Source organism: Bacillus sp. SRB_8, from assembly GCF_003264205.1.
Lineage (GTDB): Bacteria > Bacillota > Bacilli > Bacillales > Bacillaceae_G > Bacillus_A > Bacillus_A mycoides.
This window is the reverse complement of the sequence record NZ_NADT01000018.1, coordinates 342,984-455,356: the sequence shown is the minus strand read 5'-3', so window position 1 is coordinate 455,356 and position 112,373 is coordinate 342,984. Positions and strand designations below refer to the sequence as shown.

Genomic DNA, 112,373 nt, shown 5'->3' with positions numbered 1-112,373 from the left:
GAGCGGCAATTAATTGCAGGAGAACCGTTACAATCTATTATTGATAAAAGCGGTTATTACGAGAAAGAACTTTCTTATATCATTACGCATGGACAAGCAAACGGTAATTTAGCAAATGAGCTTGGTGATTACAGTGAGCTCATTATTGAAAAGGTAGAACAAAAAATTAAACGTATGTTATTTGTGATTCAACCCATTTTATTTACATGTCTTGGGGTTATAGTCATTTTGATGTACTTAGCGATGATTATGCCGATGTTTCAAATGATGAATTCTATATAGGGGGCATTTACATGCAGAATGAGGAGGGTTTTACTCTTTTAGAAATGTTATTAGTTATGGTTGTCATAACTGTATTATTACTATTAATTATTCCAAATGTAGTTACACAGCGCTCATCCGTCCAAGGAAAAGGATGTGCAGCCTATGTGAAATCTATAGAAGCACAAATACAAGCATATCACTTGCAACATAATAAGATTCCATCAATAGAGGAACTTGAAACAGGAAAGTATATTACTTCAAAAACTTGCCCGAAAGGTGAACCAATCCATATTTCCGATGATGGTACGGTATCAGCTGGGAAATCGTGAAGCAAAAAGGTTTTACTCTTTTAGAAATGCTACTTGTCTTATTTGCTATTTCTGTACTGAGTGTTGTTACGCATTTTAACGTTACTTCATTACATGAAAAACAAAAAGTTGAGCAGTTTTTGAAACAGTTTTCAAATGATATTTTGTATATGCAGCAGTTGGCGATTAAGCGTCAACAACATTATACGTTACGCTGGTTTAAAGGGAAACAGATGTATTATATTTCGGAATCGGAGACAGACCTTTTAATTGTTAAGAGAGAATATGATAAAGATGTCCAAATGGATTTGCATACCTTTCCAAATCCAATGACATATAATCCGAGCGGGAATATTAATAGGGGTGGTACGATTTTACTTTCCTATCGAGGGTATAAATATGAGATTGTATTTCAGCTTGGAAGAGGGAGATTTACGTATCGTGAAGTGTCAAAAAGGATCAGTAATGGTTGAAATGGTTGTAGCGTTAAGTTTAATAATGATGGCGGCATCGTTATTGCTCCCGCAAACATTATTAATTATGCAAGAAAGAAAAAATATAAAAATGAGCTATAAAGCATTAATATTATTAAAAAAAGAAGCGGCCTTATTTAAGTATGAGAATGAGGAAAAGCGAGTAAAAGAGCAAGTCATAAAAGGAATTGTATATTACACATATTGGAGAGGAGATGAAGTTTGTACGATGTGGAAAGATATGAGAGGAAAAGCGATGGAGCAATGCCTTTATGCAAAGGAAAAATAAAAAAGAAGCGGGATTTACATTAATAGAAATGATTGCATGTTTGTTGCTTTTATCAATGTTCTTTTTACTTTTACCGCGTCTTCATATTATGGGGATAGAAAATACACATTCAAAAGGATTAAATGACTGGGAGTGGGATGTGTTTTTAGGACAAATGCAATTAGAGTTTCGTGAAGTATTAAGTGGGAGGAAGATAGAGCTAGAAAACGGTGGGAATATTTTACGCTTCCAACTTCGTAATGGTGATCAGGTGACGTATGAAAAGTTGAATAGTAATTTAATAAGAAAAGTAAATATGCGCGGAAGGGAATTTATATTACAAAGGATTGAAGCGATTTCGTATAAATTAACACCTCATTTGTTATATATATATGTGAAAGATATAAGTGGTGAAATATATGAAGGCGTGGCTGTGCGCTATAGTGAAATTGAGATAGAAACATGAGAAAACAAGATGGATTTGCAATGCCAGGAACAATTATTTTTCTTATTTTATTCATTTCTTTTTTGATGTACGAAACGAATATGTTACTTTCGGATAAAAAATTTTATTCTGAAATAGAACAAAGTTTTTTCATGGAGGAACTTGTTGATCGCGCTATTTCAGATATAAAAAGAGAGTTACAGCAAAAAGAAAAAGAGGATGTTTTTTTATTTCAGTATGAAAGAGGAGAAGTGAGTGGAAAGTACGTCTTTGAAAATGATGTTATTATCATTTCGTTGCAATGTGTTACAAAACAGAGAGTTTTCTATACAGTGAGCTTTCGGTATAGGGAAAAGGATAATAAAATATTTGATTGGGTAGAAGGATAATATGTAAAATATATGGAGAAGAACCATGAGTTTCTATTGTGGAGGGAGTCAATTTCTTTGAGGAAAGGGATAAGAATAATGGTCAAAAGTTTAAATTTTCTCAAAAAAGAGAAAGGTAGAAAGAATATGATATATTCATGCTATCCAATCATTTTTTTCTAGGGAGATAAGGAAATGACAAATAACAATCAAATAGGTGAAAATAAGGAACAAACTATTTTTGATCATAAAGGAAATACGATTATGACAGAGGATAGGGAAATACAAATTATTTCAAAATTCGAAGAACCTCTTATTGTCGTATTAGCAAATGTATTAAGTGATGAAGAGTGCGATGAATTAATTGAATTGTCTAAAAGTAAGATGGAACGTTCTAAAGTTGGTTCATCACGTGATGTAAATGATATTCGAACAAGTAGTGGTGCATTTTTGGAAGAGAATGAACTAACTTCGAAGATTGAAAAACGAATTTCATCTATCACGAATGTTCCTGTAGCGCATGGAGAAGGATTGCACATTTTAAATTATGAAGTAGATCAAGAATATAAAGCGCACTATGATTATTTTGCGGAACATAGTAGATCAGCTGCTAATAATCGTATAAGTACTCTTGTGATGTACTTAAATGATGTAGAAGAAGGCGGAGAAACATTCTTTCCGAAATTAAATCTTTCTGTACACCCTAGAAAGGGAATGGCAGTATACTTTGAGTACTTTTATCAAGATCAATCACTAAATGAGCTTACGTTACATGGAGGGGCACCTGTTACGAAGGGCGAGAAATGGATTGCAACGCAGTGGGTGAGAAGAGGTACTTATAAGTAAAAGTGAGCCAGCTTGTTTGATTACGAGAAAATAGTGAGTATGTTACGTTTTGTTCTTCATAGTATAAGAAGAACAAAACGTTTTTTTATTAAATAAAGTAACATCTTTCGTTATAATAACAAATAATAACGGATGATTGAGAGGAACGAAAATGAAATCTATATACATAACCGGCTATATGGGAGTCGGGAAAACAACAATTGGAAAAGCGTTAAGTAAAGAACTCCATATGGAAGTTGTAGATACAGATCAAAAAATCGAAGAGCAGAAAGAGAAAGAGATTCGGTATATTTTTGCAGAAGAAGGCGAAATGGCTTTTCGTGAATATGAAAGTGAAATGTTACGTTCATTACCGGTTCAGAATGTAATTATGACAACTGGTGGAGGGATTATTGAACGAGAGGAAAATCGAAAGTGGATGAAGGAAAATGGAACTGTTGTGTATTTATATTGCGATCCACATGTAATTGCAGAAAGGCTTCGTGAAGATACGACACGTCCACTATTTCAGAAGAAAGATATAGATGCATTTATAACGAAATTTGAATCGCGCCGAGCTTATTATGAAGAGGCTGATATTCATATCGATACGACAAATAAGTCGGTAAAGCAAATTATGAATGAATTAAAGCAAAAGATTAATGAATAAAAAAGTGGACATACTAATCAAGTAGAGGTGATGATAATATGTCTACTAATGATTATGTACGCTTTGTGACACAGCAATTTGTGTCATATATGGATGCTCCAAAAGAGGATCGAAAACAACAGAAACAACAACGTCGTGCGGAGAAAGAGCCATTCTTAAATAAATGGTTTGGTGTTATGCCACTGAGCGCTGCTTTGTTTTATCGAAATGTAAAAAATAAAAGAAAAAAATCAAGCTAACTTTTTCGTAATATGTCTGGCAAAATAAAGATCCCCTAGTGCAACAAGCTGCTAGGGGATCTTTATTTATTGTTGCACAGATTCTTTTTCTTCAGTAACCGCATGTATCTTATTATTTACCCATACAAACCCTATTCCGATGCAAATAGAAATACCCCAGCCAGCAGCGGTCATAATAGCTCTCATTTCACCATATCCATCTACACCGAAAACAGAGATGAAATAGATTTTCAAGAAGCTTTTTAATATAAATTGAAGGCCGAAAAATAGTGTTAAATATTGCAGTGCTGGATATATACGACTATCACGATAAAGCTCACGACTTTTATCACGATCATGACCTTGCAGTGCTGAAATATCCGCTGCGAAATATAACATAAGTGGTTTTTTTATAAAGATTGTACATATAACGATGCAGCCAAGTACGATATGATAATATGCATCATTCCATAGCATTCGTTCCGCTGATCCAGATATTAAGTCTACCGTTGTATTAGAAATGAGTGTAATTAAAATAAAGAACCCTGTAACGTTAAACTGTTTTTCTTTTTTAAAGGTATACAGTGTATAAATAATCCCCGGAACAGAGGAAATTAACATTGCGTAATAAGGATCGATATAAGGTTTTGCAAATTTCCAAATGAGGAATGGGAATACGAGATAAAAGACAAGATCTAATATAGCTTTTTTATTTTGATTCATACAAATCCTCCTTAAGTCATACATATATTTTATAATATAATTTCTGAAAATTGTATAAGGTTTAATAAAAAAAAGAAAAGTAGATGATTAGTAGATTAAAAAAATTGTCCCTAGCGTAGTAAGTTTTTTTAGTATATAATAAAGGAAACGCTTTCATTTTTTTGATTTGTTCACAAAATGGATGGAAAATCACATATTTACTATTGATATGTTACTTTATAATGAAACTAATTAAATATACATGCATACAATATTGTGAAATAAATAACATAAATAATCTATATAAATGTAAACGTTATCAAAAGAGAGGTGGAGACAATGAGTAAATTTTTCTTCAATCATAATCCAGCAACATTAGAGGATGGAAGACTGGTTAAGTATGCTGAAATTATTTATGGAGAAGGTGGCCGTTCTGTATTAGAAAATTTAATGGTGAAGGCATCTATCAGATTACGTGATCGTTATCCGAATAAATCTGACGAACAGATCTCGAACCTCGTAAATCAAGGCATCCATGATATGTTTCAAAAATACGTGAATGAGTAAGAGCAGCTACTGGCTGCTCTTATTTTTTTGTATAAGGATTGTGCCTCTAGCTGAAAATAAAGATGCATTTTGAAACATGCAAAAAGGAGGCGAAAAAGATGAGTAATGGAATTGGTCGTTCAAAAGAGAATCTTCCAACTGATGCAAACCATGTAAGTGCAAAGGATCGTGCATATCAGAAACGTATGACAGAGAAAAAACAGCAAGGGCGTAATGAAGATAGAGAATAGGCTGGGAACATATCTTAAAAGAAGCTCCTTCAATCTGAAGGAGCTTTCTTTAAGATAGAAAATGATTTGCGGTAACATAAAAGAGACCACCGTTTATAATTTGTATTGTAATGCGTGGTTCGTATTGTTCTTGTAATGCTTGCTTTTCAATTTCATAGCTTTCTGGAAGTTCATCGCTATCTTCGTAAAATCGATTTAAAAGGTCTAAATCGTGATTCCAACGCACTCTCGCTTCTTTTGCCCACGTGTGGTCATCTTCAGCGATTATACTTTTTAAAGCATCCTCTATACGTTGTAAGCCACTTTGTGGCTTAATGATAGGTGAGAGGGTAAAACAAAAGTCAGGTATTTTCGGTGTGAGTTTGATCTCTGCTAAAGTGTCATGAAAGTTTGCAATCATTGTCCCGGAAATAAGATGAATACCGATGGAATGAAGTATGTCTTTTTTTCGGTCGCATTGATAAGATACTTTTATATTTACACCAAGCCAAGGATGAAGGGGGGTATGAGTTGCCCCGCTATGTTTCACTTCCTCATATAAACGTATGTATGAACCTAGTTCTTTTGTTGTTTCAAATATTTGATGCAAACGGGGTGAACCGTAATGAATAAGTTCACCGTCGTTTTCTTCGTTTTCTGGATTTGTAATAAGAGTAAGGCGCATCGGGTTCGGAACGCCTCCTGTTTTTTCAAGATAGTGCCAATAGAAAGGGCGGTTCATTAATAATTTATCCATTTCAATTGTTAACTGCACGTCTAATAGGTGAGGGGAACGTTCTAAAATTTCGCAGTTATTCGCCTCAAAAAAGTTATATAAGTAATTATGAATTTCATTTTGCTGCATAGTCTTGCACCTCTGCTTCATTGCGCTTCGCAAAATCGATAATAGATGTTAAATTTTCCATCTTGATTCGAATTTCACCTTCGCTTTTTGACTGCGCGAAAATTTCTTGAATATGCGCATCAATATTTTTCATGTTGATTCTCGTTAAAATTTCATCGAGTTCACCGATTACACGTTCAAATAAATTAATTTTTTCATATAGTAGTTTTAAAATGTGCTCTTCAACAGTGTGCTTTGTTGCTAAGTTATAAATATGAACATCATTTTTTTGTCCAAGACGGTGAATACGTCCAATCCTTTGCTCGAGTCGCATTGGATTCCACGGTAAGTCGTAATTAATCATATGGCTACAAAATTGTAAGTTAATTCCTTCACCACCAGCTTCGGTCGCAATTAATACTTGGGCATGATTTTGGAAAAGCTCCTTCATCCAATCTTTCTTCCCGCGCTTAAATCCACCGCGAAATGGAACAGAGGAAATGCCATGTTGTTGTAAGAACCATTGTAAATACATTTGTGAAGCTCTATATTCAGTGAAGATAATGACTTTATCGTCAACTTCTTTTATAAGCTCTAGTGCTTTATTTGCTTTGGAGTTGAACGGAATATGATTAATTTTGTCCATCAGCACATCAATATGTGGGTCCTTTATGTAGTGCTCATTTTCTTTCTGTCTTTTTTCTACATGTTTTTTTAGTGAATAGTAAACAGCTTCACGACTACTACATGCTTCCCGTTTTAAAGTTAAGGATGAGAAAGCAGATGTGACGGCATCTTGTCCACGCCAATTTTCAATTTCATTATACAAAGCTTGTTCTTCTTCATTGAATTCAACGAAGATTGTTCGTACATGCCTCTTCGGCCAATCAATGCCAGTGTTATTGCGTCTATTTCGAACCATTACTTTATTGATAAGAGCTTTTAAATCTTCATCGGATTCAGTGGAACGATTTTTGGAAGCGTAATATTCTTCAAAATTAGATTGATTGCCTAAATGACCTGGTTTTAATAAAGAAACGAGGTTGAAGATTTCATCGATTTTATTTTGAACAGGAGTTGCAGTTAGTAATAAACAAAACTTCTTTTTTAATCGCTGTGCAAATTCATAGTTTTTTGTTTTATTATTTTTTAGTTTATGTGCTTCATCGATAATAATAAGGTCATACTCTAGGTTTAAAACGATATCGCGATGCGGTGAACGTTTCGCAGTATCGATTGATGAAACGATGACATCAGCTTGTTCCCAAGAATAACTTTTCTTTTGAGCGACCGCAGGAATAAAAAATTTTGTGTTTAGTTCATACGCCCACTGAGATACGAGAGAAGCTGGAACGAGAATGAGTACCTTTTTTACAAGTCCTCGAACCATATATTCTTTTAAAATAAGTCCAGCTTCAATCGTTTTTCCAAGTCCGACTTCGTCTGCTAGAATCGCTTTACCATTCATTTGTTCAATAACATTTTGAGCGACCTCTAATTGATGTGGAAGCGGCGTGAAATGTGATAAATGTTTCGGTGCTTGCAATCCATCAAAAGTAGGGACGAGTAACGATTTCTCTGTTTTATAAGCTAAATGATATAAATCCCAATTTGTCCAAGGACCATCTTCATCAATTCTTTTTAAAAAATTGTTTTGCCACGTTCGATCTACGGAAATATCGACATTCATTAAGACTCTCCCACCTTTTATAAACTAAAGTGATTATTTAAAAAATCTTTATTATAAGCCTCGTAATAAGGCGCTATCACAATTACTAAAAGTTAAAGAATAGGCAATGATAAAGGGCTAAATTTCAAAATTTGTATTTAATAAGATTAAGAATGAAAAATTCTAAATTATTTTTTATGCTAGAATATTGATGAAATATAGCGAATAATGTTAGGATAATGGTGTGAAATGTGTGGAATCTTTCGTATTTTATCCAAGAAAGTAACTTTTTATTTACGCTTTCATAAAAAAATATACTGAGATTCCGTATAACCTTATCTTTTCAGAATGAAAATGTTTAGATATGGGAAGCAACTTTTATTGATTTGTCAGAGCATAAGGGGGAAAGAGCATGATTACATTACAACGTACACCGTTATTTGATGTATACGCGAAGTATGGTGGGAAAACAGTCGACTTCGGTGGTTGGGAATTACCAGTTCAATTTTCAAGCATTAAAGAGGAACATGAAGCTGTACGTACAGGAGCAGGTTTGTTCGATGTATCTCATATGGGAGAAGTAGAGGTAAAAGGTGTAGATAGTTTAGCATTTTTACAACGTGTTGTTACAAATGACGTATCTACCTTAAAGGTAGGGGGCGCACAATATACAGCTATGTGCTATGAAAATGGTGGCACAGTAGATGACTTATTAATCTACAAACGTGGTGAAGAAGACTATTTATTAGTAATCAATGCATCAAATATCGAGAAAGATTACGAATGGTTAGCTAGCCATGTAATTGGCGATGCGAAAGTAGTCAATGTTTCTAGTGAAGTTGCGCAGCTTGCAATTCAAGGACCAAAAGCAGAAGGCATTTTACAAAAAGTTGTGTCAGAAGATTTGAAAGAAATTAAGTTCTTTAAATTTAAAAATAATATTCTTGTAGATGGAATTCCTGCACTTGTATCTCGTACAGGTTACACAGGTGAAGATGGATTCGAAATTTACTGTAAGAGTGAAGATGCAGCAAAACTTTGGGAGAAACTTCTTGAAGTGGGAGCAGAAGAGGGCTTAAAACCATGTGGCTTAGGTGCTCGTGATACACTTCGCTTCGAAGCAACACTTCCGTTATACGGACAAGAGTTATCAAAAGATATTACACCGATTGAAGCGGGAATTGGCTTTGCGGTAAAACCAAATAAAGAAGCAGATTTCTTTGGAAAAGAAACGTTAAAAGAGCAAAAAGAAAACGGTGCATCTCGTAAATTAGTCGGCATCGAAGTAATCGAACGCGGTATTCCTCGTACGCATTACCCTGTATTTATAGGAGAAGAAAAAATCGGGGAAGTAACGAGTGGTACACAATCTCCAACGTTAAAGAAAAGCATTGGTTTAGCACTAATTGATGTAAAATACGCAGCAGTTGATACAGAAGTAGAAATTGAAATTCGTAATAAACGCGTCAAAGCAGTAGTTGTTCCAACACCATTTTATAAACGTTCAAAGTAACGGGGAGAGGGGTAGATTTCATGTTGCATCGTTATCTTCCAATGACAGAAGAAGACAAAAAAGAAATGTTACAAACGATCGGCGTTCAAACGATCGACGAATTATTCTCTGATATTCCAGAGAGTGTTCGTTTTAAAGGGGATTTAAAAATTAAAGAAGCAAAATCAGAGCCAGAGCTTTTAAAAGAGTTATCTCAAATGGCTAGTAAAAATGCTAATTTAAAAGAATATGCTTCTTTCTTAGGAGCAGGTGTATACGATCATTACGCTCCAGTAATTGTTGATCATGTTATTTCTCGTTCAGAGTTTTATACAGCTTACACACCATACCAACCAGAAATTTCACAAGGGGAATTACAAGCAATTTTTGAATTCCAAACAATGATTTGTGAATTAACAGGAATGGATGTAGCGAACTCTTCTATGTATGACGGAGGTACAGCTTTAGCTGAAGCGGCAATGCTAGCAGCTGGTCATACTCGCAAAAAGAAAATTCTTGTATCTAAGGCAGTTCATCCAGAATCAAGAGCAGTACTTGAAACATATGCAAAAGGTCAAAATCTTGAAGTTGTTGAAATTGATCATAAAAACGGTGTAACAGATTTAGAAGTATTACAAAGTGAAGTAGATGATACAGTTGCTTGTGTAATCGTTCAATACCCAAACTTCTTCGGACAAGTGGAAAAGTTAGCTGATATCGAAAAAATCGTTCATCAACAAAAATCATTATTTATCGTTTCTTCAAATCCATTATCATTAGGCGCATTAACACCGCCAGGAAAATTCGGTGCTGATGTTGTAATCGGTGATGCACAACCATTCGGTATCCCAACGCAGTTTGGTGGACCGCACTGTGGTTACTTTGCAACAACGAAAGCATTTATGCGTAAAATTCCAGGACGTCTTGTCGGACAAACTATAGATTCAGATGGTAAACGTGGATTTGTATTAACGTTACAAGCACGTGAACAGCATATTCGTCGTGATAAAGCGACGTCTAACATTTGTTCAAACCAAGCGTTAAATGCATTAGCAGCTTCTGTTGCAATGACGGCACTTGGCAAACAAGGTGTAAAAGAAATGGCACGTCAAAATATTTCTAAAGCACAATATGCAAAACGTCAATTTGAAGCGAAAGGTTTCACAGTAACGTTCGCTGGACCATTCTTTAATGAATTTGTTGTAGATTGTAAACGTCCAGTTAAAGAAATAAATGATGTATTAATACAAAAGAATATTATCGGTGGTTACGACCTAGGCCGTGATTATAAAGAGCATGAAGACCATATGCTTGTAGCGGTAACAGAGCTTCGTACAAAAGAGGAAATTGACACACTTGTAAACGAAATGGGGGCTATCCAATGAAGAACCAAGACCAAGCACTTATTTTTGAAGTGACTAAAGAAGGACGCGTAGGATATAGCTTACCCAAATTAGATGTAGAAGAAGTAAAATTAGAAGATGTGTTTGAGAGTGATTATATTCGAGTAGAAGATGCAGAGCTTCCAGAAGTATCTGAACTTGATATTATGCGCCATTACACAGCGCTTTCAAACCGTAACCACGGTGTAGATTCTGGATTCTATCCACTTGGGTCTTGTACGATGAAATATAATCCGAAAATTAATGAAAACGTAGCTCGTTTCGCAGGCTTTGCAAATATTCATCCACTTCAAGATGAAAAAACAGTGCAAGGTGCAATGGAATTAATGTATGACTTACAAGAACATTTAATTGAAATTACAGGTATGGATACTGTTACGTTACAACCAGCAGCTGGTGCACACGGAGAATGGACAGGATTAATGTTGATTCGTGCATATCATGAAGCGAACGGTGACTTTAACCGTACGAAAGTAATTGTTCCTGACTCTGCTCACGGAACAAACCCGGCGTCTGCAACAGTAGCTGGTTTTGAAACAATTACGGTGAAATCAAATGAACATGGTCTTGTTGACTTAGATGATTTAAAACGTGTTGTAAACGAAGAAACAGCAGCACTTATGTTAACAAATCCAAATACATTAGGCCTATTCGAAGAAAATATTTTAGAAATGGCAGAAATCGTCCATAACGCAGGCGGTAAATTATACTATGATGGTGCAAACTTAAATGCGGTATTAAGCCAAGCACGCCCAGGAGATATGGGATTTGACGTTGTGCATTTAAATCTTCATAAAACATTTACAGGTCCGCATGGCGGCGGTGGCCCAGGTTCTGGTCCAGTAGGTGTGAAAGCTGATTTAATTCCGTACTTACCAAAACCGATTTTAGAGAAAACAGAAAATGGCTATCACTTCAACTATGATCGTCCAGAAGCAATTGGGCGTGTGAAACCATTCTATGGTAACTTCGGAATTAACGTTCGTGCATACACATATATTCGTTCTATGGGTCCAGATGGCTTGCGTGCAGTAACTGAGTATGCTGTATTAAATGCGAACTATATGATGAGAAGATTAGCACCATTCTATGATCTTCCGTTCGATAGACATTGCAAGCATGAATTTGTATTATCAGGTCGTCGTCAAAAGAAACTTGGTGTACGTACATTAGATATTGCAAAACGTCTGCTTGATTTCGGTTACCATCCACCAACAATTTACTTCCCATTAAATGTGGAAGAATGTATTATGATTGAGCCAACAGAAACAGAATCAAAAGAAACATTAGATGGTTTCATTGATAAGATGATTCAAATTGCTAAAGAGGTAGAAGAAAATCCAGAAGTTGTACAAGAAGCACCACATACAACAGTAATAAAACGTTTAGATGAAACATTGGCTGCTCGTAAACCAGTTTTACGTTATGAAAAGCTAGCACCTGTACAAGTGTGATTGGAAAAAAAAGAACTCGCTACATGCGGGTTCTTTTTTTTGCAAAATTGGTGTGGCTAGAATGAAAAAAATGTTAAAAATTTATATTTTTTGTTTCATATTGCTGTAAAGATGCGGTTTTATAGGTGATTTTGTTGAAAAAGTCGGTTTGATAAAAGTATTTATTTTTGTTAGAATTTTATTGAAATTAAGAAGATGTGATGAGGTAGAAATTACTCATTTTTATGTATATGTGAAAAAACGAGCAAGACGGGGGTGAAAGCGTGGGATATCGATGTTATAGAATGGTATACCATTTAGAAAATGGAGAAACAATTAAAGATGTAAAAGAATTTTGTTACCGAGACCAAGGGAAAGTGTTAGAAAGAGTAGCGCACCGTGTAATGGATAATAGAGAAGTGACAGCGATTGATAAACAAGGAACAATCATTTCAATAGCGTGTGAGGACATTGTAAAGGTAGAACTTGATTACATAACAGAAAGTTAACCTTGAGTCATATCGAATTATTCGATACAATATACTGTTGAATGGTGAAGAGAGAAGAGAGGAGTTTATCATGGGTAATACACGACACTTTTATATGTTTATTTTAGCGTTTGTTCTTGTTGTGGCGTTAACGATTTATTTAATTGTTGATAGCAGCTGGTACAATACAGTTCATCCAGCATTCCTTCTTTTTATGTATGTAGGAATTGCGGTTGTTAGTTTCGGAATGAGAGACGAAATGTTAGATCGCTTTGAAAAGTGATACATATACGAAAGACCAACAGGAAAATGTTGGTCTTTTTTTCTTGCCAAAAATAGGATGGTGTGTATATACTGTGTATATAAGGTATATACAGTATATACACACACTGGAGGAAAACATGAATATTATTATTTCGAATTCTTCCCAAGACCCTATTTATGTGCAAATAAGAAAACAATTAAGCCAGCTTATTTTAAATGGTGGTTTAAAGGGTGGAGACCAATTACCGTCTATTCGTAGCTTAGCGAAGGAATTACAAGTTAGTGTAATTACAACGAAGCGTGCGTACGAGGAGCTTGAAAAAGAAGGATATATAGAAACTGTTGCTGGGAAGGGGACTTATGTTTCACGTAAAAATAATGAACTACTAAAAGAACAGCGGCTACGTCTATTGGAAAGTAAAGCGGAAGAGATTGTGAATGAAAGTAAAGCGTTGCAGCTTTCACTGGAAGAGTTGCAACAAATGATTGCGTGTTTATACGAGGGGGAATAAGAGATGTTAGAGCTAAAAAACGTTTGTAAAACTTATCAAGATTTCTCAGTGAAAAATGTAAGTTTTACATTGCCACGTGGATATATTATGGGATTTATCGGACCGAATGGAGCTGGGAAAAGTACGACGATCAAAATGATTATGAATTTAATTAGAAAAGATAGTGGCGATATAAAAATTTTTGGTAAGGACAATAAGAAAGCTGAAAAAGAAATAAAACAAAATATCGGTTTTGTATATGATGAAAATCATTATTACGAAGATTTAACGTGTGAGCAAATGAAACGGATTATTGCACCGTTATATAAAAAATGGGACGAAAAGCAGTATCAATCGTATATGCAGAGATTACAAGTTCCAACGTATAAAAAGATTAAAGAGTTATCCAAGGGGATGAAAATGAAATTTGCGATTGCAATCGCACTTTCACACCATGCGGAATTCATTATTATGGATGAACCAACAGCAGGGTTAGATCCAGTTGTTCGAAGTGAATTGCTTGATATGCTGCAAGAAATTGTGATGGAGGATGAAGTATCTGTCTTATTTTCCACACACATTACTACAGACTTAGAACGCATCGCGGATTACATTACGTTCATCAATGATGGAGAAATTATATTTACTGGTGAGAAAGATGAATTAATGGAGAACTACGTAATCGTAAAGGGAAGCAATGATTTATTAGATCGAGAAGGAAAAGAACTATTTGTTGGATTACGAAAAAATAAGTTTGGTTTCGAAGGTTTAGCGAAGGATAAACAAGCAATTGTAGACTGGTTTGGAAATGAGGTTGTACTAGAAAAGCCTAAATTAGATGACATCATCGTATACACTGCGAAAGGGAGAGGTGCCTATGCGTCAGCTCATATATAAAGATTTGTTCTTTTTTCGGGTAACGTGGTTAGTGAATTTTGTTATGCCTCTTTTGTTATTTATGTTAGAGCCAAGTGGTGAATTGTTATTTCCGATGAGTTGTTTATTTATAACCCTTTCCTCGGTTATGACGTTAATCTTTATGGATGAAAGGAATAAAAGTGACATTGTTATAAATAGTTTACCGGTAAGCCGAAAGGATATCATCATTGCTAGATATATTTCCTGTGCAATATTCATTGTTGGTGGCATACTCTCTACGATGTTAGTTGTTTTTCTTATAAGAGGCATTGTGGTTATTGGTGATATCGGTGCCTATCATCCTAATCTATACATTGAAATTCCATGGTATGAAGTAATAAATGGAGCTGTTTACGCCTTGTTTTTTGTTGTGATACTTTTCCCTAGTTATTACGGTACAAAATCGAAGGTAGTAAGAAGTATAATATCAGCAGCATCAATGGGAGTGGGTGTAATTTTTTGGATGTTTATTAGTGATGGGCTGAATGAAACAGCACCTTCATTCATTGAGTGGATTATGAATCCTATGCATATTGGTGTATTTATAGTTGGATTCATTACATTAGTTAGTATTTACATTGCTTCTATGTTTCTTACAATTAAAATTTATGAAACGCGTGATTTATAGAGAGGAGAATTCAGATGCAACAGTTGATTTTGAAGGAGTTTTTCTTACAGAAGAAGATGTTTCCTTTCTATTTTTTAATACCCATTTTATCTATTTTTAAGAATTCCGTCGAACCAATGGGGATTGCAATAGGATTATTTATAACATGTAGTACGATTATATATATTTCTTTTTATTATGACGAGAAAAGTAAAGCAGAAAAAGTATTAGTGAGTTTGCCTATAACACGACAAGAGATAGTTATAGCTAAATATATTTCAAGCACATTATTTATTATGGCTGGTTTGAGTGCAACTTTTATAGTCGTAATATTAAAAAATATTTTGTTGGACAGGGATATAGTTATGCCTGGATATGCAGTGTTTTCAGCAATAGTAGCAACTTTAATTTATTGTGTAGTAACGATACCTACTAATTACATTGGGGGATATAAAGCTATTACTGTCTTGAATGTGATTATGCTTTTTCCTTTAATGGGTATGATTGGTCTTATGTGCAATGTTTTTGGTGATAAAACAATTATGTTAAAAGTACTCCACTCTCAAGAGGCTACACTAGCAATGATTGTTCTTGGTATCGGAGTATTAGTAAGTATAGTCATATCAATGTTTCTCTCAATGAAAATGTTTCAGGAGGCAGAGTTATAGAAGGGACATTTTCATATTAGGAGGGGTAAAACATGATCAAGCAACTGGTCTTAAAAGATATAGTGTTGCAAAGAAAGTTAGGGTTTGTTTATCTTATATGTTTGTTTTTCCTTGCTATTGTTGATTTTCGTAGTGACAGCTTTCTTATGACGCTTAGCATAGCTATACCTTTTCTTGGTATGGTACTGTCGATGAGTTATGAGGGGAAAAATAAAAGTGAAATGATAGTAAATAGTTTACCGTTTGAGCGCAAAGAAATTGTCATAGCAAAATACATATTTTCAAGTATTTTAGTTGCTTTAGGTGGCATTTTCTCACTTGTAGTTGGTTTAATCCAGTTACAAAATGAGCATATAACTGTATTTATGCTATGGGGAGCGATTCTCGGAGGAATAACAGGTGGTTTTGTTTATAGCATGATCGTACTTCCTATTGAATTTTCAGTAGGATATAGCAGTGCAAAACAAATTGCTCCGTTCGCCGGACTTGCATTGGGGTATTTAAGTGGACTGATTGTAAGTAATGTATGGTTAGATGTAGAGAATGTTTGGAGCACGAGTCTAGTCGTAAATGGTTGTTTTATAGTAGGACTTCTTCTTTTATATATTATGTCAATGGTACTCTCAATTAATTTGTATAATGAGCGTGATTTGTGAGGGGAGGAGAATAGTTTTGAAACAACTTATTTTAAAAGATTTCATCGTTCAATGGAAATTTTTAATTTGGTACATACTGTATCCTGTTTTCTTTTATATGGTTTTAACAGATACGAAAAATTTATTCATAATTATGTCAGTAATTTTTACAGTCGGGGCAACAGTAAAAATATTTGAAGCAGATAGTAAAAATGAGAGTGAAGTTATATTAAGTAGTTTGCCAATATTGAGAAAACAAATTGTGTTTGCGAAATATATAGTAGCAATTATTATTCTTTTCATAAGCGTAACGATTGGTTGTTTCACGATGGGAATGAAGAATGGAGCTAATGTATTTGGATTTATTGAAACGACAGTGGTTGCTAGTATTAGCTTTACTTTAGTGTATTTAAGCTTTGTTTTACCGATATCGTTTTGGTTAGCATATAAAAAAACTGTTTTTATTACGATATTCATATTTATAGCACCGATTGTTATTGTAGAGACGTTCTTTCAAATCAACCTGGAACAAATTCAACTATATAACAGCGTGTTATTCGTTAGTTCAATTTGCATGTTCATAGTATCTATCTTCGTTTCAGTGAAATTGTATGAGAAGAGAGAATTTTAAAAGGTGCCTCATAAAAGGCACCTTTTTCAATAACGGCAATACGAGAGCAAAAGTTTATAAACAGAAAGGCTATTAGGCACATCTTTCGGAGTATGTAATATAAAGCTGAAAACGATAACGAAAATGAGAAAGAGGAAAAATAAAAACAGGATCTGCTTATGTATAGAATTTTGCATATAACCCACTCCTTTTTTAGGTAGTATGTCCCAAAGAAAGAAGGGTATGAAAAATTTTAGGAGGGAGAATGATGAACAAAAGAAAATGGTTATATAGAATAGGAGTCCTTTTATTTTCAATTGGTCTCATATTAGCAAATTTTTACTCAGATATACCATCGCCATTTCCTAATTTGCATAAAGGGATTGGTATGAGTGTTGTCATAGCTGGTCTGCTTTGTCTGATCGCATCAAATTTCTATAGAAAATCTGAATGAATATAAAGTGAAACTTTAATCAGTGGGGGTTTTGTCCATCCCCACTAATTATTAGTTGAACCAATCGGGCGTTTACGGGCAGTTGATCTCCCACCTAACTCCCTCGCATTTGCCGAATTTTGAGGTGGGGGTCTTACTGCCCGTTAATGCGGGATAAAAAAAGGACAGTTACTTCTTTTCAGAAGAACTGTCCTTTTTAAATAACTTGTTCCATAGCTTGGCGATACTCCATATAATCACGATTGTAATGGAGGCAATAATTGACCAAGCGATAGATGCAATTTCAAGTGCCATGTTAGGAAGGAATGTAAGAATGGATAATACTTTATGAAACAGCCATTCTATTATATGAAAACTTATTTGTAATAGAATGATAATCCCGAGTGTGATCCATGTTAAGATTTGTTTTCCTTTTTCTTTCCACATGACATTCACCTCACGTTAGCCTAATAATTTTAAGCCAACAGCACCGCATAGAATGCAGCTTAAGAAGGCAAGGCGACGCCAATCCGCTGACTCGCGGAAAATAAGAATACCGAGAAGTGCACTTCCGGCAGTTCCGATTCCAGTCCAAATTGCGTAAGCAGTTCCCATCGGTAATGTGTTCATTGCAAGAGATAAGAAGAAGAAGCTTACGCCAAAGTTAGCGATTAAAATTACTTTTGGTGCCCAGCCTTTCTTTTCAGTGGCTACTTTCATAAAGAGTACACCAACAATTTCACAAATACCAGCTAGAATTAAAAATACCCAAGCCATTTTATGCGGCCTCCTTCGCTTCTTTTTCTTCTGTTACTCGTTTTAAACCAATTACTCCGAAGAAGATTAAACCGATTAATAAAACTTTTACGATAGAGAAAGGTTCTCCGAAGATGAAAATCTCTGTAAGAACGATTCCACCAGCTCCAATTCCTGTAAAGACTGCGTATACAGTGCCGACAGGTAAATCTTTATATGCTCTAAATAATAAGACGAAACTAATTGTAATTAATAGAGCAACACCAGCCCACTCAAGTGGTGCCTCCGCTTTTTTAAGTCCAATAACCCAAAAGATTTCAATAATACCAGCTATGATTACATAAATCCATGCCATATGTCATTTCTCCTTCCTACCAGTCGTTAGGTAAAGGGCTTAAAAACGACGCATTGCAAAGGAGCAATCCGTCAGTTTGAAAGTCCGCGCCAAAATACTTTCCAAGAAGCTTCTAAACGTGTCTCAAAACGATTTAAACCTGCGTATAGTAGTTCAACCATAAGGCCGTCAAGTAAGCATAAAAAAGCCTCCAAAGCATCTTTTACTTCAATGTTATGCAGTTCATCTTGTTCGCTTGCTCTTTTAAACACAGGGAATAAAAGTTTTCCGACATTTTCAATGTGTACATTCGCTTTATCAATAATTTGTTCGCGAAATGCATCCGGCGGAAAATAAGAAGTTCGTAACCAAAACATTGATTCTTCACTTTCACCAAATCGTTTTGCATAACCTTTTAACAGATTTACTAGCAATTCTTCAGTAGACGATTTTGAAAAATTTTCGATATCGTCAGTGAAGCTTTGTAAATCTTTTTGAAGAGCGGATTCTAAGCATGTAAAATATAGCTCTTCTTTTCCTTTAAAGTGTGCGTAAATCGATGGTTTTTTAATCCCAACTTCTTGAGCAATATTTGCTAATGAAGTTCCTTCGTAGCCGTAGCGCGCGAAATGAGAAAGTGCTACAGCTTTAATGCGGTTTGCTGTCATTTTCATCCCCTACCTACCGTTCGTTAGGTTCATTATATGAGATAAAAAATATAAAGTCAATAGGTGAAGAACTGAAAAAAGAGTGCTATGGTTGGCACTCTTTTCTAGACTGTTTTTCGCTCAATTAAATGGAATGAAAGTTCTTCTGAGTTTCCAATAATGTGTTCGTTTTGTATCTGTTTATGAAATAAAGAAAAAGCACGTGATCCCATTGTGAGCCCGGGATGCTCAATAGTTGTAATTTCTAATGCTTTTGAAATTTCATGGTTATCAAATCCCAGGATAGCGAGGTCTTCAGGTATGCGAATGCCATGTTTTTTTGCCTCTGTTAATAAACCAGCAGCTACTTGATCGTTCGCTGTGAAAATAGCGGTTGGACGATTTTTCATGTTTAAAATACGATGAAGTATTTTTGCCCCGTCCTGCATCGTATAACATTGATGAAAAACCCAATCAGGGTGCACTGTTTTTCCTTCTTGACGAAGAGTATCGGCGAAAGCTTTTTCACGATCGATTGAATTAGCACTTGTTTTTCTTGCTAAACAAATGCCGATTTTTTCATGACCTTTACTGAGTAAATAGGAAGTACCAAGGCGGAATCCTTCGTAATGATCTACATAGACAGATGAAATGAGGGGATGTTTCATTTTTTCACATGAAATAATAGGGGCAAATTTTGCGAACGGTTCAATTTGTTCCCATGAACTCGTGCGAGAGCAAATAATCATCCCGTCAAATTGCTTCATTTTCATCATTTCAAGAACGCGAATTTCTTCAATACTATCGTAATTCGTTTGGCATAAATTAATATGATATCCAGCTGCTAACGCTTCGTTTCCGATTCCTTCAATGATCGTGCTAAAGTACGGAAGATTAATAAAAGGTAGCATAACGCCAATTGTATATGTTTTACCCTTTATTAAATGGATAGCATTTATATTTTTTGCATAGTTCAATTCTTCAACTGCATCTAAAACACGCTTACGTTTTTCCTCTTTTACGTAAGGATGATTATTAAGGACACGAGAAACAGTTGATATAGATACACCAGCAGTTTTTGCAATTTGTTTTATATTGGCCATATGTATCACCTCTTTCCTTAATTATAAGGGGAAAATAATAAGAATGAAAAAAATCTTGACCTGAAAAGCTTTTCACAATCTATGTTATAAGCATGACTTCTGTTGTTCGCGTAACCTTTTTATTTGGGCGTAAGAATAGTGGGGTCTTTTTTGTATGTCTGCAAAGAATTTTTGTCAGAATGTGTGAGAATAACGTGGAAAGTTTTCGGAGGAGGCGTTTGATAACGAAGCGAATAGTAGAGAGTATAAACGCTTCACTCGTTAAGAGAGCGGTATGAAAGGGCGGAAACAAATTGAAAAAAGGAATCATTTGTTTCGTGTTTTCTAGTGTAATACTTAGCTCATGTTCATTTCAGCAAACGATGCAAGAAGAAAAAACATTTGTAGGAACAACAGGAGGGGCTAAGGACCGTGTTACTGATCCGATTCCCCTAAAGGAACTTCCAAAATATTTTCCGGCAAAGTTTAAAGTTCCAACGTTTTTACCTTATGACATCACGAGTGATGTGAAGGGAGAGGTAAGAACGATGGGAAAGAAGAATGCTGTCTTAACGATTAAATATAAGCAACAAGAGAAAGGAAGGCACGATTATATAGAATTAACAGTGGCCAACTTTTCTTACAGTTTTCCATACCTCGTAGAAGAGAATCGATTTCAAGAACAAATGAAATTGAATAATGGAGCACCTGCTTATTTTAAAAATAAGGATGATTACGAGCGAGGGGACGAATTTGCTACGCTTATATGGAAAGAGAAGGGGATTGAATATCAGCTATTATATCGTAATGTAGATGAGAAAGCTGAAGATGTGATTAAACAAAATCTGCTGTACATTGCGAACAATATGGAATGAAAAAACTAGCTGTATCGTGCAGCTAGTTTTTTGTATATTATTTCTTTTTAATTTTTCCTGACCAAGATTTAAATCCACCTTTTAATTGGTAGAAATCTGTGTAGCCTTGTTTTTTTAAGTATTGAGCTGCACGACCTGTACGGAATCCGCTTTGGCAATATAAATAAACCGGTTGATCTTGGCGAAGTTCTTTGTGGCGAAGGCGAATTTGTGATAATGGAATGTTACGCGCACCTAAAATATGTCCCGCGTTAAATTCATCCGCTTCGCGAATATCGATAAGCTGTGCTTTACGGTAGCCAGCGCGAAATTCATCTTCTGAAAGTGTTTTAATTAATTTTTTCTGATAGAAATACATCCATACAGTGTAGCCGATGAATGCTGCAATTGCGGCTAGTATAATAATCAAGTTTGTTGACACGATTCTATCGCTCCCTTTTTTCTTATCCTACTTTCAATATTATAATGCCCATATGTATTTATGCAACAGATTCATTTGTATATAAGAAGAAATTTCGTATTCTTTCACAAATTTTGTCGAATTTGGTAGACTAGAGAATGTGAAAAATAATTGGTTATATGAGGTGCAGGATGGGAAAAGAAAAATGGTGTTATATTAACTCTGGTCAATGTTCACCAGCATTTAATATGGCGTTAGATGAATGTTTATTAAATTGGCAAAGTGCAAAGAAAATGTCACCAACAATTCGTTTTTATGAATGGGAAGTACCAACATTAACAGTCGGGTATTTCCAGCGTGTTGAAAAAGATATAAATATGGATGTAGTTAACGAAAAGAAATATGGATTCGTTCGTCGTCAAACAGGCGGCAGGGGTGTACTACATGAAAAAGAATTAACGTACAGTGTTATTGTGTCTGAAGATCATCCGAATATGCCAAAAACAGTTACAGAAGCATACCGAATTATTTCGCAAGGCTTATTGGATGGTTTTAAGGCATTAGGATTAGAAGCGTATTATGCAGTTCCGAAAACAGAAGCGGATCGTGAGAATTTAAAAAATCCGCGTTCAGGAGTATGTTTTGATGCACCATCTTGGTATGAGATTGTAGTTGAAGGAAGAAAAATCGCGGGTAGTGCCCAAACACGTCAAAAAGGTGTTATCTTACAACACGGTTCTATTCCGTTAGAAATAGATTTAGATGAGTTATACGACCTATTTTTATTCCCAAATGAGCGAGTAAAAGAGCGTATGAAAAACATGTTTTCTTCTAAAGCGGTAGCGATTAATGAATTAACAGACCGCACATTTACGATTGAACAGTTAATTAAAGCGTTTGAAACTGGATTTGAAAAAGGTTTAGATATAGAGCTTGTGCCGTATGAACTAACAGAAGAACAGCTTCATGAAGTTCAAACTTTAGCAAAAGAGAAGTATGAAAGTAATGAATGGAATTATAAAAAATAAGGAGATGGCGACCGCCATCTCCTTATTTTTATAGTAAATTAAGTACTTTTTCTACTTTGATTCCTTTATCTTGTAAAGAACGAAGGCGATTTACAACGTCCATAATTTCTTTGTCGAATGTAACGCTAATACCTTGGCTTTGTAGTTCTTTTTTTAATCCTTCAATAGAATCATCTATGTCGATGCCAAGCTCGTAATCTTGACAAACTTCAATTGTCTTTTTCACAAGTTTAACATAATTTTCTTGTAGTTTTGTATTTGTTTCAGTCAAAGCAGGTTGCTTCGGTTTTGTAAGAGTAACCGGTGCTGTCTCTTGCTTTGTAACTGGAGTAGGTACTGCTTTTTTCACAGGTGCTGGAGTAGATAGTTCTATAGCTGCTTCAACACTTACTGACTTCGGCGTTGGTACCGGAGTAGGTTTAGGTGCAGCGGGTGTTTCTACTCGCGTAATAGGCTTTGGAGCAGGTGTAACTGCTTTTGGAGCTTCTACAACTACTTCTTTTTTCGGAGTAGCTTCTACAACTGTTTCTTCTTGCTCAGCAGCTTCTTTATTTTCTTTGCTCCACATAACGCGTTCAACTTCTAGAGAAACATTGTTTTTGTTCATCGCTGTTAATGTAACTTTACCAACCTCAGCGTTCCCAGTGAAATCAACAATTTTATAAATAACACTCTTGTTCCAATCCACGTTTCCGCTCAAAAATAATTCTTCGTTACATTTTGGCGTTAAGCCCTCGATTTTAATTTCTGCGTTTACACCGTTTTCACTATATACCATAATTAGCGAAGCATTTACATCTTCGTCTGCTAACATTAGTTCACGTACCATTTTGCCGGTGCGTACTTGCGTTTTCTTCTTAACTGACATCAAATTTCTCCTCTCAAAAATTCAGTAATAATAAAAAAATCGTATAACGAAAAATAATTGCTCACGAAGATTTATGATACCGATAATAAAAGCATCACGTCAACAATTAACTTTAATTATTTTGCATTTTTCTTATTTTCTTTATGAAATTTTTCAATTTGTAAAATTATACAGAAGAAAAACAGCCGTTTGAAGGGCTGTTAAAAATTTGATTTTTTGTATAGTAATTTATATAAAATATAAAATAGAATAGCGATTAAAGCGTTTTGCCAAAAGGTTAGATGATAAATGAGATAAGGTTGTTTTTTGAAATAGACATTTAAAAATACAGCTGAACAAAATGGAGTAGCAAATGCAAATCCAAATAGAATCCTTCTTTTCCAATTCATCTTTTGATCAAAGGAATAGCGCTTTAATAAATATAAAATGAAAAGTATGCCTAGTATAATAAGTGAAACGAACAAAGTGGTTCCAGGGATGCTAAAAGCTGGGCTTAATTGTTCGATATTCTTCCCGAAGATTAAAATGAAAGTCGAAACAAGTGCATCTATTCCAAACTGTATAGCAAGAAGTAAGCTAATAATAAAACCGATTAAAGAAGTTTTTTCTAGCTTTGTTTGGGTTGGTAAAGCTGATATAAGTTCATCACAGTAAGATCGTAAATCATTTCCGAAAATATCATAAGCATTTTTATTTTCTGCTTGTGCTTCGATGAGATGATCTAATATTTCTAATAAAAGTTCTTCTACTTGATGTTCGGGTACGTTAGATAACCGAAGATATACTAACATATCACCGTAAGCAGCTTCGTTTTCAGGTGTTAGAAATTCGCGTTTTTTATTGTTCAATTCAACCATGTCTTGCGCCTTCATCCCTATCACTCCCCTTGTAATAAGTTATTTACCGTCGTTGAAACCATTCCCCAACTTTTTTTAAATTCTTCAAGCTGTTCTAATCCTTTATCGGTTACGTGATAATATTTTCGTTTTGGACCGAGTGAGGAAGCTTTTAATGTTCCTTCAATAAGTTTCTCTTTTTGCATGCGTAACAATAAAGGATAGATGCTTCCTTCACTTACGAATGTAAAGCCGTGTTTATTTAATTTTGTACTTAGTTCATATCCGTACACTTCTTCTTGTGAAATGATATATAGAATGCAACCTTCTAGTACACCTTTTAACATTTGGCTGTGCATGATTTCACCACCTTTTATCCAGGTAACTTGCCTTGCAAGGTAGATGTTATCTAAATTATAACAGTCAGTAACTTGCAACGCAAGTTACTGAAGTGGAAAACTTTAATCTGTGTTAATTTTCATGTGCTTCCCATACTAACGAGAGGAGGGAAGCACATGAAACCATTTATGCCAAAACTCGTTTACTTTGAACCGAGGGCACTCGAATATCCGCTTGGAAAAGAGCTTTATGAGAAGTTTACGAAGATGGGATTAGAAATTCGTGAAACGACATCACACAATCAAATTAGAAATTTTCCAGGGGAAAATGAATTGCAAAAGTATCGTAATGCAAAAGCAACACTTGTCGTTGGGGTGAGGAAGACGTTAAAGTTCGATACATCAAAACCTTCAGCTGAATATGCAATTCCGCTTGCAACAGGGTGTATGGGACATTGTCATTATTGTTATTTGCAAACGACACTTGGGAGTAAACCTTACGTAAGGGTGTATGTGAATCTAGATGAAATCTTTGAGAAGGCAAAGCAATATATGGATGAAAGGGCCCCTGAAATAACAAGATTTGAAGCGGCGTGTACATCAGACATCGTTGGAATTGATCATTTGACACATGCATTAAAGCGGGCGATAGAGTTTATGGGAGAAAGTGAACATGGACGTTTACGTTTCGTTACGAAATATTCGCATGTTGATCATTTATTAGATGCAAAGCATAATGGGAAAACGCGTTTTCGATTTAGTATTAATTCACGTTATGTGATTAAAAATTTTGAACCAGGGACATCGCCATTTGAAGAGCGAATTGAGGCTGCTCGTAAAGTAGCGGGGGCTAATTATCCTCTTGGCTTTATTGTTGCGCCAATTTATATGCATGAAGGGTGGGAAGAAGGGTACCGTGAATTGTTTGAACGATTGTACAATGAGTTAAAAGACATGACGATACCAAATTTAACGTTCGAATTAATTCAACATCGTTTTACGAAACCAGCCAAAAAAGTCATTCAAGAACGTTATCCGAATACGAAACTTGAAATGGATGAAGAGAAGCGGAAATATAAATGGGGACGATACGGTATTGGGAAATATGTATATCAAAAGGATGATGCAGAAGTATTGGAAGAAACAATACGAGGTTATATATATGAGTATTTTCCCGATGCAGAAATTCAATATTTTACATAAGGGGAATCTGGATTCTTTTTTTGTTTTATATATTTAGGCTCGTTTCCACCTTGTCACGTTATTCTTTCTGGTGTATCATTTTATTGATTGCTTCGTACGGAATAAGCAAAATGAAATTGGATGGAGGAAACCGATGCCTACCCCTAGTATGGAAGATTATATTGAACAAATTTATTTGTTGATTGATGAAAAGGGTTATGCCCGTGTATCTGATATTGCTGAAGCGCTTAGTGTACATCCATCCTCTGTAACAAAAATGGTACAAAAATTAGACAAAGACGAATATCTAATTTATGAAAAATATAGAGGGCTTGTATTAACATCAAAAGGTAAAAAAATCGGAGAACGTCTCGTATATCGTCATGAATTGTTAGAACAGTTTATGCGCATTATCGGTGTGGATGAAAGCAAAATTTATAATGATGTAGAAGGAATTGAACATCATTTAAGTTGGGAATCAATTGACCGTATCGGTGATTTAGTACAATACTTTGAACAAGATGAAGTTCGAGTAGAAACACTTCGTGGTGTTCAAAAAGCAAATGAAGAGAAAAGTAATTAAGGGGAACGTGTGGCGTTTCCTTTTTTATTTCAATCGAAAAGGACGGGAGAATCATGAAAGCGATTATTTTTGATTTTGATGGATTAATTGTGGACACAGAAACAATATGGTTTCACTCTTTCAGAGATGCTGTTCGTGAATACGGCAGCGAGTTACCTTTAGAGGAATTTGCGAAATGTATTGGAACGACAGATGAAGTGCTTTATGCATATTTAAAAGAGCAATTAAAAGAAAAGTTTAATGAGCATACATTAAAGGAAAAAGTAACAACTTTACATAAAGAAAAAATGAAAATACCGAAAGCACGTGACGGTGTAAAAGAATATTTAGAAGAAGCGAAAGAACTTGGATTAAAAATCGCATTAGCCTCTAGCTCATCTAGAGAGTGGGTCGTTCTTTTTTTAGAAGAGTTACAGATTAGAGAGTATTTTGAAGTGATTAAAACGAGAGAAGATGTCGAGAAAGTAAAACCAGATCCAGCTCTTTATAAAGTTGCGATAGAAGAATTAGGAGTTGAACCATCGGAAGCTGTTGTATTTGAAGATTCATTAAATGGATTGAAAGCAGCAATTGCAGCAGGATTAAAATGTGTCGTCGTACCTAATGATGTGACAAGAAATTTACAATTTGAAAACCATCACCTTCGTATCGAAAGTATGAAAGATAAAAGTTTGAAAGAAGTACTTCAACATATAAAGTGAAACTTTAATCAGTCGGGGCTTTTCTCATCCCCACTGATTATTTGCCCATACTAATTGAGATAAAAAAGACCGTATTTCCTAAAAGGAAGCACGGTCTTTCTTTTTGTTTTTTTTACCTTCAATGACAGTTAAATGAGATTGTTTTCTTTTTCTTTTCAACGATGGAGAATTACCCTTTTTCCCCTTGTCATCAGAAGCATTTCGTTTCAAGAAAGAATTACTTAGGGGTGCTACATTTTGTTTCCCGTGTTTGCGGTTCGATTGTTTCGCTGCACGCTTATATGAGCTTTGCGAATTTGCAGAACCACTAGAGTTTGTAAACATTTTGTAGAGTAAGTAAAAGATACCGACGACAGCTAACATGATACCAATGTTTTTCAATACTCCCATTGGATCTGTAATAACAGATGAAACAAGGCCGAATATTGCTAATCCGATAATAAGCACAAATATAGCGAATGTAAACGAACGACCGTTCATAAGGGACACCTCCTAAAAACATATATTAAAATTAGTATATTAACGATGAGGAAAGGAGTTGAACACCATTTTTAAATAATTATTGTTTGTTTTCTAAACGTAATAATTCTTCAAACGATGCGATTGCAACTTCCGCTTGATCATCTGTTGGTTCTTTCGTTGTTAATAGTTGCAGCCATAATCCTGGATATCCAAGTACTCGCAAAACAGGGACATCTCGTAATCGATTGGTAAATTGTAATACTTCAAAAGAAATGCCGAGAACAACTGGAATTAATAAAATTCTGTTTACTACCCTTGCCCAAAGTGGATCTGTAGGAACTAGGAAATAAACAAACATTCCAATAATGACTGTAAATATTATAAAGCTACTGCCACAGCGATAATGGAGGCGAGTTTGCTTTTGAACATTTTCTACAGTCAGTGGAAGGTTATTCTCGTAAGCATTGATTACTTTATGTTCCGCACCGTGGTACTGAAATACCCGCTTAATAAGTGGGGTTAAAGAAATGAAGTATATATAGCTCAATAATAGCATGAGCTTAATGACACTTTCGACAATGATTTGCCCTGTATGAGATGGGAAAATCGGTCTCGTTAATTCAGCTAAAAGTGCAGGAACTGCTGTGAAAATTACTTTACCGAATATGAACGATAAAACGCCAACTGCTGCAACTCCTAATACCATCGTTAATTTTGATTGTTCTTCTTTTTTATTTGCAAGTTGTTCATCTTCTTCTGGGTGGACATCAAATCGTTCTGAAGCAAAGTTTAAATGTTTCGCTCCATTCGCACTTGCATCCACAATAGCGGCAATACCTCGTAAAAATGGAATTTTCTTTAGTAGAGATAATGCTTTATTACGAACGCGTGGTAAACGATAAAATTCAATCGATTTATCTTTACGACGAACCGCTGTAACAGTATATTCTCTACCGCCAAACATAACTCCTTCTATGACTGCCTGCCCGCCATATATTTGTTTTGACTCTTCTGCCATGTTAACACCAACCTGTATTTGTTTCTCTCTTATGTAGAAAAAGAGGCAATTGTCATACTTGGTTTTTTCATCTTGAAATAAGACAATCACCGAGTTTCCTTTATTTTATCGACAAATACAGGCAGATGACAAGGGAAAATGTTACGAGAGTCGGACATTTCTTATTCTTTTTATAGACAAATTTTGCAGGATTTAAACATGCCTCAAAATAGTTTCGGGCATACTAGTGAGCGGAGGTGTCAATGTGAATCAAGAACAATCAACAATAAGAAACTTTGTACAAATTGGTTTATTTGGTGGCTTATTTTGGGGAGGTATATGGTATTTCCTTCATATATTCTCATTTACAGAAGCTGGACCTAACTATTTACTTTTACCGTTTGCATTTGGAGATTGGAAAGAAGGGGTTTGGGGAAATGTACTAGGTATCGTTTGTATGGGACTTCTTTCAATTTTAGTGGCATTTCTCTATAAAGCCCTTTTTAAAAAGTTTGAAGGAGTATTCCCTGGCGTACTATACGGTTTGTTTTGGTGGGCATTATTATTTTTGGGGATGGGGCTAATGGCACCTGTTATTAAAAGTGCACTCCATTTACCGAAAGAAACAATTGTAACGACAATATGTGTCTTTATATTATATGGTGTTTTTATTTCGTATTCTGTAGCATTCGAATCGAATAATACAAATAGAGGAGAAGGGGTCGAGAAGACAAACTATTCAAATAAGTGATTCCTATGTTAAAATGTCGTATAGACATTTTTTAATATTAAGGAGTTTTAAGAAAATGAAAAAGTTACTCCTCGTAAATGGTCCTAACCTAAATCGCCTTGGCGTTAGGGAAGTAAATGTATACGGAAAAGGAACGTTAGCGACGCTTGAAACAGATATGAAACACGAAGCAGAGAAAATGGGAGTGGAGTTAGAATGTTTCCAATCGAATCATGAAGGTGCTATTATCGATCGTCTTCATGAGGCTGAAGATATATATGAAGGGATCATTTTAAATCCTGGAGCATTTACGCATTATAGCTATGCGATTCGAGATGCAATTGCGAGCATTTCGATTCCTGTTATTGAAGTACATATTTCTAACATTCACCAGCGTGAATCGTTCCGTCACGAATCTGTGACGGCGGCTGTTTGTGCGGGACAAATTGTTGGATTTGGTTTTTATGGCTATAAGTTAGCGTTATTTGCATTAATGGAGAAATTGAGGGAGGCATAAAGTAATGGAAAAGATCGAGAGATTAAGAAGTGCGTTTGATGAGGCTGGTATTGACGGTATCGTATTAACGAATGAACATAGCCGTAGATATATGGCGAATTTCACAGGAACAGCTGGTGTTGTACTAATTTCAAAAGAGCGTGCTCTATTTATTACAGATTTCCGTTATGTAGAGCAAGCTAGTAAGCAAGCGGTTGGATACGAAATAGTGCAGCATGCAGGATTAATTCTTGATGAAGTTGCGAAACAAGTTAAAGAACTTGGAATTCAAAAGCTAGGATTTGAGCAAGATACTCTTACATATAGCTCTTACGTAACGCATAATGAAGCGATCGAAGCTGAATTCATCCCAACTTCTGGGCTTGTAGAAAAGTTACGCTTGATAAAGACTGATTCAGAGATTAAGATATTAAAGGAAGCTGCACAGATTGCAGATGCTGCCTTTGAGCATATTCTATCATTCATTCGCCCGGGAGTATCTGAAATTGAAGTGTCAAATGAACTTGAATTTTTCATGAGAAAACAAGGAGCAACATCTTCTTCGTTTGATATTATCGTTGCTTCAGGTCTTCGTTCGGCATTACCGCACGGCGTGGCATCTGAAAAAGTGATAGAAAAAGGAGATTTCGTTACATTAGACTTCGGCGCTTATTACAAAGGATATTGCTCTGATATTACTCGTACGATTGCAGTCGGTGAACCATCTGATAAATTAAAAGAAATTTATAATATTGTTTTAGAAGCACAACTACGTGGTGTGAACGGTATTAAAGCTGGTTTAACGGGTCGTGAGGCTGATGCATTAACGCGTGATTACATAACGGAAAAAGGATATGGTGAATACTTCGGACACTCTACTGGTCATGGAATCGGTCTTGAAATCCATGAAGCACCAGGTTTAGCGTTCCGTTCTGATACAGTACTTGAACCAGGTATGGCTGTAACAGTAGAACCAGGTATTTATATTCCAGGTGTTGGCGGGGTACGTATTGAAGATGATATCATTGTAACAAGTGAAGGTAATGAAGTAATAACGAAATCACCAAAAGAACTTATTATTTTGTAATACACAGGAGGATTTTTTTACATGATTTCAGTAAACGATTTTCGTACAGGTTTAACAATTTCAGTGGACAATGCCCTTTGGCAAGTAATGGATTTCCAACACGTAAAGCCAGGTAAAGGTGCTGCATTCGTTCGCTCTAAACTACGTAACCTTCGCACAGGATCTGTTCAAGAGAAAACATTCCGTGCAGGTGAAAAAGTAGAAAAAGCACACATCGAAAACCGTCGTATGCAATACTTATACGCGAGCGGTGAGTCTCACGTATTTATGGATAACGAAACTTATGAGCAAATCGAACTTGGTGAAAACCAAATCGAGCGCGAATTAAAATTCTTAAAAGAAAACATGGGAGTATCTATTATGACATACCAAGATGAAATACTTGGTGTTGAACTTCCGAACACAGTTGAATTAAAAGTTGCAGAAACAGAGCCTGGTATTAAAGGTGACACAGCTTCTAACGTAACAAAACCAGCTAAATTAGAAACTGGTCTTGTTGTACAAGTACCAATCTTCATTAACGAAGGCGAAATGCTTATCATCAACACTGGTGAAGGTAAATACGTTTCTCGTGCATAGTAGAAAAGCACTCGTGATTATCACGAGTGCTTTTTTTATAGGAAATAGGGCAGATAGTAAATTGCAGTTATAGCAAAACTAACTGTGACGAGTGAAAGGGTACCCATAATATATGGAGTCAAAACAATTTGAAACGGGCGTATTTCACCAGTTTCAATACCGGTAAAAGTTTTATTCGTTGCATGATCCATATTGTTATTTCTAAAGGTACTCATAATAATTAACCACGTAATTGCAAATATTGCTAGACTGCCAAGGAAAAAGCTCTCCATAAATGACCAGCCAACCATTTTTGAAAAAAGATAAATAATAGCTAATTCTACTACAATTGTTAAACTAATTTTCAATCCTTTCATATTTTCCCCCCTCATTTTGTACTTCCAACCAATTTGAAAATTTTTCGCATGATACAACATGCAGTACGCAAGGTGATTTTACTTCTTTCTCCAAAGCAGCGTGTACGTCTGGAAATTGTTTTTCCACATGTAATGAAATGTAAGATAGTTTCTCTTGTGCTTTTAAAGAGCGAATGTTATTCGTTTTAGCACCGGCAAATACGTATGTAAGTTGCAAGTCTAAAAAAGCGATTTTAAAGATCTCTTTTTTCGCAGATTCGTTATATCCTCTTCCCCAATATTGATAGCCGAGCCAACTTCCAATATGTGAGTGCTTTTGTTCGTAATTAATATGTTTAAGTGTCGTGAGGCCAATTATTTCATTTTCCTCACTTACAATCACTCTTGATAAGGAGTGTTTTTTTCGTTCCTCTCCAATTGCAAAAAGAATGAACGCCTTTGTATCTTCCACTGATTCTACTTTTATCCCTAATGCATTTTTTACATGTGGATTGCTTGATAGCTCAAAAAGCACATTTGCATATCGTAAATCGAGTGGTAGTAAAGTAACTTGCTTCATCATCTATGCTCCTTTTCTATTAAATATACCATATATTAATGAGAATATTCAGTTTTCTATAAAGTCGATAGAGAAAAATTATGTTTTTACTTCTGAAATAGACAACCTCTGCATATGGTTGTACAAATATATTCTTTTTCAGAATAAGGAAGTAGTAACTGTTATGGGAGAAGGTGGGAGAATGAAACAGTGGCTAGCGGCAATGGAAACATCCGTGCTTGTTATGGGGTTACTTCGGTTGTTTTCAGGAAGCGCGGAAATATTCGCCGCTCTGCTTATGCTTTACGTGAATGATGCGAAGAAAGCATTGTTTATAAATGGTATGTTGGCGTTTGTTGGACCGACCGTATTAATTTTAACAATGACAATTGGCATAGCGAGTGTAGCAAGTGAGATTTCTTTCTTGAAACTCTTTTTTCTAGCACTTGGAATTGGCTGCATTTTTATCGCGTTGTTGAAATAGTAAGTCGAGTATAGTGGGGAGAAGCTTATGAAAGAAGTATTAGAAGTTTTACCGAAAACGATGAAACAGTTAGTTGAAGGCTGTAAACAATACGATACTCTAGAGGAAATTCGCGTTCGAATTGGAAGGCCACTAGAGTGTATCGCACATGGAGAAGTGTTTTTCTATGACTATATCGCTACAGCGGAAGATGCGATCCATTTATTGAATAAATTAAGCCAATTCTCAATTTATACGATGGAAGAGGAATTGAAACGTGGATATGTGACACTACGAGGAGGACATAGAATTGGCCTAGCTGGAAAAGTCATTACAGAAAAAAGTGCAGTGAAAATGATTCGGGATGTCTCTTCTTTTAATATTCGTATTGCCCGTCAAAAAATAGGGATTGCTGAGCCGCTTCTGCCATATCTTTATGAATCGCGATGGTTAAACACGATGGTAATTGGCCCACCGCAAACGGGGAAAACAACACTTTTAAGAGATGTAGCACGCTGTATGAGTCAAGGTGTAAGTGCTTCGAAAATTCCTTCATGTAAAGTGGGGATTGTTGATGAACGATCAGAAATTGCGGGTTGTGTGAAAGGAATCCCGCAATATGACTTTGGCGTGCGAGTAGATGTATTAGACGCTTGTCCAAAAGCTGAAGGAATGATGATGATGATTCGTTCTATGAGCCCAGACATATTAATCGTAGATGAAATTGGACGTAAAGAAGATAGTGAAGCGATTATGGAGGCGGTACATGCAGGTGTTCAGCTTTTTATAAGTGCACATGGATTTTCTTATGATGACGTTGTGAAACGTCCATCGTTACAGGCGGTGCTGGAACTTGGTGTATTTGATAGGTTTGTGGAATTATCAAAAGCGAGAGGGCCAGGAACAGTTATGCAAGTGAAAGATAGAGATGGAAAACCAGTATTATCCCATAGAAAGGTTCAAGGCGTATGGTGAAAATATTTGGTGCGGTATTAATAGTTGCTGTTAGCACTTTTTTCGGATTTTCATACGCTAAAAGGTACAGTGAGAGACCGCGGCAACTTAGGTTATTGAAGGCAGCATTGCAATCATTAGAAGCTGAAATTATGTATGGACACACGCCGTTATCTGAGGCTGCAGAGCGTTTAGTCAAACAAATGCCGAAGCCGTTAAATTGGATATTTCAAAGCTTTTCGAAACGGCTAGAGGACGGGGAGCAAACAGTTAGAGAAGCTTGGATTGATAGTTTGAAGGAGAACTGGACGTTAACGGCGTTTAAACAAACCGAGTATGAAATCTTACAACAATTTGGTGAAACACTTGGACAACATGATCGTGAATCACAGCAAAAACATATTCGCTTATGTATTACACATTTGGAGAGAGAAGAAGGAGAAGCGAAAGCATTACAACTACAATATGAAAAAATGATAAAGAGTTTAGGGGTACTAGCAGGGCTACTTATCGTAATTTTACTGCTATAGGGGGGAGAAAGGCGATGTCCATTGATGTTGGATTAATATTTCAAATCGCCGGAATCGGCATTGTTTTAGCTTTCATTCATACTGTACTAAAAGAATTAAAGCGAGAGGATATTGCAAATTGGGTTATCCTTGTCGGTTTTGTCGTTATTTTGTTTCATGTTGCATTTTTAATTAATACTCTATTCGACAAGATTAAAAGTGTCTTTCTCTTCCAGTAAAGGAGGCGGTTCGAATCGAAATTATACAAATTGTCGGATTAGGCCTCGTTGCTACATTTTTAGCTGCTGTTTTAAATCAGCATAAGTCTAGTATTACATCGTTATTTATTGTGTTCATTGGTAGCATGATGTTTCTTCTCTTAATCGATCAAATTCATTCTATTTTACAAATGATTGAGAGAGTGGCGAGTGAAGCGAAGGTTAGCAACGTATATGTAGAAACGTTATTGAAAATTATAGGGATTGCTTATATCGCTGAGTTTGGTGCGCAAATTACAAAGGATGCTGGTCAAGGTGCAATCGCTTCGAAAATTGAATTAGCTGGGAAAATCTTAATTCTCGTCATGGCAATTCCTATTTTGACGGTTGTAATTGAAACAATTCTCGGTTTTTTACCTACGGGATAAGGGGGAGTGAATGTTGAGGAAGTTTGGAGCTAAGCTATTATTTGCTTGCTTCCTTTTCTTTTCTTTACCGATTGTTGTACAAGCTTCTCCTATAGAAACAAACGTCGTTGATCAACAATTGGATAAGCTCGGAATTGAAGATGTGAAGCAATTTTGGGACGGGCTTGTTACAAAGTATGGAGGCTATTTACCAGAGAGTCAAAAAGGAAGCTTTATGGAGTTTGTAAAGGGAGAAAAAGAGTTCTCCATAAAAGAGTGGATGATAGGTCTACTAAAATATTTATTTCATGAGCTTGTTGCAAATGGAAAGTTACTTGGAACGCTCATTATGCTCACGATTTTCAGTGCATTGTTGCAATCGTTGCAATCTGCTTTTTCAAAGAGTAGCGTGAGTAAAATCGCTGATGCAGTCGTATACATGGTACTTATTATTTTCGCTTTAAATAGTTTTTATGTCGTCATGACATATGCAAGAGAGACGATACAAACAATGGTAGATTTCATACTAGCGTTATTACCAATTTTACTCGCACTCATAGCAACAGGCGGCGGTGTTGTTTCTGTATCGTTTTTTCATCCGATTATCATTTTCTTAATGAATACGAGTGGGCTTCTTATGAACTATATCGTTCTACCACTTTTATTACTTGCAACTATATTAAGTATTGTAAGCACGATGAGTGATCAATATAAAGTTACGAAATTGTCCAAGCTTTTGCAAAACGTTAGTGTTGGGATTATTGGTATCTTTTTGACGGTTTTTTTAGGCGTATTATCTGTACAGGGAACAGCGTCAGCCGTTGCTGATGGTATAGCTGTGAAAACGGCTAAATTTGTAACAGGAAACTTCATTCCTGTAGTAGGAAGGATGTTTACTGAGGCGGCGGATACTGTTATTAGTGCATCTGGATTATTAAAAAACACAGTCGGAATTATCGGGCTCGTTATTTTATGCTTAATTGTCGCTTTCCCAGCGATTCAAATTTTTTGTATCGCGTTTATTTATAAATTCGCAGCAGCAGTATTGCAACCGGTAGGCGGAGGAGCAATTATTCAATGTTTAGATATCATTGGACGAAGTATCATTTACGTATTTGCTTGCTTAGCTATCGTATCATTTATGTTCTTTTTAAGTATCACAATTATTATTGCTGCCGGGAACATTACTCTCATGATGCGGTAGGAGGTGAAGAGTATGCAATTTGTTACAGAGTGGATTAGAAATATTATCGTTTTTTTACTCTTAGCGACAATGCTTCATCTTATTCTTCCAAATTCAAATTTGCAAAAGTACGTTAAATTCGTTGTAAGTCTATTGTTAGTCGTATTAATTTTAACGCCTCTATTTAAGTTGTTACAAACAGATGTAAATGAAGTTATCGCAAATTTCAATGAGGAAAAGTACGTAGCAGATGGATCTGTAAAAAATTCGATAGATTCGAAGAAAAAAGAAATACAAGCTCTAACACGTGCATATAGTTTAGAAGAGATGGCTACCAAAATGAAAAAAGACGTAGGAAAAGAGTTTGAGAAAAAGTATGGTATGACAGTCTCTGAAATACAAATAGTCGCAGTGGAACATGCAGAAGAAGTAAAGTCAGCGAAAGATATTCAATCTGTTGTTGTGACGTTGAAAGAAAAAGAACGTAGTAAAAATGATGCAATCGAAACAGTAAAGCCAATTGAAATTAATATGAAAGAACCTCCAAAAAAAATAGAAGAAACGAATGTAGAAATGAAAGATTTCTTTTCAAGCAGGTGGCAACTAGAGGATAAACAAATCCAAGTTCAGATGGAAGGGAGGACAGGTAGCGTAAATGGACAATAAAGATAAAAATTCGAGGTTCTCATTTTTTCGAAACTTATTAAATGGGGATGGAAAAGAAAGTAATGAGAAGGGGAAAAAGGTAACACCTAAGTTTTTGCTTGTCCTACTCATACTTGGGATTGCGCTTATGTTTTCTAGTAATTTCTTATCACCTAAAAAAGAAGAAGTGCCTGTGTTTAAAGAAAAGACAAGTCAAAGCCAAGATAAAGATGTACCAACTTTCGGTCAAAAAAACAATGATAATATGTCAAATGTAGAAAAATACGAAAAAGCGTATGAACAAGAATTGAAAGCTTCTTTAGAAGAGATAGCCGGAGTAAAAGATGTAACTATTAAAGTGAACTTAGATTCATCTGAAGAAAAAATACTCGAGAAAAATACAGTAAAACGTTCACAAACGACAGGTGAAACTGATAAAGCAGGCGGGAAAAGGGAAGTAGAAGACGAGTCTCTTGATGAAAAGACAGTCATTATACGTGAAGGTGATAAAGAAACTCCAATTGTTTTGCGAACAGAGAAACCGAAAGTACGAGGTGTTCTGGTCGTAGCAAAGGGAGTGGATAATATACAAATAAAAGCAATGGTAAAAGAAGCTGTGACGCGATTATTAGATGTACCAGCTCATCGCGTTTCAGTATCACCGAAAAATTGATAGGGAGGAAATAAAGTGTTAAAAAAACAAACGGTTTGGCTATTAACGATGTTAAGTTTAGTGGTTGTACTATCTGTTTATTACGTAACAACTCCTGATAAAATGAATACAGCAGCACCGGCAACGGGTGAAAAGATGGGACAAGAAAAGCAAGGTGTTGATAAAGCAGTTACAAAAGAAACAACGAAAGAAACTACAAATAAAGAGACAACAAAAGAAAATACAAGCAAGGAAACTACAAATAAAGAAACAGACAAAAAAGAGAATGACAAAAAAGAAACAAGTAAAAAAGAGGCTAGCGTAACAGTTCAATCAAGCGATGAGAATTTTACAGCGCTACGTATGCAAATGGAAGATCAGCGTAGTGTAGAGAAAGAAAAGTTACAAAATGTAATGAAGTCATCAAAATCTTCAGCAGAAGAAAAGAGTAAAGCGAAAGATAATCTTGATGCAATCACTACGATGGAAACGAAGCAACAATTACTTGAGACAGTGATTAAATCTCAAGGCGGATATAAGGATGCTCTTGTAAGAGCTGATGGAACGGACATTAAAGTAACAGTTAAATCGGCAAAGCATTCACAAAAAGAAGCGAATAAAATTATTCAGCTCGTAAGAAGTGAAGGTGGTTCAAAAGATGTAGGTGTGAAATTTGATCCATCAGTAAAATAAATTGAAATTATAATAGGTGTTGCTGCTTCAAATTAGATAAAAGAATAATAGAAAAAAGCTATCGTTTTCGATAGCTTTTTTCTATTTCATCTTTGCAGTTGTATTTAGTATTTTCAATTGGAAACGGGGAAATACGCTGTGAGTAAAAGATTAATGGTTCGTGATGATGGTGATTAGTTTTTCCAGATTTGACGTGAATGAAGAGGACCAATGTCCAAATCACTACGGCAGGCAAGAACAGGATGAGCCATATCATATGTCCGCACCTCACTACAATAAATTTGCTACACTTTGAACATACTATTCTTTTATGAAGGAAGAATGAACGGCGCGTAAACAAAAAAATAATATTTGGTAAAAATATGTTTTTTTACCGTAGATAAAATGAAGAATGCTGAGGGAATTACGTTTTTACACTTTGCAGTTTTGAAAAAGTAAAGAATGTTTTTTAGGAAGTGGTCTTGCCAATTTCGTGTGAAACTTGGTATTATTACTAGGTAATAATTTTTTAGTGGAATAATATTTTTACAGGAATTTCGATTTATAATAAAGAAATATAAATTGGAATGTTTAAAAAATTTAGCGTAAGATGGGAATAGTAAATATTTCTATTAGTAAATGTCATAGGAATAAATTTTCTAATAGAATGCATCGTATTTTTACAGTAAATCAGTTTGATGCCAATCTGTAAAAACGGGACAAACAAGAGTATGGGAGTGGATTTTACATGTTTAAAATTCAAGAAGTTCGTGAATTAATTAAATTAATTGATAGCTCTAATATTGATGAATTTGAATACAAAAAAGACGGTACAACAATCAAAATGAAAAAACGTGGTAATGAAGTAGTTACTGTGCAAGCACCGGTAACGAAACAGGTAGTACAGCCAGCAGCATCTGTCGAAGTAGAAACAGCAGTAGCGGCAGCGCAAGTAGAAGCGCCAAAACAAGAAGAGAAGACAGCTGTTCAAAATGAAAACCTACATAAAATCACATCACCGATGGTAGGGACATTTTATTCCTCTTCTTCGCCTGATACACCTCAATATGTAAGTGTTGGGGACAGAGTATCGAAAGATTCTATCGTATGTATTGTTGAGGCTATGAAATTATTTAACGAAATTGACGCAGATGTAGAGGGCGAAATTGTTGAAATTCTTGTTAATAATGGACAGCTTGTTGAGTATGGACAACCGCTATTTCTTGTAAAAGCGTAATAAGGGAGTCTTTGTGATGATAAAAAAAGTATTAATAGCCAATCGTGGGGAAATTGCTGTACGAATTATTCGTGCTTGTAAAGAAATGGATATTGAAACAGTTGCAATTTATTCAGAAGCAGACAAAGAGTCACTTCATGTGCAAATTGCAGATGAAGCGTATTGTGTTGGACCAACGATTTCAAAAGAAAGCTATTTAAATTTGACGAACATTATTAGTGTTGCGAAATTAACAGGTTGTGATGCAATTCATCCGGGATATGGATTTTTAGCAGAGAATGCAGATTTTGCAGAATTATGCCGTGAGTGTAACTTGATTTTTATCGGTCCAAGCCCAGAAGCCATTTCAAAGATGGGCACAAAAGACGTTGCACGTGATACAATGAAAGAAGCAGGGGTTCCGATTGTACCAGGTTCACAAGGGATTATTAAAAATACCGAAGAAGCGATCGAGCTTGCTAATCAACTTGGATATCCAGTTATCATTAAAGCGACTGCAGGTGGCGGCGGAAAAGGTATTCGTGTTGCGCGCCATGAAGAAGAGCTTGTAAAAGGAATTCAAATTACACAGCAAGAAGCCAGTACCGCTTTTGGGAACCCTGGTGTATACTTGGAGAAGTACGTTGAAGATTTCCGCCATGTTGAGATTCAAATAATGGCAGATACACATGGAAATGCCATTCATTTAGGAGAGCGTGATTGTACAATTCAGCGCCGTCTGCAAAAACTATTAGAAGAAAGTCCATCACCTGCACTTGATGAGAATATTCGCAAGCAAATGGGTGAGGCAGCAGTTAAAGCGGCGGTAGCGGTTGATTATACAGGTGCTGGTACGGTTGAGTTTATTTATGAATATAAAACGAAAAGCTTTTATTTCATGGAGATGAATACGAGAATCCAAGTTGAACATCCAGTTACTGAAATGGTAACAGGGATGGATTTAATTAAAGAACAAATTCTTGTTGCTTCTGGAGAAAAGTTATCGTTACAGCAAGAAGAAGTACAATTTAATGGTTGGGCAATGGAATGTCGAATTAATGCGGAAAACCCTGCCAAAAAATTTATGCCATCTCCAGGTAAAGTAGAAATGTACTTACCACCAGGCGGATTTGGTATTCGCGTCGATTCAGCTGTATATCCGGGATATTCAATACCACCTTTCTATGATTCGATGGTTGCTAAATTAATTGTTCACGGAAAAACACGTGAAGAGGCAATTGCAAAAATGAAGCGAGCGCTCAGTGAGTTTGTCATTGAAGGCGTACATACAACAATCCCGTTCCATTTGCAATTGCTAGAGCATCCTGATTTTGTAAAAGGTGAGTTTAACACGAAATTTTTGGAAGAGCATGAACTTGTGACGCAGTGATACATTAAAGGAGGTTTTTTTCATGGCTGAACATATGTTAGATATGGGTCAAGATACAACTCTTGGAAAAGTAGAAATTGCACCAGAAGTAATCGAAGTAATTGCAGGTATTGCAGCTGCTGAAGTAGAAGGTGTAGCGGCAATGCGTGGTAATTTTGCTACAGATGTTGTTGAGAAGTTAGGTAAGAAAAATCATGGTAAAGGTGTAAAGGTTGAATTAGCAAACGAAGATATTATTGTTGACCTTTATGTTGTGATGTATTTTGGTGTAGCGATTCCGGTTGTTGCACAAAAAATTCAAGACAATATTCGCCAAGCACTCTTTACAATGACAGGACTTGAGCCAAAAGAAGTGAACGTTCACATCGTTGGCGTAACATTCGAAACACAAAAAACAGAAATCGAACCAGTGTAAGAGTGGAAAAAGGTGCCTAGTAAAATAGGCATCTTTTTTATCGTTTCATTTCTTCACAAATTAAAACCCTCTAATTATTATACTATTTCAAAAAAAAAGAAAAATAAAACGGTATGTTTCATTTTTCCAAAAAACGTACATTGTGATAAGATATGGAACTTGAAGTTAATCTTTTTATTATTTTTCAGCCTTGTACCCCGTGTGTGAAACGATAAATTGTGTTATTATCATTGTATTATAAGGTTGGAAAATCAATGAAAACTGCAAGAGTAAGTGAATTGACGGCTTATAAATTATAATAATATAACAAAACATAAGGAAAGACTTGAAGTATAAAGGAGAGTTACAATGAAACGTAGGACGGCTAGAGAAAGAGCAATGCAAGCATTATACCAAATGGATATTACAGGTGAATTAGAACCGAAAGTAGCGGTGGAAAATACGCTAGATGAAGGCGAAGAAACAAATGAGTTTCTAGAATCACTTGTTGTAGGATTTGTAGACAACAAAGAAGAGATTGACGCAGCAATTCGTCAAAATTTAAAAAAGTGGAAGCTTGAGCGTATTAGTATTGTTGATCGCAGTATTTTACGTGTAGCTGTGTGTGAGATGAAATACATGGAAGAAATTCCGCACAATGTAACAATTAACGAAGCAATTGAAATCGCAAAAACATTTGGGGATGAGGAATCTCGTCGTTTTATTAACGGCGTTTTATCTAATATAAAAGATACACTGTAATTTCTTTAAGGGGGAAACTTAAAATGGTAGCAGTAATCATCAAAGGAAATGAAGTTGCGGAGAAAAAACGAGCACAATTAAAAGAAAAAGTTGTGAAGTTAAAAGAGCAAGGGATTGTACCAGGATTAGCAGTTATTTTAGTTGGAGAAGATCCAGCATCTCGTTCTTATGTAAAAGGAAAAGAAAAAGGCTGTGAGCAAGTAGGAATCTATTCAGAGCTAATAGAACTTCCTGAAACGATTACTGAGGAGCGTTTGCTTGCTGAAATCGATCGCTTAAATGGAGACGACCGCATTAATGGCATATTGGTACAATTACCTTTACCAAAACATATTGAAGAAAAAGCTATCATTGAAAGAATTTCACCGGAAAAGGATGTAGATGGATTTCACCCAATCAGCGTAGGACGTATGATGACGGGACAAGACACATTCCTTCCATGTACACCGCATGGCATTTTAGAATTAGTAAAAGAAACGAATCTTGATATTTCTGGAAAGCATGTTGTTGTAATTGGAAGAAGTAATATTGTTGGTAAACCAGTGGGGCAACTGTTTTTAAATGAAAATGCAACTGTCACATATTGTCATTCTAAGACGCAAAATATAAAAGAATTATCGAAGTTAGCTGATATTTTAATCGTAGCCGTTGGACGACCGAAAATGGTAACAGCTGACTATATTAAAGAGGGTGCGGTTGTAATTGATGTTGGTGTTAACCGTTTAGAAACAGGCAAACTTTGTGGTGATGTTGATTTTGACAATGTATTAGACGTTGCAGGTTACATTACGCCTGTGCCAAAAGGAGTCGGCCCAATGACTATTACAATGCTTCTTCACAACACTGTGGAGTCTGCAAAGCGTGCAGGTGTTGTTTGTCAATAATTTGAATCGGCTATGAGGAGAGAGAAATGGAGAAACAATATTTAACCGTTACAGCATTAACACGCTATATTAAAACAAAAATAGAGTATGATCCGCATTTACAGTCTGTTTGGTTAAAAGGAGAAATTTCCAACTTTAAATATCATAGTCGTGGTCATATGTATTTTACATTGAAAGATGAAAATGCAAGAATTGCAGCGGTTATGTTTGCGGGTCATAATCGTAACATTAAATTCAGACCGGAAAATGGAATGAAAGTACTTGTAAAAGGAAAGATTTCTGTTTATGAGGCGAGTGGTTCTTATCAAATTTATATTCAAGACATGCAGCCTGACGGAATTGGAAACTTGCATTTAGCTTATGAGCAATTAAAAGTTCGTTTAGAGGAAGAGGGCTTGTTTTCTCAAGTTTATAAAAAAATAATTCCTCCGTATGCTAAAACAATAGGTGTAATCACGTCGCCAACAGGAGCAGCAATTCGCGATATTATAACAACAATTAAACGTCGTTATCCAATTGGAAATGTTATTGTGTTTCCTGTACTTGTACAAGGGGAGTCAGCAGCTCCCTCGATTGTACAAGCAATTCGTACAGCGAATGAAATGGGAGATATTGATGTTTTAATTGTTGGGCGTGGTGGAGGCTCTATTGAAGAATTATGGGCCTTTAATGAGGAAGTAGTTGCAAGAGAAATTTTCACAAGTGAGATTCCGATTATTTCGGCTGTAGGCCATGAAACAGATTTTACAATCGCAGATTTTGTCGCGGATTTACGTGCACCAACACCGACTGCAGCAGCTGAGTTGGCGGTACCTAATACTATAGAGTTACAAGAAAAGGTATTACAAAGAACTCTGAGATTGCAAAGAGCAATGAGAGAGAGAGTACATAAAAAAGAAGAAAAACTGCAAGTGTTACAAAAATCTTATGCGTTCCGTTATCCAAGGCAAGTGTACGAGCAAAAAGAAGAGCAGTTAGACAGGGCTCTTGAACAACTTGTTTTAGCGAAAGAGCGTTATATAGATAAAAAAGTAAATCAATTAAAGCAACTTTCATTTTATTTAGAAAAGCACCACCCGTCTCAAAAAATTATACAAACGAAAACGGCAATTGAAACGTTGCAAAAGCAGTTGCAACGTGAAATGCAAACATTACTTCAAACGAAGGAGTTCGTATTTGTGAGAGCGGCTCAAAAGCTTGAGGTATTAAGCCCGCTTAAAGTAATGATGAGAGGGTATGGGCTTGTATACGATGAAGAGAAACAAGTATTAAAAAGCGTGAAAGATGTTAGCCTTGGAGATGCTGTTTCGGTTCAATTACAAGATGGAATACTAGATTGTAGTGTATCAAGCATAGAGGAGCGTGAATTGAATAATGGAAAATAAGTTAAGCTTTGAAGAAGCAATTTCGCAGCTTGAGCATCTCGTTTCTAAGCTTGAACAAGGTGATGTACCTTTAGAGGAAGCAATTTCTTATTTTAAGGAAGGCATGGAATTATCTAAGCTTTGTGATGAGAAATTGAAAGATGTACAAGAACAAATGGCAGTTATCCTTGGGGAAGATGGAGAGCTTAAACCGTTTACTGCTTTAGGAGATGAAGCATAGTGACACATATAGCTTTTGATGCTTTTTTGAAAGAGAGTAAAACTTTCGTAGAAGAAAAGCTTGTAAGCTATGCAAATGAATTACAATGTCCAAATGTGCTTCGTGAAGCGATGGCATATTCTTTGGAAGCGGGTGGGAAACGTCTCCGCCCGTTACTTTTATTTGCAACGTTACAAGCGTTTGGGAAAGAAAGAAATCTTGGAGTGGGTGCAGCTTGTGCCCTTGAAATGATTCATACATATTCGTTAATTCATGATGATTTACCTTGTATGGATGATGATGATCTAAGACGAGGAAAGCCTACAAATCATAAAGTATTTGGTGAAGCAATGGCAGTTTTAGCGGGAGATGGTTTGTTGACATATGCTTTTCAAGTTATTATGGCATATGAGCAAAAAGAAATCTCTGCTGAAAAAAAAGTAAGACTTGTACTTGAGCTTGCGAAAGCAGCAGGACCTGAAGGAATGGTTGCTGGACAAGTGGCAGATATGGAAGCTGAAGGAAAACGACTTACAATTAATGAATTAGAGTACATTCATAATCATAAGACAGGTAAACTGCTTGAGTTTGCTGTACTTGCAGGCGCGATACTTTCTGATGCTACAGAAGAGCAAGAAGAGAAGTTACTTGCATTTGCGAAATATATCGGTCTAGCTTTCCAAATTAGAGATGATATTTTGGATGTAGAAGGAACAGAAGAAGAGATTGGAAAACCGATTGGTAGTGATGCTTCCAACGAGAAGAGCACATATACGACGTTATTTACTGTAGATAGAGCAAAATCTATTTTAGAGGAGAAAATTGCAAAAGCAAAAGCTTCTATTAGCTCCTTACAATTACAAGATGAATATTTACTATCTATTTGTGATTTAATCGCAAAACGTAATAACTAATATAACAGCGTTTCCATTTGTTGAGTCATTCATCATTTTATGATATAAATGTAGGAAAAGGTTTTTCTTTTCTTGTTATTGGCAAAAATATATGTAGATTACATTGCCGTTATCACTTCGTGTTAGCGGCTATTTTTTTCATCACGTAAAGAAATATGATGTATAATATGATAAGTGAAAAAATGGAAGTGTTTTCTGAAAGCAGGACAAGATAAAAAGAATAGAAAAGATAATTTCTTGTGTTGTGTAAATGTTTCTTATAATATTTGACATGTTGACAGATTATGAAATGAAAGTGAGTGATCCATGTGGATCTAACGCAAATTCAAAACCCTAGTTTTTTGAAAGATATGTCTATCAGTGAACTAGAGGGGTTGAGTGAGGATATTCGTAAGTTTTTAATTGAAGAGCTCTCTCAAACAGGTGGACATATTGCACCTAATTTAGGTGTAGTAGAACTCACAATTGCTCTGCATAAATTATTTGATAGTCCGAAAGATAAGTTTTTATGGGACGTAGGACATCAATCCTATGTACATAAAATTTTAACAGGGCGTGCGAAAGAATTCGGCACATTAAGGCAATACCAAGGTCTATGTGGTTTTCCAAAACGCTGTGAGAGTGAGCATGATGTTTGGGAAACTGGTCATAGTTCAACGTCGTTATCTGCTGCAATGGGAATGGCTCTAGCACGTGATTTAAAGAAAACGGAAGAATACGTTATACCAATCATTGGCGATGGTGCATTAACAGGCGGAATGGCTTTAGAGGCATTGAACCACATTGGGCATGAAAAAACGGACATGATTGTTATTTTGAATGACAATGAAATGTCAATTGCACCAAACGTCGGTGCACTTCATAATGTACTTGGTCGTTTACGTACCGCAGGGAAGTACCATTGGGTAAAAGATGAACTAGAGTATATATTGAAGAAAATCCCAGCAGTCGGCGGGAAAGTTGCTGCGACAGCAGAGAAAATAAAAGATAGTCTAAAATATTTACTAGTATCAGGCGTCTTTTTTGAAGAATTAGGCTTTACATATTTAGGTCCGGTCGATGGGCATGATTATGAAAAGTTATTCGAAACGTTGCAATATGCAAAGAAAACAAAAGGCCCAGTACTTGTTCATGTTATTACGAAAAAAGGAAAAGGTTATAAACCAGCTGAAAGTGACGTTATTGGAACTTGGCATGGAACAGGATCGTATAAAATTGAGTCAGGTGACTTCGTTAAACCGAAAGAAGTTGCACCAGCATGGAGTGCTGTTGTTAGTGAAACAGTGCTTAAGCTAGCGAGAACGGATGAACGTATCGTTGCAATTACGCCTGCAATGCCTGTTGGATCGAAACTTGAGAAATTCCAAAAAGAATTTCCGGATCGCATGATTGATGTAGGTATTGCAGAGCAGCATGCTACAACAATGGCAGCTGGTATGGCAACACAAGGGATGAAGCCGTTCTTAGCAATTTATTCAACATTTTTACAAAGAGCATATGACCAAGTTGTTCATGATATTTGTCGCCAGAATTTAAACGTTTTTATTGGAATAGATCGCTCTGGATTAGTAGGAGCAGACGGTGAAACGCATCAAGGTGTATTTGACATCGCGTTTTTACGTCACTTGCCGAATATGGTGCTTATGATGCCGAAAGATGAAAATGAAGGTCAACATTTAGTATATACAGCGATGCAATACGAAGATGGGCCGATTGCTTTACGTTATGCACGCGGAAATGGACTTGGCGTTCAAATGGATGAAGAATTAAAGGCGATTCCAATCGGTACATGGGAAACGTTAAAAGAAGGCACACAAGCAGCAATTTTAACGTTTGGTACGACAATCCCGATGGCAATGGAAGCAGCTGAGCGTCTTGAACAAGCTGGAATATCAGTGAAAGTAGTGAATGCTCGCTTTATTAAGCCGATGGACGAAGCATATTTACATGAGCTTTTAGGGAAAAATATACCGATTTTAACGATTGAAGAGGCTTGTTTAATCGGTGGCTTTGGAACGGGAGTAGTTGAATTTGCTTCTGAGAACGGATACCATAGTGCTTTAATTGAACGAATGGGTATTCCTGATCGCTTCATAGAGCATGGTAGTGTAACAAAACTGTTAGAAGAAATTGGTTTAACAACAGATGCTGTTGTAGACCGTATTCATACAATGATTCCATCAAAACAAAAAAGGGCGTAACAAATGAGCGTAAAAAAAGAAAGAGTAGATGTACTATTAGTAGAGCGAGGGCTTATAGAAACGCGTGAGAAGGCTAAACGTGCTGTTATGGCAGGTCTTGTATATGCGAATGAAATGAGACTCGATAAGCCAGGGGAGAAAATCTCACAAGATACGGAGATTACGGTGAAAGGGCAAGTCATGCCGTATGTAAGCCGTGGTGGTTATAAGCTTGAAAAGGCATTAGAAACATTTCAACTTGATTTACAAGATAAGGTTATGATAGATATTGGTTCATCAACTGGTGGTTTTACAGACTGTGCGCTTCAAAATGGGGCGAAGTTATCCTACGCATTAGATGTAGGATATAATCAACTTGCGTGGAAATTGCGTCAAGATGAGCGTGTTGTTGTGATGGAACGAACGAACTTCCGTTACGTGACACCGGCAGATTTAGAGCGTGGTTTACCGCAGTTTGCAAGTATTGATGTTTCATTTATATCATTAAGGCTTATATTGCCGGTTTTAAAAACAATGCTTATGCCAAATGGTGATGTAGCTGCATTGATTAAACCTCAGTTTGAAGCTGGACGAGAACAAGTCGGGAAAAAAGGCATTGTTCGTGATAGAAAAGTACATGAAGCTGTCGTGGAAATGATTGTCGATTTTGCTCTTAAGGAAGGCTATAATATCGAAGGTTTAACATTCTCACCAATTACAGGCGGGGATGGAAATATTGAATTTTTAATTCATCTAAAGTGGCACGGTGAGCGTGAGAATGGCGAAAATCATTCTCCGGTTTCTATTGAGCAAGTTGTTACAGAAGCACATGATGTTCTAAAACAAAAAGGGAAAGGGGAATAACATATGTTGTTCCTCTTTTTGTTGTAATCGTATAATGATTGTAAAAACAATTGTGTACAAGTAATGGATTATACGGTAACATAAATAAATGAAGTATACCAATGTTTAAACTATGGTAAGAGATAGTGTGAGGTGCAAATGTATGAATAAAGGTCAGCGCCATATTAAAATCAGGGAAATTATTGCTAACAAAGAAATTGAAACACAAGATGAACTAGTTGATATTTTACGTAATGTGGGGTTTAATGTAACGCAAGCAACAGTATCGCGCGATATTAAAGAACTGCACTTAGTGAAGGTGCCATTACATGATGGCCGCTATAAATATAGCTTGCCAGCAGATCAACGATTTAATCCGTTGCAAAAATTAAAACGAAATCTAGTGGATTCATTTGTAAAATTAGACACGGCAGGACATATGCTTGTGCTAAAAACATTGCCTGGTAACGCTCATTCACTTGGGGCACTCATTGATCATTTAGAGTGGGATGAGATTGTCGGAACCATTTGTGGTGATGATACTTGCTTAATTATTTGCCGTACACCTGAAGATACAGGTGTTGTCTCTGATCGTTTCTTAAATATGCTTTAACAGAAAAATCTTGTTTACTTTCCTCTGTAAAGTGGAAAGTAAACAAGATATTTTTATTGGCGAAAAATACGGATTTTCAAATACAATACATTATTTTTTTTGAATGAAGTTAGAAAATAGGTGGATTGACCCGTAAAACGAATGTTTGGTACAATGGAGCGGGTTAGAAGAGTAATTTATACATACAAACATATAGTATAACTATTTGAATGAAGAATACTGAGAAAAGCCCTTAATAGGGGATTAGTTTATAACGAGGTGAATGGGGCATTGTTATCGGAATTATCGATCAGAAACTTTGCTATTATTGAGGCATTAAATATTTCTTTTCAAAAAGGTTTAACCGTTTTAAGTGGTGAAACAGGAGCTGGAAAATCCATTATTATTGATGCAATTAGTTTGCTTGTTGGTGGCCGTGGTTCAGCAGAATTTGTTCGATATGGAACAGAAAAGGCTGAGATAGAAGGCTTATTCTATGTAGAAGATGACAAACATCCATGTATCGCAAAGGCAGAAGAGTTAGATATAGAAATAGAAGATGGCATGATTATTTTGAAGCGTGACATCGCTGCGAACGGAAAAAGTGTCTGTCGTGTAAATGGGAAACTTGTTACACTCAGCATATTAAAAGAGATTGGAAAAACGCTAGTTGATATTCATGGACAGCATGAAACACAAGATTTAATGAATGAAGAGCGTCATATGTTTATGCTTGATCATTTTGATGGAAATCGCATTGTTAAACAATTGGGCATATATCAAAATGTATATACAGACTATGAGAAGTTAAAAAAACAGCTGAAATCTTTAAGTGAAAATGAACAACAAATGGCCCATCGTCTAGATTTAATTCAATTCCAACATGAAGAAATTCGTAAGGCGGATTTAAAAATGGATGAAGAATATGAATTGACTGAGGAACGATTAAAAATCTCCAATTTTGAAAAGATTTATAAAGCATTAGGAGATGCGTATCGTTCGTTAAGTGGAGACGGACAGGGATTGGATCACGTAAGAAATGCAATGGGACAAATGGAGAGTATTACGCACTTAGATGAAGCGTATCAAGAAAATCATGATTCTATTGCAAATAGTTATTACTTATTAGAAGAAGTTGCATACCAGCTTAGAGAAAAATTAGATATGATGGAATATGATCCGAAACGTCTAGATGAAATTGAAACACGTTTGAATGAAATCCGTATGTTAAAGAGAAAGTATGGAAATACTGTAGAAGAGATTTTAGCGTATGCTGATAAAATTGAACAAGAAATTTTTACGATTGAAAATAAAGACGTACATATTGAAACGACGAGAAAGCAGTTAACGAAATTAGAAGGTGTTATTGTAAAAGAAGCAACGTTGTTAAGTACTATGCGTCATGAGCTTGCAGATCATCTTACAAGCGCTATTCATCAAGAATTAAAAGAACTATATATGGAAAAAACGAAATTTGAAGTGAGAATTATGAAGAGGGTAGGAAATGTAGAAGAACCTCTCGTGGAAGGAACACCGGTAAAACTTACGGCGGATGGCTACGATCATGTGGAATTTTATATTTCAACGAATCCGGGTGAACCGTTAAAGCCACTTTCAAAGGTCGCTTCTGGCGGAGAGTTATCTCGTATTATTTTAGCTTTAAAAAGCATTTTTTCTAAGCATCAAGGTGTCGCATCTGTTATTTTTGATGAAGTGGATACGGGTGTGAGTGGTCGGGTTGCACAGGCTATTGCGGAAAAAATTTATCGTGTATCAGTAAACTCGCAAGTACTTTGTATTACGCACTTACCTCAAGTAGCTTCAATGGCGGACTCTCATTTATTTATTAGAAAACAAGTGGCGAATGATCGTACGATTACATCGGTTACTGTGTTAAGTACGGATGAAAAAGTAACAGAAATTGCTCGAATGATTTCTGGTGTTGAAATTACAGATTTAACGACAGAGCATGCGAAAGAGTTACTTACGCAAGCGCATCATTTCAAACAGACAGCAGAGGCTATCCAGTAATGGATAGCTTTTTTTTCTCAAATGACGATTTCTTAATTCTTCCGGTTATAAATAAAGCGCTGCAAGGAGAGATTAAAAAGTGAAGCCAAGAGGCTGAATGTGGGGTAGGAGCGAGGAGAGTGAACAAATTGAAATTAGAAAGATTTCGAAAAATAATAGGTCTTTGTCTCCTTGTTTCTCTAGTTTTTATTGGATGTTTTAAACCGCTTCGAACGTTTATTTCATCGCCGAAGCAACTTGTTGTTTTTGAAGGACAACAATTAGAAATAGCATCATTACCAGTTTTTAAGGCTGCATCTATAAATCGTAATGTATTTACTGTAAGTTCAAATGAACAAGAACTTATGGTAAATTCTCACCAAAATGGTGAAGCTGATATGGTGTTTCAACTTGCTGGTTTTCCAGTGAAAAAAGTAAATGTGAAAGTATTAAAAGATTTTAAAGTTATTCCAGGTGGACAATCGATTGGTGTAAAATTGAACACAAAAGGTGTACTTGTTGTAGGCCATCATTTAATTCAAACTGAAAAGGGTAAAGTATCTCCTGGTGAAACAGCTGGTGTACAGATTGGAGATATGATTACTGAAATCAATGGTAAAACAATTGAAAGAATGAGTGATGTAGCACCATTTATTCATAATAGTGGAGAAACAGGTGAACCGCTTAATCTTGTTTTATTAAGAGATGGAAAATATATTCGTGCTAAGCTAACACCACAAAAAGACAATGGTGAATCCTCTTACCGAATTGGACTGTATATTCGTGATTCAGCAGCTGGTATCGGAACGATGACATTCGTACATCCAGATTCCATGAAATATGGAGCGCTTGGTCATGTAATTTCCGATAATGATACAAAAAAGCCAATTCAAGTAGAAGATGGACAAATTATGCGTTCGACAGTAACGTCTATTGAAAGAGGAAGTCACGGGAACCCGGGAGAAAAATTAGCAAGATTTTCACCGGATCGTGAAGTGATTGGTAATATTACAATAAATAGCCCGTATGGTATTTTTGGGAAATTAAACACAGATATGACAAACGGCATAATGGATAAAGCAATGCCTATCGCATTATCCCATCAAGTAAAAGAAGGGCCAGCGAAAATATTAACAGTTATTGATCAAGATAAGGTGGAAGCGTTTGATATTGAAGTTGTTAGTACGGTACCACAAAAGTTCCCGGCTACAAAAGGTATGGTTATAAAAGTGACAGATAAACGTTTACTAGCAAAAACGGGTGGTATTGTACAAGGAATGAGTGGAAGTCCGATTGTACAAAATGGGAAAGTAATTGGTGCGGTTACACATGTATTTGTAAATGATCCAACGTCAGGATACGGTGTTCATATTGAATGGATGTTACATGAGGCTAGAATTAATATTTATGATCAAGAGAAAAAAGCGAGCTAATACATATTAGCTCGCTTTTCTTTTGAAAAATTCGTTGAAATTTTGTAAAAGCTCCGCAAGAGCTGTTTTTTGTTGTAAGATATAAGCAAAGGGTTGAACGTTTCGCTGTAATTCTATGATGGAATGTGTTGCGAAAGTAAAAAAATGAACGATAAACATATTTTTTTGTGATTTTATCGGAAAGTAAGAAACTTTAAAGGGAATTTTCACACAATTGTCGAACAATTCATGTAGCCTAGAAGCTTACACATGTCGGAAGAATCGATTCGGTAAGGGAGGAAAAACTGTGGAGAAAATTAAAGTATGTCTTGTGGATGATAATAAAGAATTGGTATCGATGCTAGAGAGTTATGTTGCTGCCCAAGATGATATGGAAGTTATCGGAATTGCTTACAATGGTCAAGAATGTTTAAACTTATTGAAAGAAAAGCAGCCTGATATACTCGTTTTAGACATTATTATGCCACATTTAGATGGTCTAGCTGTGCTAGAGAAAATGCGACATATTGAAAGGTTAAGACAACCTAGCGTTATTATGTTGACAGCATTCGGACAAGAAGATGTGACGAAAAAAGCGGTTGATTTAGGGGCATCATATTTCATATTAAAACCATTTGATATGGAGAATTTAACAAGTCATATTCGTCAAGTTAGTGGTAAGGAAAGTGCTACTATTAAACGTCCATTACCATCTTTCCGATCAGCAACAACGATCGATGGAAAACCGAAAAACTTAGATGCGAGTATTACAAGTATCATTCATGAAATTGGTGTACCCGCTCATATTAAAGGGTACATGTACTTACGAGAAGCAATCTCTATGGTGTACAATGATATCGAATTACTAGGATCTATTACGAAAGTATTATATCCAGATATTGCAAAGAAATATAATACAACAGCAAGCCGTGTCGAGCGCGCAATCCGTCACGCAATTGAAGTAGCTTGGAGCCGTGGGAATATTGATTCTATTTCGTCCTTATTTGGTTATACTGTATCCATGTCAAAAGCAAAACCTACGAATTCTGAGTTCATCGCAATGGTTGCGGATAAGCTAAGACTTGAACATAAGGCTTCGTAAACGCTGTAATATCAAGGCGTTAAGCGTATTTCATAACAAAATTTAATAACCAACGAATTACGTATGTAGGCAATAAAGTACATAGGTAATTGGCGGTTAATTTAAAAACCTTCTATTTATTGGATTGAAATTTTAATCCCAATAGCTAGGCGGTTTTTTTGTTGTATGAATAACTTTCAGATGAATGTTGAAAACTTTTTGCTTCATATTTAGAAAGAGAATTAAAAGTTACGGATGTTGATAAGGTAAAACCTCTTCATATTCGGACGTATATTAAATATTTAAGGGAACGTGGTAAATACACATTTACATCTAATACAGCTAGTGAACAAATTAATTATCCAACACGTAGAACTGATTATGGAAAGACCATTAGTGAAACAACGATTGCTAATTATCTTCGCAATATTATAGAACAGTATTGTGATAATACTGAAGCAAATTTAATAACAACGTATTTAGAAAGCCCACATTTATCATATAGAGATTTAGGATGTTTATACGGTATAAATCACCCTGAGAAAGTGAGGCGAATCCTTGAGTCTGCCAAGGAGAAGTTAAGGAAGGGTATATTTTGAAAGGAGGCATATTAAATTTTTATTAAAAAAAGCCAAGTGTTTAGAACGGTGCAATAATTAAGCATGGTATAATTTCCTTATGAAATACTAGGAAAAGAAGGGGTATTATGGTTCGAGTGAAAAATGATTTTTCCTATCAACAGCAACAACTAGCAAGGGAGGATAACGCATGAGTTTAAATATGTATTTGGGAGAAGTACAAAACCAAACTCAAAGCATGAACGCTGTATGTACTGCTACTATTCAAGGTATGGAACAAGTCATTCAGTCGATTGACGCTTTTGCAATTGATACTGTGTTACAAGGGCAAACGTATAGCAGTGCAAAATCATTTTTTGTACAAACCTTTCGTCCTTTAGCACAAGGAATTATTTATCTGTGTGAAGAGTTAATTCTTCAGAATGATGCTTTTCCAAGTCAATTTCAATCACAAGTCGCTTCCACAGATGTAATCGAACAAGAAATATTAGAACAAATTCGAGAAATTGACCGAATGAAAGCAAGTATGGAAGTCATCAGTCAAGCTATGCCAATCCCAGGTGTGGACGCTATGGCGAATCTTTTTACTGTCATGAGGAAAAAACTGCAAGAAAAATTAGAACATCTATATGAATTTAATTATACTTCTAGTAATAATTATGATACTGCACTCCAACTAGCCGCTAGCATTGCGACAGGTTTAGCAGAGGTACAAAGTGGAAAAGGCTTTAGTCCTGCAAGTGGTACATTTAGTGCACAAGGGTTGAATATGGAGTGGACAACTTCAATTCAAGCAATTACAGAAGAGAGGGCACGTCAAGCTGCCAATTCAATTGACGAAGGTGCAATGTGCGGTAAGCTACCTGAAAAATCTACACTGGAAAAAACATGGGAAGGTATTCTAGATGGTACAGGACAAGCAGTTAGCGATACAATAGACGGAATAAAAGCTTTAGGAGATTGGGAAACATGGGAGAACATGGGGAACGCTGCCTTGCACCCTATTGATACCCTTAGTACCATGTATAATGCATTGTCGGATTCATTTATTAATGATGTAATAAATGGTGATGCTAAAAGTCGGGCAAGGTGGGGAAGTTATGCTTTAACTCAAGTTGGGTTAGGTCTCATTGGTGATAAAGGAATAAGCAAAGTCACTACACTTGCAAAGGGTACGAATTTAGCAAAGGTATCAGAAGGTATCTCGCATTATACAAATAAATTGCAAACGGGAGACCGCTTTGCATATGCTGGCGTTGGTGAGTTTAGAGATATTCCGAAAACTTCTTTTAATTCTTTAGAAGAAGCACGTAATACATTTATGTTTGCTGCCCCTGGTAATTTAAATACACCTAAATTCCAAGAATATCTTGGCCAAGTAGAAGAAATAACAAATAGAAAGATTCCTGAAAATCAGAAGGAATTACTACAGGAAGCTTTAGAAGATAATGCTTATAGTAAATTAAGTAAAGAAGAGACTGCACAAAGACGGGCAGAATTTGATAAATTACGCACTAACTTAATTAAGGATTGGGAACTTAAGACTGGCCAAAAATGGCCTACTTATGAAGAAGTTGTGTATTCAAAGAAAGGTTTGCCTTTACGTAAAAAAACCGCTAATTATGATGCACATCACATTATAGAAAGTACATATAACGGTGCACATGAATGGTGGAATCTACATCCAGCTAAATACCCTGATGAACATCAAGGTGGAATACATGGAAAAGGAAAAATCGCTAAAGAGATTTTCAAAAGATAACACTTATATGGAGGGTAATATTTATGTTTAATTTCACAAATTTGGAAAAGGTATCATTTGATAGAACTGAAGCAGAACAAGTTTTAGATAAATATGAAACCGTATTTTTTAAAATATATGATGATGAAATACAAGAGGCTGAAGGAATGATAGGATTTAAATTCCCGAAGGAACTAAGATATTTTTATAAAAATGTCGGTAGTGGTTTTGTGAAAAGTAATTCTGAGTACTTTGTTAACCGTCTAATGGACCCTGAATCCGTTGCGGATTTAAGACTTAGACAAGATGTGTATGAAGAAAACCCTAGATATGATTATATTGATGATGAAGAATCATTAGCTTTCTTTGAAATTAATGAATCAAGCTTTTTAACGTTAAAATTTAAGCAGGCAAATGAATTAGGTCAATGTCCTGTATATTATGGTTCAACAAAGATAGCGGATTCGTTAGAGGGATTTTTAATTAAAATGAATGAAAATCCTGACTATTATATTTAATCTTTTTAAGACTTACTTTAAGGCGTAGGATTTGAAAAATATCTAATCATGAATAAAAAGCTTATGTATAACTTGCATAAGCTTTTTTAATGTACATGAACTAGACACTTACAAGATGGAGATAGTGCAGACATAAGCTGGCCTATACCAAAATACAACATCTATCCTAAAGGAGAATAAATAAATTTAGAAAGAGGTTTTTATATGTGGAAAAATCTGATTTTAGAAATTGAAAAGGTAGAGAGAAGTTTTAATGATAAACTGAATACACCCGCAACGGATACTGAAATTGGTAAATTAAGAGAACGTGTGAAAGAGAATTTTAATGTTGACTTACCGAGTGAATATGAGGAGTTTCTTAAAACTGTAAATGGATTAGATTTTAGCGGGGAAGTCATCCATGATATAATAGATAATAATAAAAAGCCCTGCAAAACAGGACTATATTATTCTTCGTCTTTATTTTGTTTTTCTAATTCAACTAACTTTTGGATTAAAATATGCTGTGGCATATGCATAAGTTGTTCAAGTGGAACACCTAACGCTTTTGATAGGCGGACTGCAGTGTCTGGAGAAATTTGTAATGGTCTCATAGAAGTACCTCCTTTTTCGTATAGTATAGCATAAGATTGGGGGAGTGAGGATGACTCTTATATTTGCGCATCGTGGTGCGGCGGGAACGTATCCGGAAAATACAATGATTTCATTTGAAGCAGCAGAGGCTTTGGGGGCAGATGGAATTGAACTCGATGTTCAATTCACGAAAGATGGAAAAGTTGTCGTTATTCATGATGAAACGGTGGATCGGACAACAAATGGAAAAGGTGCGGTTCGAAATTATTTATATGAGGATTTATGTAAGTTGGATGCGAGTTATAAATTCGGTGACAAAGTAGGTTTTTGCAAAATACCTCTTCTAGAAGAGGTGTTAGAATGGCTCGCAAAAACGAAATTGCTACTCAATATTGAACTGAAAAATAATAAAATCCCATACAGAGGTTTAGAAGAAGAGGTTATAACACTTGTACGTAAGTTTAGTCTAGAGGATCGGATTGTGTTTTCTTCTTTTAATCACTACAGTATGAAGCGATGTCATATGATGGCTCCTGATATTCAAACAGCTATTTTGTATCGTGAAGGTTTGCATAGCCCGTGGGCATATGCAAAAAAGATGGGTGCTACTGCAGTACATCCGAATTATCGTTATCTTCAAGATGCTATCGCTGAATTAACGATGGGAAGTGGTGTGGAGGTTCGTCCTTACACGATAAATGAAGAAACGCTTATGCGTAAATATTTTGATATGAATATATCAGCGATTATTACTGATTATCCTGAAACAGCAAGAACTTTATTACCGATAAAAAAATGAGACCTAATATAATGGTCTCATTTTTTATTTATGATATGTGAAAACTTTGTTTTATCTTCTGAAGCGTGCTTGTACTTTATTTCTCTTACGATCTCTGTGTAAGACGAAGCCGCCGAAGATATAAAACCCGAGTGCGAAGCAAAGAGCGCCGATTAAAAATTGTAACCATAATATAGGGATTGGGGAGAACAAAATCCCAAATACAGTATCTCTCATTAGTTTAATACCAAGCACGGCTAATGAAATGGGGATGAGTGCTAATAATAGAGCGAGGTAACGCTGCATACATAACGCTCCTTTTCAGATTATTTTGTGTATTTTAATGATGTTATATGGAATGGGGGTTTGTCAAGAGGTTGCTGAACGAGTAAGATAAGAATGTGAAAAATTTTGCAGAGATACTTCGAGAGGAAGTGTAATGTATGAAACAAAATGTGTTAATTGTTGGAGCAGGTGAAGGTGGGAGTACACTGCTGAGTCTGTTGCAAAATTCGAATATATTTCAAATTATAGGAGTTATTGATAGTAATCCAATTGCGAAAGGATTACAAATCGCAAAGGAATATGGGGTTCCGATTGGTGATAGTGTAACTCCGTTTCTTTCTATGCATATTGATGTAATGTTTGATATGACAGGTGATTATGATTTACATAAAGTTTTATTGGGAAGCAAGCATAAAGACACCCTTCTTATACCAGGGGATATTGCAAAAATTGTTACGAGACTAGCGCATGAGAAGGAAAGCTTAATTGGAAAGCTAGAAGAACAGACGCAACAAGGGAATTTAATTTTAAATTCAACGCATGACGGTATGATTGTTATAGACCAAGAGGGACAAGTTCGTCTGTTTAATAAAAGCGCAGAGCGTATTACTGGATATAAAAAAGAGGAAGCAATAGGGAAATATATTTTAGAAGTTATTCCAACGAGTAAGTTGCTTCGTATTATACGCACGAAAAAAATAGAAGTGAATCATGAACTGACGTTAGAGAATGAAAAAAAGATTATTACAACGCGTATTCCGATATTAAAAGAAGGTGGAGAGGTTCAAGGGGCATTTGCGATTTTTAAAGACATTACAGAAGTTGTAGATTTAGCGGAAGAAGTTACAGACTTAAAAGAAATTCAAACGCTACTTGAGGCGATTATTAACTCATCTGAGGAAGCAATTTCGGTTGTTGATGAGAAAGGAAGAGGACTAGTTATAAACCCTGCTTATACGAAGTTAACGGGTTTGACTGAAGAAGAAATTATTGGGAAGCCGGCTACAACTGATATTGTGGAAGGTGAAAGTATGCATATGAAAGTACTTCGGACGCGCCGAGCGGTACGAGGAATACATATGAAGATTGGGCAAAAAAAGCGAGATGTAATTGTAAACGTAGCACCGGTTATTGTCGATGGAATATTGAAAGGGAGCGTCGGGGTAATTCGCGATGTATCAGAAATTCAAAAGTTAACAAATGAATTGAATAGGGCAAGACAAATTATTCGAACGTTAGAAGCAAAATATTCATTTGATGATATTGTTGGTGATTCAGATGAAACGACGGCAGCTATTGAACAAGCAAAACTTGGAGCGAATACACCGGCAACAGTATTACTTAGAGGGGAATCTGGTACGGGGAAAGAGTTATTTGCACACGCTATTCATAACAGTAGTAATCGAAAATACAATAAGTTTGTACGAGTAAACTGTGCTGCTATTTCTGAGACCTTATTAGAAAGTGAATTATTCGGTTATGAGGAAGGCGCGTTTTCTGGAGCGAAAAGAGGCGGGAAACGAGGATTCTTTGAAGAAGCGAATAATGGAAGTATTTTTTTAGATGAAATCGGAGAGTTATCTGCAAATACGCAAGCGAAGCTCCTTCGTGTGCTACAAGAAAAAGAAATTGTGAAAGTAGGGGGAACGAAAGCGATACCTATTAATGTCCGGGTAATTGCAGCAACGCATGTGAATTTAGAAAAGGGCATTCTAGAAGGAGAGTTCAGAGAGGACTTATATTATCGTTTAAATAAAATCCCGATTCAAATTCCTTCCCTTCGTCAGCGTAAAGGAGATATACCAGCGATTGCAGAAAGGTTAATTCAAAAAATTAATCAAGATTATGGTCGTAATGTAGAAGGACTCACCGATTCAGCCGTTTCGTATTTACAATCATATGAATGGCCAGGGAATGTTAGGGAACTTGAAAATATTTTAGGACGAGCTATTATCTTTATGAATTATAACGAAATATATATTGATGTACATCATTTACCGCCTTTACATAAAGAAGAACAAGTAGAGACGAAACAAAATAATTTATTACCTGAATTAGAAGAGAAGGCCCTTGAACACCTAGTGACAGAATTTGAGGGGAATATTATCCGTGAATATTTAGAGAAATTTGATGGGAACAAAACGAAGACTGCAAAAGCGTTAGGAATTTCAGTTCGAAACTTATATTACAAGCTAGAAAAGTATAACTGTGCAAAAAATAGCATGCAATAAATTGCGTACCGTGCAATTTATTGCGTGGTATACAAAAAGCGACAAAACGAGACAGAATATTTCGTTGTTTTCCAAAGTATTGATTTTACTGCATTTTGAATGCGTTTTCATTATTGGTAAGACCACTTTTGAAAGTTGGCACGGTATTTGCTTAATGAATAGACGAGGGACGACGGAAAGGGTTGATTACAAAATATGAAGTTAGAACACTTAATTGATCAAGCAGCAGGACAGCCTAAAAAAACTGTGGCTGTAGCAGTAGCTGAAGATCATGAAGTAATTGAAGCTGTAGCGAAAGCAATCAAGTTACAGCTAGCTCAATTTCGTCTATATGGAAATCAAGAGAAAATAATAGGGATGCTACAAGAGCATGGGTTACAAACTTCAGAACATATTGAAGTGATTGCAGCAGCGTCAAGTGCTGAGGCTGCAGAACTTTCTGTTAAATCTGTAAGCAATGGCGAAGCAGATGTGCTAATGAAGGGGAACATCCCAACAGCAAATATTTTGAAAGCTGTATTAAATAAAGAGTGGGGACTTCGTAAGGGCAGCGTGCTTTCACATGTTGCAGCGTTTGAAGTTCCAAATTACGATCGTCTTATTTTTGTTACAGACGCAGCGATGAACATTGCACCTGATGTAACACAAAAAGCTGCTATTATACAAAATACTGTAGAAGTTGCCAAGGCAATAGGAATTGATTTGCCAAAGGTAGCGCCAATTGCAGCGGTAGAGGTTGTTAATCCTGCGATGCAAGCGACAATTGATGCAGCGATGTTAACTCAAATGAATCGCCGCGGACAAATTAAAAATTGTGTCGTTGATGGACCACTTGCTTTAGATAATGCAGTATCACAAATTGCAGCAGAACATAAAGGCATAGTAAGTGATGTAGCAGGTAAGGCAGACATTTTACTCGTCCCAACGATTGAAGCTGGAAATGTGCTATATAAATCACTCGTCTATTTTGCAAATGCAAAGGTAGGAGCGATGATTGCTGGCGCTAAAGCACCGATTGTTTTAACATCACGTGCTGATTCAGCAGAAACAAAAGTATATTCATTAGCATTGGCAGTTGCGACTGCTTCAAAATAAACCAAATAGGGTAAAACAATTAGGGGGAAACGACAATGACATTAGAAATCTTCGAATACTTAGAAAAATATGATTATGAGCAAGTGGTATTTTGTCAAGATAAAGAATCTGGTTTAAAAGCAATCATTGCAATCCATGATACAACACTTGGACCAGCTCTTGGTGGAACAAGAATGTGGACATATGATTCTGAAGAAGCGGCGATTGAAGATGCATTGCGTCTTGCAAAAGGGATGACATACAAAAATGCAGCAGCTGGTTTAAACTTAGGTGGTGCAAAAACAGTAATTATCGGTGATCCACGTAAAGATAAAAGCGAAGCGATGTTCCGTGCATTAGGACGCTACATTCAAGGACTAAACGGACGTTACATTACAGCTGAAGATGTTGGTACAACAGTAGATGATATGGATATTATCCATGAGGAAACTGATTTTGTAACAGGGATTTCACCATCATTCGGTTCTTCTGGTAACCCATCTCCAGTAACTGCATACGGTGTTTACCGTGGTATGAAAGCAGCTGCAAAAGAAGCATTTGGTACAGATAACCTAGAAGGAAGAGTAATTTCTATTCAAGGTGTTGGTAACGTAGCGTATCACCTATGCAAACATTTACACGCTGAAGGAGCAAAATTAATCGTTACAGATATTAATAAAGAAGCTGTACAACGTGCAGTAGAAGAATTCGGTGCAACAGCAGTTGAGCCAAATGAAATTTACGGTGTTGAATGTGATATTTACGCACCATGTGCATTAGGCGCAACAGTTAATGATGAAACTATTCCACAACTTAAAGCAAAAGTAATCGCTGGTTCTGCAAATAACCAATTAAAAGAAGATCGTCACGGCGACCTTATTCATGAAATGGGTATTGTATACGCACCAGACTATGTTATTAATGCAGGTGGCGTAATTAACGTAGCAGACGAATTATATGGATACAATAGAGAACGTGCATTAAAACGTGTTGAGTCTATTTATGACACAATTGCAAAAGTAATCGAAATTTCAAAACGCGATGGCATAGCAACTTATGTAGCAGCAGATCGTCTAGCTGAAGAGCGCATTGCAAGCTTGAAAAACTCTCGTAGCACATACTTACGCAACGGTCACGACATTATTAGCCGTCGCTAATCATTCATATATAACTTTTACAAAAGGTGTGGTTACCTCTTATGAGGTTTCCACTTCCTTTTAAATTTATTAGTGGAGGTAGCAACATTGTCTGTAAATCGAATTCTTGTTATTAACCCAGGTAGTACATCCACAAAGATTGGTGTTTTTGATAATGAAAGACCCGTTCTAGAAGAAACTATTCGTCATGACGTAGAACAGATTGGAAAATATAAGCGAATTATCGACCAATATGAGTTTCGTAAAGAAACGATTTTAGAAGTTCTACATTCTCATGGTATTAACATTTCAAAATTAAACGCTGTTTGTGGGCGTGGTGGATTACTTCGTCCAATCGAAGGCGGTACGTATACAGTAAACGATGCGATGTTAGAAGATTTAAAAAATGGGTTTAGCGGTCATCACGCTTCAAACCTTGGAGGCATTTTAGCATATGAAATCGCTTCTGGATTAAACATTCCTGCATTCATTGTGGATCCTGTCGTTGTAGATGAGATGGAGCCAATTGCTCGTATAAGTGGTATTGCTGGTATGGAACGCAAAAGTATCTTCCATGCATTAAATCAAAAAGCAGTTGCTCGTAAAGTGGCAGATGAATTAAATCACAAATATGAGGATTTAAATTTATTAGTTACACATATGGGCGGTGGTATTACAGTTGGTGCTCATAAAAAAGGAAAAGTTATCGATGTTAATAATGGCTTAAACGGAGAAGGACCATTTAGTCCAGAGCGTGCTGGTACAGTACCAGTAGGACAATTAGTTGAAATGTGTTTTTCTGGTGAGTATTACCGAGACGAAATGGTTAAAAAACTTGTCGGACAAGGTGGACTTGTAAGTCTTATCGGTACAAACGATGCAATTAAAGTAGAACAAATGGTTGAAAAAGGTGATCCTGAAGCAACTCTTATTTATAAAGCAATGGCGTATCAAGTTGCAAAAGAGATTGGCGGAGCTAGTGCTGTACTTCACGGGAAAATCGATGCAATCGTATTAACTGGTGGACTTGCGTACAGTAAAATTCTTGTCGATGAAATAAAAGAACGTGTTCACTGGATTGCAGATGTTATCGTACATCCAGGAGAAGATGAATTACAAGCGTTAGCAGAAGGAGCACTTCGTGTATTACGTGAAGAAGAAGCTCCAAAAGAATATATTGTACGAGAAAAACAAACAGTAGCTAGGGGTTGAGATAATGGCAAGAGAATATGATTTAGTCATCGTTGGCGGCGGTACTGGTGGATATGTTGCTGCTATTCGTGCATCACAACTAGGGTTAAAAACTGCACTTGTTGAAAAAGAAAATCTTGGTGGTACTTGTTTACACAAAGGATGTATTCCTAGTAAAGCTCTTTTACGTAGTGCGGAAGTATACGCAACTGCTAAAAAAGGAGAAGAGTTCGGAGTTATTGCAAGTAATGTAGAACTAAACTTTGCTAAAGTACAAGAGCGTAAAGAGAAGATTGTAACGCAGCTTCATAAAGGCGTTCAGCATTTAATGAAACAAGGTAAAATTGATGTGTTTGAAGGTATTGGCCGTATTCTTGGCCCATCTATTTTCTCTCCAATGCCAGGTACAATTTCAGTTGAACTTGCAAGTGGAGAAGAGAATGAAATGTTAATTCCAAAAAATGTACTTGTTGCAACAGGTTCTCGTCCAAATTCATTACCAGGATTAGAGTTAGACGGAGAGTATGTAATGTCTTCGGATCATGCCCTAAAAATGGAAACGCTTCCTAGCTCAATCATTATCGTTGGTGGCGGTGTAATTGGTATTGAGTGGGCATCTATGCTTGCTGACTTCGGTGTAGAAGTTACTGTATTAGAATATGCGAAAAACATATTACCACTAGAAGATAATGACGTTTCAAAAGAAATGCAACGTCTATTCAAGAAAAAAGGTATTAAAGTGGTAACTGGTGCAAAAGTATTACCAGAAACATTGGTAAAAGATAATGGAGTAACAATTCAAGCTGAACATAACGGTGAGAACAAAGCATTTAAAGCAGAAAAAATGCTTGTATCTGTAGGAAGACAAGCGAATACGCAAAATATGGGCTTAGAGAACACAGATATTGTTGTGGAAAAAGGATACATTCAAACAAATGAGTTTTATCAAACGAAGGAATCTCATATTTACGCAATTGGAGATGTAATCGGTGGCTTGCAACTTGCTCACGTTGCTTCTCATGAAGGAATTGTTGCAGTAGAACATATCGCTGGTAAAGAAGTTGCACCAATTGATTATTCTATGGTATCAAAATGCGTATATAGTAGTCCAGAAGTTGCTTCTGTCGGCTTAACAGAACAAGAAGCAAAAGAAAAAGGCTATAAGTTAAAAGTAGGTAAGTTCTCATTCCGTGCAATCGGAAAGGCACTTGTATACGGAGAATCAGACGGTTTTGTAAAACTTGTAGTTGATGAAGAAACAAATGACATTCTCGGTGTTCATATGATCGGACCACATGTAACAGATATGATTTCTGAAGCTGGTCTTGCAAGAGTACTTGATGCAACACCTTGGGAAGTAGCACATACAATTCATCCGCATCCATCATTATCTGAGGCGATTGGTGAAGCTGCACTTGCTGTAGATGGAAGAGCGTTACACGCATAAAAATGTGGATTTAGGAGGTTATGAAAAATGGCAGAAGTAAAAGAAAAGCGCCATGAAGAGCTTGGCTTAAGTGATGAGCAAGTATTAGAAATGTTCCGTACGATGTTACTTGCACGTAAAATTGACGAACGTATGTGGTTATTAAACCGTGCAGGTAAAATTCCATTCGTAATTTCTTGTCAAGGACAAGAGGCTGCACAAGTTGGAGCGGCGTTCGCTCTTGATAGAGAGAAAGATTATGCATTACCATACTACCGTGATATGGGTGTTGTACTAGCGTTTGGTATGACAGCTAAAGAGCTTATGTTGTCTGCTTTCGCAAAAGCTGGAGATCCAAACTCTGGTGGTCGTCAAATGCCTGGTCACTTCGGTCAAAAGAAAAATCGTATTGTTACAGGCTCATCACCAGTAACAACGCAAGTACCACATGCAGTTGGTATTGCACTAGCTGGAAAAATGGAGAAGAAAGATTTAGTAACGTTCGTTACATTCGGAGAAGGCTCTTCAAACCAAGGTGACTTCCATGAAGGAGCAAACTTTGCTGGTGTACACAAACTACCTGTTATTTTCATGTGTGAAAATAATAAATACGCAATCTCTATTCCAGTTGAAAAACAATTAGCATGTAAAAACGTATCAGACCGTGCAATTGGTTACGGTATGCCTGGATATACAATAGACGGAAACGATCCGCTTGCAGTATATAAAGCTGTAAAAGAGGCAGCAGACCGCGGCCGTCGTGGTGAAGGCCCAACTTTAATTGAAACAGTATCATATCGTTTAACAGCACATTCTAGTGACGACGATGATCGTGTTTATCGTGATAAAGAAGAAGTAGAAGAAGCAAAGAAAAAAGATTCAATTATAACATTTGCAGCTTATTTAAAAGAAGCTGGCGTGTTAACTGAGGAATTTGAAAAACAAATGTTAGACGAAATTATGCATATCGTAAATGAAGCAACAGAATATGCAGAAAATGCTCCGTATGCAGCACCTGAAGATGCATTGAAGCACGTATACGCAGAATAGGGGGGAACGTTTCATGGCTGTAATGTCTTATATTGATGCTATTACATTAGCAATGCGCGAAGAAATGGAACGCGATGAGAAAGTATTCGTTTTAGGAGAAGATGTTGGTAAAAAAGGTGGCGTGTTTAAAGCGACACACGGTTTGTATGATCAATTTGGTGAAGATCGTGCGCTTGATGCACCGCTTGCAGAATCTGCAATTGCTGGGGTAGCAATTGGTGCGGCAATGTATGGTATGCGTCCAATCGCTGAAATGCAGTTTGCTGATTTCATCATGCCAGCAGTAAACCAAATTGTTTCTGAGGCAGCAAAAATTCGTTATCGTTCTAATAACGATTGGACTTGTCCAGTTACAATTCGTGCGCCATTTGGCGGCGGTGTTCACGGTGCATTGTATCATTCACAATCTGTAGAAGCGATGTTTGCAAACCAACCAGGTTTAAAAATTGTTATCCCTTCTACACCATATGATGCAAAAGGCTTATTAAAAGCTGCAATTCGTGATGAAGATCCAGTATTATTCTTTGAGCATAAGCGTGCATATCGCTTAATTAAAGGTGAAGTGCCAGAAGATGACTATGTATTACCAATCGGAAAAGCAGATGTAAAACGCGAAGGTGATGATATTACTGTTATCACTTACGGATTATGTGTTCACTTTGCTCTTCAAGCAGCTGAAAAGTTAGCACAAGATGGAATCTCTGCACACATTCTTGATTTAAGAACGGTATATCCGTTAGATAAAGAAGCAATTATTGAAGCGGCTTCTAAAACAGGTAAAGTTCTTCTTGTAACAGAAGACAATAAAGAAGGAAGTATTATAAGTGAAGTGGCAGCTATTATCGCTGAAAACTGTCTGTTTGATTTAGATGCGCCAATCGCACGTCTTGCAGGTCCAGATGTTCCAGCAATGCCATATGCACCAACAATGGAAAAATTCTTTATGGTAAATCCAGATAAAGTTGAAAAAGCAATGCGTGAACTTGCGGAATTTTAATCGGGGGGACTATACATGGCTGTAGAAAATATCACAATGCCTCAGCTCGGGGAGAGCGTTACAGAGGGTACAATTAGTAAATGGCTCGTTAATGTTGGCGATCACGTAAACAAGTATGATCCGCTTGCAGAAGTAATGACTGATAAAGTAAATGCTGAAGTGCCATCTTCTTTCACTGGTATTGTGAAAGAATTAATCGCTGGTGAAGGTGAGACGTTAGCTGTAGGTGAAGTAGTTTGTGTTATTCAAGTAGAAGGCGCAGATGAAGTAGCAGCGACAGCTGTTGAGGAAAAAACAAAAGAAGAACCAAAGGCAGAAGTAGCTACGCCTGAAAAAGCACCGAAAGCAAAACAACCAACTGATGGAAAACCACGTTTTTCACCAGCTGTTTTAAAACTTGCAGGTGAGCATAATGTTGATTTAGATTTAGTAGAAGGTACGGGAGCAAATGGCCGTATCACTCGTAAAGATATTTTAAAGCTGGTGGAATCTGGAAATATTCCGCAAGCAGGTGCGAAGAAAGAGGAAGCGGTAGCAGCAGTAGTAGAAGCGCGTCCAGAAGCACCAAAAGCAGCGCCAGTAGCACAAAAAGTAGAAGCTGTAAAACCAGTTTCTGTACCAACAATGCCTGGCGATATCGAAATTCCAGTAACAGGTGTGCGTAAAGCAATTGCAGCGAACATGTTACGTAGTAAACACGAAGCGCCACATGCTTGGATGATGATTGAAGTAGATGTGACAAACCTTGTGTCATACCGTAATTCAATTAAAGGTGATTTCAAAAAGCGCGAAGGCTTTAATTTAACGTTCTTTGCTTTCTTCGTAAAAGCAGTAGCGCAAGCGTTAAAAGAGTATCCTCAAATCAATTCAATGTGGGCTGGCGATAAGATCGTTCAGAAGAAAGATATTAACCTTTCTATCGCTGTTGCAACAGAGGACGAACTATTTGTACCAGTAATTAAACACGCGGATGAGAAGACGATTAAAGGTATCGCTCGTGAAATTACAGAGCTTGCAGGAAAAGTACGTACGAAATCGTTAAAAGCGGACGAAATGCAAGGCGGAACATTTACAATTAATAACACAGGATCATTCGGTTCTGTTCAATCTATGGGTATTATTAATTACCCACAAGCGGCTATTTTACAAGTTGAATCAATTGTAAAACGCCCAGTAATTATGGATAACGGTATGTTCGGTGCTCGCGACATGGTTAACTTATGTTTATCACTTGACCACCGTGTACTAGATGGCCTAATTTGTGGTAAGTTCTTAGGACGTGTAAAAGAAATTCTAGAAAATACGTCAGAAAATAATACATCTGTATATTAATAAAAAGCTCGCTTATGCGAGCTTTTTATCATCTTATTTCTTCATTTGCATCCTACTATATGTACAACACTTTTCCCAGCAATCTTACAATGAACGAGTATGTATTAGAAATTTACGAAAATACATTGCTGATATATGGTATATAGATATAAAATAAGAAAAGAATAATTTTTTTGGCAAATCTTACTGACGAAACTGTAGTATAATATATTGTATTGTATGAAAAAGAGAGTTATTCTATATAAGTGTTTTATAGATAATGTGTAATCAGTCGTCAAAACATGAAGAATGTTGACTCCTGGTTTTTTATTTTGCTGTAACAATGTTTCAGGAGGATGTCATGAAAAGAAGTACCGAGTTTCTAAAAAGTTTAGATGTAAAATTAATTTTAATTTTGTGTGCATTTTGTGTTATAAGTATAACTGCTATATATAGCAGTCAGCAAACCGGACAGTATGGAGATGCAAACTTTGCTATGAAGCAGGGAGTTAACTACATAATTGGGGTTGTATTGTTACTTCTTGTTGCTAGCATCGACTTAGATCAGTTGCAAAAATTGTCTTGGCCGCTTTATATTGCTGGGTTTGCTTCACTTATTCTTTTGAAAGTATTACCACCATCAGGTTTCACACCTGAAAAGTTAGGGGCAAAAAGGTGGTTCGTTTTTCCAGTACTTGGACAAATTCAGCCATCCGAGTTTTTCAAAATCGCATTGCTTCTCGTAGTAGCAAGTATAGCAGTGAAACATAATGCACAGTATATGGCAAGGACATTCCAAACGGATTTACAATTAGTAGGTAAAATTATGCTAGTATCCCTCCCGCCTATGGCCGTTGTATATAGCCAACCGGATACAGGGATGGTGTTCTTATATGCAGCAGCTATCGCATGTATTTTATTTATGTCAGGAATTCAAAAGAAATTAATTGCGTTATGTACAGTCATTCCGGTGACCATATTGTCTACATTAATATTTATATTTGTAAAATATCCAGATTTCTTCTTTAATAAATTAGTTACTTTGTTAAAACCTCACCAACAATCACGTATTATAGGTTGGCTAAATCCATTTGAGAATGCAAATGAAGGCTATCAAACACAGCAATCGATTTTAGCTGTAGGTAGTGGAGGTATGGAAGGGAAAGGATTTGGTGAAGGGAACGTCTATATTCCAGAGAAACACACTGACTTTATTTTCGCTACAATTGCCGAAGAAGGTGGATTTATAGTAGCGGCGTTAGTTGTGTTCTTGTTCCTGTTACTACTATATCGAACAATTATTATCGGTTATTCTGCTGATAATTTATTTGGTACATTATTATGTGCTGGATCAATAGGAATACTAACGGTTCAAATATTCCAAAATATTGGTATGATCGTTGGATTAATGCCTGTAAAAGGGATTGCATTACCTTTCTTATCGTATGGGGGAAGTTCCTTATTCTCGAATATGATTATGATGGGGCTCATATTATCGGTACGGAAAACGTATAAAAAATATATGTTTTCAGTTAAGTAAAAAAGCTGGTTCGTTTTTAAACGAACCAGCTTTTTTACATATATGCTCCTAAACGTTGCAAACTAAAACAGACTAGCAGTTTGGGATGTAAGGAGTGCAAAGTGATGCATATGCATATTTTTGAAGGAGCACGGCATCTTTCTAACGGTGAATGGGTTGTTCGAGCTATTATAGCGTACACATTTTTAATATTAGTTGCGAAATCGATGGGACAAAGATCCATCGCACAACTTCGCTTTTTAGATGTTGTATTAGTGTTATTACTTGGTGGTAATATTTCTAATGCGCTATCTGATGAAAAGGTCGGATTACTCGGTTCAATGATTACAACTTTTATACTAGTTGTACTTCATATTATAAGCTCTGTTTTAATGTTGAAATGGGATAGATGGAGACGCTTTTTAGAGCCTGCACCTATTATTCTTATACACAATGGTGCCATTGATTTTAGCAATTTGAAAAAGGCGAGAATTACGGCGGAATATTTATTTTCGGAACTTCGCATGCGAAATGTGAGCGATATTCAAACGATTAAATTAGCATTATGGGAAGCAAGTGGTGTTGTTTCTATATTTCAGTATCCAGAATATGAAGCAGTTTCTCGGCTTGATCTTAAAGTGGCGGGGAAAAAATCTCCAGTTGCTTTTATTTTAGTGAAGGATGGAAGAATTCAGCAGGACGTTCTCGCTTTAGTAGGAAAAACAGAAGAGTGGGCGAAAGAGTTTTTAGAGAAGAATGCAGAAATTGAATCCATTATGTTAGCTACAGTAGATGAAGCACATAAAATAAATATTTTGTTAAAAAAATGAAAAATATACGCATTTTGTCGTTTCATACATATGATACAATAGTGTGGACAACGAAAAAGGAGGCGATACGATGGGATATGTAGAAGAATTACGAAAAATAGTTGGTCATCGCCCTTTAATTTTAGTTGGTGCTGTTGTACTCGTTATAAATGAAAGTGGATATGTATTATTACAGCAAAGAACAGAGCCGTACGGAAAATGGGGGTTGCCTGGCGGGCTAATGGAGCTTGGTGAATCACCAGAAGAAACAGCTTACCGTGAAGTATATGAAGAGACAGGAATAGAAGTAAAGAACCTCCGATTAATCAATGTATTTTCTGGAGCGAACTATTTTTCAAAATTAACAAACGGTGATGAGTTTCAATCCGTAACGACAGCCTATTATACCGATGAATACGAAGGGAATTTTGTTATGAATAAAGAAGAAGCGGTTCAGCTTAAATTCTTCCCGGTAACAGAGCTACCTGATTATATTGTAGGATCGCATAAAAAAATGATTGCGGAATATATGAAAATTATGGAAAAGTGACAAAAAGGTGTTAGAGCAAGGGCTCTAACACCTTTTCTATGCCTAAATACAAGTAAACTTACTTGTATTTCATAAACATTAACTGGTAAGATACAAATAGATAGTTTTAGAGGAGGGAAAAGATTGATTAATTTTAACTTTTTTATGAATGATGTTGTCCGCCAAGCGCGTGAAGAGATTGTCTCTGCTGGATATACAGAATTGACGACGCCGGAAGCAGTAGAAGAAGCGTTTAAAAGAAATGGAACAACACTTGTAATGGTAAACTCTGTATGTGGTTGTGCAGGTGGTATTGCTCGTCCTGCTGCTGCGCATTCCGTACATTATGATAAACGTCCTAACCATCTTGTAACGGTGTTTGCAGGTCAAGATAAAGAAGCAACAGCAACAGCTCGTGAATATTTCGAAGGATATCCACCTTCTTCTCCATCATTCGCTTTATTAAAAGATGGAAAAATTGTAACGATGGTAGAACGTCATGAAATTGAAGGTCATGAACCAATGCAAGTTATTGCAAAACTACAATCTTATTTCGAAGAGAATTGTGAAGAACTATAAATATAAGCGAAAAGGCGGTACGTCCACAATGAAGTGGATGTACCGCCTTTTTTATTTAGTTTTTAAAATAATTAAACATGCAGGAAGTTGTTGTTTTATGCATGTTTTCATGCATTAACAACAGCTTTAATGCTGTTTTTTTATTTATTTTTATTTTAAATATTGCATAAAAATGAAAGTGCTGATACAATACAAACATCGAATAAATATTCTATTAAACTTTTAAATATACATTATTAGGGGGAATAAAGATGAAGAAGTTGTTATCAATATCGTTTGCACTTATTTTAATTGTAAGTATATTCAGTGCTTGTAGTAATGGGGAAGAAAAGGCTACTGGAAAAAATAAAAAAGTACTCGTTATGGGGACTTCAGCAGACTATAAACCGTATGAATACGTAGAAGCTTCAAAAAGTGATGAAATTATCGGCTTTGATGTTGATATTGCCAAATATATCGGAAAAGAACTTGGATACGAAGTGAAAGTGAAAGACATGGATTTCGGCGGATTATTAGCATCTCTTAATTCAGGAAAAGTTGATTTCGTTATGGCGGGTATGACGCCAACTGCAGAGCGTAAAAATAATGCTGATTTCACAGATATATATTTTGTTGCAAAAAATATGATCGTTTCAAAAAAGGGCTCTAATATTAAATCGTTAGAAGATTTAAAAGGGAAAAAAGTAGGAGTACAAACAGGATCAATTCAAGAAGAAAAGGCAAAAGAATTTCAGAAACAAGTCGATTTCAAAGCTGAGGGACGTGACCGTATACCAGAAATCGTACAAGAAATTAAAGCTGGTCGTTTTGACGCTGCAATTATAGAAGACACAGTTGCAAAAAATTATTTAGAAAAAATGAAAGAACTACAAGGAATTGAAATTCAAGAAGCACCAGAAGAAGTAGGTGCAGCAATTGCTCTTCCGAAAAATAGTGATAAAACAGAAGAATTTAATAAAGTAATTAAGAAAATGCAAGAAAATGGAGAAATGGATAAATTAGTGAAGAAATGGTTTGGCAGCGGAAAATAAGCTGCCTTTCACTTTTCTGTGAGGGGAATGAAAAGGATGAATCTAGATTTTTCGGCAATTACGCCTTCAATACCATATATATTAAAGGGATTAGAAGTTACATTGAAAATTGTAGCTGCATCAGCTGTGGTAGGATTTATTTTAGGAACGTTATTAGCACTTTGCAAAATTGCTAGAATACGAGTATTAAATATTGCAGCAGATATTTATACGTCAATATTTCGTGGCACACCGCTAGTATTACAATTAATGATTATTTATTTCGGTGTTCCGCAAATGATGGGTTATGAGATACCGGCCTTTTTAGCAGCTGTACTTGCATTTAGCTTAAATTCAGGTGCATATATGTCAGAAGTAATTCGTGCCGGCATTCAAGCAGTCGATAAAGGACAAACAGAAGCAGCAATGGCTTTAGGTATTCCGTACAGTAAAATGATGAGAAATATTATTTTTCCTCAAGCTTTAAAAAATATATTACCAGCACTTGTGAATGAGTTTGCGACACTTACGAAAGAGTCGGCTGTAGTAACCGTAATAGGAGCGACTGATTTAATGCGCCGTGCTTATATTGTAGGTGGTGAAACATTTAAATATCTTGAGCCATTACTTTTTGTTGGACTTATTTATTATATATTAGTAATTATTCTTACATTAGTCGGGAAAGCCATTGAAGGGAGAATGAAGAAAAGTGATTAAAATTGACAACCTTCATAAATCATTTGGGAAAAATGAAGTATTAAAAGGAATTACAACAACGATTGAGAAAGGAGAGGTTGTTGCAATTATTGGACCGTCTGGATCTGGAAAGTCAACGTTTTTACGCTGTATGAATGTATTAGAAGCGCCGACAGATGGTCACATTTGGATTGGAACGGAAGAAGTAACGAATCCGAAAACAAATATTATGCACGTTCGTGAAAATGTCGGAATGGTATTTCAACATTTTCACTTATTCCCTCATATGACTGTATTAGAAAATATTACGTATGCTCCTATCAATGTAAAAGAAGTAACGAAGCAAGAAGCTGAAAAAAAAGCTGAGAAACTTCTAGAAAAAGTGGGGTTATTAGATAAGAAAGATGCATATCCAAATCGTCTTTCAGGAGGACAAAAGCAACGTGTAGCAATTGCAAGAGCGTTAGCGATGGAACCGGAAGTTATGTTATTTGATGAACCTACCTCTGCGCTAGATCCAGAAATGGTGAAAGAAGTGTTAGAAGTTATGAAATCATTAGTTACGACAGGAATGACGATGGCAATCGTTACACATGAAATGGGATTTGCAAAAGAAGTAGCAGACCGTGTTCTCTTTTTAGATGGTGGAAAGCTCGTAGAAGATAGTAATCCGGAAGAGTTTTTTACAGCACCAAAAAGTGACCGTGCAAAAGAATTTTTGCAAAAGATATTGTAATATGTGAAGGGTACGTGAATAATAGGTAGAAAAGGATGACATTGCGTCATCCTTTTTTTATACTATTTTTAAATACATTTATACATATAGGAGTAATGATATGTTTAAAATTGGATATAGAACAGTGAAAACAGCGCTTGGAACGGGAGCGGCAGTTTTTATTGCTCAGTTATTAGGATTAGAATTTTATAGTTCAGCTGGTATTTTAGTCATTTTATGTGTGCAAAATACGAAACGAAAATCCGTTCAAGTATCGTTGCACCGTTTTTTAGCTTGTGTATTATCGATGGTATTTGCGTTTTGTATTTTTGAAACGATTGGTTATACACCACTAGCGATTAGCGTATTACTGCTTACCTTTATTCCAACTGCAGTTATGTGCAAAATTCAAGAAGGGATTGTCACGAGTTCGGTTATCGTTATGCATCTGTATTCATTAAAGCAAATTACATGGTCTATAGTTGGTAATGAAATTGCTATATTAACGATTGGAATTAGTGTCGCTTTATTAGTAAACATGTACATGCCAAGCAGTGAGAATAAACTGAAAGAGTATCAAGGAAAAATAGAAGAGCATTTCAGAACGATTTTGTTTGAAATGGTCGTTTATTTACGGAATCGAGATAGTAATTGGAGTGGGGCCGAATTAATTGAAACAGAAATGATGCTGAAAGAAGCGAAAGATTTATCATTTAAAAAACTTGAGAATGAATTTATGCGTGAAGATGACTATTATTATCGGTATTTTGATATGCGTATGCAACAATTTGAAATTTTGGAGCGCATGATACCATTAGCTGCATCACTATCTTGGACGTATGAACAAGCTGATATGATTGCAGACGTAATTGAAAATATAGGGAATTCTATTCGACCTGAAAGTACAGGGGTCATTTCGTTAAGACAACTTCAAGAAATGCGAGAAGTATTTAGAGAAATGCCTTTACCAGTCTCGCGAGAAGAATTTGAAATACGTGCAAAACTTGTTCAACTTGTTTATGAGATGGAGCAATATTTACTCATTAAAAGTCGTTTTAAGGGAAAGGATAATATAAAAGAACTTATTTAGAAGGTAGGAACTATATATGCCGTATCTTCTTTCTTTATTATTATGTCTTTCTCTATCACCGATCTGGCCTCTTGGTGATAACCCACGTGCTGGAGATCCTTTTATAATTGTAAATAAAGCAACGAATAAACTAGCTTACATCGATGATGGGAAGATCCAAAAGGTTTTTCCAGTAGCGACAGGGAAAACAAATGAATTAACCCCAGAAGGAACTTTTGACATTGTATTGAAGGCGAAGGATCCCTATTATATTGCGAAGGATATTCCTGGGGGCTCTCCAAAAAATCCACTTGGATCGAGGTGGATGGGATTTAATGCAAGAGGAACGGATGGAAGTAAGTATGGGATACACGGGACAAACCAGCCTAGTTCAATTGGAAAATATATTTCGCAAGGATGTATAAGAATGAAGAAACATGATGTGGAATATTTGTTTGATCGTATTCCAATTGGAACGAAAGTATCGATTGTGAAATCGAAAAAAACATTTCAGCAATTGGCGAAGGAAAAAGGGGCCATAGTATTTGGAAAAGTCAACGAAACGGTTGGCTTTTTCTTTTATTATAAGTTGTCTTGACATGTGTACATAACCATGCGTTAATGAGAATATATAAAGATAATTGAGTAAAGGGGTTGCTCATATGTATTTAAATCCAAAAATTTCTTACATGCAGTTTTGTGTTGGTTTTCTATTTGTTATTACATTCATATTGGCAACTTTTAATATATGTTCTTACGTTGTAGCGATTGTATTTATGGCATTACTCAATCTTACTTTTGTTATTGGGGCATTTCAGCAGAAACAATATACAAGTTTTGTAATAGCACTTGTAATGGCCTTTTCCTTTAGCATTGTAGCAATTGTAATATATATAAAATAAAATGTTCATTACAAGATAGACTATCTCGATTTCGAGATGGTCTATTTTGTATGTGTAAGCAGTAAAAAAAGGACGAGTGAATCGTCCTTTTTACCAAAACATACTTGCGCCAGTAAGTAATGTTGTTACAAGCATAGAAATTAGCATTATATAAACCATAATTTTTTGAGCTTTTTTATGCATCGTTAAACCTCCTTGCAAATCAGTACAATTTCATTGTAACGAGAAATGAAATTGTGGACAAGGGGAGAGAAAGGACAAAATTCGGGAAGGGGGTGCAAAATATTACAGGAAATTTGAGCATACGTAGAGAATATGTTAAAAGATAGATTATTAATTTTTTTTTATGCAAGCTGAAGAATGGAGATACAATGATGAAAATATACGAGACAGATCGTTTACATTTAAGAGAAATTGATGAGTCGTATGCGGAAAAAGTTCTTCAATATTACGACAAAAATCGTGAATTTTTAAAAGCGTGGGAAGAGTATAGACCGGAGGGGTTTTTCACGTTAGATTATCAAAAGAAAAAGTTACAAAAGGATAGAAAAGAGTTCGCGGAAGGCAAGATTATCAGGCTTTGGATTTTTAAAAAGGGTGATGATACAAAAATTATTGGATGTATTTCATTTAATCTAATTGTTCGCGGAATTTATCAATCTTGTGTACTCGGTTATAAATTAGATAAGGAAGAATTGAATAAAGGTTACACAACAGAAGCGCTTAGAAAAGCAATTCAAGTTACCTTTGAAGAATTTCATTTACATCGTATAGAAGCACCAATTATGCCACGAAATTTAGCATCTATACAAGTAGTGACGAAGATAGGATTTCAATATGAAGGTGTATCTCGAAAAATGCTAATGGTAAATGGCATCTGGGAAGATCATATGCGCTGGGTATTGTTAAACGAGTAATAGAAGGCAGATGGGTATCTAGATGTGTTAACCATCTGTTTTTTGTCTTGTATTTCGAAACTTTTGCGAAATTCTGTTATAATTAATGTTGTTACATACATAATGGTAGTGCAGGAGGCGCAGTCTTATGATTAATCAAGAACGTTTAGTAAATGAATTTATGGAGTTAGTACAAGTAGATTCTGAAACAAAATTTGAAGCAGAAATTTGCAAAGTGTTAACAGAGAAATTTACTGCTTTAGGTGTAGAAGTATTTGAGGATGACACGATGGGTGTAACTGGTCATGGTGCAGGTAACTTAATTTGTACTTTACCAGCAACAAAAGACGGTGTTGATACAATTTATTTCACTTCTCATATGGATACAGTAGTTCCTGGTAATGGAATTAAGCCTTCTATTAAAGATGGATATATCGTATCAGATGGTACTACAATTTTAGGAGCCGATGACAAAGCTGGATTAGCATCTATGTTTGAAGCAATTCGTGTCTTAAAAGAGAAAAACATTCCTCATGGTAAAATTGAATTTATTATTACAGTTGGAGAAGAATCTGGTCTTATTGGCGCAAAAGCGTTAGATCGCGAGCGCATTACAGCAAAATATGGTTATGCATTAGATAGTGATGGAAAAGTTGGTGAAATTGTAGTTGCAGCGCCAACACAAGCGAAAGTGAATGCGATTATTCGCGGGAAAACAGCTCATGCTGGCGTAGCACCAGAAAAAGGTGTATCTGCAATTACTATCGCAGCAAAAGCAATCGCAAAGATGCCACTTGGTCGTATCGATTCTGAAACAACTGCAAATATTGGACGTTTTGAAGGTGGTACACAAACAAATATCGTTTGCGATCATGTTCAAATCTTTGCAGAAGCTCGTTCTTTAATAAATGAGAAAATGGAAGCACAAGTTGCAAAAATGAAAGAAGCATTTGAAACAACTGCAAAAGAAATGGGTGGTCATGCAGACGTTGAAGTAAACGTTATGTATCCAGGATTTAAGTTTGCTGCTGGCGATCACGTTGTAGAAGTTGCGAAACGTGCAGCTGAAAACATTGGTCGTACGCCTTCTCTTCACCAAAGTGGTGGCGGAAGTGATGCGAACGTAATCGCAGGACATGGTATCCCAACAGTTAACTTAGCAGTTGGTTATGAAGAAATTCATACAACAAATGAAAAAATTCCTGTTGAAGAATTAGCGAAAACAGCAGAATTAGTTGTAGCTATTATCGAAGAAGTAGCGAAGTAAGTAATAAAGTCAAAAAGACGTGTGAACCAATTATGGTTTACACGTCTTTTTTTATTTTGATTCAATTGCTTTCACAAGGCGGATAAGCCAATATAAGAAGACCCACGGAAGTACATAAGTTGTTGTAAAACGTATGAAATGAGAGAAGATTCCTAAAGCGTAAATGTTAATGTTAAAAAGGGGAAGTAACAAATAATTAATCGCAAGGATTACTATAATAATAATAAATACATAATTGAGTTTATTATGTTGTTTCATAACGATTCACCTCCTTTACAATAATATCCATTTGTTACGTACAGTATAGCAAAAAATAGATAGAGAAGAGCCAATAATTATTATAACGTGTAAAGAAATTTGATATAATGAAGGAACAAATGTTCTTTAAGGGGTGAGTAGTATGCGAGAAATGTATCCGAAAAATGGACGTGTTATTTTACATGTAGATATGAATTGTTTTTTCGCATCTGTCGAAATTGCTCATGACCCATCATTACAAGGAAAGCCATTAGCGATTGCGGGGAATGAAAAAGAGAGAAAAGGGATTATCATAACATGTAGTTATGAGGCGAGAGAATATGGAATACGTACGACGATGCCTCTATGGGAAGCGAAGCGATTATGCCCGCAATTAGTTGTGAGGCACCCTAATTTTACATTATATCGAGAAGCTTCATTTCAAATGTTTCAAATTCTTTCCCGTTTTACAGAAAAAATACAACCGTTTTCTATAGATGAAGGGTATTTGGATATTACAGATTGCTATGCGCTCGGTTCGCCTCTTGAAATAGCGAAGATGATTCAACAAGCGTTACTAACAGAGTTACAGCTTCCATGTAGCATTGGGATTGCCCCAAACCTTTTCCTAGCAAAGACTGCTTCAGATATGAAAAAACCTCTTGGAATTACAGTACTTCGAAAACGTGATATCCCAGAAATTATTTGGCCACGATCAGTTGCAGAGATGCATGGAATCGGAGAGAAAACAGCTGAAAAACTAAAAGACATTCATATACATACAATTGAACAGTTAGCAAAAGGAGACGAGCATATCATTCGCGCTAAAATTGGAAAGCACGGTGTTGATTTACAAAAACGTGCAAAAGGTATGGATGACAGGGAAGTTGATCCGAATCAAATGGGACAACATAAAAGCGTTGGAAATTCGATGACTTTCTCAAAGGATATGGACGAAGAAAAAGAATTACTTGATATGTTAGAAAGATTATCGAAATCAGTAAGCAAAAGGCTACAAAAACGAACTCTCGTTAGTTATAACATTCAAATTATGATTAAATACCATGATCGTCGCACGGTAACACGGAGTAAACAATTGAAAAATGCAATATGGGAAGAACGGGTTATTTTCCAAGCAGCATCACGTTTATGGAAGCAACACTGGGATGGTGATTCTGTTCGCCTGTTAGGTGTTACAGCTACTGAATTAGAGTGGAAGACAGAATCAGTGAAACAGTTAGATTTGTTTTCATTCGAAGAAGATGCGAAAGAAGAGCCGTTACTTGCTGTTATTGATCAAATTAATGAAAAGTATGGAACACCTCTTTTACAGAGAGGTAGTCAATTATTGCGTAAGCAAGAAAAGTCGTTTCAGCAAAAATTAGAAAATAAGTTTATGTAGAAGGTTTTAGAGATTTAAACCCTTCTTTTTTAGATGGAAGAGAGGGTCCAGCCATTCGATGTCTCCATTGTCTTTCCATTCCGATGCAAGCTCCTACAATAATTGCTATAAATAACCTTAATACGATGTCATACCATATCATCATGGTTACCTCCATACATATAAGTACATGTTATATTTTTTGAGAATGAGTGAGAAATACCCACTCATTCTCATTTTTACAACCAGCTGTGGAATTTTTTAATATAAAGCTTTTTCAGGAATTGTGTTAAGAAAGCATAACCTAATAATATTCCTATGAGCCACGGGAAGTAGCTTAGTGGTAATGCTTGTAAACCAATTGCTGCACCAAGTGGTGAGAATGGAATGTAAATTCCGATTGCCATAATACAAGCGGTTAATATAAGAACTGGTATTGATGCTGTACTTTGAATGAACGGAATTTTCTGTGTTCTAATCATATGGACAATTAATGTTTGAGTTAGCAACCCAACGACAAACCAACCAGATTGGAATAGCGATTGTTCTCCAGGTGTATTTGCACCGAACACATTCCACATGACAACGAATGTGATAATATCGAATATAGAGCTAATTGGACCGATGCAAATAATGAAGTTACGCAAGTTTGCAGTATCCCATTTTCTAGGCTTCTCTAGAAATTCCTTATCCATTTTATCCCATGGAATTGAAAGCTGTGAAATATCATAAAGTAAGTTTTGAATTAAGAGATGAATTGCAAGCATCGGTAAAAATGGAATGAAAGCACTTGCCACTAATACACTAAATACATTTCCAAAGTTAGAGCTAGCTGTCATTTTTATATATTTTAAAATATTGCCGAAAGTAGTGCGTCCTTCTAAAATACCTGCTTCTAATATAGTTAAACTTTTTTCAAGTAAAATAATATCGGAAGATTCTTTTGCAATGTCAGTAGCAGTATCAACAGATATTCCAACATCAGCATCACGTAGTGCAACGGCATCGTTAATACCATCCCCCATATAACCTACAGTATGACCATTACCTTGCAATACGCGAATGATGCGGGACTTTTGCATTGCATTGGATTTAGTTTTGCGAACACTGTTGTTTCTTCTGCCAGTGTTGCCAATGTTTTATCTGGTAAAGAATCAATTTCGTAACCGAGGACAGGCTCACCTATATTTAATCCCACTTCTTTACAAACTTTTTTTGTAACAATTTCGTTATCGCCTGTTAAGATTTTCACTTGTACGCCATGTTTTTGCAATGCTTGAATTGCAGAAGCAGCAGATGGTTTAGGTGGATCTAAAAAGCCGATATATCCAGTAAGGATCATAGCGGATTCATCTTGTACTGCATAAGCTTTATGATAAGGTTTGTTATCGTTCTTGTATGCTACAGCGATGACACGCATTCCTTCACTATTTAAAGTTTCGCTGAGATGTTTTACATTTACTCTCATTTCTTCAGTGAGAGGGACAATTTGTCCATCAACTTCAGTGTAGTTACAAATTGATAAAATTTCTTCTACGGCACCTTTACAAACCATTGTATGTTCACCTAAAATATTTTTCACGATGACAGACATGCGACGCCGAGCAAAATCGAATGGAATTTCATCTAGCTTTTGAAAAGCTGATGGATCAAATTTATGGTTCTCCTCTGTATGTTCAATAACAGCTTTATCTATTAAATTTTTCAATCCAGTTTGATAGAAGCTATTTAAATAGGCAAAGTGTAATACACGATCGCATTCATTTCCGTTAGGATCTAAATGACGAACTAGGACAACTTTATCTTCTGTTAAAGTTCCAGTTTTATCTGTGCAAAGAATGTTCATAGCACCTAAGTTTTGAATTGAGTTGAGCTGTTTTACAATTACTTTTTGTTTAGACATGTTCACGGCGCCTTTAGCTAAATTAGCAGTTACAATCATTGGCAGCATTTCAGGTGTAAGGCCAACTGCAACAGCAATAGCAAAGAAAAAAGCTTCTTGCCAATCTCCTTTTGTGAATCCATTAATGAGAAGGACAATGGGTGCCATAATAAGCATGAATGTGATTAAGAGCCAACTTACTTTGTTTACGCCTTTATCAAAGTTTGTTTCTGCACGTTTTCCGATAACCTTTTTTGCTAAAGAGCCGAAATACGTATCCGTACTAGTTGAAACAACAACAGCTTTTGCGCTACCGCTAACAATATTTGTACCCATAAAGCAAAGGTTTTCCATATCGAGCGGATTGTAATTTTTTTTCATGTTTTTCGGTAATATATGTTTATTTTCCGTATGGTAGCAGTTTTCGTATTTTTCTACAGGAAGTGCTTCCCCGGTTAAAGAAGACTGATTAACAAATAAATCTTTTGCGGATAAAATACGCACATCAGCTGGCACGATATCACCAGCTGAAAGTGAAATAATATCGCCAGATACAAGTTCTTCAATTGGAATTTCTGTTGTGTAATTTCGATTTAAATTTGTTACGTTTTTTGTTTCGTGTACAAATCCATCTATTCTAAAGACACTCGCAGTTGTTCGAACCATAGCCTTTAACTTATCCGCCGCTTTCTCAGAGCGGAATTCTTGTAAAAAGCGAATCGTTGCACTTAGCAGTACCATTACAGATACGACAATTGTTCCTTGTATATCATCTGTGAAAAAAGAGAGTGCTCCAAGAGCTAACAAAACAAAAATAAATGGGTTTTTAAATGCCAGCAGAAATTGAATGTACCACGGCAATGTTTTATTATGAGCGATTTCGTTCGGACCATATAAAGAAAGTCTACGAGACGCTTCTTGTTTAGAGAGTCCATCTTGTGTTGTTTCTAAGAGTTTTAACGCAGAGTTTACATCCTGTGTTGCAACTTCCACTAATAATTCGTTATTTGCTTTCATGCTATCTTGATCGTAAGCATGCTTCGTTTCTTGTTTTTGTAAATTTAACATTGGTAGTTCCTCCTTTTCATGAAGGAGGAAACAATCTGTTACTCGACTATTTTAAACAGGGAGGAACAGCTTCTTTCCTACCTACATGATGAAATATAAATGTAAAACATATGGGTATCTGGGCCGAATCATCACTTGACACTGTTCCTCACCTCCGTACAATTTAATAGTTTCTGAATATGCTATGTTTGTTTCATAGTAGGGTGCATAAAGATATAAAAAAGACCTTTACTCAAAACGAGTAAAGGTCTGAATTCATAGTCAAAAAGAGTCAACAACAAAGACTGTTAGTAAACATAGATAAAAACAGTTTTTGTGTATGACAAAACATACGCACCTCTCCCTCGTTGAGTTTTAGCACTGTATAGCATAGGTACTGAAACCAGCTACGTTAAGAAAGGCCTTCATTCCGACCTTTCCTGTTGACCCATTGGCGTCTCTCGACATTTTTGGGCAGCAGCGTTTCTCTATACAGGAGCCTCACCTAACAGAGACCATATTCAATTACACGTTGAATATTAGCACTGTAAAATCGTAGTGTCAATATCTTTTTAATCTGTTTTTTTGAAAAATCAAATAGATTTATGATGGCTATATAGTAGGAAATAAGCGGAGTTTTTTGAAATAAGGCGGGAAAATAAATACTTTAATGAACATAAATAAAAAGCACTGATTACAGTGCTTTTTATTATAGATTATGAGATTGTAGGATTTTCAAAAATAACAATTTCTGAGTTACTTGTTGTTGAAACGCGTTGTGCGTAATATGTTAAAGCTGAAGAAATATATGTTGGTAACGTCTCATTTGTATGTGATGTTGTATATTCATGGATTAATTCTTTTAAAGTCGTCCATTCTAATTGTGCTGGGTGATCAGAAACGAAAGAACTTACCCAGCGATCAAATGAAGATGAAAAATCAGTTTGTAAACGAAATACTTCTTTCATAATAAAACGCTCCCTTAAAATGTAGTACAATCATTTTACCACAAAATACGAACGATAGCTAAATTTTTAAGTATAATGTTCGTGTTATATAGTTGTCTAGATGATTGGTTATACAAATTCAATTTGCCATTTGAAATAACATTCCGTAAGATGAAAGATAGATTATATAAAGAGCTGGAGGAAAGAAAGTGGAATTTGTATTTTTAGGGACTGGTGCAGGTGTTCCTTCAAAAGGAAGGAATGTTTCAGCAATTGCTTTGCAGTTGTTAGAAGAACGAGGACAGACTTGGTTATTTGACTGTGGCGAGGCGACGCAACATCAAATACTACATACGTCTGTACGTCCACGCCGCATTGAAAAAATATTTATTACGCATTTACATGGCGATCATATTTTTGGATTGCCGGGTTTATTGGGTAGCCGTTCGTTTCAAGGTGGAACAACAAAATTAACAGTGTACGGACCAAAAGGAATTAAACAATTTATTGAAGTGGCATTATTAGTAAGTACGACACATGTTAAATATCCACTTGAAATCGTTGAGATTACGGAAGAAGGTATTGTGTTTGAGGATAATGAATTTTGTGTAGAAACAAAAAGGTTATCACATGGAATTGAATGCTTCGGATATCGAATTGTAGAGAAAGATATACAGGGAGCTCTTTTAGTGGATAAGTTACTGGGAATGGGTGTGAAACCTGGTCCAGTTTTTAAACGCTTAAAAGATGGTGAAGTAGTTGAATTAGAGAATGGCACAGTGTTAGATGGAAAAGATTTTATTGGCCCGCCTCAAAAAGGAAGAGTTATTACAATTTTAGGCGATACACGATATTGCGAAGCGAGTAGAGAGCTTGCGCAAGATGCTGACGTACTTGTTCATGAAGCGACTTTTGCGGCAGAAGATGAACAACAAGCGTATGATTATTTTCATTCCACATCTAAGCAAGCTGCGAGTATTGCACTTCAGGCAAATGCAAAACGCTTAATATTGACTCATATTAGTTCTCGTTATCAAGGAGATACATATAAGGAATTATTGAAAGAGGCAAGAGAGCTATTTTCTAATACAGAAATAGCTACGGATTTAAAATCATTTCCAGTAGAAAGATAATAATGTTGTGAAAAAATGGTGACGATAGGTTGCCATTTTTTTTATTTCTAAAAAAAATTAAAAATAAAACTGTTATCATTTTATTTTTATATAGGATGACACAGAAAGTTTTAATGATGTGAAGATATAGGGTAAAAATACATAATACCGATTATTTAGAAAAACTGTTATATAAGTCAGACGACATACGAGTGGTACAAGTAGCGAAAATGGATTTTTATTCAGAACTTTTAAAATTCATTAAAAGTAAGCGTTTTATTAAAAACAAGCTATAATGAGGGCAGATTATAATTTATTGTAGGCTACATGCGTTTTAGCCATTTGTCATAACAAGTGAAGTTGACTAAATCGTGAGAGAGCAACATGGAAATTATAATAGGAAGGATATTACTATTATTTGTACTAAGTCTTTTTTTCCTTTTTAGCTTTAAAATATCAAAAGGTATGAAAGCAATGGGAGTTTCACTTGTTTATGCTATGCTTGTAAGGGGTTCTGTGTTAAACTTTGGATTGCTACCAGACTTTATTGTGGACTATCTTATATTATTTTTAAATGCAGGTAATGCTAAGTTTCTTATTTATTATTATAACTGGTATTATTTCAGGATATATTGCTTCACTGTTATTCAAAAACTATCCAATTCTTACAGCGGAACAAATTCGTGGTACGACTGGAACAGCAACCGATTCGGTAGCTTAATAGAATAGTAAATAATTTTTTCATAGAGGTTTAGGGGGAGTTATGATGAAGTATCGCTCAGTGTTTGATATTATTGGTCCGGTTATGATTGGTCCATCAAGTTCACATACAGCAGGCGCGGCAAGAATGGGGCAAGTTGCTCGTCAGCTGTTTCGTCATGAACCAGAGAGAGTTAGCATTTCATTATATGGTTCATTTGCAAAAACATACCGTGGTCACGGTACGGATGTAGCGCTAATCGGTGGAATACTAGGATTTGAAACAGATGATTTACGTATTCCAAGTGCGTTAGATATTGCAAAAGAACGCGGGATTGAAGTGGAATTCATTGAAGAAGATGCAAATGCTCCGCATCCAAATACAGCGAAAATTCGTCTGTATAAAGGTGAAGAGGAAATTGAAGTTGTTGCTTGCTCAATTGGTGGCGGTAAAATTGAAGTTGTAGAATTAAACGGATTCGATCTTCAATTAACAGGCACGAGTCCAGCACTACTTATTGTAAATAACGATCGCTTTGGTGCTATCGCAGCTGTAGCTTCAATCCTTGCTAAGCATGAGATTAACATAAGTACAATGAGTGTTTCTCGTAAAGAAAAAGGAAGAAGAGCGCTTATGGTCATTGAAACAGATGAATTATTAGCAGATGAAGTAATTGCGGAAATAAATGGGCAACAAAATATTTGTCAAGTAACTATTATGGATTAATTGCAGGGGGGACACACCATGTTTCGGAACGCAGCGGAACTAGTGGCGCAAGCTAAAGAGCAAAATGTAAAAATCGCAGAAATTATGATTCAATGTGAAATGCAAACAAGAAATATCTCACGTGAAGAAGTAATTGCTGGAATGGAAAAGAACTTAGTCGTGATGGAACAAGCAGTAGAACGCGGTATTCGTGGTGTAAAATCACCGACTGGTTTAACTGGCGGGGATGCTGTGAAAGTCCAAGCGTATATGCAGAGTGGAAAAGGTTTATCTGGAGATACGATTTTGGACGCAGTGAGTAAAGCTGTTGCGACAAATGAAGTAAATGCGGCGATGGGAATTATTTGTGCAACACCAACAGCAGGATCTGCTGGAACAGTGCCAGGTGTACTGTTTGCACTGCAAGAAAAATTACAGCCGACACGCGAAGAAATGATTGAATTTTTATTTACAGCAGGAGCTTTCGGTATGGTTGTTGCGAATAATGCTTGTATTTCTGGCGCGGCAGGAGGTTGCCAAGCTGAAGTAGGTTCAGCAAGTGGAATGGCAGCTGCAGCAGCAGTTGAGATGGCTGGTGGAACACAAGATCAAGCAGCTACAGCGATGGCGATTTCATTAAAGAATATGCTTGGTTTAGTATGTGATCCTGTTGCAGGGCTTGTAGAAGTACCTTGTGTAAAACGTAATGCAGCAGGAGCTGCGAATGCCATGATTTCAGCTGATTTATCATTAGCTGGTGTAACTAGTACAATTCCATGTGATGAAGTCATTGAGGCGATGTTTAGAATTGGACAAACGATGCCAGTAGCACTTCGTGAAACAGCAGAAGGTGGCCTTGCAGCAACACCGACAGGTCGTCGTTTGCAAGAAGAGATTTTTGGTAAGAGTAATAACTAAAAGCATATCATATGATTAAAGTAAAAACGGAGCTCAAATAAAGTTGAGCTCCGTTTTTTATTTTTCTTTTGCTATTTCTTCTAATGTTTTTCCAAGATCGTGTGATCGTTTCGTTGCTTGTGTAATACATGAGATTAATGCTTGTTGAAAATTATGCTCCTTTAATACTTCAATACCTGCTTCAGTTGTTCCGCCAGGAGAAGTAATTTCTTTTCGCAAAATAGAAGGGTGTTTTTCGCTTGCTTTTAGCATTTCAGCAGAACCAATCATCGTCTGAAGAATAAGAGATTTTGCAACATCTTCTTTTAAACCAATTTTTTTTGCTGCCTCTTCCAGTGCCTCTACCACGTAATAAATATAAGCTGGTCCACTTCCAGATAATGCAGTGATAGCATGCATATCTTCTTCTTCTACAACAGAGACGAGACCAATCGTTTCAAATAAAGATGTTGCAGTGTGAATATGTTCCTCCGTTGTGTGTTCTGAAGGTGAGATAGCGGTAGCGGATTTTAAAATGGCTGCAGATGTATTTGGCATTGCACGAATAATCGGAACGTCTTTTTGAAGTAGGTTTCTAATTGAATGAGTAGAAACACCTGCTAATAACGAAATAATAAGCAAGTCATTATTTATGTATTCTTTAAGAGGAATAACCGCTTCTGCGACATCTTTTGGCTTCATAGCTAGAAAAAGAATATTTGCATCAGCAAGTAATTCCTTTTTATTATGTGTACCTTTGACACCGTATTTTTTATGTAACTCCTGTAATCTTGTCTCGTTAGAACGATTACTTACAGTGACGTGTTCTCCCTTAACAACATTTGCGTTTAATAAGCCACCAATAATCGCTTCGGCAATAGAGCCTGCACCGAGAAAGGAAATGTTTTGCATAGACATGATGTGCCTCCTTTAAATTTGGTTAGAAATACTTATAAATGTACATACATTCGTTTTTTTATGGAAAAGACCTCTTTTTATCTGAAAATAATGACAAATTTATAGGGAAGTTGTAAACTGAAGAGGTATTCATTTTTGAACCGGAAAAAGACAGGGGGGGCTAAGCATGACGGCGATTCATCGAATGGAGATTCCTGTTCCATTTGCAGTTGAGACAGTGAATGTGTTTTTAGTTGAGGGAGAAACATTAACGTTAATTGATACAGGGACAAATACAGAAGAAGCAAAGAAAGCACTAGAAAGTCAATTAGGTGCATTAGGATATAAGATAGAAGATATTGAAACGGTAGTGATTACGCATCACCATGCGGATCATTGCGGACTTTTAAATACATTTTCTGAAAAAGTAAAGATTATCGGACATCCTTGGAATGAACCGTGGATTACACAGAATGCTGAATTTTTAAAGAGGTATCATGAATTTTTTAAAGAGACAGCCTTGCAGTTCGGCGTTCCAGCAGTATTTCTGAATGGTGAGGCGTTATTGACGACGAAGACACTTAAATATTCTTGTAATAGATCGTTAACACATACCGTGAGAGAGGGAGATCGTATAGATTCGTTACCTGGATTTACAGTGATTGAAACCCCGGGTCATGCTTCCACTCATATTTCATTATATAGAGAATCTGATGGAATATTAATTGGTGGGGATGCTCTCATTAGTCATATTTCTTCAAATCCAATATTAGAACCACCATATGAAGGGCAAACAGAAAGAGCGCATCCCTTATTGCAGTACAATCAAACGTTAAAACGTTTAAGTGAAATGAATATTTCACGGATTTTATCAGGGCATGGGGAAGATGTTCTGAATGTGAAACAACTTATTGAAACAAGATTACAAAAGCAAGAGACACGTGCTTTTAAAGTGCTTGAACTATTAAAGGAAAAGCCAATGACAGCATTTGAGGTGTGTGTAAAACTATTTCCGGTATTATATAAAGAGCAATTACCACTTACTATCTCAGAAACTGTTGGACAATTAGACTTTTTAGCATATAATCAACAGGTGATGATTGATGAATCTTCACAACAATTGATTTATTATGCAAAGTAGGTGACAGCAATGACGGGACGTTTACAAGAAAAAGTAATCGTCATTACAGGTGCTTCTAGTGGAATTGGAGAGCAAGTTGCAATGCAGGTTGCAGAGCAAGGGGCGACGCCGGTATTAATGGCTCGAACAGAAGAGAAGCTACAAGCATTAGCAGACAAAATTAAAGTAACTTATAATACGCCTTGCTATTACTATGTATTAGATGTAAGTGAAGAAACGAAAGTACAATCTGTTTTTTCAAAGGTATTACAAGAAGTAGGCCGTATTGATATATTGGTAAATAATGCTGGGTTTGGTATTTTTAAAACGTTTGAAGATGCTTCAATGGATGAAGTAAAGGATATGTTTCAAGTAAATGTATTTGGATTAGTAGCTTGTACGAAAGCGGTATTACCTAATATGGTAAAAAGGAACGAAGGACAAATTATTAATATTGCTTCATTGGCTGGAAAAATTGCAACTCCGAAGTCGAGTGCTTATGCAGCAACAAAACACGCTGTATTAGGATTTACGAATAGTTTACGTATGGAGTTATCTAACACAAATGTGTATGTAACAGCAATTAACCCAGGACCGATAGAAACGAACTTTTTTGAAATAGCCGATCAATCAGGTACATATGTGAAAAATATGGGACGTTACATGTTAAAACCAACATATGTAGCAGAACAAATCGTAAAGGCGATGCAAACGAAAAAACGTGAAGTAAACTTGCCGAAGTGGATGGGAATGGGGCCAAAGCTCTACGCATTATTCCCAGGTTTATTTGAACGCGTTGCAGGCAAATCATTAAGTAAAAAATAGGAGATTTCCATATGGAAATCTCCTATTTTTTATTTTCCAGTCACATAATCGTAAACGATATCCTCAACAGCCTCGTATACATCAATTCCAGTATTTGAATGAATTATCATTTGAATATGTTTAATTAGCATTTCCTGATCCTCTTTTGAAACAGGATTACATTGATATTGCCGAAAACTTTTTATAATCATTTTCTCAATTAATTTTTTATTCATGTTTTTCCCCGCCTGTATGTATACATGTATTGTTTTATTGTACTTGAAGTGAAATGAAAATACTACTATGCAATATTTTTGCATAAAAATCCACTTGTGTATATTACTTTTATAGCGATAATAATATTTTGAAGTTTTTAAAAATTATAAATATTTAATTGACTTTATAATTATGCAATATTATAATCAAACTTAATTTAAAGAATAGATATGAGGAGGAGCTTATGAAAGTCGCAATTATTGGAGCAACTGGATATGGAGGTATTGAGTTAATTCGGTTATTAGAGCAACATCCATATTTTTCGATAGCATCTCTCCATTCTTTTTCACAAGTTGGTGAATTTATAACAAATGTATACCCGCATTTTCGAAATGTTCTTGTCCATACGTTACAAGAAATTGATGCGGAGAAAATAGAGAAGGAAGCTGAAATTGTATTTTTAGCAACCCCAGCGGGAGTATCGGCAGAGTTAACACCAAAATTATTGGCAGTAGGTTTAAAAGTAATTGACCTATCTGGGGACTTTCGTATGATAGATCCCTCGTCATATGAATTGTGGTATAAAAGGCCAGCTGCACAGGAAGAATTTCTTAGGAAAGCAGTATATGGATTAAGTGAATGGAAAAGGCCTGAGATCCAAAATGCAAATTTAATTGCAAACCCAGGATGTTTTGCTACAGCTGTATTATTAGCGGTAGCGCCGTTAGTACGTAGCGGCATAATTGAAGAAGCTTCAATTATTATTGATGCGAAATCAGGAGTATCTGGAGCGGGCAAAACGCCAACAACAATGACTCACTTTCCTGAGTTATACGATAACTTACACATTTATAAAGTTAATCAACATCAGCACGTTCCTGAGATTGAGCAAATGCTTGCAGAGTGGAATCATGAAACGAAGCCAATCACGTTTAGTACACATTTAATACCGATATCACGAGGGATTATGATTACACTTTATGCGAAAGTGAAAGAGGAAATGAAAATAGAGCAACTTCAAAAGTTGTATGAAGAAACGTATGAATACTCAGCTTTCGTTCGAGTTCGCTCGCAAGGAGAATTTCCAAGTCCGAAAGAAGTAAGGGGCTCAAATTATTGTGATATTGGGATAGCTTACGATGAAAGAACAGAAAGAGTTACGGTCGTTTCTGTTATAGACAATATGATGAAAGGTGCGGCAGGGCAAGCAGTTCAAAATGCAAATTTATTAGCGGGACTAGAAGAGACAACGGGTTTACAGCATATGCCGCTTTATCCATAAGGGGGAAATTATGATTAAAGCATCGTCTATTACAAAATTAGCAAATGGTTCAATTGTTACACCAAAAGGCTTTTTGGCAATCGGTACTGCAAATGGTCTGAAAAAGGTGAAAAAGGACATGGGTGCAATCGTTTGTGAGGTGCCAGCATCATGTGCCGCTGTGTATACAACAAATCAAATACAAGCAGCGCCGTTGCAAGTAACGAAGGATAGCATAGCAGCAGAAGGGAAATTACAAGCAATTGTTGTAAATAGCGGCAATGCAAATGCTTGTACGGGGATGAAAGGATTACAAGATGCTTATGAGATGCGAACATTAGGAGCGGAACACTTTGGAGTAAAAGAAAAGTACGTCGCAGTCGCTTCAACAGGTGTAATTGGAGTACCTTTACCGATGGATATCATTCGAAAGGGAATTGAATCTCTTGTGCCCACAAAGGAAGTAAGTGAAGCTTATTCTTTTTGTGAAGCAATTTTAACGACAGATCTTATAACGAAAGAAACTTGCTATGAGATGATAATTGATGGGGAAGCAGTGATCATTGCTGGGGTCGCAAAAGGATCAGGGATGATCAAACCGAATATGGCAACGATGCTTAGTTTAATTACAACAGACGCCAATATAGAGCATGAAGTATTGCAAACAGCATTATCACAAATTACGAATCATACGTTTAATCAAATTACGGTGGACGGAGATACTTCTACAAATGATATGGTCATCGCTATGGCAAGTGGATTATCAGAAACGAAAACGATGAATATGGAACATGAAGACTGGGAAACTTTCGTAGTTGCTTTACAAAAGGTATGTGAAGATTTAGCGAAAAAAATTGCACAAGATGGTGAAGGTGCTACGAAGTTAATAGAAGTAAACGTGTTAGGGGCTAGAACAAATGAAGAAGCAAAGAAAATTGCAAAACAAATAGTCGGTTCCAGTCTTGTGAAAACAGCGATATACGGTGAGGACCCAAATTGGGGACGAATTATTAGTAGTACTGGACAGAGTGAAGTAATTATTAACCCAAATACAATTGATATCACTCTTCAATCTATCGCCGTATTAAAAAATAGTGAGCCTCAAATGTTTTCTGAAGAGGAAATGACAAAGAAATTACAAGAACATGAAATAAAAATTGATGTGTGTTTACATTTAGGAAATGAAACGGGATCAGCTTGGGGCTGCGACTTAAGTTATGAATATGTGAAAATAAATGCTTGTTATCGTACATAAGGAGAGAGAATATGAGTGATTATATTGTAGTTAAATGTGGCGGTAGCATGTTGAATCGATTAAATAGTGTCTTTTTTGATTGTATAAAGAAATTGCAAAATAAGTATAAGGTTGTTATTGTCCATGGCGGTGGCCCAGAAATTGATGCCAAGTTAGAAGACTCTAATATCGAGATAGAAAAGAAAGATGGATTAAGAGTAACGCCGAAAGAGGTTATGGATGTTGTTCAAATGGTGCTATGCGGAACTACGAATAAAAAATTCGTAATGAATTTACAAAAACATGATTTACTTGCGGTGGGGCTTTCAGGATGTGACGGTAATTTACTTCAAGTTCAACCTGTTGGCGAAGCGATAGGATATGTAGGAGAAGTAAGTTATGTAGAAACAGCCCTATTGAAAGGGTTGATAGATATGAATTATATTCCTGTCATTGCCCCAATTGGGATAAATGGTAATGAGGTTTATAACATAAATGCAGATACCGCTGCAGCTGGAATTGCAGCCGCACTATCCGCAAAAGAACTCATTTTTATAACGGACGTAGATGGAGTATTACACGAAGGAAGATTGGTAAAGAAAACGGATGAATATGAAATTCTTACTTTTATAGAACAAGGCGTCATTACAGGTGGAATGATTCCGAAAGTACAGGCGGCACTTACATCGTTAAAAATGGGAGTGAAAAAGGCTAGTATCGTAAATGGTACAAAGGATTTTACTGAGGTTACAGGAGAGTGTGTTGGAACTACGGTAACAAAAGGAGTGAGTATCGTATGACAAGCCATCTTTTTCAAACATATGGAAGAAGAGAAATTGAATTTCTAAAGGGCAATGGGGCGAAAGTTATTGATAAAAGTGGTGAGCAATATTTAGATTTCACTTCTGGTATTGGAGTATGTAACTTAGGACATTGTCATCCTACGGTTGTAAAGGCAGTAGAAAAGCAAATTAGAAATATATGGCATATATCTAACTTATTTACGAACTCCTTACAAGAAGAGGTCGCATCATTATTAACAGAAGATACAGCATTAGATCATGTGTTTTTTTGTAATAGCGGGGCGGAGGCAAATGAAGCGGCTTTAAAACTAGCACGTAAGCATACTGGAAAATCTCTCGTAGTAACATGTGAGCAATCTTTCCACGGGAGAACATTTGGAACGATGAGTGCAACAGGGCAAGATAAAGTGAAAGAAGGATTCGGTCCATTACTTCCGTCTTTTTTACATATACCATTTAACGACATACGAGCATTAGAGGAAGTAATGAATGAAGAAGTTGCGGCGGTAATGGTAGAAGTTATTCAAGGAGAAGGAGGAGTAATATTAGCTGATCCATCCTTTTTGAAGGAAATTGAAAAACTATGTAATCAGTACAATGCTCTTTTTATTATAGATGAAGTACAAACTGGAATAGGCAGAACAGGAACACTATTCGCTTATGAGCAAATGGGAATAGTTCCTGATATCGTTACCATCGCAAAGGCGCTTGGGAATGGTATTCCAGTTGGAGCGATGATTGGCCGAAAAGAACTAGGTTCTTCTTTTACTGCCGGGTCACACGGTTCAACTTTCGGTGGGAATTATATTGCTATGACTGCAGCGAAAGAAGTATTGCAATGCATTAAGGAACAATCGTTTTTTAAAGAGGTACAGGAAAAGGGCGAGTACGTATTAAAGAAATTGCAAGAAGAATTACGACACGTTGAATGTGTTCAAAATATTCGTGGTAAGGGACTTATGATTGGAATCGAATGCAAGCATGAGGTTGCAAATGTCATAGAACAACTAGAAAAAGCAGGACTTCTCGTATTACAAGCAGGGCCTAATGTTATAAGACTATTACCACCACTTATTGTAACGAATGAAGAGCTAGAACAGGCAATATATATGATAAAAAGAGTGGTTTGTACAAAAAATGCATCAATAATATAAGGGGGAAATTTCATGTCAACTGTACAAGTACCGAAATTAAATACGAAAGATCTTTTAACGTTAGAAGAATTGACGCAAGAAGAAATCATTTCTTTAATTGAGTTCGCTATATATTTAAAAAAGAACAAGCAGGAGCCTTTATTACAAGGGAAAATATTAGGTCTCATTTTTGATAAACATTCAACCCGTACTCGCGTTTCTTTTGAAGCAGGAATGGTACAGCTCGGAGGACATGGAATGTTTTTAAGTGGAAAAGAGATGCAAATTGGCAGAGGAGAAACGGTGTCAGATACTGCGAAAGTACTATCTCATTATATTGATGGAATTATGATACGCACATTTTCGCATGCGGATGTAGAGGAGCTTGCAAAAGAGTCCAGTATCCCAGTTATTAACGGTTTAACTGATGATCATCATCCTTGCCAAGCATTGGCAGATTTAATGACGATATATGAAGAAGTTCATACGTTTAAAGGAGTTAAATTAGCTTATGTAGGTGATGGGAATAATGTATGTCATTCACTATTGCTAGCGAGTGCAAAAGTCGGAATGAATATGACTGTTGCAACTCCCGTAGGGTATGAGCCGAATGAAGAAATTGTTAAAAAAGCATTAGCGATTGCTGATGAAACAGGGGCTGAAATTGAAATTTTGCATAATCCTGAATTAGCGGTAAGTGGAGCAGATTTTATTTATACTGACGTTTGGATGAGTATGGGCCAAGAAGGAGAAGCAGAAAAATATACTTTATTCCAGCCTTTCCAAGTAAATAAAGAGCTTGTTATACATGCAAAGCAAACATATCGTTTCCTGCACTGCCTGCCTGCTCATCGTGAAGAAGAAGTAACTGGAGAGATTATAGATGGGCCACAGTCTATCGTTTTTGAGCAAGCTGGTAACAGGTTGCACGCGCAAAAAGCTTTATTAGTGAGTTTATTTAAAAATATAGAAGAGCCTTCCTAAAAGGGAGGTTTTTTTATATGGAAATGTCGGATGTATATTTAGTTAATTATCTCTATATCATTTATAATAAAAAGAGAAAACTAAATTTGTTTTTCATATCATGTAAGGACATACTAGATAAAAAAATATAGTTAAAGAGATGATGAATTTGAAAACAACTAAGAAAACATATTCGTTTTTTCAGCGGATGTGGAGAATATTAAAGTTTCAATATTTTAAGTTGCTTCGATCGCCAGAAGGAGCAAAGAAAGTGTCGCTAGGTTTTGCTATTGGATTTGGTTTAGAAATGTTGGTGATTTATACGGCATCGCTCGTATATTTAATATTTTATCCAATTGTAAGGTTAGCAAAGGGATCTTTTCCAGCCGCAGTCATTGGTAATATTATTGGGAAAATATCGTTTCTCCCAGTATTTTTATTTCCGTTTGCTTATGCGCTAGGAAAAATGATTTACCCATTTCATGTACAGAAAATACATCATGAACCATTTACGATATCAGATTTGTTTTCGAGCCATATTTTTACGATGTTAAAGAGCTTATTACAGAGTGAAGTATATGTATTAATTGGTATGACGATAATAGGAATTGTGTGTGGGGTAATTTCATATTTCGTTGTGCATTATTTATATGAAAAGAATCGTAAGTTACGTTTGAAGAAAAGAAAGAAACAAGTGAGAGAACCACTTGTTCAAATATAAAGAATGTCACATTCATTTTCTCCTTTGAATATGTTTAAGAAAAAGGGGGAGAGAATGAATGTATTATTATTACGTACCGCAAGTATACCCATATGTAAATTATTATCCGGTTTATGATATGAGTAGACAATACGAGTTATATCGACAACAACAATTACAGCAAATACCACAAATACCACAACAACAGCCTACGCAAGAACAAAAACCATATTTAACGACATGGCCGTATTCAAATGTATACTATGGTAATTATTACGAATCATAAAGCTGCTTCTATTTAGAAGCAGCTTTATGCGTTTGTTTTCAAAATTAAATTTTGAATGGTTTTAAGAGAATAAATGAGCTTTTCACGCTCTTCCTCAGATAATGTTTGAAAATTTTCTTTTAGTTTGCCTAAAATGAATTGCTGATACTGACTTACTAACACTTTCCCTTCAGTTGTTAGGGAAATTAAAATGACCCTTCGATCTTTTTCGCTATAATGACGCTCTATTAGCTCTTCTTGAATAAGTTTGTTTAATAGAGGGGTCATGTTAGGCCGTGAAATCGCTAGCCGCTTGCCAATTTCTGAAACTGCTAATGTACCATTTTCATGCAAAAGCAGTAACACTTGCGTATGTGATGGCGGCATATGTCTTTGAGAAGAAAACTCTCCAGGAAGCATAAATTTGCGATAAAAAAGAGGCACTAGCGAAAGAAGATGATCAACAATACGTTCCCACTCGCGTGATTCCATATAACGGCCCCCTTCCACTATCATTGTAACAAAAAAGACAAGGTATAAAAATAGAATTGTTTCATGGTAGCCTTAATATTTGTAGGATAACACTTGCTTTGTAAATGTATTGGCAATAATCGTATAACCGTTATCATTTGGGTGTACTTGGTCAAATAGTAAATCTTTTTTATCCTTAGATATTAATTTGCGAATTGGTAAAACAATCGACGGTTGATGTGCTTTTGAAATAGAATAAATAGAATCATTCCAACCATCTAAAAACATATCTGCATAACTTGCGATGGAGTCATCAAGTTGTAAAGGGTTATAGAGTTCAGATAGAATGAGTAAAGCATTCGGATTTTGATCTCGAACGGTCTTTACAATATTTTTTACATCCGTTTCAAAACGGGCTTTTTCTTTATTTAACATTTTAATACCATCTATAACACCTACATCATGATTTAAGCGGAATAAATTATTTCCTCCAATATTAATAGTAATTATATTTGCTTCCCTAATTTTTTGTTGAACTTCTTCTGACTGGACTTTTTTAACGAGACGATCTGTAGTGAGACCATTTACACCGAGGTTTTCTACCGTAATTGGTTTATGAATTTGTCCTTCTAATTGTTTAGAAGCTAATTCGGCAAATCCCCCTTGTGTAGATCCATATCCTTTTGCAAGTGAATCACCTAATACGAGGTGATAAAAGGAATCATTCGTTTGCTTATCAATCCAACTGGGAGCAGATGTTTTTTCTGTTTTTCTTTCAGTTTCTTTTTGTTTTGTCTCATCGTTCTTTTCAAAATAAGAATAAGAAATGATTAGAAGGAGGAGACAAACAATTGTTAAGATGACTTTTTTCATAAATTCATCCTCCTTGTAATTGGTAATTGTATCATATTCAGCAGTATAAGCAATGTAAGGGCATATTATATATTTATGAAAACTTTACAGAAAATTTGTAGAAGTGTGTCAAAAAATATTGACGGTATGAAAGTACTTTAGATATGATAATGTCAGATAAGGTGAAGATTATCGCTCTAATAGAAGAAAAAAGGTATGTGGTTAGAGAATGATAGAGACTCACTTCATTATTTTGGGGTAATTGTATAAGGGGGATTTTTTGTGAAAAAGTCAAAAAAAATGCTAGCTGGAGCAACACTTGCTATTGGCGTTATAGCACCGCAAGTGTTGCCGACAACAGCTCATGCAGAGGAAAAAGCTGGGGAGAGTACAGTTAACTTACGAATTTTAGAAACATCAGATATTCACGTTAACTTAATGAATTACGATTATTATCAAACGAAAACAGATAATAAAGTAGGTCTCGTGCAAACTGCAACACTTGTGAATAAAGCACGTGAAGAAGCGAAGAACTCTGTCTTATTTGATGATGGGGATGCATTACAAGGGACACCGCTTGGAGATTATGTAGCGAATAAAATAAAAGATCAGGAGAAGGAGAATTCTGTTGATCCTAACTATGTCCATCCATTATATCGTGTAATGAATTTAATGAAGTATGACGTCATCTCTCTTGGGAATCATGAATTTAACTACGGTTTAGAGTATTTAAAAAAAGTGATTAAAAAAACGGATTTCCCGGTTATTAACTCGAATGTCTATATAGATGATCATGATGGTAATGATGAGAATGACAAGCATTACTTTGATAAACCATATCATATTTTTGAGAAAGAAGTAGTGGATGAATCAGGTCAAAAACAAAAGGTGAAAATTGGTGTAATGGGATTTGTTCCACCTCAAGTTATGAATTGGGATAAAGCGAATTTAGAAGGAAAAGTAAAAGCAAAAGATATTGTGCAAACAGCGAAAAAATTAGTTCCGGAAATGAAGGCGCAAGGTGCGGATATTATAGTTGCACTAGCGCATTCAGGTGTTGATAAGAGTGGATACAACGAAGGAATGGAAAATGCATCGTTTTATTTAGCGACAGAAGTTCCTGGCGTAGATGCAGTATTAATGGGACATTCACATACTGAAGTGAAGGACGTATTTAATGGTGTTCCAGTTGTAATGCCTGGTGTTTTTGGTAGTAACTTAGGTATTATTGATATGCAATTGAAAAAGGTAAATGGAAAATGGGAAGTACAAAAAGATCAGTCTAAGCCGCAACTTCGTCCGATTGCTGATAGTAAAGGGAATCCATTAGTACAATCCGATCAAAGATTAGTTAATGAAATTAAAGATGATCATCAAGCGACAATTGACTATGTGAATACAGCTGTAGGAAAAACGACAGCGCCAATTAATAGTTATTTCTCATTAGTACAAGATGATCCTTCTGTACAACTTGTGACAAATGCACAAAAATGGTATGTAGAAAAGCTATTCGCTGAAAACGGACAATATAGTAAATATAAAGGAATTCCAGTATTATCTGCAGGAGCACCATTTAAAGCGGGTGGCCGAAACGGTGCTACATATTATACGGATATTCCAGCAGGGACATTAGCAATTAAAAACGTAGCGGATTTATATGTATATCCAAATACGTTATATGCTGTAAAAGTAAACGGGGCACAAGTAAAAGAATGGCTTGAAATGTCTGCTGGTCAGTTTAATAAAATTGATCCAGCGAAAACAGAAGAGCAGCCACTAGTAAATATAGGCTATCCTACATATAATTTTGATATTTTAGATGGTCTAAAATACGAAATTGACGTGACGCAACCAGCGAAATACGATAAAGATGGTAAAGTTGTAAATGGAAATACGAATCGTATTGTAAATATGACGTATGAAGGTAAGCCTGTAGCTGACAAACAAGAGTTCATCGTAGCTACAAATAACTATCGTGGAAGTAGCCAAACGTTCCCTGGTGTAAGTAAAGGGGAAGTTGTATACCAATCACAAGATGAAACACGTCAAATCATTGTGAAATATATGCAAGAAACACCAATTATTGATCCAGCAGCAGATCAAAATTGGACGTTTAAGCCGATTGTTGCAGATAAATTAAATACAACATTTGATTCTTCACCAAATGCACAAAATCATATAAAGAAAGATGGAAAGATATCATATGTTGGACCATCTGAAAATGAATTTGCTAAATATGCAATTGATATAACGAAGAAGAATGATGATAAGGAAACTGGTGGAGAGAATCCAACGACACCACCAACAGGTGAAGGCAATAACGGAGAGAATCCAACAACACCGCCAACAGGTGAAGGCAATAACGGAGAAAATCCAACGACACCACCAACAGGTGAAGGCAATAATGGAAATGAACCAAAACAAGATGGAAATAATACAGGATCTGGACAAACTACAACGGATAATCAAAACTCAAAAGAAACAACAACTGTAAGTGAAAATAAAGAAGAACGTGATTTACCGAAAACAGGTACAAGTGTTGTTTCTACAATTGGAGCAGGTTTGGCGTTTGTTGGAGCGGGATTACTTCTGTTATTTAGAAGAAAGAAAGCGAATAGATAGCGGAGAAATATAAAAAGGATTACCGATTAAGGTAATCCTTTTTATTATATTATGAAACTGGTACTGTCTTTTCTTTCTTCCATGAAAGACCAAATCCAGTGAAACCAACAATAATTGTTAAGACCGGGCAAGCTAAACAGAAGATTGCGAATGGAACGTAATCAAATGTCGGAACGCCAAGGACGTTCGATAAGAATACGCCACTTACTCCCCATGGTACGAGCGGGTTAATAACTGTACCTGCATCTTCTAATACTCGTGATAAATTACGACGTTCTAAACCGACTTCATCGTATTTGTTAGCGAATGCTTGTCCTGTTAAAACGATTGATAAGTATTGTTCGCCAAGTAAGAAGTTTACACCAATTGCAGTTGAAGCAGTAGAAATAATTAAGCGTGTGCTATTTTTTACGAAGCTAGAGATGATATTCATCAGCTGCGTGATAATGCCCATTCCTTGTAGTAATCCTCCCATACAAAGAGCTAGGAAAATAAGTGCAATCGACATCATCATACTTTGTAGACCACCGCGAGATAGTAAGCTATCAATGTCTTTAATACCAGTTTTAGAAACGTAGCCGTCTTGCATAATTTTCATTAAATCAGCTAAAGAAGTGCTAGGTTTAAAAATAAAGAGAATAATAATTCCTACCACAATTCCTGCAAGCAATGTTGGAACTGCTGGAACTTTTTTAAATGCGAATAGGAACAGTAATAAAATTGGAATAAGTGTAACGATAGAAATCGTTGTGTTTTTTTCTAACGTGCTAATAAAGTTAGTGAAGTCAACGTCTCCACTAATACCGCTTCCTAAAATGAAAAATGCGATAAAAGCAATAATGAAAGCAGGAACTGTTGTCCAAAGCATGTTGCGAATATGCTCAAATAAATCTACACCCGTTACAGCAGGAGCTAAGTTTGTTGTATCAGATAAAGGAGACATTTTATCTCCAAAGAATGCACCAGAAATAATTGCACCAGCGATCAGAGCTGGATCGTATCCGAGAGCACTACCCATTCCCATAAAGGCAAGCCCTACTGTTGCGGCAGTTGTAAATGCACTACCGATACTTGTTCCAACAATTGCACAAACAACAAAAACAGTTGGGACGAAAATTTTAGGAGATACAAGCTGGAAGCCGTATACCATTAAAGTTGGAATTGTTCCAGCAGCGATCCAAACACTAATTAATACGCCCACAAGTAAGAAAATAAAAATAGATGGAATACCAGCTGAAATACTACTGATCATCCCTTTTTCCATAGTAGACCAAGAGATTTTTTTCATAAATCCAAATGCTAATAAAAGAACGATACCAAATAAAATTGGGATGTGTGGTGAAACTTCTAATTTGATAACACTAAAGCCAATACAGAAAAAGATAAATAATGTTAAAAGAACAGATTCAATTTTTGAAACCATTGTTTTTCCCTCCTAAGTAATTTAAAATAGCTCTTTTTTATATAAAATTCGCCAATATTGTATATTTCCTTCTAAAATTTAGAATTTTGTGACAAATTACCGGTAATTGTCAACATCTCAATATGATACGGAAATGATTGGATAAAAAAACGCCCCTGCATATAATTATGCAGGGACGAAGAAATCGCGGTACCACCCTAGCTTGTGAAAGGAATGTATCACAAAATAAAGGGTCATATGATATGCGCTCATAAAATAAAAACGCCCCTGCAATATATGCAGGGACGAAAAATTCGCGGTACCACCCTAAATTGTGAAACAGTTTCATTTCACCACTCTTTAGACATAACGGTCTAAACCGTCTTTCACTACTCCTCACGTTTCGTAAAAGAAGCTCCAGGGGGTAATTCATAAATCGCTCTGTACTGGTTCGCACCGACCACCAGCTCTCTGAAATCAGAAAACGAAATACTACTAAATCCTATCAACGCCGATTCATATGATGTTAGTTAAATTTTTATCATATATTCATCATACATGTCAATAAAAACATTCGATATTTTTTTAGGGAAATAAAGGAGAAATGTTTTTCATACTGTAAAAATGTGCGTTATAATGAATTTGAAAGGGGAGGAAAGAGTGAAGAAAAAAATAATTCTTTTTACCACCTTACTAGTCGTTGGCGGAAGTGCTGGAATTTACACAGCTTTTGCAGCTGAATCAGAGCAGTCGAAACAAAAGCAAATACAGCAGTCAGAAGTGAAGAAAGTGAAAGAAACTGAAGAGAAGAAATCGATGGAAAAAGCAGCTACGAAACTAGGAGTTTCTACTGAGGGGAAAACAAAAGAAGAGGTTACAAAAGAAGTAGATAACGCTAGATTTGAGCAGCGCCATGATTTGTTAATTGAGCATGCTAAGCAACTTGGAATTAATACAGAAGGAAAAAAAGATGAAGAGATTATTTTAGAAATTGGAAAGATACAACATGGAAAGTAGAACAACTTATCGTATGATAGGTTGTTCTTTTTTGAGAACTATTTGATTTAAAAATAATTGACAGTCATTTGTTTTTAATGTTAACTATATTTATAAATAAGTTAACATTAGGGGTGACAATTGTGGCTGTTAATAGTAACACGAGTGAAAAATCGTTTTATACATATGAAGAATTATCGAAGAAGAATAAAGATTACGTATGGCACCCATTTACACAAATGAAAGATTATTTAGAAGAAGATCCTGTCATTATTGAACGTGGAGAGGGAAGAAAGCTATACGATGTAAATGGAAATGAATATTGGGACGGTGTTTCATCTATTTGGTTAAATGTTCATGGGCATCAAGTACCAGAACTTGATGAGGCAATTCGCGAGCAATTAAATAAAATTGCTCATTCTACTATGCTAGGACTTGCTAACGTTCCATCTATTTTATTAGCAGAAAAAATAATTGAAGTTGTACCAGAAGGTTTGAAGAAAGTATTCTATTCAGACTCTGGTTCTAGCGCCGTTGAAATTGCAATTAAGATGGCCTTTCAATATTGGCAGCATAAAGGAAAACCGAAAAAACAAAGATTTGTTACATTAAAAGAAGCATATCACGGTGATACGATAGGTGCTGTTTCAGTAGGAGCAATAGACTTGTTTCACCAAGTGTATAGTTCACTATTATTTGAGGCAATTAAAATGCCGTATCCATATACATATCGTTCTCCTTATGGAGATAATAAGGAACAAATTGTAAAGAAACATTTAGAAGAAATGGAAGAAATGCTACAAGAAAAACATGAAGAAGTAGCAGCTATTATTGTGGAGCCATTAATGCAAGGTGCTGGTGGGATGATTACAATGCCAAAAGGATACTTAAAAGGGCTTCGCGATTTATGTACAAAATACAATGTATTATTTATTACAGATGAGGTAGCGACTGGATTTGGGCGTACCGGGAAAATGTTTGCATGTGAACACGAGGATGTAACGCCAGACATTTTAACAGCCGGAAAAGGTTTAACAGGTGGTTATTTACCGGTGGCAATTACGGTAACGACAGATGAAATTTATAATGCCTTTTTAGGAGGCTATGAAGAACAAAAAACGTTTTTCCATGGTCATAGTTATACAGGGAATCCGTTAGGGTGTGCCGTAGCAATTGCAAATTTAGAACTATATGAAAAAACTAATTTAATAGAAGATGTTGCGCATAAAGCAGAATATGTAGCGGCACAATTAGAAGCTCTTAATGAATATAAGCACGTAGGAGATATTCGTCAGTGTGGGCTAATGGTTGGTATTGAACTTGTGAAGAATAAGGAAATGAAAGAATCGTTTGAATGGACAGAAAGAGTCGGTGTTCAAGTGTGTAAACGCTCAAGAGAGCTGGGCATGATTTTGCGACCACTCGGTAATACGATTGTATTTATGCCTCCTCTTGCATCTACGGTGGCTGAGATTGACGAGATGTTACGCATTTTATATAAAGCAATCTCGGATGTTACGGAGGGAGAGTAATGAGTGGTTTCTTTATAACAGCAACGGATACAGAAGTTGGCAAAACGGTAGTGACAGGAGCATTGGCAGGTATATTTCGAGAGCGTGGACATAATGTTGGTGTATATAAACCGTTGCAAAGTGGACATGTTGCATCAAATCCTGAGGGTGATGCAGCAAGATTAAAAGCATTATCGGGTGTACCGACAGAAGAAGATGAAATTTGTCCTTATTCCATTGAAGAACCACTTGCTCCGAGACTTGCCATGAAAAGAGCTGGAAGGACAGTAACGTTAAAAGAAATTACTGATCACTATAATGAACTACTAAAAAAGTTTAATAGCCTATTTGTAGAAGGGGCTGGTGGGCTTGCAGTTCCATATACAGAAGATGCTTTAGTGATTGATTTTGCAAAAGAATTACAGCTTCCTCTTATTGTAGTAGCGCGTCCTACGCTTGGGACAGTTAATCATACTATTTTAACAATTTCTTATGCAAAAGCACATGGATTAAAAGTAGCAGGTGTAATTTTATCTGGATGTAAAGGATATGAAAAAGAAAGAGTGCAAGAAAATAAAATAATGATTGAGGAGTTAAGTGGCGTGCCGGTTTTAGGGTTATTACCATTCCTTGAAGGAGAGTTTACAAAGGAAGAATTATTAGGGGCGGCAAAAGAGCATATTATGATTTCAAAATTAGAGGAGCTCATCCAAAATGAATCAAATGTGGCGCACGCATCTTCAATCTAAAGTAGAACAATTAAAGGAGCAAGGGCAGTATCGTAATTTACATGTAACAGAGAAAGCGGAAGAGACATGGCTTATTCGAAATAAGAAAAAGATGCTAAATTTAGCATCGAATAATTATTTAGGATTAGCTGGAGATGAAAGGTTGAAAGAAGCTGCTATTGCCTGCACGAGAAAATATGGAACTGGAGCGACAGCATCTCGTCTCGTTGTAGGAAATTATCCATTGTATGAAGAGGTTGAGAAAATTATATGCAACTGGAAAGGTACTGAAAGAGCATTAATTGTAAATAGTGGGTATACAGCAAATGTAGGTGCTATATCTGCTTTAGCCTGTCGTCACGATATGGTTTTTAGTGATAAATTAAATCACGCAAGTATTGTTGATGGAATTATATTAAGCGGAGCAGAGCATAAAAGATATCGTCATAATGATTTGGATCATTTAGAAAAGATGTTGCAAATAGCGTCACCAGAAAAGAGAAAATTAATCGTAACAGATACTGTTTTTAGTATGGATGGAGATATTGCATATTTGAGAGGCTTAGTTCAGCTGAAAGAGAAATACGGGGCAATCATTATAGTTGATGAAGCACATGCAAGTGGAATATATGGAATCGGTGGAGCTGGACTATCTCATATAGAAAAAGATATCGCTCAAAAAATTGATATACATATGGGGACGTTTAGTAAGGCTTTAGGGTGTTATGGTGCGTATTTAACGGGTGATTCCATTTATATAGAGTATTTACAAAATATGATGAGAAGCTTGATTTTTACTACAGCTTTACCACCAGGAACATTAGGGGCGATCCGAAAAGCAATTGAAATTGTGAAAGAAGATAACGAAAGAAGAGAGCGACTTATAGAGAATGGTGCATATTTCAGGACGCATTTACAAGAAGCTGGTTTTGATATTGGGAATAGCTCAACTCATATTGTACCGATTGTAGTTGGGTCAAATGAAAATACTTTACGGTTTAGTGAAAGGTTACAAGAGGTAGGTATCGCAGCCATTGCAATTCGTCCGCCGACTGTTCCGGTTGGTAGTTCTCGAGTCCGTTTTGCAGTTACGTCACAACATACAATAGCCGATTTAAAATGGGCTATTCAGCATATTATACGCATTGGTAAAGAAGAGGGGTTTTTAGTATGAAAGAGCTAAAGCTTATTTTTATTCCAGGATGGGGAATGGAAGAAGATGTTTGGACTTTGGTTCTGCCGTATTTTAAAGGATATTCTGTTCAATGTATAGATTGGCGTAACGTGAAAGAACAAAGTGAATTTGCGGGGCGAATAATAGATATAGCGCAGGATGAAAATGTAATTTTAGTTGGATGGTCACTAGGAGCGTTAGCGGCAGTACAAGCTTATAAAAAGATTAAGGTCCAAGGTATGGTACTAATTGGTGGTACCGCTAAATTTACCAATACAAGTGACTATACAAGTGGATGGAATTCCTTGCATATAGAACGTATGAAAAAGAATTTAACGAGAAAAAAAGAAGATACTTTGAAGCGTTTCTATGAAAATATGTTTACAAAAAGTGAGCTGAGGGAGAATACGAGTTTTGAAGAGATTGCGCAGAAGTTTAAAGGAGACTCGATTCAGTCTTTACAATTAGGCTTAGATTATTTAATAGAAACAGATATGAGAAATGAAGTAATAGATATGAAAGCCCCGCTGTTACTCCTTCATGGAGAGCAGGATGTAATATGTCCATTGTCTGCAGCCCATAGTATGGCGAATAATACGAATGCTAATCTAAAAGTAGTAAGCGGTGCTGGGCATGCATTATGTGTAACGAATTTTGAATATTGCGCAAATGAAATTATTCAATTTGTAGAGGGGATACGACATGATCAACAAAACGTTACTGCAAAAACGGTTTAACGGGGCGGCTGTATCCTACGATCAATATGCAAATGTACAAAAAAAGATGGCGCATTCGTTACTTTCTACATTGAAGGAACGATATAGTGAAACATCATCGATACGTATTTTAGAACTTGGATGCGGGACAGGATATGTAACAGAGCAATTATCAAATTTATTTCCGAAAGCTCATATTACAGCTGTGGATTTTGCTGATGAGATGATTGCAGTCGCGAAAACTAGAAAAAGTTTGGAAAATGTGATGTTTCGATGTGAAGATATTGAACAATTAAAATTAGAAAATCCATATGATGTCATCATTTCAAATGCTACATTTCAATGGCTTAATGATTTAAAAGAGACAGTGAAAAATTTATTTAACTATTTGTCTGAAGAAGGAATATTATTATTTTCCACGTTTGGTAATACGACTTTTCAAGAATTGCATACGTCTTTTCAGCGTGCTAAGAAAGAAAAGGGGATACACAATTGTACTTCAATAGGACAACGATTCGTTTCGAAAGAACAGTTAGTGAATATATGCAAAAATCCATTAGGAAATGTACATGTTTCTGAAACGTGTTACATAGAAAGCTTTACAGAAGTTAGGGAGTTTCTACATTCTATTCGAAAAGTAGGGGCAACCAATAGTAATGAAGAGTCTTACTGTCAAAGCCCTTCACTCTTTCGTACGATGCTTCGTATATACGAAAGAGACTTCACGGGAAAAGAAGGGATAATGGCAACATATCATGCTTTATTTACGTATATAACAAAAGAGGGGAAGAGATGAAATGAAACAAGTACAAACAAAAAGGGATTGGAAAAAACTTGCATACGACGTAGTAGAAGAGAAAATGATTACGAAAGAAGATGCAATTGCAATATTAGAAGCTGATGATACAGAGGTTTTAGAAATTATGAATGCAGCTTACATCATTCGCCATCATCATTTTGGTAAGAAAGTAAAGTTGAACATGATTATAAATACGAAATCTGGATTATGTCCTGAAGATTGCGGGTATTGTTCACAGTCTATTATTTCAGAAGCACCGATTGATAAGTATGCATGGTTAACACAAGAGAAAATTGTTGAAGGAGCGCACGAAGCAATTCGTCGTAAAGCAGGTACATATTGTATTGTTGCATCTGGTCGTCGTCCGACGAATAAAGAAGTAAATCACGTTATTGGAGCAGTTAAGGAAATTCGTGAAACGACAGATTTAAAAATTTGCTGTTGTTTAGGATTTTTAAATGAAGATCAAGCAGGTCAGTTAGCAGAAGCTGGTGTGCATCGTTATAATCACAATTTAAATACGCATGCCAACAATTATGATAGCATTTGTTCAACGCATACGTATGACGATCGTGTTGATACAGTCCAAAAAGCGAAGCAAGCCGGTATTTCTCCATGCTCTGGAGCAATTTTCGGAATGGGAGAAACGATTGAACAGCGCGCTGAAATTGCATTTGAATTACAACGTTTAGATGCGGATTCTATTCCATGTAATTTCCTTGTTGCTGTAAAGGGTACTCCGCTTGAAGGACAAAAAGAATTAACACCTGTAGAATGTTTAAAAGTGCTGGCGATGATGCGTTTTGTAAATCCAACAAAAGAAATTCGTATTTCAGGTGGTCGAGAACTTAATTTACGTTCTGTACAGCCACTTGGTTTATTTGCAGCAAACTCTATCTTTGTCGGGGACTATTTAACAACAGCTGGACAAGAGCCGACTGCGGACTGGGGTATGATTGAAGATTTAGGATTTGAGATTGAAGAATGTGCGCTATAAGATAGATGAAAAGCAAACTCTTTAAAGGGTTTGCTTTTTTTTGTAAATAAAATGTAATAAAAGTCCATTAACGCTTGATAGTAGTCACTTTTGGACGAGAAAAATAATTTTGTGGACGAATTTTCCAAGCCCTAATTGTACATAGTAAAAATGTAATTTATATCGGGTTGGAGGATTTTACATGTACAAATACATATTAACTATTATGACCTGTCTGATTTTAATAAAAGCGATAAGTGCTGATCCAGTTAAGGCGGCTGAAAATCCTGAACAAAAAGAAATGCAACAAAGAATTGAACAGCATTTTCGAACGAAAGCTGAACATTTTGGGCTTGAAACAGAAGGAAAAGATTTAAAAGAAGTGAGGAAGGAAATTTCTATTATAGAAGAAGCGGAAAAGAGAGAAAATGTGTGGAGAACAGCACAAGCTCTTCGTATAAAAACAGAAGGAAAAACGATGGATGAATTAATAGAAGATGTACGAAAAAAGGTGAGAAAATAAAAAAAGAGGCCGTAGCCTCTTTTTTAAGCCCATTGTTTTGATAAATGAGCCATTTCGATCGCAGCAACTGCCGATTCATATCCTTTATTACCAGCTTTTGTACCTGCACGTTCAATCGCTTGTTCAATTGTTTCTGTCGTTAATACACCGAAAATAACTGGAATGTCCGTTTGTAGTGATAAAGACGCAACACCTTTTGCTACTTCATTACAAACGTAATCGTAATGTGTTGTAGCACCGCGAATTACTGTACCTAATGTAATAACAGCATCATATTTTCCGCTATTGGCCATCTTTTTAGCGATTAAAGGAATTTCAAATGCACCAGGAACCCATGCAACATCAATATCATTCTCTTCTACACCGTGACGCTTTAATCCATCTAAAGCTCCACCAAGTAACTTACTTGTAATAAACTCATTAAAACGTCCAACAACAACCCCAACTTTTAATCCTGTACCAACTAAATGACCTTCGAATACCATAATGTATCTCTCCCTTAATTATAAGTTTAGTAAATGTCCTAATTTGCTTGCTTTCGTTTGTAAATACGTTTTATTTTCTTCTTTTGTTGGCATTTGCAACGGTACACGCTCGGTTACTTCTAAATCGTAACCTTGTAAGCCAGAAATTTTTCGTGGATTATTCGTTAATAATCGTAAATTTTGTAAGCCTAAATCTTTTAAAATTTGAGCGCCAATACCGTAATCACGAAGATCAGCTGGGAACCCAAGTTTTTCATTTGCTTCTACAGTATCTAACCCTTCTTCTTGTAACTTATAAGCGCGAAGCTTATTCAGAAGGCCAATTCCTCGTCCTTCTTGTCTCATATAGAGAAGAACACCTTTTCCTTCACGCTCAATTTGAGCAAGTGCAGCATGTAGCTGTGGTCCGCAATCACAGCGGCACGAACCAAATACATCTCCTGTTAAGCATTCTGAATGAACGCGTACAAGTACAGGTTCGCCTGTTGAAATATCACCTTTTACGAGCGCGATATGTTCTTTCATATCTAATGAGTTAGAATAGCCAATTGCATGGAAAGTACCGAAATCTGTAGGTAATGTAATTTCCACTTCTCTCGTCACAAGTGTTTCGTGATGGCGGCGATAAGCAATTAAATCTTCTATTGTAATCATTTTTATATCAAATTGTTTTGCGCACTCTAGTAAATCAGGTACACGTGCCATCGTACCGTCCTCATTTATAATTTCGCAAATGACTCCAGCTGGTTCTGCTCCGCAAAGTTTGGCTAAATCGACAGCGGCTTCTGTATGACCAGCACGGCGCAGTACACCGCCTTCTTTCGCAATTAATGGAAAGATATGTCCAGGGCGATTGAAATCAGCGCCTTTTGATGCAGGGTTTAACAATTCTTGTATCGTAGTTGCACGTTCATGAGCGCTAATCCCTGTTGTTGTAGAAACATGATCAATGCTCACTGTAAACGCAGTGTGATGTGAATCTGTATTATGAGATACCATTGGTTCTAACTGTAGACGTTCTGCGTACTCCTCCGTAATGGGTACACAAACGAGACCACGACCGTGTGTAATCATAAAATTAATCGTTTCTGGTGTAATGTACTCTGCTAAAGCAATAAAATCGCCTTCATTTTCTCGGTTTTCATCATCACATACGATAACAACTTTTCCTTGTTTTAAATCTTCTAGAGCTTCTTCAATACGATGAAACATTGTGCTTCCTCCTTATAGAAATCCGTTTTCTTGTAAAAAGCTTTCGGTCATTGAACCAGTTCTTTTTGCGGGCTTTGAGATAAAGCGTTCAATATATTTTCCAATCATGTCACACTCAATGTTTACGATGTCCCCGGCTTTTTTTTCTCCGATTATAGACTCGCTTACTGTGTGGGGGATGAGTGAAATTGTAATTGAAGATTCGTCTATATCAAATATTGTTAAGCTAGTGCCATCAACAGCAACGGATCCTTTATGCAAACAATAGCGTAGTAATTCATCAGAAATTGCTATTTTGTAATAGATGGCATTGTAATGTTGTTTTTTAGTTAAAATCGTACCGATGCCATCGATATGTCCGGTGACGAAATGTCCACCGAATCGTCCGTTTGCAGCCATCGCCCGTTCTAAATTCACTTTGGCACTTGGCTTTAGCATACGAAGTGATGTTGCTTTCATTGTTTCAGGCATTGCGTCGACAGTGAATGAAGTAGTCGTAAAAGTAGTTACTGTTAAGCAAATGCCGTTAACTGCGATACTATCACCTAATTTGACATCCGATAAAATTTGCTTTGCGCTAATAGTTAGCTTCATTGCTTCACCACTTTGAGTCATGCTTGATATCGTTCCTAACTCTTCTACGATTCCTGTAAACATTCCGTCACCTCGCTTTTTAAGGTTGCAACAATTTTTATATCATTACCGATTTGTTTCATCTCTTGAATTGTTAAGGAAAGTGCATCTTGTAACTTCGAAAAACCAGCTCCGCCAAATAAGGTGGGTGCATCTTTTCCACCAATTAATTTCGGGCTTATATAGGTCACGATTTCATTAAAACTATTTGTTTTTAAGAAGTTTGCATGCACCGTTTGACCACCTTCAACGAACAGAGAAAGAATTTGTTTCTCACCGAGTAGGGATAGGACATCTTGTATTTCAATTTGCTGTGTTTTCATTTGGAATACAGCTATATTGTTAGATTCATAAGACGCTATTTTCTCTTTGCTTACATCCTTACCGACAATAATCCATGTCGGAGTTAAGCCATCTGTTATGACATGAGAAGATGGCGGCGTTCGTAAGTGGGTATCTAAAATAACGCGTATAGGATGTTTACCTCCGTTTGGAATTCGTGTTGTTAAGTGTGGATTATCAGTTAGAACTGTATTCACACCGACTAGGATAGCATCATGTATATGACGATATTGGTGAACGTCAGCGCGTGCTTCTTCGCCTGTAATCCACTTACTTTCACCGGTTACAGTTGCTGTTTTTCCATCTAAGCTCATTGCTGTTTTTATTGTTACAAAGGGACGTTTCGTTTTCATATAGTGAAAAAAGTATCGATTTAATAAAGTGGCTTCCGCCCCAAGAACACCAGTAGTCACCTTGATTCCAGCTTCTTCCAATATTCTTTTTCCATTGCCGGAAACGAGTGGATTGCAATCAAGAGTAGCAATTACAACACGCTGAACTCCTTTTTCAATGAGTAATTCACAGCAAGGGGGTGTTTTTCCAAAATGGCTACACGGTTCAAGTGTTACATAAACGGTAGCGTCTTTTGCTCTTTCACCAGCCATGTGAAGAGCATGAACTTCAGCATGTTCTTC

Annotated in this window: 133 protein-coding genes, 2 pseudogenes, 1 riboswitch and 1 other annotated feature (2 of these 137 cut by a window edge); of the genes and pseudogenes, 102 read left to right on the top strand and 33 right to left on the bottom strand. The window is 36.1% G+C overall.

What is annotated here, in order from left to right; translation table 11 throughout:
* The 9 genes from comGB to B5P40_RS12455 form a co-directional block, all read left to right on the top strand.
* Positions 1 to 282 carry the end of a competence type IV pilus assembly protein ComGB gene (gene comGB / locus B5P40_RS12495; RefSeq protein ID WP_002138336.1) on the top strand. Its footprint begins 756 nt before the window's first position, so the window shows 282 of its 1,038 coding nt (coding positions 757-1,038); the start codon falls outside the window, past its left edge; it ends in the stop codon at positions 280 to 282.
* A gap of 11 nt (positions 283 to 293) precedes the next feature.
* Complete coding sequence (gene comGC, locus B5P40_RS12490; protein ID WP_002088623.1) at positions 294 to 593, top strand: competence type IV pilus major pilin ComGC; 300 nt, start codon at positions 294 to 296, stop codon at positions 591 to 593.
* Positions 590 to 1,045 (top strand): competence type IV pilus minor pilin ComGD, encoded by a 456-nt coding sequence (gene comGD / locus B5P40_RS12485; RefSeq protein ID WP_002129089.1) that lies wholly within the window; start codon positions 590 to 592, stop codon positions 1,043 to 1,045. The genes comGC and comGD overlap by 4 nt, the downstream gene beginning before the upstream one ends.
* Positions 1,038 to 1,334 carry a hypothetical protein gene (locus B5P40_RS12480; protein WP_002088621.1) on the top strand — a complete coding sequence of 99 codons (297 nt, stop codon included), beginning with the start codon at positions 1,038 to 1,040 and terminating at the stop codon, positions 1,332 to 1,334. Before comGD ends, B5P40_RS12480 begins: the two co-directional genes overlap by 8 nt.
* Positions 1,318 to 1,779, top strand: coding sequence for a competence type IV pilus minor pilin ComGF (gene comGF, locus B5P40_RS12475; protein WP_002088620.1), 462 nt, complete (start codon positions 1,318 to 1,320; stop codon positions 1,777 to 1,779). The genes B5P40_RS12480 and comGF overlap by 17 nt, the downstream gene beginning before the upstream one ends.
* Positions 1,776 to 2,147: a competence type IV pilus minor pilin ComGG gene (comGG, locus tag B5P40_RS12470; RefSeq protein ID WP_002167676.1), complete on the top strand. Its 372-nt coding sequence runs from the start codon at positions 1,776 to 1,778 to the stop codon at positions 2,145 to 2,147. The genes comGF and comGG overlap by 4 nt, the downstream gene beginning before the upstream one ends.
* A gap of 174 nt (positions 2,148 to 2,321) precedes the next feature.
* Positions 2,322 to 2,972 carry a 2OG-Fe(II) oxygenase gene (locus B5P40_RS12465; protein ID WP_002131210.1) on the top strand — a complete coding sequence of 217 codons (651 nt, stop codon included), beginning with the start codon at positions 2,322 to 2,324 and terminating at the stop codon, positions 2,970 to 2,972.
* Between the two features lie 151 nt (positions 2,973 to 3,123).
* Positions 3,124 to 3,621, top strand: coding sequence for a shikimate kinase (locus B5P40_RS12460; RefSeq protein ID WP_002167678.1), 498 nt, complete (start codon positions 3,124 to 3,126; stop codon positions 3,619 to 3,621).
* Positions 3,622 to 3,659: 38 nt separating this feature from the next.
* Positions 3,660 to 3,860 (top strand): YqzE family protein, encoded by a 201-nt coding sequence (locus B5P40_RS12455; RefSeq protein WP_002015009.1) that lies wholly within the window; start codon positions 3,660 to 3,662, stop codon positions 3,858 to 3,860.
* A gap of 66 nt (positions 3,861 to 3,926) precedes the next feature.
* On the opposite strand, the gene B5P40_RS12450 is transcribed toward B5P40_RS12455, so the two are convergent.
* The gene (locus tag B5P40_RS12450) at positions 3,927 to 4,562 is read right to left on the bottom strand and encodes a VC0807 family protein (protein WP_113709287.1); all 636 of its coding nucleotides are present in this window, start codon (positions 4,560 to 4,562) and stop codon (positions 3,927 to 3,929) included.
* Positions 4,563 to 4,880: 318 nt separating this feature from the next.
* Between B5P40_RS12450 and B5P40_RS12440 the strand changes: the two genes are divergently transcribed.
* Entirely contained in the window at positions 4,881 to 5,108 is a 228-nt protein-coding gene (locus B5P40_RS12440; protein ID WP_000032698.1) for a hypothetical protein, read from the top strand.
* Between the two features lie 98 nt (positions 5,109 to 5,206).
* The gene (locus tag B5P40_RS33430) at positions 5,207 to 5,338 is read left to right on the top strand and encodes a hypothetical protein (RefSeq protein ID WP_002129080.1); all 132 of its coding nucleotides are present in this window, start codon (positions 5,207 to 5,209) and stop codon (positions 5,336 to 5,338) included.
* A 49-nt stretch (positions 5,339 to 5,387) separates the two neighbouring features.
* On the opposite strand, the gene B5P40_RS12435 is transcribed toward B5P40_RS33430, so the two are convergent.
* Together B5P40_RS12435 and B5P40_RS12430 are read right to left on the bottom strand one after the other, a co-directional pair.
* Positions 5,388 to 6,182: a YqhG family protein gene (locus B5P40_RS12435; protein ID WP_002088611.1), complete on the bottom strand. Its 795-nt coding sequence runs from the start codon at positions 6,180 to 6,182 to the stop codon at positions 5,388 to 5,390.
* The gene (locus B5P40_RS12430; protein WP_002015016.1) at positions 6,169 to 7,851 is read right to left on the bottom strand and encodes a DEAD/DEAH box helicase; all 1,683 of its coding nucleotides are present in this window, start codon (positions 7,849 to 7,851) and stop codon (positions 6,169 to 6,171) included. The genes B5P40_RS12435 and B5P40_RS12430 overlap by 14 nt, the downstream gene beginning before the upstream one ends.
* 391 nt (positions 7,852 to 8,242) lie before the next feature.
* Between B5P40_RS12430 and gcvT the strand changes: the two genes are divergently transcribed.
* The 12 genes from gcvT to B5P40_RS12370 all read left to right on the top strand — a co-directional run bounded on the left by gcvT (position 8,243) and on the right by B5P40_RS12370 (position 17,293).
* On the top strand, positions 8,243 to 9,343 hold the full coding sequence (gene gcvT, locus B5P40_RS12425) for a glycine cleavage system aminomethyltransferase GcvT (protein ID WP_002034013.1): 1,101 nt from the start codon (positions 8,243 to 8,245) through the stop codon (positions 9,341 to 9,343).
* A 20-nt stretch (positions 9,344 to 9,363) separates the two neighbouring features.
* Positions 9,364 to 10,707: an aminomethyl-transferring glycine dehydrogenase subunit 1 gene (gene gcvPA / locus B5P40_RS12420; protein WP_113709286.1), complete on the top strand. Its 1,344-nt coding sequence runs from the start codon at positions 9,364 to 9,366 to the stop codon at positions 10,705 to 10,707.
* Complete coding sequence (gene gcvPB / locus B5P40_RS12415) at positions 10,704 to 12,179, top strand: aminomethyl-transferring glycine dehydrogenase subunit 2 (protein WP_002122485.1); 1,476 nt, start codon at positions 10,704 to 10,706, stop codon at positions 12,177 to 12,179. The genes gcvPA and gcvPB overlap by 4 nt, the downstream gene beginning before the upstream one ends.
* Before the next feature lie 284 nt (positions 12,180 to 12,463).
* Complete coding sequence (locus B5P40_RS12410; protein ID WP_000262495.1) at positions 12,464 to 12,667, top strand: DUF3929 family protein; 204 nt, start codon at positions 12,464 to 12,466, stop codon at positions 12,665 to 12,667.
* 70 nt (positions 12,668 to 12,737) lie between these two features.
* On the top strand, positions 12,738 to 12,929 hold the full coding sequence (locus B5P40_RS12405) for a hypothetical protein (RefSeq protein WP_002088608.1): 192 nt from the start codon (positions 12,738 to 12,740) through the stop codon (positions 12,927 to 12,929).
* A gap of 118 nt (positions 12,930 to 13,047) precedes the next feature.
* Positions 13,048 to 13,422: a GntR family transcriptional regulator gene (locus B5P40_RS12400; RefSeq protein ID WP_085312337.1), complete on the top strand. Its 375-nt coding sequence runs from the start codon at positions 13,048 to 13,050 to the stop codon at positions 13,420 to 13,422.
* A gap of 3 nt (positions 13,423 to 13,425) precedes the next feature.
* On the top strand, positions 13,426 to 14,298 hold the full coding sequence (locus B5P40_RS12395; protein WP_113709285.1) for an ABC transporter ATP-binding protein: 873 nt from the start codon (positions 13,426 to 13,428) through the stop codon (positions 14,296 to 14,298).
* Positions 14,279 to 14,947 carry an ABC-2 transporter permease gene (locus tag B5P40_RS12390; protein ID WP_098632765.1) on the top strand — a complete coding sequence of 223 codons (669 nt, stop codon included), beginning with the start codon at positions 14,279 to 14,281 and terminating at the stop codon, positions 14,945 to 14,947. The genes B5P40_RS12395 and B5P40_RS12390 overlap by 20 nt, the downstream gene beginning before the upstream one ends.
* Before the next feature lie 14 nt (positions 14,948 to 14,961).
* Complete coding sequence (locus B5P40_RS12385; protein ID WP_002145766.1) at positions 14,962 to 15,594, top strand: ABC-2 transporter permease; 633 nt, start codon at positions 14,962 to 14,964, stop codon at positions 15,592 to 15,594.
* 32 nt (positions 15,595 to 15,626) lie between these two features.
* Complete coding sequence (locus B5P40_RS12380; RefSeq protein WP_113709284.1) at positions 15,627 to 16,250, top strand: ABC-2 transporter permease; 624 nt, start codon at positions 15,627 to 15,629, stop codon at positions 16,248 to 16,250.
* Positions 16,234 to 16,860, top strand: coding sequence for an ABC-2 transporter permease (locus B5P40_RS12375; protein ID WP_113709283.1), 627 nt, complete (start codon positions 16,234 to 16,236; stop codon positions 16,858 to 16,860). The genes B5P40_RS12380 and B5P40_RS12375 overlap by 17 nt, the downstream gene beginning before the upstream one ends.
* Positions 16,861 to 17,107: 247 nt before the next feature.
* Positions 17,108 to 17,293 carry a hypothetical protein gene (locus B5P40_RS12370; protein WP_113709282.1) on the top strand — a complete coding sequence of 62 codons (186 nt, stop codon included), beginning with the start codon at positions 17,108 to 17,110 and terminating at the stop codon, positions 17,291 to 17,293.
* Positions 17,294 to 17,461: 168 nt separating this feature from the next.
* Here the strand turns inward: B5P40_RS12370 and B5P40_RS12365 are convergent, their stop codons facing one another.
* From B5P40_RS12365 to B5P40_RS12345, 5 genes are all read right to left on the bottom strand, one after another.
* Positions 17,462 to 17,719 carry a DUF3975 family protein gene (locus B5P40_RS12365; protein WP_002129069.1) on the bottom strand — a complete coding sequence of 86 codons (258 nt, stop codon included), beginning with the start codon at positions 17,717 to 17,719 and terminating at the stop codon, positions 17,462 to 17,464.
* A gap of 15 nt (positions 17,720 to 17,734) precedes the next feature.
* Complete coding sequence (locus tag B5P40_RS12360; protein ID WP_002015033.1) at positions 17,735 to 18,049, bottom strand: DMT family transporter; 315 nt, start codon at positions 18,047 to 18,049, stop codon at positions 17,735 to 17,737.
* 1 nt (position 18,050) lies between these two features.
* Positions 18,051 to 18,383, bottom strand: coding sequence for a DMT family transporter (locus tag B5P40_RS12355; protein ID WP_000312339.1), 333 nt, complete (start codon positions 18,381 to 18,383; stop codon positions 18,051 to 18,053).
* Positions 18,384 to 18,454: 71 nt separating this feature from the next.
* Entirely contained in the window at positions 18,455 to 19,036 is a 582-nt protein-coding gene (locus tag B5P40_RS12350) for a TetR/AcrR family transcriptional regulator (RefSeq protein WP_002034003.1), read from the bottom strand.
* Between the two features lie 98 nt (positions 19,037 to 19,134).
* Entirely contained in the window at positions 19,135 to 20,112 is a 978-nt protein-coding gene (locus tag B5P40_RS12345; RefSeq protein ID WP_002129066.1) for a LacI family DNA-binding transcriptional regulator, read from the bottom strand.
* A 317-nt stretch (positions 20,113 to 20,429) separates the two neighbouring features.
* On the opposite strand from B5P40_RS12345, the gene B5P40_RS12340 reads away from it, so the two are divergent.
* Entirely contained in the window at positions 20,430 to 20,966 is a 537-nt protein-coding gene (locus B5P40_RS12340; RefSeq protein WP_002129065.1) for a hypothetical protein, read from the top strand.
* 37 nt (positions 20,967 to 21,003) lie between these two features.
* Here B5P40_RS12340 and B5P40_RS12335 read toward each other — a convergent pair whose 3' ends face one another.
* Positions 21,004 to 21,387, bottom strand: a complete 384-nt coding sequence (locus B5P40_RS12335; protein WP_002015038.1) for a rhodanese-like domain-containing protein — start codon at positions 21,385 to 21,387, stop codon at positions 21,004 to 21,006.
* A gap of 170 nt (positions 21,388 to 21,557) precedes the next feature.
* Between B5P40_RS12335 and B5P40_RS12330 the strand changes: the two genes are divergently transcribed.
* On the top strand, positions 21,558 to 22,394 hold the full coding sequence (locus B5P40_RS12330) for a lipoate--protein ligase family protein (protein ID WP_113709281.1): 837 nt from the start codon (positions 21,558 to 21,560) through the stop codon (positions 22,392 to 22,394).
* A 28-nt stretch (positions 22,395 to 22,422) separates the two neighbouring features.
* Here the strand turns inward: B5P40_RS12330 and B5P40_RS12325 are convergent, their stop codons facing one another.
* From B5P40_RS12325 to B5P40_RS12315, 3 genes are all read right to left on the bottom strand, one after another.
* Positions 22,423 to 23,262 carry a hypothetical protein gene (locus B5P40_RS12325; protein ID WP_113709280.1) on the bottom strand — a complete coding sequence of 280 codons (840 nt, stop codon included), beginning with the start codon at positions 23,260 to 23,262 and terminating at the stop codon, positions 22,423 to 22,425.
* Between the two features lie 200 nt (positions 23,263 to 23,462).
* Positions 23,463 to 24,134 carry a DUF1129 family protein gene (locus B5P40_RS12320; RefSeq protein WP_002138305.1) on the bottom strand — a complete coding sequence of 224 codons (672 nt, stop codon included), beginning with the start codon at positions 24,132 to 24,134 and terminating at the stop codon, positions 23,463 to 23,465.
* Between the two features lie 5 nt (positions 24,135 to 24,139).
* The gene (locus tag B5P40_RS12315) at positions 24,140 to 24,457 is read right to left on the bottom strand and encodes a PadR family transcriptional regulator (RefSeq protein WP_000556081.1); all 318 of its coding nucleotides are present in this window, start codon (positions 24,455 to 24,457) and stop codon (positions 24,140 to 24,142) included.
* 156 nt (positions 24,458 to 24,613) lie between these two features.
* On the opposite strand from B5P40_RS12315, the gene splB reads away from it, so the two are divergent.
* From splB to B5P40_RS12300, 3 genes are all read left to right on the top strand, one after another.
* On the top strand, positions 24,614 to 25,639 hold the full coding sequence (splB, locus tag B5P40_RS12310; protein WP_350207756.1) for a spore photoproduct lyase: 1,026 nt from the start codon (positions 24,614 to 24,616) through the stop codon (positions 25,637 to 25,639).
* Between the two features lie 133 nt (positions 25,640 to 25,772).
* A complete protein-coding gene (gene mntR / locus B5P40_RS12305) occupies positions 25,773 to 26,201 on the top strand; it encodes a transcriptional regulator MntR (protein ID WP_001143080.1) in 429 nt (142 codons plus the stop codon).
* Between the two features lie 53 nt (positions 26,202 to 26,254).
* Complete coding sequence (locus B5P40_RS12300; RefSeq protein WP_002129058.1) at positions 26,255 to 26,902, top strand: HAD family hydrolase; 648 nt, start codon at positions 26,255 to 26,257, stop codon at positions 26,900 to 26,902.
* A 78-nt stretch (positions 26,903 to 26,980) separates the two neighbouring features.
* Here the strand turns inward: B5P40_RS12300 and B5P40_RS12295 are convergent, their stop codons facing one another.
* Together B5P40_RS12295 and B5P40_RS12290 are read right to left on the bottom strand one after the other, a co-directional pair.
* Entirely contained in the window at positions 26,981 to 27,382 is a 402-nt protein-coding gene (locus B5P40_RS12295) for an SA1362 family protein (protein WP_002129056.1), read from the bottom strand.
* A gap of 79 nt (positions 27,383 to 27,461) precedes the next feature.
* A complete protein-coding gene (locus tag B5P40_RS12290; RefSeq protein ID WP_002015047.1) occupies positions 27,462 to 28,382 on the bottom strand; it encodes a DUF1385 domain-containing protein in 921 nt (306 codons plus the stop codon).
* A 244-nt stretch (positions 28,383 to 28,626) separates the two neighbouring features.
* Between B5P40_RS12290 and B5P40_RS12285 the strand changes: the two genes are divergently transcribed.
* Genes B5P40_RS12285 through efp form a run of 4 tightly spaced genes read left to right on the top strand, consistent with a single transcriptional unit; the run spans position 28,627 to position 31,253 of the window.
* Complete coding sequence (locus B5P40_RS12285) at positions 28,627 to 29,112, top strand: YqhR family membrane protein (protein ID WP_113709278.1); 486 nt, start codon at positions 28,627 to 28,629, stop codon at positions 29,110 to 29,112.
* A gap of 55 nt (positions 29,113 to 29,167) precedes the next feature.
* Positions 29,168 to 29,608, top strand: a complete 441-nt coding sequence (aroQ, locus tag B5P40_RS12280) for a type II 3-dehydroquinate dehydratase (RefSeq protein WP_002015049.1) — start codon at positions 29,168 to 29,170, stop codon at positions 29,606 to 29,608.
* A gap of 4 nt (positions 29,609 to 29,612) precedes the next feature.
* Positions 29,613 to 30,674, top strand: a complete 1,062-nt coding sequence (gene pepQ / locus B5P40_RS12275; protein WP_002015050.1) for a Xaa-Pro dipeptidase — start codon at positions 29,613 to 29,615, stop codon at positions 30,672 to 30,674.
* Positions 30,675 to 30,695: 21 nt separating this feature from the next.
* Entirely contained in the window at positions 30,696 to 31,253 is a 558-nt protein-coding gene (efp, locus tag B5P40_RS12270) for an elongation factor P (protein ID WP_002129052.1), read from the top strand.
* Between the two features lie 35 nt (positions 31,254 to 31,288).
* Here efp and B5P40_RS12265 read toward each other — a convergent pair whose 3' ends face one another.
* Positions 31,289 to 31,609, bottom strand: a complete 321-nt coding sequence (locus B5P40_RS12265) for a hypothetical protein (protein ID WP_002129051.1) — start codon at positions 31,607 to 31,609, stop codon at positions 31,289 to 31,291.
* Positions 31,590 to 32,171 (bottom strand): GNAT family N-acetyltransferase, encoded by a 582-nt coding sequence (locus tag B5P40_RS12260; protein WP_002129049.1) that lies wholly within the window; start codon positions 32,169 to 32,171, stop codon positions 31,590 to 31,592. Before B5P40_RS12260 ends, B5P40_RS12265 begins: the two co-directional genes overlap by 20 nt.
* Before the next feature lie 178 nt (positions 32,172 to 32,349).
* Here B5P40_RS12260 and B5P40_RS12255 point away from each other — a divergent pair, with 178 nt between their 5' ends.
* From B5P40_RS12255 to B5P40_RS12215, 9 genes are read left to right on the top strand one after another with little or no spacing between them, the layout of a single operon-like run.
* On the top strand, positions 32,350 to 32,631 hold the full coding sequence (locus tag B5P40_RS12255; RefSeq protein WP_000816054.1) for a YqhV family protein: 282 nt from the start codon (positions 32,350 to 32,352) through the stop codon (positions 32,629 to 32,631).
* Positions 32,632 to 32,658: 27 nt separating this feature from the next.
* On the top strand, positions 32,659 to 33,585 hold the full coding sequence (spoIIIAA, locus tag B5P40_RS12250) for a stage III sporulation protein AA (protein WP_002088576.1): 927 nt from the start codon (positions 32,659 to 32,661) through the stop codon (positions 33,583 to 33,585).
* On the top strand, positions 33,579 to 34,094 hold the full coding sequence (gene spoIIIAB, locus B5P40_RS12245) for a stage III sporulation protein SpoIIIAB (protein WP_002088574.1): 516 nt from the start codon (positions 33,579 to 33,581) through the stop codon (positions 34,092 to 34,094). The genes spoIIIAA and spoIIIAB overlap by 7 nt, the downstream gene beginning before the upstream one ends.
* Positions 34,095 to 34,108: 14 nt before the next feature.
* Complete coding sequence (spoIIIAC, locus tag B5P40_RS12240) at positions 34,109 to 34,312, top strand: stage III sporulation protein AC (RefSeq protein ID WP_000020914.1); 204 nt, start codon at positions 34,109 to 34,111, stop codon at positions 34,310 to 34,312.
* Positions 34,313 to 34,335: 23 nt separating this feature from the next.
* Positions 34,336 to 34,719 carry a stage III sporulation protein AD gene (gene spoIIIAD / locus B5P40_RS12235; protein ID WP_078172833.1) on the top strand — a complete coding sequence of 128 codons (384 nt, stop codon included), beginning with the start codon at positions 34,336 to 34,338 and terminating at the stop codon, positions 34,717 to 34,719.
* 10 nt (positions 34,720 to 34,729) lie between these two features.
* Entirely contained in the window at positions 34,730 to 35,902 is a 1,173-nt protein-coding gene (gene spoIIIAE, locus B5P40_RS12230; protein ID WP_002033983.1) for a stage III sporulation protein AE, read from the top strand.
* A 12-nt stretch (positions 35,903 to 35,914) separates the two neighbouring features.
* Entirely contained in the window at positions 35,915 to 36,547 is a 633-nt protein-coding gene (gene spoIIIAF, locus B5P40_RS12225; RefSeq protein WP_002015059.1) for a stage III sporulation protein AF, read from the top strand.
* On the top strand, positions 36,537 to 37,199 hold the full coding sequence (spoIIIAG, locus tag B5P40_RS12220; RefSeq protein WP_002088572.1) for a stage III sporulation protein AG: 663 nt from the start codon (positions 36,537 to 36,539) through the stop codon (positions 37,197 to 37,199). Before spoIIIAF ends, spoIIIAG begins: the two co-directional genes overlap by 11 nt.
* A 15-nt stretch (positions 37,200 to 37,214) precedes the next feature.
* Positions 37,215 to 37,871: a SpoIIIAH-like family protein gene (locus tag B5P40_RS12215; RefSeq protein WP_002015062.1), complete on the top strand. Its 657-nt coding sequence runs from the start codon at positions 37,215 to 37,217 to the stop codon at positions 37,869 to 37,871.
* A gap of 58 nt (positions 37,872 to 37,929) precedes the next feature.
* Here the strand turns inward: B5P40_RS12215 and B5P40_RS12210 are convergent, their stop codons facing one another.
* Positions 37,930 to 38,127, bottom strand: a complete 198-nt coding sequence (locus B5P40_RS12210; RefSeq protein ID WP_012261697.1) for a hypothetical protein — start codon at positions 38,125 to 38,127, stop codon at positions 37,930 to 37,932.
* A gap of 471 nt (positions 38,128 to 38,598) precedes the next feature.
* On the opposite strand from B5P40_RS12210, the gene accB reads away from it, so the two are divergent.
* The 17 genes and pseudogenes from accB to B5P40_RS12110 form a co-directional block, all read left to right on the top strand.
* Entirely contained in the window at positions 38,599 to 39,087 is a 489-nt protein-coding gene (accB, locus tag B5P40_RS12205) for an acetyl-CoA carboxylase biotin carboxyl carrier protein (RefSeq protein ID WP_002129047.1), read from the top strand.
* Positions 39,088 to 39,103: 16 nt separating this feature from the next.
* Positions 39,104 to 40,456 carry an acetyl-CoA carboxylase biotin carboxylase subunit gene (gene accC / locus B5P40_RS12200; RefSeq protein ID WP_002015065.1) on the top strand — a complete coding sequence of 451 codons (1,353 nt, stop codon included), beginning with the start codon at positions 39,104 to 39,106 and terminating at the stop codon, positions 40,454 to 40,456.
* Between the two features lie 22 nt (positions 40,457 to 40,478).
* The gene (locus B5P40_RS12195; RefSeq protein WP_000807630.1) at positions 40,479 to 40,871 is read left to right on the top strand and encodes an Asp23/Gls24 family envelope stress response protein; all 393 of its coding nucleotides are present in this window, start codon (positions 40,479 to 40,481) and stop codon (positions 40,869 to 40,871) included.
* A gap of 348 nt (positions 40,872 to 41,219) precedes the next feature.
* Positions 41,220 to 41,612 carry a N utilization substance protein NusB gene (gene nusB / locus B5P40_RS12190; RefSeq protein ID WP_002067080.1) on the top strand — a complete coding sequence of 131 codons (393 nt, stop codon included), beginning with the start codon at positions 41,220 to 41,222 and terminating at the stop codon, positions 41,610 to 41,612.
* Positions 41,613 to 41,635: 23 nt separating this feature from the next.
* A complete protein-coding gene (gene folD, locus B5P40_RS12185) occupies positions 41,636 to 42,496 on the top strand; it encodes a bifunctional methylenetetrahydrofolate dehydrogenase/methenyltetrahydrofolate cyclohydrolase FolD (protein ID WP_002067081.1) in 861 nt (286 codons plus the stop codon).
* A 26-nt stretch (positions 42,497 to 42,522) separates the two neighbouring features.
* Positions 42,523 to 43,881, top strand: a complete 1,359-nt coding sequence (gene xseA / locus B5P40_RS12180) for an exodeoxyribonuclease VII large subunit (RefSeq protein ID WP_002015068.1) — start codon at positions 42,523 to 42,525, stop codon at positions 43,879 to 43,881.
* Positions 43,871 to 44,101, top strand: coding sequence for an exodeoxyribonuclease VII small subunit (gene xseB / locus B5P40_RS12175; protein ID WP_000428422.1), 231 nt, complete (start codon positions 43,871 to 43,873; stop codon positions 44,099 to 44,101). Before xseA ends, xseB begins: the two co-directional genes overlap by 11 nt.
* Entirely contained in the window at positions 44,101 to 44,994 is an 894-nt protein-coding gene (gene ispA / locus B5P40_RS12170; protein ID WP_002129045.1) for a (2E,6E)-farnesyl diphosphate synthase, read from the top strand. Before xseB ends, ispA begins: the two co-directional genes overlap by 1 nt.
* A 308-nt stretch (positions 44,995 to 45,302) precedes the next feature.
* The gene (gene dxs / locus B5P40_RS12165; protein WP_002129043.1) at positions 45,303 to 47,195 is read left to right on the top strand and encodes a 1-deoxy-D-xylulose-5-phosphate synthase; all 1,893 of its coding nucleotides are present in this window, start codon (positions 45,303 to 45,305) and stop codon (positions 47,193 to 47,195) included.
* A gap of 3 nt (positions 47,196 to 47,198) precedes the next feature.
* Positions 47,199 to 48,038, top strand: a complete 840-nt coding sequence (locus B5P40_RS12160) for a TlyA family RNA methyltransferase (protein ID WP_002015074.1) — start codon at positions 47,199 to 47,201, stop codon at positions 48,036 to 48,038.
* Positions 48,039 to 48,180: 142 nt separating this feature from the next.
* Entirely contained in the window at positions 48,181 to 48,630 is a 450-nt protein-coding gene (gene argR / locus B5P40_RS12155) for an arginine repressor ArgR (protein ID WP_002015076.1), read from the top strand.
* Between the two features lie 270 nt (positions 48,631 to 48,900).
* Positions 48,901 to 50,640 (top strand): DNA repair protein RecN, encoded by a 1,740-nt coding sequence (gene recN / locus B5P40_RS12150; RefSeq protein ID WP_002088564.1) that lies wholly within the window; start codon positions 48,901 to 48,903, stop codon positions 50,638 to 50,640.
* Positions 50,641 to 50,759: 119 nt separating this feature from the next.
* The gene (gene spoIVB / locus B5P40_RS12145; protein WP_113709277.1) at positions 50,760 to 52,052 is read left to right on the top strand and encodes a SpoIVB peptidase; all 1,293 of its coding nucleotides are present in this window, start codon (positions 50,760 to 50,762) and stop codon (positions 52,050 to 52,052) included.
* A 286-nt stretch (positions 52,053 to 52,338) separates the two neighbouring features.
* Positions 52,339 to 53,133 carry a sporulation transcription factor Spo0A gene (gene spo0A / locus B5P40_RS12135; RefSeq protein ID WP_002015081.1) on the top strand — a complete coding sequence of 265 codons (795 nt, stop codon included), beginning with the start codon at positions 52,339 to 52,341 and terminating at the stop codon, positions 53,131 to 53,133.
* Between the two features lie 747 nt (positions 53,134 to 53,880).
* The gene (locus B5P40_RS12125; protein WP_113709276.1) at positions 53,881 to 55,452 is read left to right on the top strand and encodes a T7SS effector LXG polymorphic toxin; all 1,572 of its coding nucleotides are present in this window, start codon (positions 53,881 to 53,883) and stop codon (positions 55,450 to 55,452) included.
* Between the two features lie 23 nt (positions 55,453 to 55,475).
* Positions 55,476 to 55,949: an SMI1/KNR4 family protein gene (locus tag B5P40_RS12120; protein WP_033731242.1), complete on the top strand. Its 474-nt coding sequence runs from the start codon at positions 55,476 to 55,478 to the stop codon at positions 55,947 to 55,949.
* A 204-nt stretch (positions 55,950 to 56,153) separates the two neighbouring features.
* Positions 56,154 to 56,357: pseudogene (locus B5P40_RS12110) on the top strand (YrhA family protein); the annotation flags it as partial.
* 38 nt (positions 56,358 to 56,395) lie between these two features.
* Here B5P40_RS12110 and B5P40_RS12105 read toward each other — a convergent pair.
* On the bottom strand, positions 56,396 to 56,542 hold the full coding sequence (locus tag B5P40_RS12105) for a YycC family protein (RefSeq protein WP_001247671.1): 147 nt from the start codon (positions 56,540 to 56,542) through the stop codon (positions 56,396 to 56,398).
* A gap of 50 nt (positions 56,543 to 56,592) precedes the next feature.
* Between B5P40_RS12105 and B5P40_RS12100 the strand changes: the two genes are divergently transcribed.
* Positions 56,593 to 57,321, top strand: a complete 729-nt coding sequence (locus tag B5P40_RS12100) for a glycerophosphodiester phosphodiesterase (RefSeq protein WP_113709275.1) — start codon at positions 56,593 to 56,595, stop codon at positions 57,319 to 57,321.
* Between the two features lie 51 nt (positions 57,322 to 57,372).
* Here the strand turns inward: B5P40_RS12100 and B5P40_RS12095 are convergent, their stop codons facing one another.
* Positions 57,373 to 57,606, bottom strand: coding sequence for a DUF2627 domain-containing protein (locus tag B5P40_RS12095; RefSeq protein ID WP_001190193.1), 234 nt, complete (start codon positions 57,604 to 57,606; stop codon positions 57,373 to 57,375).
* A 137-nt stretch (positions 57,607 to 57,743) separates the two neighbouring features.
* Here B5P40_RS12095 and B5P40_RS12090 point away from each other — a divergent pair, with 137 nt between their 5' ends.
* The 18 genes from B5P40_RS12090 to B5P40_RS12000 all read left to right on the top strand — a co-directional run bounded on the left by B5P40_RS12090 (position 57,744) and on the right by B5P40_RS12000 (position 75,829).
* Positions 57,744 to 59,816, top strand: a complete 2,073-nt coding sequence (locus B5P40_RS12090; RefSeq protein ID WP_002190641.1) for a sigma 54-interacting transcriptional regulator — start codon at positions 57,744 to 57,746, stop codon at positions 59,814 to 59,816.
* Between the two features lie 195 nt (positions 59,817 to 60,011).
* Positions 60,012 to 60,911 (top strand): phosphate butyryltransferase, encoded by a 900-nt coding sequence (gene yqiS / locus B5P40_RS12080; protein ID WP_002190640.1) that lies wholly within the window; start codon positions 60,012 to 60,014, stop codon positions 60,909 to 60,911.
* Positions 60,912 to 60,946: 35 nt separating this feature from the next.
* Positions 60,947 to 62,047 (top strand): leucine dehydrogenase, encoded by a 1,101-nt coding sequence (locus B5P40_RS12075; protein ID WP_002015088.1) that lies wholly within the window; start codon positions 60,947 to 60,949, stop codon positions 62,045 to 62,047.
* Between the two features lie 87 nt (positions 62,048 to 62,134).
* A complete protein-coding gene (buk, locus tag B5P40_RS12070; RefSeq protein WP_002088555.1) occupies positions 62,135 to 63,238 on the top strand; it encodes a butyrate kinase in 1,104 nt (367 codons plus the stop codon).
* A 4-nt stretch (positions 63,239 to 63,242) separates the two neighbouring features.
* Positions 63,243 to 64,664, top strand: a complete 1,422-nt coding sequence (lpdA, locus tag B5P40_RS12065; RefSeq protein WP_002015090.1) for a dihydrolipoyl dehydrogenase — start codon at positions 63,243 to 63,245, stop codon at positions 64,662 to 64,664.
* 27 nt (positions 64,665 to 64,691) lie between these two features.
* Positions 64,692 to 65,693, top strand: a complete 1,002-nt coding sequence (gene bfmBAA / locus B5P40_RS12060; protein WP_000852549.1) for a 3-methyl-2-oxobutanoate dehydrogenase subunit alpha — start codon at positions 64,692 to 64,694, stop codon at positions 65,691 to 65,693.
* 13 nt (positions 65,694 to 65,706) lie between these two features.
* Positions 65,707 to 66,690: a 3-methyl-2-oxobutanoate dehydrogenase subunit beta gene (gene bfmBAB / locus B5P40_RS12055; protein ID WP_000290070.1), complete on the top strand. Its 984-nt coding sequence runs from the start codon at positions 65,707 to 65,709 to the stop codon at positions 66,688 to 66,690.
* Between the two features lie 15 nt (positions 66,691 to 66,705).
* Complete coding sequence (locus B5P40_RS12050; RefSeq protein ID WP_002184993.1) at positions 66,706 to 68,022, top strand: dihydrolipoamide acetyltransferase family protein; 1,317 nt, start codon at positions 66,706 to 66,708, stop codon at positions 68,020 to 68,022.
* A 340-nt stretch (positions 68,023 to 68,362) separates the two neighbouring features.
* Positions 68,363 to 69,541 carry an FtsW/RodA/SpoVE family cell cycle protein gene (locus B5P40_RS12045; protein WP_002129028.1) on the top strand — a complete coding sequence of 393 codons (1,179 nt, stop codon included), beginning with the start codon at positions 68,363 to 68,365 and terminating at the stop codon, positions 69,539 to 69,541.
* A 104-nt stretch (positions 69,542 to 69,645) separates the two neighbouring features.
* On the top strand, positions 69,646 to 70,350 hold the full coding sequence (locus B5P40_RS12040) for a DUF421 domain-containing protein (RefSeq protein WP_002033965.1): 705 nt from the start codon (positions 69,646 to 69,648) through the stop codon (positions 70,348 to 70,350).
* Positions 70,351 to 70,420: 70 nt separating this feature from the next.
* Positions 70,421 to 70,879, top strand: a complete 459-nt coding sequence (locus B5P40_RS12035) for an NUDIX hydrolase (RefSeq protein ID WP_033709417.1) — start codon at positions 70,421 to 70,423, stop codon at positions 70,877 to 70,879.
* Between the two features lie 144 nt (positions 70,880 to 71,023).
* Positions 71,024 to 71,437, top strand: coding sequence for a BrxA/BrxB family bacilliredoxin (locus B5P40_RS12030; RefSeq protein ID WP_002008492.1), 414 nt, complete (start codon positions 71,024 to 71,026; stop codon positions 71,435 to 71,437).
* Positions 71,438 to 71,688: 251 nt separating this feature from the next.
* The gene (locus B5P40_RS12025; RefSeq protein ID WP_002129023.1) at positions 71,689 to 72,468 is read left to right on the top strand and encodes a transporter substrate-binding domain-containing protein; all 780 of its coding nucleotides are present in this window, start codon (positions 71,689 to 71,691) and stop codon (positions 72,466 to 72,468) included.
* A 36-nt stretch (positions 72,469 to 72,504) separates the two neighbouring features.
* Complete coding sequence (locus B5P40_RS12020) at positions 72,505 to 73,164, top strand: amino acid ABC transporter permease (protein ID WP_002067073.1); 660 nt, start codon at positions 72,505 to 72,507, stop codon at positions 73,162 to 73,164.
* The gene (locus B5P40_RS12015) at positions 73,157 to 73,879 is read left to right on the top strand and encodes an amino acid ABC transporter ATP-binding protein (protein WP_002088545.1); all 723 of its coding nucleotides are present in this window, start codon (positions 73,157 to 73,159) and stop codon (positions 73,877 to 73,879) included. Before B5P40_RS12020 ends, B5P40_RS12015 begins: the two co-directional genes overlap by 8 nt.
* 100 nt (positions 73,880 to 73,979) lie before the next feature.
* On the top strand, positions 73,980 to 74,948 hold the full coding sequence (locus tag B5P40_RS12010) for an aromatic acid exporter family protein (RefSeq protein WP_002033971.1): 969 nt from the start codon (positions 73,980 to 73,982) through the stop codon (positions 74,946 to 74,948).
* A gap of 16 nt (positions 74,949 to 74,964) precedes the next feature.
* Complete coding sequence (locus tag B5P40_RS12005) at positions 74,965 to 75,525, top strand: L,D-transpeptidase (RefSeq protein ID WP_002015103.1); 561 nt, start codon at positions 74,965 to 74,967, stop codon at positions 75,523 to 75,525.
* A gap of 64 nt (positions 75,526 to 75,589) precedes the next feature.
* Positions 75,590 to 75,829, top strand: a complete 240-nt coding sequence (locus B5P40_RS12000; RefSeq protein ID WP_002088543.1) for a DUF3894 domain-containing protein — start codon at positions 75,590 to 75,592, stop codon at positions 75,827 to 75,829.
* Positions 75,830 to 75,919: 90 nt separating this feature from the next.
* Here the strand turns inward: B5P40_RS12000 and prli42 are convergent, their stop codons facing one another.
* Positions 75,920 to 76,012 (bottom strand): stressosome-associated protein Prli42, encoded by a 93-nt coding sequence (gene prli42, locus B5P40_RS32755; RefSeq protein ID WP_000549036.1) that lies wholly within the window; start codon positions 76,010 to 76,012, stop codon positions 75,920 to 75,922.
* A 188-nt stretch (positions 76,013 to 76,200) separates the two neighbouring features.
* Here prli42 and B5P40_RS11995 point away from each other — a divergent pair, with 188 nt between their 5' ends.
* Together B5P40_RS11995 and B5P40_RS11990 are read left to right on the top strand one after the other, a co-directional pair.
* Positions 76,201 to 76,746, top strand: coding sequence for a GNAT family N-acetyltransferase (locus B5P40_RS11995; protein ID WP_002015105.1), 546 nt, complete (start codon positions 76,201 to 76,203; stop codon positions 76,744 to 76,746).
* Between the two features lie 127 nt (positions 76,747 to 76,873).
* A complete protein-coding gene (locus tag B5P40_RS11990; protein WP_002015107.1) occupies positions 76,874 to 77,992 on the top strand; it encodes a tripeptidase T in 1,119 nt (372 codons plus the stop codon).
* A 51-nt stretch (positions 77,993 to 78,043) separates the two neighbouring features.
* Here B5P40_RS11990 and B5P40_RS11985 read toward each other — a convergent pair whose 3' ends face one another.
* Entirely contained in the window at positions 78,044 to 78,250 is a 207-nt protein-coding gene (locus tag B5P40_RS11985; protein WP_000809197.1) for a hypothetical protein, read from the bottom strand.
* A gap of 142 nt (positions 78,251 to 78,392) precedes the next feature.
* Here B5P40_RS11985 and B5P40_RS11980 point away from each other — a divergent pair, with 142 nt between their 5' ends.
* Entirely contained in the window at positions 78,393 to 79,631 is a 1,239-nt protein-coding gene (locus B5P40_RS11980; RefSeq protein ID WP_002088539.1) for a DNA polymerase IV, read from the top strand.
* Here B5P40_RS11980 and B5P40_RS32750 read toward each other — a convergent pair.
* The 3 genes and pseudogenes from B5P40_RS32750 to B5P40_RS11970 all read right to left on the bottom strand — a co-directional run bounded on the left by B5P40_RS32750 (position 79,624) and on the right by B5P40_RS11970 (position 83,507).
* On the bottom strand, positions 79,624 to 79,773 hold the full coding sequence (locus tag B5P40_RS32750; protein WP_162208024.1) for a hypothetical protein: 150 nt from the start codon (positions 79,771 to 79,773) through the stop codon (positions 79,624 to 79,626). The genes B5P40_RS11980 and B5P40_RS32750 overlap by 8 nt on opposite strands.
* 76 nt (positions 79,774 to 79,849) lie before the next feature.
* Positions 79,850 to 82,560, bottom strand: a pseudogene (gene mgtA / locus B5P40_RS11975) (magnesium-translocating P-type ATPase).
* Positions 82,561 to 82,891: 331 nt separating this feature from the next.
* Positions 82,892 to 83,059: riboswitch (M-box (ykoK) riboswitch) on the bottom strand.
* Positions 83,060 to 83,255: 196 nt separating this feature from the next.
* A complete protein-coding gene (locus tag B5P40_RS11970) occupies positions 83,256 to 83,507 on the bottom strand; it encodes a DUF3932 family protein (protein ID WP_000665712.1) in 252 nt (83 codons plus the stop codon).
* Between the two features lie 188 nt (positions 83,508 to 83,695).
* On the opposite strand from B5P40_RS11970, the gene rnz reads away from it, so the two are divergent.
* The 4 genes from rnz (at position 83,696) to sdaAA (ending at position 86,921) form a co-directional block, all read left to right on the top strand.
* Positions 83,696 to 84,619: a ribonuclease Z gene (rnz, locus tag B5P40_RS11965; RefSeq protein ID WP_002014952.1), complete on the top strand. Its 924-nt coding sequence runs from the start codon at positions 83,696 to 83,698 to the stop codon at positions 84,617 to 84,619.
* A 562-nt stretch (positions 84,620 to 85,181) separates the two neighbouring features.
* Positions 85,182 to 85,319: a hypothetical protein gene (locus tag B5P40_RS33425; protein ID WP_002066987.1), complete on the top strand. Its 138-nt coding sequence runs from the start codon at positions 85,182 to 85,184 to the stop codon at positions 85,317 to 85,319.
* 45 nt (positions 85,320 to 85,364) lie between these two features.
* Positions 85,365 to 86,024, top strand: a complete 660-nt coding sequence (gene sdaAB, locus B5P40_RS11955) for an L-serine ammonia-lyase, iron-sulfur-dependent subunit beta (protein WP_002088527.1) — start codon at positions 85,365 to 85,367, stop codon at positions 86,022 to 86,024.
* A gap of 18 nt (positions 86,025 to 86,042) precedes the next feature.
* On the top strand, positions 86,043 to 86,921 hold the full coding sequence (sdaAA, locus tag B5P40_RS11950; protein ID WP_002033842.1) for an L-serine ammonia-lyase, iron-sulfur-dependent, subunit alpha: 879 nt from the start codon (positions 86,043 to 86,045) through the stop codon (positions 86,919 to 86,921).
* Between the two features lie 57 nt (positions 86,922 to 86,978).
* On the opposite strand, the gene proI is transcribed toward sdaAA, so the two are convergent.
* Positions 86,979 to 87,818 (bottom strand): pyrroline-5-carboxylate reductase ProI, encoded by an 840-nt coding sequence (gene proI, locus B5P40_RS11945; RefSeq protein ID WP_113709274.1) that lies wholly within the window; start codon positions 87,816 to 87,818, stop codon positions 86,979 to 86,981.
* Between the two features lie 166 nt (positions 87,819 to 87,984).
* On the opposite strand from proI, the gene B5P40_RS11940 reads away from it, so the two are divergent.
* On the top strand, positions 87,985 to 88,938 hold the full coding sequence (locus B5P40_RS11940; RefSeq protein ID WP_002014957.1) for an MBL fold metallo-hydrolase: 954 nt from the start codon (positions 87,985 to 87,987) through the stop codon (positions 88,936 to 88,938).
* 9 nt (positions 88,939 to 88,947) lie between these two features.
* On the top strand, positions 88,948 to 89,742 hold the full coding sequence (locus tag B5P40_RS11935) for an SDR family oxidoreductase (protein ID WP_002129013.1): 795 nt from the start codon (positions 88,948 to 88,950) through the stop codon (positions 89,740 to 89,742).
* 29 nt (positions 89,743 to 89,771) lie between these two features.
* Here the strand turns inward: B5P40_RS11935 and B5P40_RS11930 are convergent, their stop codons facing one another.
* Positions 89,772 to 89,957 (bottom strand): YqzH family protein, encoded by a 186-nt coding sequence (locus B5P40_RS11930; protein WP_113709403.1) that lies wholly within the window; start codon positions 89,955 to 89,957, stop codon positions 89,772 to 89,774.
* A 224-nt stretch (positions 89,958 to 90,181) separates the two neighbouring features.
* Here B5P40_RS11930 and argC point away from each other — a divergent pair, with 224 nt between their 5' ends.
* The 7 genes from argC (at position 90,182) to B5P40_RS11895 (ending at position 96,317) form a co-directional block, all read left to right on the top strand.
* Positions 90,182 to 91,219: an N-acetyl-gamma-glutamyl-phosphate reductase gene (gene argC, locus B5P40_RS11925; protein WP_113709273.1), complete on the top strand. Its 1,038-nt coding sequence runs from the start codon at positions 90,182 to 90,184 to the stop codon at positions 91,217 to 91,219.
* Positions 91,220 to 91,229: 10 nt separating this feature from the next.
* Positions 91,230 to 92,453, top strand: a complete 1,224-nt coding sequence (gene argJ, locus B5P40_RS11920; protein ID WP_113709272.1) for a bifunctional glutamate N-acetyltransferase/amino-acid acetyltransferase ArgJ — start codon at positions 91,230 to 91,232, stop codon at positions 92,451 to 92,453.
* A gap of 11 nt (positions 92,454 to 92,464) precedes the next feature.
* Positions 92,465 to 93,232 (top strand): acetylglutamate kinase, encoded by a 768-nt coding sequence (argB, locus tag B5P40_RS11915; RefSeq protein WP_113709271.1) that lies wholly within the window; start codon positions 92,465 to 92,467, stop codon positions 93,230 to 93,232.
* The gene (locus B5P40_RS11910) at positions 93,229 to 94,389 is read left to right on the top strand and encodes an acetylornithine transaminase (RefSeq protein ID WP_113709270.1); all 1,161 of its coding nucleotides are present in this window, start codon (positions 93,229 to 93,231) and stop codon (positions 94,387 to 94,389) included. Before argB ends, B5P40_RS11910 begins: the two co-directional genes overlap by 4 nt.
* A gap of 12 nt (positions 94,390 to 94,401) precedes the next feature.
* Positions 94,402 to 95,352 (top strand): ornithine carbamoyltransferase, encoded by a 951-nt coding sequence (gene argF / locus B5P40_RS11905; protein ID WP_002014968.1) that lies wholly within the window; start codon positions 94,402 to 94,404, stop codon positions 95,350 to 95,352.
* A gap of 148 nt (positions 95,353 to 95,500) precedes the next feature.
* Positions 95,501 to 96,052 (top strand): DUF2062 domain-containing protein, encoded by a 552-nt coding sequence (locus B5P40_RS11900; protein ID WP_002167705.1) that lies wholly within the window; start codon positions 95,501 to 95,503, stop codon positions 96,050 to 96,052.
* A gap of 58 nt (positions 96,053 to 96,110) precedes the next feature.
* Entirely contained in the window at positions 96,111 to 96,317 is a 207-nt protein-coding gene (locus B5P40_RS11895; RefSeq protein ID WP_002167706.1) for a hypothetical protein, read from the top strand.
* 24 nt (positions 96,318 to 96,341) lie between these two features.
* Here the strand turns inward: B5P40_RS11895 and B5P40_RS11890 are convergent, their stop codons facing one another.
* Both B5P40_RS11890 and B5P40_RS11885 read right to left on the bottom strand, forming a co-directional pair.
* The gene (locus tag B5P40_RS11890; RefSeq protein WP_002129002.1) at positions 96,342 to 96,788 is read right to left on the bottom strand and encodes a MarR family winged helix-turn-helix transcriptional regulator; all 447 of its coding nucleotides are present in this window, start codon (positions 96,786 to 96,788) and stop codon (positions 96,342 to 96,344) included.
* A gap of 72 nt (positions 96,789 to 96,860) precedes the next feature.
* On the bottom strand, positions 96,861 to 97,640 hold the full coding sequence (locus B5P40_RS11885; protein ID WP_113709269.1) for a GDSL-type esterase/lipase family protein: 780 nt from the start codon (positions 97,638 to 97,640) through the stop codon (positions 96,861 to 96,863).
* A gap of 261 nt (positions 97,641 to 97,901) precedes the next feature.
* On the opposite strand from B5P40_RS11885, the gene cpdB reads away from it, so the two are divergent.
* On the top strand, positions 97,902 to 100,241 hold the full coding sequence (gene cpdB / locus B5P40_RS11880; protein ID WP_113709268.1) for a bifunctional 2',3'-cyclic-nucleotide 2'-phosphodiesterase/3'-nucleotidase: 2,340 nt from the start codon (positions 97,902 to 97,904) through the stop codon (positions 100,239 to 100,241).
* Positions 100,242 to 100,290: 49 nt separating this feature from the next.
* Here cpdB and nhaC read toward each other — a convergent pair whose 3' ends face one another.
* On the bottom strand, positions 100,291 to 101,664 hold the full coding sequence (gene nhaC, locus B5P40_RS11875) for a Na+/H+ antiporter NhaC (RefSeq protein WP_016120779.1): 1,374 nt from the start codon (positions 101,662 to 101,664) through the stop codon (positions 100,291 to 100,293).
* Positions 101,665 to 101,941: 277 nt separating this feature from the next.
* Positions 101,942 to 102,161: a binding site (T-box leader), on the bottom strand.
* 142 nt (positions 102,162 to 102,303) lie between these two features.
* Between nhaC and B5P40_RS11870 the strand changes: the two genes are divergently transcribed.
* The 8 genes from B5P40_RS11870 (at position 102,304) to B5P40_RS11835 (ending at position 109,066) form a co-directional block, all read left to right on the top strand.
* Positions 102,304 to 102,660 (top strand): hypothetical protein, encoded by a 357-nt coding sequence (locus B5P40_RS11870; protein WP_016120778.1) that lies wholly within the window; start codon positions 102,304 to 102,306, stop codon positions 102,658 to 102,660.
* A gap of 77 nt (positions 102,661 to 102,737) precedes the next feature.
* Positions 102,738 to 104,171 carry an adenosylmethionine--8-amino-7-oxononanoate transaminase gene (gene bioA / locus B5P40_RS11865; protein ID WP_002128994.1) on the top strand — a complete coding sequence of 478 codons (1,434 nt, stop codon included), beginning with the start codon at positions 102,738 to 102,740 and terminating at the stop codon, positions 104,169 to 104,171.
* On the top strand, positions 104,171 to 104,899 hold the full coding sequence (gene bioD, locus B5P40_RS11860) for a dethiobiotin synthase (protein WP_002128992.1): 729 nt from the start codon (positions 104,171 to 104,173) through the stop codon (positions 104,897 to 104,899). Before bioA ends, bioD begins: the two co-directional genes overlap by 1 nt.
* Positions 104,865 to 106,052: an 8-amino-7-oxononanoate synthase gene (bioF, locus tag B5P40_RS11855; protein ID WP_113709267.1), complete on the top strand. Its 1,188-nt coding sequence runs from the start codon at positions 104,865 to 104,867 to the stop codon at positions 106,050 to 106,052. Before bioD ends, bioF begins: the two co-directional genes overlap by 35 nt.
* Positions 106,049 to 106,789, top strand: coding sequence for an alpha/beta fold hydrolase (locus B5P40_RS11850; protein WP_113709266.1), 741 nt, complete (start codon positions 106,049 to 106,051; stop codon positions 106,787 to 106,789). The genes bioF and B5P40_RS11850 overlap by 4 nt, the downstream gene beginning before the upstream one ends.
* A complete protein-coding gene (bioC, locus tag B5P40_RS11845; protein WP_033734236.1) occupies positions 106,755 to 107,564 on the top strand; it encodes a malonyl-ACP O-methyltransferase BioC in 810 nt (269 codons plus the stop codon). The genes B5P40_RS11850 and bioC overlap by 35 nt, the downstream gene beginning before the upstream one ends.
* A 1-nt stretch (position 107,565) precedes the next feature.
* Complete coding sequence (bioB, locus tag B5P40_RS11840; protein WP_002014986.1) at positions 107,566 to 108,564, top strand: biotin synthase; 999 nt, start codon at positions 107,566 to 107,568, stop codon at positions 108,562 to 108,564.
* Between the two features lie 181 nt (positions 108,565 to 108,745).
* Positions 108,746 to 109,066 (top strand): hypothetical protein, encoded by a 321-nt coding sequence (locus B5P40_RS11835; protein ID WP_002088493.1) that lies wholly within the window; start codon positions 108,746 to 108,748, stop codon positions 109,064 to 109,066.
* Between the two features lie 23 nt (positions 109,067 to 109,089).
* Here B5P40_RS11835 and ribH read toward each other — a convergent pair whose 3' ends face one another.
* The 4 genes in view from ribH to ribD are tightly spaced (at most 18 nt apart) and all read right to left on the bottom strand, a layout consistent with a single transcriptional unit that may run on beyond the window.
* Complete coding sequence (ribH, locus tag B5P40_RS11830; RefSeq protein WP_000230892.1) at positions 109,090 to 109,551, bottom strand: 6,7-dimethyl-8-ribityllumazine synthase; 462 nt, start codon at positions 109,549 to 109,551, stop codon at positions 109,090 to 109,092.
* An 18-nt stretch (positions 109,552 to 109,569) separates the two neighbouring features.
* Positions 109,570 to 110,763, bottom strand: a complete 1,194-nt coding sequence (gene ribBA / locus B5P40_RS11825; RefSeq protein ID WP_113709265.1) for a bifunctional 3,4-dihydroxy-2-butanone 4-phosphate synthase/GTP cyclohydrolase II — start codon at positions 110,761 to 110,763, stop codon at positions 109,570 to 109,572.
* 12 nt (positions 110,764 to 110,775) lie between these two features.
* The gene (gene ribE, locus B5P40_RS11820) at positions 110,776 to 111,420 is read right to left on the bottom strand and encodes a riboflavin synthase (RefSeq protein WP_002088492.1); all 645 of its coding nucleotides are present in this window, start codon (positions 111,418 to 111,420) and stop codon (positions 110,776 to 110,778) included.
* Positions 111,402 to 112,373: the 3' portion of a bifunctional diaminohydroxyphosphoribosylaminopyrimidine deaminase/5-amino-6-(5-phosphoribosylamino)uracil reductase RibD gene (gene ribD, locus B5P40_RS11815; protein WP_002167712.1), read on the bottom strand. It continues 141 nt past the right edge of the window; 972 of the gene's 1,113 nt are visible here — the last part of the coding sequence; its start codon lies beyond the right edge, outside the window; the stop codon is at positions 111,402 to 111,404. Before ribD ends, ribE begins: the two co-directional genes overlap by 19 nt.

Excerpts from the sequence above, each read along its gene's own strand:
- B5P40_RS12440 (WP_000032698.1), top strand. The coding sequence starts at position 4,881 with ATGAGTAAATTTTTCTTCAATCATAATCCAGCAACATTAGAGGATGGA.
- spoIIIAF (WP_002015059.1), top strand. The coding sequence starts at position 35,915 with ATGCAATTTGTTACAGAGTGGATTAGAAATATTATCGTTTTTTTACTC.
- B5P40_RS11995 (WP_002015105.1), top strand. The coding sequence starts at position 76,201 with ATGATGAAAATATACGAGACAGATCGTTTACATTTAAGAGAAATTGAT.
- lpdA (WP_002015090.1), top strand. The coding sequence starts at position 63,243 with ATGGCAAGAGAATATGATTTAGTCATCGTTGGCGGCGGTACTGGTGGA.
- B5P40_RS12345 (WP_002129066.1), bottom strand. The coding sequence starts at position 20,112 with ATGGCCAATATAAAACAAATTGCAAAAACTGCTGGTGTATCTATATCA.
- B5P40_RS12100 (WP_113709275.1), top strand. The coding sequence starts at position 56,593 with ATGACTCTTATATTTGCGCATCGTGGTGCGGCGGGAACGTATCCGGAA.
- splB (WP_350207756.1), top strand. The coding sequence starts at position 24,614 with ATGAAACCATTTATGCCAAAACTCGTTTACTTTGAACCGAGGGCACTC.
- sdaAB (WP_002088527.1), top strand. The coding sequence starts at position 85,365 with ATGAAGTATCGCTCAGTGTTTGATATTATTGGTCCGGTTATGATTGGT.
- B5P40_RS12105 (WP_001247671.1), bottom strand. The coding sequence starts at position 56,542 with ATGAGACCATTACAAATTTCTCCAGACACTGCAGTCCGCCTATCAAAA.
- B5P40_RS11935 (WP_002129013.1), top strand. The coding sequence starts at position 88,948 with ATGACGGGACGTTTACAAGAAAAAGTAATCGTCATTACAGGTGCTTCT.
- nusB (WP_002067080.1), top strand. The coding sequence starts at position 41,220 with ATGAAACGTAGGACGGCTAGAGAAAGAGCAATGCAAGCATTATACCAA.
- argC (WP_113709273.1), top strand. The coding sequence starts at position 90,182 with ATGAAAGTCGCAATTATTGGAGCAACTGGATATGGAGGTATTGAGTTA.
- folD (WP_002067081.1), top strand. The coding sequence starts at position 41,636 with ATGGTAGCAGTAATCATCAAAGGAAATGAAGTTGCGGAGAAAAAACGA.
- argF (WP_002014968.1), top strand. The coding sequence starts at position 94,402 with ATGTCAACTGTACAAGTACCGAAATTAAATACGAAAGATCTTTTAACG.
- B5P40_RS12465 (WP_002131210.1), top strand. The coding sequence starts at position 2,322 with ATGACAAATAACAATCAAATAGGTGAAAATAAGGAACAAACTATTTTT.
- B5P40_RS12405 (WP_002088608.1), top strand. The coding sequence starts at position 12,738 with ATGGGTAATACACGACACTTTTATATGTTTATTTTAGCGTTTGTTCTT.
- B5P40_RS12025 (WP_002129023.1), top strand. The coding sequence starts at position 71,689 with ATGAAGAAGTTGTTATCAATATCGTTTGCACTTATTTTAATTGTAAGT.
- B5P40_RS12125 (WP_113709276.1), top strand. The coding sequence starts at position 53,881 with ATGAGTTTAAATATGTATTTGGGAGAAGTACAAAACCAAACTCAAAGC.
- B5P40_RS12210 (WP_012261697.1), bottom strand. The coding sequence starts at position 38,127 with ATGATATGGCTCATCCTGTTCTTGCCTGCCGTAGTGATTTGGACATTG.
- B5P40_RS11895 (WP_002167706.1), top strand. The coding sequence starts at position 96,111 with ATGTATTATTATTACGTACCGCAAGTATACCCATATGTAAATTATTAT.
- B5P40_RS12010 (WP_002033971.1), top strand. The coding sequence starts at position 73,980 with ATGTTTAAAATTGGATATAGAACAGTGAAAACAGCGCTTGGAACGGGA.
- B5P40_RS12160 (WP_002015074.1), top strand. The coding sequence starts at position 47,199 with ATGAGCGTAAAAAAAGAAAGAGTAGATGTACTATTAGTAGAGCGAGGG.
- yqiS (WP_002190640.1), top strand. The coding sequence starts at position 60,012 with ATGAAGTTAGAACACTTAATTGATCAAGCAGCAGGACAGCCTAAAAAA.
- B5P40_RS32750 (WP_162208024.1), bottom strand. The coding sequence starts at position 79,773 with ATGATATGGTATGACATCGTATTAAGGTTATTTATAGCAATTATTGTA.
- B5P40_RS12330 (WP_113709281.1), top strand. The coding sequence starts at position 21,558 with ATGGGAAAAGAAAAATGGTGTTATATTAACTCTGGTCAATGTTCACCA.
- comGF (WP_002088620.1), top strand. The coding sequence starts at position 1,318 with ATGCAAAGGAAAAATAAAAAAGAAGCGGGATTTACATTAATAGAAATG.
- pepQ (WP_002015050.1), top strand. The coding sequence starts at position 29,613 with ATGGAAAAGATCGAGAGATTAAGAAGTGCGTTTGATGAGGCTGGTATT.
- B5P40_RS11985 (WP_000809197.1), bottom strand. The coding sequence starts at position 78,250 with ATGAAACAACATAATAAACTCAATTATGTATTTATTATTATTATAGTA.
- B5P40_RS12090 (WP_002190641.1), top strand. The coding sequence starts at position 57,744 with ATGAAACAAAATGTGTTAATTGTTGGAGCAGGTGAAGGTGGGAGTACA.
- efp (WP_002129052.1), top strand. The coding sequence starts at position 30,696 with ATGATTTCAGTAAACGATTTTCGTACAGGTTTAACAATTTCAGTGGAC.
- B5P40_RS12095 (WP_001190193.1), bottom strand. The coding sequence starts at position 57,606 with ATGCAGCGTTACCTCGCTCTATTATTAGCACTCATCCCCATTTCATTA.
- B5P40_RS12400 (WP_085312337.1), top strand. The coding sequence starts at position 13,048 with ATGAATATTATTATTTCGAATTCTTCCCAAGACCCTATTTATGTGCAA.
- B5P40_RS12260 (WP_002129049.1), bottom strand. The coding sequence starts at position 32,171 with ATGATGAAGCAAGTTACTTTACTACCACTCGATTTACGATATGCAAAT.
- B5P40_RS12375 (WP_113709283.1), top strand. The coding sequence starts at position 16,234 with ATGAGCGTGATTTGTGAGGGGAGGAGAATAGTTTTGAAACAACTTATT.
- B5P40_RS12005 (WP_002015103.1), top strand. The coding sequence starts at position 74,965 with ATGCCGTATCTTCTTTCTTTATTATTATGTCTTTCTCTATCACCGATC.
- B5P40_RS12455 (WP_002015009.1), top strand. The coding sequence starts at position 3,660 with ATGTCTACTAATGATTATGTACGCTTTGTGACACAGCAATTTGTGTCA.
- argR (WP_002015076.1), top strand. The coding sequence starts at position 48,181 with ATGAATAAAGGTCAGCGCCATATTAAAATCAGGGAAATTATTGCTAAC.
- argB (WP_113709271.1), top strand. The coding sequence starts at position 92,465 with ATGAGTGATTATATTGTAGTTAAATGTGGCGGTAGCATGTTGAATCGA.
- B5P40_RS12120 (WP_033731242.1), top strand. The coding sequence starts at position 55,476 with ATGTTTAATTTCACAAATTTGGAAAAGGTATCATTTGATAGAACTGAA.
- B5P40_RS33430 (WP_002129080.1), top strand. The coding sequence starts at position 5,207 with ATGAGTAATGGAATTGGTCGTTCAAAAGAGAATCTTCCAACTGATGCA.
- B5P40_RS12050 (WP_002184993.1), top strand. The coding sequence starts at position 66,706 with ATGGCTGTAGAAAATATCACAATGCCTCAGCTCGGGGAGAGCGTTACA.
- B5P40_RS12040 (WP_002033965.1), top strand. The coding sequence starts at position 69,646 with ATGCATATGCATATTTTTGAAGGAGCACGGCATCTTTCTAACGGTGAA.
- comGC (WP_002088623.1), top strand. The coding sequence starts at position 294 with ATGCAGAATGAGGAGGGTTTTACTCTTTTAGAAATGTTATTAGTTATG.
- spoIIIAB (WP_002088574.1), top strand. The coding sequence starts at position 33,579 with ATGGTGAAAATATTTGGTGCGGTATTAATAGTTGCTGTTAGCACTTTT.
- B5P40_RS12385 (WP_002145766.1), top strand. The coding sequence starts at position 14,962 with ATGCAACAGTTGATTTTGAAGGAGTTTTTCTTACAGAAGAAGATGTTT.
- argJ (WP_113709272.1), top strand. The coding sequence starts at position 91,230 with ATGATTAAAGCATCGTCTATTACAAAATTAGCAAATGGTTCAATTGTT.
- B5P40_RS12390 (WP_098632765.1), top strand. The coding sequence starts at position 14,279 with ATGCGTCAGCTCATATATAAAGATTTGTTCTTTTTTCGGGTAACGTGG.
- bioF (WP_113709267.1), top strand. The coding sequence starts at position 104,865 with ATGAATCAAATGTGGCGCACGCATCTTCAATCTAAAGTAGAACAATTA.
- B5P40_RS12000 (WP_002088543.1), top strand. The coding sequence starts at position 75,590 with ATGTATTTAAATCCAAAAATTTCTTACATGCAGTTTTGTGTTGGTTTT.
- B5P40_RS11970 (WP_000665712.1), bottom strand. The coding sequence starts at position 83,507 with ATGAAAGAAGTATTTCGTTTACAAACTGATTTTTCATCTTCATTTGAT.
- B5P40_RS12320 (WP_002138305.1), bottom strand. The coding sequence starts at position 24,134 with ATGAAGGCGCAAGACATGGTTGAATTGAACAATAAAAAACGCGAATTT.
- B5P40_RS12355 (WP_000312339.1), bottom strand. The coding sequence starts at position 18,383 with ATGGCATGGATTTATGTAATCATAGCTGGTATTATTGAAATCTTTTGG.
- prli42 (WP_000549036.1), bottom strand. The coding sequence starts at position 76,012 with ATGCATAAAAAAGCTCAAAAAATTATGGTTTATATAATGCTAATTTCT.
- B5P40_RS12460 (WP_002167678.1), top strand. The coding sequence starts at position 3,124 with ATGAAATCTATATACATAACCGGCTATATGGGAGTCGGGAAAACAACA.
- B5P40_RS12020 (WP_002067073.1), top strand. The coding sequence starts at position 72,505 with ATGAATCTAGATTTTTCGGCAATTACGCCTTCAATACCATATATATTA.
- gcvPB (WP_002122485.1), top strand. The coding sequence starts at position 10,704 with ATGAAGAACCAAGACCAAGCACTTATTTTTGAAGTGACTAAAGAAGGA.
- B5P40_RS12265 (WP_002129051.1), bottom strand. The coding sequence starts at position 31,609 with ATGAAAGGATTGAAAATTAGTTTAACAATTGTAGTAGAATTAGCTATT.
- B5P40_RS12300 (WP_002129058.1), top strand. The coding sequence starts at position 26,255 with ATGAAAGCGATTATTTTTGATTTTGATGGATTAATTGTGGACACAGAA.
- bfmBAA (WP_000852549.1), top strand. The coding sequence starts at position 64,692 with ATGGCAGAAGTAAAAGAAAAGCGCCATGAAGAGCTTGGCTTAAGTGAT.
- B5P40_RS12360 (WP_002015033.1), bottom strand. The coding sequence starts at position 18,049 with ATGGCTTGGGTATTTTTAATTCTAGCTGGTATTTGTGAAATTGTTGGT.
- B5P40_RS12295 (WP_002129056.1), bottom strand. The coding sequence starts at position 27,382 with ATGAACGGTCGTTCGTTTACATTCGCTATATTTGTGCTTATTATCGGA.
- comGG (WP_002167676.1), top strand. The coding sequence starts at position 1,776 with ATGAGAAAACAAGATGGATTTGCAATGCCAGGAACAATTATTTTTCTT.
- ribE (WP_002088492.1), bottom strand. The coding sequence starts at position 111,420 with ATGTTTACAGGAATCGTAGAAGAGTTAGGAACGATATCAAGCATGACT.
- accB (WP_002129047.1), top strand. The coding sequence starts at position 38,599 with ATGTTTAAAATTCAAGAAGTTCGTGAATTAATTAAATTAATTGATAGC.
- B5P40_RS11885 (WP_113709269.1), bottom strand. The coding sequence starts at position 97,640 with ATGAAAAAAGTCATCTTAACAATTGTTTGTCTCCTCCTTCTAATCATT.
- B5P40_RS11990 (WP_002015107.1), top strand. The coding sequence starts at position 76,874 with ATGATTAATCAAGAACGTTTAGTAAATGAATTTATGGAGTTAGTACAA.
- B5P40_RS11890 (WP_002129002.1), bottom strand. The coding sequence starts at position 96,788 with ATGGAATCACGCGAGTGGGAACGTATTGTTGATCATCTTCTTTCGCTA.
- gcvT (WP_002034013.1), top strand. The coding sequence starts at position 8,243 with ATGATTACATTACAACGTACACCGTTATTTGATGTATACGCGAAGTAT.
- mntR (WP_001143080.1), top strand. The coding sequence starts at position 25,773 with ATGCCTACCCCTAGTATGGAAGATTATATTGAACAAATTTATTTGTTG.
- B5P40_RS11850 (WP_113709266.1), top strand. The coding sequence starts at position 106,049 with ATGAAAGAGCTAAAGCTTATTTTTATTCCAGGATGGGGAATGGAAGAA.
- spoIIIAA (WP_002088576.1), top strand. The coding sequence starts at position 32,659 with ATGAAAGAAGTATTAGAAGTTTTACCGAAAACGATGAAACAGTTAGTT.
- B5P40_RS12410 (WP_000262495.1), top strand. The coding sequence starts at position 12,464 with ATGGTATACCATTTAGAAAATGGAGAAACAATTAAAGATGTAAAAGAA.
- proI (WP_113709274.1), bottom strand. The coding sequence starts at position 87,818 with ATGTCTATGCAAAACATTTCCTTTCTCGGTGCAGGCTCTATTGCCGAA.
- gcvPA (WP_113709286.1), top strand. The coding sequence starts at position 9,364 with ATGTTGCATCGTTATCTTCCAATGACAGAAGAAGACAAAAAAGAAATG.
- aroQ (WP_002015049.1), top strand. The coding sequence starts at position 29,168 with ATGAAAAAGTTACTCCTCGTAAATGGTCCTAACCTAAATCGCCTTGGC.
- B5P40_RS33425 (WP_002066987.1), top strand. The coding sequence starts at position 85,182 with ATGCTAAGTTTCTTATTTATTATTATAACTGGTATTATTTCAGGATAT.
- B5P40_RS12395 (WP_113709285.1), top strand. The coding sequence starts at position 13,426 with ATGTTAGAGCTAAAAAACGTTTGTAAAACTTATCAAGATTTCTCAGTG.
- B5P40_RS12430 (WP_002015016.1), bottom strand. The coding sequence starts at position 7,851 with ATGAATGTCGATATTTCCGTAGATCGAACGTGGCAAAACAATTTTTTA.
- B5P40_RS12370 (WP_113709282.1), top strand. The coding sequence starts at position 17,108 with ATGAACAAAAGAAAATGGTTATATAGAATAGGAGTCCTTTTATTTTCA.
- bioC (WP_033734236.1), top strand. The coding sequence starts at position 106,755 with ATGATCAACAAAACGTTACTGCAAAAACGGTTTAACGGGGCGGCTGTA.
- ribH (WP_000230892.1), bottom strand. The coding sequence starts at position 109,551 with ATGGTATTCGAAGGTCATTTAGTTGGTACAGGATTAAAAGTTGGGGTT.
- B5P40_RS12350 (WP_002034003.1), bottom strand. The coding sequence starts at position 19,036 with ATGAAAATGACAGCAAACCGCATTAAAGCTGTAGCACTTTCTCATTTC.
- B5P40_RS12075 (WP_002015088.1), top strand. The coding sequence starts at position 60,947 with ATGACATTAGAAATCTTCGAATACTTAGAAAAATATGATTATGAGCAA.
- B5P40_RS12380 (WP_113709284.1), top strand. The coding sequence starts at position 15,627 with ATGATCAAGCAACTGGTCTTAAAAGATATAGTGTTGCAAAGAAAGTTA.
- B5P40_RS12365 (WP_002129069.1), bottom strand. The coding sequence starts at position 17,719 with ATGTGGAAAGAAAAAGGAAAACAAATCTTAACATGGATCACACTCGGG.
- spoIIIAE (WP_002033983.1), top strand. The coding sequence starts at position 34,730 with ATGTTGAGGAAGTTTGGAGCTAAGCTATTATTTGCTTGCTTCCTTTTC.
- bioD (WP_002128992.1), top strand. The coding sequence starts at position 104,171 with ATGAGTGGTTTCTTTATAACAGCAACGGATACAGAAGTTGGCAAAACG.
- accC (WP_002015065.1), top strand. The coding sequence starts at position 39,104 with ATGATAAAAAAAGTATTAATAGCCAATCGTGGGGAAATTGCTGTACGA.
- bioB (WP_002014986.1), top strand. The coding sequence starts at position 107,566 with ATGAAACAAGTACAAACAAAAAGGGATTGGAAAAAACTTGCATACGAC.
- xseB (WP_000428422.1), top strand. The coding sequence starts at position 43,871 with ATGGAAAATAAGTTAAGCTTTGAAGAAGCAATTTCGCAGCTTGAGCAT.
- B5P40_RS12450 (WP_113709287.1), bottom strand. The coding sequence starts at position 4,562 with ATGAATCAAAATAAAAAAGCTATATTAGATCTTGTCTTTTATCTCGTA.
- B5P40_RS12435 (WP_002088611.1), bottom strand. The coding sequence starts at position 6,182 with ATGCAGCAAAATGAAATTCATAATTACTTATATAACTTTTTTGAGGCG.
- B5P40_RS11980 (WP_002088539.1), top strand. The coding sequence starts at position 78,393 with ATGCGAGAAATGTATCCGAAAAATGGACGTGTTATTTTACATGTAGAT.
- spoIIIAC (WP_000020914.1), top strand. The coding sequence starts at position 34,109 with ATGTCCATTGATGTTGGATTAATATTTCAAATCGCCGGAATCGGCATT.
- B5P40_RS12315 (WP_000556081.1), bottom strand. The coding sequence starts at position 24,457 with ATGCACAGCCAAATGTTAAAAGGTGTACTAGAAGGTTGCATTCTATAT.
- sdaAA (WP_002033842.1), top strand. The coding sequence starts at position 86,043 with ATGTTTCGGAACGCAGCGGAACTAGTGGCGCAAGCTAAAGAGCAAAAT.
- B5P40_RS12480 (WP_002088621.1), top strand. The coding sequence starts at position 1,038 with ATGGTTGAAATGGTTGTAGCGTTAAGTTTAATAATGATGGCGGCATCG.
- B5P40_RS12035 (WP_033709417.1), top strand. The coding sequence starts at position 70,421 with ATGGGATATGTAGAAGAATTACGAAAAATAGTTGGTCATCGCCCTTTA.
- spoIIIAG (WP_002088572.1), top strand. The coding sequence starts at position 36,537 with ATGGACAATAAAGATAAAAATTCGAGGTTCTCATTTTTTCGAAACTTA.
- B5P40_RS11910 (WP_113709270.1), top strand. The coding sequence starts at position 93,229 with ATGACAAGCCATCTTTTTCAAACATATGGAAGAAGAGAAATTGAATTT.
- B5P40_RS12045 (WP_002129028.1), top strand. The coding sequence starts at position 68,363 with ATGAAAAGAAGTACCGAGTTTCTAAAAAGTTTAGATGTAAAATTAATT.
- B5P40_RS12195 (WP_000807630.1), top strand. The coding sequence starts at position 40,479 with ATGGCTGAACATATGTTAGATATGGGTCAAGATACAACTCTTGGAAAA.
- xseA (WP_002015068.1), top strand. The coding sequence starts at position 42,523 with ATGGAGAAACAATATTTAACCGTTACAGCATTAACACGCTATATTAAA.
- nhaC (WP_016120779.1), bottom strand. The coding sequence starts at position 101,664 with ATGGTTTCAAAAATTGAATCTGTTCTTTTAACATTATTTATCTTTTTC.
- B5P40_RS12290 (WP_002015047.1), bottom strand. The coding sequence starts at position 28,382 with ATGGCAGAAGAGTCAAAACAAATATATGGCGGGCAGGCAGTCATAGAA.
- B5P40_RS12030 (WP_002008492.1), top strand. The coding sequence starts at position 71,024 with ATGAATGATGTTGTCCGCCAAGCGCGTGAAGAGATTGTCTCTGCTGGA.
- B5P40_RS11835 (WP_002088493.1), top strand. The coding sequence starts at position 108,746 with ATGTACAAATACATATTAACTATTATGACCTGTCTGATTTTAATAAAA.
- B5P40_RS12325 (WP_113709280.1), bottom strand. The coding sequence starts at position 23,262 with ATGTCAGTTAAGAAGAAAACGCAAGTACGCACCGGCAAAATGGTACGT.
- ribBA (WP_113709265.1), bottom strand. The coding sequence starts at position 110,763 with ATGTTTCATCGTATTGAAGAAGCTCTAGAAGATTTAAAACAAGGAAAA.
- bioA (WP_002128994.1), top strand. The coding sequence starts at position 102,738 with ATGTTAACTATATTTATAAATAAGTTAACATTAGGGGTGACAATTGTG.
- B5P40_RS11940 (WP_002014957.1), top strand. The coding sequence starts at position 87,985 with ATGACGGCGATTCATCGAATGGAGATTCCTGTTCCATTTGCAGTTGAG.
- B5P40_RS11930 (WP_113709403.1), bottom strand. The coding sequence starts at position 89,957 with ATGAATAAAAAATTAATTGAGAAAATGATTATAAAAAGTTTTCGGCAA.
- bfmBAB (WP_000290070.1), top strand. The coding sequence starts at position 65,707 with ATGGCTGTAATGTCTTATATTGATGCTATTACATTAGCAATGCGCGAA.
- B5P40_RS12255 (WP_000816054.1), top strand. The coding sequence starts at position 32,350 with ATGAAACAGTGGCTAGCGGCAATGGAAACATCCGTGCTTGTTATGGGG.